Below are 112,951 nucleotides of genomic sequence, written 5' to 3'. Positions count from 1 at the left end.
AAAAGCTGCTGATGGATGAATTCCAGGTTGGTGGTTTTGCCCACCCCTTCTATGCCTTCAACAGTGATAAAACGGCCTGTGCTCATCTGCGCTTAGTTCCCGGGTGATGAACGGTAATCCGCTCGCCGCTGCAATTGATACTCTCGCACGGCACGATTGTGTTCCTGCAGAGTGTTCGAAAACTGATGGGTTCCGTCACCCTTGGCAACAAAATACAGTGCCGAGCCCTCTTCAGGATTAAGTGCCGCACGTATCGCTTCACGACCGGCCAAGGCAATGGGGGTGGGTGGCAGCCCATCGATCACATAGGTATTCCAAGGCGTAGGACGTCGCAGATCAGCTCGTGTAATGCGACCTTCATAGCGCTCCCCCATGCCATAGATCACGGTTGGGTCAGTTTGCAGCCGCATGCCTCGTTCAAGGCGGCGCACAAACACACCTGCAATTTTGCCACGCTCGTCCGGCACACCGGTTTCCTTTTCGATGATAGAGGCCATGATCAGAGCCTCATAGGGTGACGCATAAGGCAGACCTTTTGTGCGTCCCTCCCAAGCCTGCTGCAGAAAGGCATTCAGATCCGCATGGGCACGCTCAAGCAACTGAAGGTCAGTCATACCCCTTTCAAAGTGGTAGGTTTCGGCCAGAAACAAACCTTCAATCGCCTCTTCATCACTGCCCAGATGAGCCAGCAGCTCCGCTTCAGTCATCTCTGCTGCACGCTGCTCAAGCACTTCACTGCTCGCCAGCGCCATCATCAGCTGACGGAAATTCATTCCTTCAATAAAGGTAAAACTGTAGTCGACCGTATCACCGGCCAACACCCGCTCCAGAAGCTGCCGCAAGCTCATACCTGGCTCGAGTCGATATTCACCGGCCCTGATCTGAGTAATCGATGGATTGAGCTTTGCCTCTATGCGCAGCCACAGAGGGTCATCAATCAAGCCCTCCTCAGCCAATTGTCGGGCAAAAGCACCAAACCAGGTGCCTCTTTCAACCATCAGAGAGCGTTCAGATTCCACTGCAAGCGGCTGATTCAGCTTCTGCTGCTGCAGCTTGTATCCGTAACCAAGAGCCAAGGCCCCAACGGTCACAATCAACACCAGCAGCAGTACAATTTTCTTCAGCATGAGATCATCCGTTGTTGCAGGGCTGCCTGCAGTTTTGCCGTAAATGGGCCTGGCGTATATCTGCGCTCTCCCAACCGGGTTATTGGCCAGATACCGATCAGGCTGTTACATATGAACAGCTCTTCGGCAGACTCAACCTCTGCAGGGGTATAGTACCCCTGTTCAGTTTCAAGCCCCAGATCAGCCGCCAGCTGCAACAGTTGATTGCGCACAACACCCTCGATTCCGGCCTGGTCCAGCAACGGTGTACAGAAACGGTGCTGCTTGATAAAGCACAGGTTGCTCATGGTACCTTCGACGACCCAGCCCTCGGTATCACACATAAGCCCTTCCCGTACCGCCGGATCGCTCCATTCATTACGCGCCAACACCTGCTCAAGCCGGTTAAGGTGCTTGATACCTGACAGCAGTGGCTGACGGGCCAGGCGCGTGCTACACCAGCGTACCTGAACGCCCCGCTCAGGCTGGTCCGGATACGTGGGCATTGGCGTTAACATCAGGATACGAAGCGGAGAAGCGGGATCAGGCGTCAAATAACCTCTGCCGCCACTACCACAGGAGAGGATCAGTTTGAGTACGGAGGGAGTCTCGGGAAGCGCCAAGTATTCAAGATCAGCTTCAAGCTGCCGCTCAAGGCCAGCAGCAGGTATACCAAGCCGCATACAGCCATTCATCAGTCGCTGCAGGTGAGCCGGATAAAAAACCGGCTTGCCATTGAGTACCAGCAACGTTTCAAAAAGGCCGTGACCGTAAGCGAGAGCACGATCGGTGACATCAATCTGTGTGGCCGGAAGGCCATTGACCAGCGTCTGCGCCTGCATGGAATATTGGGAGGCCAAGACGCCTCCCGTCCTCTTAAAGCCGATTGAAGATCAAGGTACCGTTGGTGCCACCAAAGCCGAACGAGTTCGACATGGCTGCATCAATACGACAGCTCTGAGCTTCATGCGGAACGTAGTTCAGATCGCATCCTTCGGATGGATTATCCAGATTGATCGTGGGCGGTGCAACCTGATCACGCAGAGCCAGAACACAAAACGCCGCCTCGACAGCACCCGCCGCGCCCAACAGATGACCGATCATCGATTTGGTGGAGCTCATGCGTACCTGTTCTGCCGCACTGCCCAGTACACGTTTTGCGGCATTGGACTCAGCGATATCACCAGCCGGAGTGGAGGTGCCATGAGCGTTGATATAGTGAATCATATCCGGACTGATGGCTGCATCATTGATCGCATTCTGCATCGCCAGAGCCGCACCTGCCCCATCCTCCGGCGGAGCCGTCATATGGAACGCATCATCACTCATGCCAAAGCCTGACAGCTCACAGTAGATATTTGCGCCACGCGCCTTGGCATGTTCATACTCTTCCAATACCAGAACACCGGCACCATCACCAAGCACAAAGCCGTCACGATCACGATCCCACGGACGACTGGCTGCCTGAGGAGCATCATTACGGGTCGACAGAGCACGAGCAGCCGAGAAGCCGGCCAGCCCCAACGGGGTTGTGGCCATTTCGGCACCACCAGCCACCATCACATCAGCATCACCATACTGGATCATGCGCATGGCATGACCAATGTTATGGGTACCTGTGGTACAGGCAGTAGTGATCGCAATATTAGGCCCACGGAAGCCATGTTTGATCGCCACATTGCCTGAAATCATATTGATGATACTGCCCGGCACAAAAAACGGCGATACCCGGCGGGGACCGCTGCCGTTAAGAATATCATGGGTTTTCTCGATCATCGGTAAGCCACCGATGCCGGAGCCAATGGCACAACCAATACGGTGAGAATTGGCTTCACTGGCTTCAATACCGGAATCGTCGATGGCCTGGGCTGCAGCGACCATTCCGTACTGAATAAACAGATCCATCTTGCGCCCCTCTTTGGGGCTCATGTAAGGCTCAAGATCAAAATTCCTGACCGATGCAGAAAAGCGAGTTGCGAATTGGGAAGCGTCAAAAAAATCGATGGGTGCCACACCGCTTTTACCGGCCAGGATATTGCTCCAGGTGTCCTTAACGGCACTGCCTACGGGTGTCAGCAGACCGATACCGGTCACAACAACTTTTCTGCGAGACATCCTACTCCTCCAGCCAAAGAAGGCCTGTACAAAAGAAAAGCCGCACTATATTCGCATATAGATGCGGCTTTTCGGCTAATTCGGTCGGGATTGATTACTGATGAGCGTTGATGTAATCGATCGCCAGCTGAACAGTCGTGATCTTTTCAGCTTCTTCATCAGGAATTTCAGTCTCGAATTCCTCTTCCAGCGCCATTACCAGCTCAACAGTATCCAGGGAGTCGGCACCCAGATCTTCAACGAAGGAAGCAGAGTTAACAACTTCTTCTTCTTTAACGCCCAGCTGTTCAGCGATGATCTTCTTTACGCGCTCTTCAATGTTACTCATATCTCTTCCTATTTTCTTCTCAACACCATCACATCGCAGGATGCGACATGGAATTTTAGAAAACCCATTACGCTCTGGCAACAAGCGTGACGGTCTGAATTTTATTTACCGTCAGCTGACGGCCAATTATCAACAAATCGGCGGAAAAAACAAATTTTTGTGATGTCCGCCTTTGTCCCTGATCAGGACATGTACATTCCGCCATTCACGTGAATGGTATCACCGGTGACATAGGCTCCGCCATCACCCGCAAGGAAGCCCACAACAGCGGCCACTTCTTCAGGCTGCCCAAGGCGGCTCATCGGAATCTGTGACTGCAGGTTCTGTTTGTGCTCATCAGCCAGGCCTGCCGTCATATCAGTGTCGATGAACCCCGGAGCGACGCAATTGACCGCAATATTGCGAGAACCAACCTCACGGGCCAGCGCACGCGTAAAGCCCTCCATGCCCGACTTGGCGGCCGCATAGTTGGCCTGCCCGGCATTACCCATGGACGCAACCACTGAGCTGACGCTGATAATGCGTCCCCAGCGCGCCTTGGTCATGCCACGCAGGCAACCTTTAACCAGACGATAGACAGACGTCAAATTGGTATTCAGAACCGAATCCCACTCATCATCTTTCATTCGCATGAGAATATTGTCGCGCGTAATGCCAGCATTGTTCACCAGAATCTCGATGGTGCCAAAGTCGGCCTGAATCTGCTTCAGCACAGCATCAACTGATGCGGCGTCCGCCACATCCAGCACCATGCCACAACCCTTGTTACCCACCTCAGTCAGATAGGCACTGATTGCATCCGCCCCCTTCTCACTGGTTGCGGTACCAATCACCACCGCGCCCTGTGACGCCAGGTTGATTGCTATCGCCTTGCCAATACCCCGGGTTGCGCCCGTCACCAGCGCCACTTTTCCTTCAATACTCATTCTGCCTTCCCAATCATCTGAATACTCAGCCCAGCGCCTTTTCCAGGCCTGCCGGATCACTGATCGACACCCCCACAAGAGCACGATCAATCTTCTTGTTCAAGCCCGTCAAAACCTTGCCGGGGCCGCACTCTATGAGTGTTTCAACGCCATCGGCGGCCATTTTCTGCACCGAGGCTGTCCACAACACCGGGCTGTAGAGCTGCTGCAACAGGTTATTTTTGAGGCTATCAAGATCATCAGGCACGTCAGCACTGACATTCTGCACCACAGGAATATGTGGCATCTGCAACTCAATCGCACTCATCGCTTGTGCCATCTGATCTGCCGCAGGGCGCATGAGCGCACAGTGAGAAGGTACGCTGACAGGCAACGGAATGGCCCGTTTGGCTCCGGCAGCCTTGCATGCTTCAATAGCTCGCTCAACAGCCGCTTTTTCGCCGGCAATGACAACCTGCCCCGGGCAATTGTAGTTCACGGGAGATACCACGGCACCCTTTGCAGACGATTCACAGGCTGTCGCTATGGCGTCGTCATCAAGCCCCAGAATAGCAGCCATGGCACCGGTACCAGCCGGCACGGCCTGCTGCATATATTCCCCGCGCAGCTTGACCAGGCGAACACCATCAGCAAGACTCATGGCTCCGGCACATACCAGCGCTGTGTACTCACCCAGACTATGACCTGCCATGACAGTCGGATTAGCACCACCACGCTGCTGCCACAGACGCCATAGAGCAACACCTGCGGTTAACAGCGCAGGTTGCGTGTTCTCGGTACTGTTAAGCGCTTCCTCCGGGCCATTCTGGGTCATATCCCACAGATCAAAACCCAGCGCCTGCGAGGCCTCTGCGAAGGTTTCCTGAATAACCGGATGATCCGCAGCCAGCTCAGACAACATACCCAGCTGCTGAGACCCCTGACCGGGAAAAACGAAAGCAAGCGATTGAGACATGGCTTCCCCATTTCTGCACACGAGTGACTTCGCCCTTCAATGCTGCTGCAGAAGGACGCTCAAAGGGGGTAAGTGTACAACATTCGGGCGTAATTAGAACGTTTTGGCACTACCGTCACGGCTTTGCAGATCGAGCTCAAGCTGCTCACTGATACGCTCCGGCACATTCATTTGTGCTTCTGAGACCGCCTGATCAAGCGCGTAGCCAAAACAGCTGCGATTGGCACCACCGTGACTCTTGACCACAATCCCCTGCAGCCCAAGCAGGCTTGCACCATTACGGCGACCGGGATCCAGCTGAGCCTGCAACTCCTGCAACACAGGCCGAGCCAACAATGCCAACAGACGACGATAGAGATTAAGACCAAAACTGCGCCGCAGCTTGCGACTGATCAATCTTGCCAGCCCCTCGCTGCTCTTGAGCGCAATATTGCCAACAAAACCGTCACACACCACCAAATCCGCTTGACCTGAAAAAACCCCATCACCTTCAACAAAGCCAACGTAGTTGAGTTGCTTTTGCTCTGCCAGCAGGCGCGAGGCCAGCCTCACCTGCTCATTACCCTTGATCTCTTCAGCACCAATATTGAGCAACCCAACACGTGGACGGTCGATATTTTCCACCGCCCTGACCATAACAGATCCCATGATGGCAAACTGCAGCAGGTGGCTGGCGGTACAATCCACATTGGCACCAAGATCCAACATATAGCAGTGACCATTCACGGTCGGAACAGCCGAAGTGATGGCCGGTCGATCAATCCCTGGCAAGGTCTGCAAAATACCGCGCCCCAGCACCATCAGTGCCCCCGTATTTCCGGCACTGACACAGGCATGGGCACGACCATCAGCAACGGCCTGTAGAGCAAGGTACATGGAAGAGTCCTTGCGACGACGCAGCGCAAGTGCGGGCTTTTCATCCATGGCAACAACAGAATCGGCATGAACGATAGCAAGACGATCTAATTCAATGGAAGTGCAGTGTGACAAAAGAGGGTCTATCTGCTCCTGCCGGCCAACCAGAAGAATCCGGAGGGAGGGGTGACGCCGCAAGGCATCAATGGCAGCAGGAACGGTAACGCGGGGACCAAAGTCCCCGCCCATTGCATCAACCGCGATGCAATATCCAGCCGTCAAGCTTACTCGTCGCCCTGGGCGATGACCTGACGACCACGGTAAAAGCCGTCAGCGCTGACGTGGTGACGACGGTGTACTTCACCGGTAGTTGCGTCTACAGCCAGAGTCGGGCCGCTCAGTGCATCGTGTGAGCGACGCATATCGCGCTTTGAACGAGACTTTTTGTTCTGCTGTACTGCCATGGTATATAGCTCCTGGTTTAACTCTTATCGGCCTTTTCTTTAAGCTGGGCCAATACACTGAAAGGGTTTGGTTTTTCTTCCTGCGTCCGGGCCGTCTCTGCGTCACCGAACGAGGTCTGAATACTGCAATCATCGTGAAAAGGCACGAGCGGCAGGCTCAGCATCAACTCATCCTCGATGATTGGCAGCAGTTCAATCTCGTCCGTTTCCATGATCAAAGGATCATAGCAACGGGGCAGATTCTGTGCCTGCTCGTCTGTCAGTGTCACGGCAAGATTGAGCGATGCATCAATCTCGACACTGACGGGCTCAAGACAACGCTGACAAGTCATACGGACCTTGCCATGCGCTTCGCCACTGATAACCCGCAAGCGCTGTTCATCCTTGGCAAACCGGATCTGGACCTCAACGGTACCTTCACTATCCACAAGACAGGAAGCCAATCGGGGCATATCAGCTATATTGGCTGTGCCTTTGAATTCGGCTTCCCGCTCTGCCAGTTTGCGAGGGTCAACTTTCTTCGGTAATGGACCGTACGACATAAGCGCGCAATTCTATGGTCAGAACCCCGTCCTGTCAAAGAAAATAGGGGTTTCAGAGATTAATTTTAGGGTTAACATGGACACGACAGGTTTTAATTCGCAGCCGTGTAAGGATATCCCATGTTGCCCAACCTTGTTCTAGCGTCCAGCTCACCCTGGCGCCGCCAGGTACTCGACAAGCTTGGCCTGCCCTACCGCACCAAGCACCCCGATATTGATGAAACCCCAATACCAACAGAAGCGCCTGCAGATCTGGTCGCCCGCCTGGCACTGGAAAAAGCCAAGGCGGTGGCACCCACCTTCAAGAACGCACTGATCATCGGATCCGATCAGGTTGCAGTACTGGATGATCAGATCATCGGCAAGCCCGGCACTCACGAGCGTGCCCGACAGCAACTAAAAGATGCATCAGGTCGCACATTGACCTTTTTAACCGGCCTTTGCCTGCTGAATACCGCCACCGGGCAACATCAACTGGCGGTCATACCCTATCATGTGCATTTCCGCCCGCTCAGCAATCAACTGATCGAGGGATATCTGCAGTATGAGCAGCCTTATAACTGTGCCGGCAGCTTCAAGTCGGAAGCTGCCGGCATTGTACTCTTTGAGCGCCTCGAAGGGGATGACCCCAACGCCCTGATTGGACTGCCATTGATCGAGCTGGTCCGAATGCTTGAGCAGGAAGGGATCAACCTCTTCCAGATTTCAGCGTAGCACTTGCTCAGAACTCAGTCCGAGCTCCAGCGACAACTGCTTGGCGACCCCAATACCCAGCCGCTCGATAATACGATCCAGCGGCTGAGGCCGTGCGGTATAATCAACCAGCTTTTCGACCCCGACGACTTCACGTGCCACCATGGAAGTACTGCCAAGTCCGTCAATCAAGCCCAGATCAAGCGCTTGTTCTCCCGTCCAAATCAACCCCGAAAACAATTCATCGCCACCCTTCAACCGATCACCACGCCCATTCTTCACCTCGCGGATAAACTGCTGATGTGTGGTTTCCAGTACCGTTTGCCAAAACTCACGATCCTCATCCTTGAGAGGACTGAAAGGATCGAGGAACGCCTTGTTCTCACCGGCGGTCAATGTGCGACGCTCAACACCGATCTTCTCAATCAGGTCTACAAAGCCGAAGCTGGATGAGATCACACCAATTGAACCGACCAGGCTTGCCTTGTCGGCATATATCTCATCGGCCGCAGCGGCCATGTAATAGGCGCCTGATGCACCAATATCCGTGATTACCGCGTAAAGTTTTTTCTGTGGATACAGCTCACGCAGGCGCTTGATCTCGTCATAGACATATCCGGACTGCACCGGACTACCACCGGGGCTGTTGATCCGCATCACCACGGCATGACTGCGGTCCGCTTTGAAAGCATTACGCAGCGCGGTAATGATGGCATCAGCACTGGCTTCTTCTCCATCCATGATTGGCCCCGACACCTCAACCACGGCGGTATGTGCCTGAGGCACCACATCCTCCGCATTGAAGTTACTTCCTGACCAGAACAGCCACAACAGCGCAAACAGATATGAAAATGTAAGCAGCTTGAAGAAAATACCCCAGCGGCGCGCACGCCTATGTTCTACATTCAGACTGTTAACGACTTTTTCAATCAGGCGCCACTCACGCTGTGTACTCGGGCGATCCTTTTCCCTTGCATCCGTTGGTGTTTTTGATGATTCCGTATCCTGTGACCGGCCCACTTCTTCCGGTTCACCCCAATGATTATCGCTCACATTAATCCCTCAACTGATAAGTTTGTTGCGCTCACCATCAAGCCACTGCTCCAATTCAGGGAAGTGGTGCACTTCCCTGACTGGCTTGAGCACTTTGAGGCGGTCAATATGATGAGCACCATAGCTGACCGCAACCGTATCGATTCCGGCACGGCTGCCCATCTCAAGATCGTATTCCGTATCACCGATCATCAATGCTTCGTGCCGCTCCACACCCGTCTGCTCAAGAATCTCGTGCAGCATGTGCGGATCTGGCTTGGACGTGGTTTCATCCGCGCAGCGCGACAACTCAAACACCCAGCCCAAGCCCGTTTCGGCAAGCACGTGTTCAAGCCCGCGACGGCTTTTGCCGGTTGCAACCGCTAGCCGATATCCCTTGCGGTGAAGGCTTTCAAGCGTATGCTGCACTCCGGGAAACAGCGCAGTCGGTGTTTCATCCACACCCAGATAATAGTGGGCATATTGCCGGGTCATAGGCTCAATAACCTCATCACCCGAGGCCGGAAACAGTATTCTGAGCGCCTCAGGCAAACCCAGCCCGATGATATCGCGCGATGCCTCTTCCGTCGGCAGTGGCAGCTCAAGATCTCGTGCCGCAGCACGAATGCTGGAGACGATGCGTCCGGTCGAGTCGATTATGGTACCGTCCCAGTCAAAAATCAGCAGCTTATACAAGCCAAACTCCTTAAAAATCACACTACAGTGTGCCTTTCCATGCCTCAGTTTTCCTGCCGTGTTGGCCAGATCAGCAATTCACCCACATCCACATGTTCGGGCTGCGACAGGGCATACATAATACCGTTGGCGATATCCTCGGGCTTAAGCATGGCCGAGTCGTTACCGTACATGTTGCTTTTGACGATGCCACGAATCTTGTCATGACCAATGCTGTCTGGCAGTTCGGTGTCAACCGAGCCCGGCTGTATATCGGTTACACGCACACCAAAGCGGATCGACTCCTTTCGCAGGGTCTCGGAAATAGCTCTGACCGCATGCTTGGTGCCGGCATAAACACCTGCACTGGGGTAGGTCGTACGCGCAGCAATCGAACTGACATTGACAATATGACCCCGCTTGCGTTCCGCCATGCCTGAATACACGGCATTGATCGCATAAAGTACGCCCTTGATGTTCACATCGATCATGCGTTCCCACTCATCAACACGACCGTTAATGATTGGACTGATCGGCATGGTGCCGGCGTTGTTGATCAGGATATCGATACCGCCGCCCTCAGCCAGACGCAGGCCAAGCGACTCCATGGCAGCGCGGTCGGATACGTCGACCGGTTCTACACGTACCTGGGCGCCCTGTTGGCTCAGCTCCTGCGCCAGCGACTGCAGGCGATCAGCGCGGCGGGCCGAGAGCACCACCTCAGCACCCTCGACCGCCAAAGCACGCGCTACCGCTTGACCAATACCCGAGCTCGCACCGGTTACCCAGGCACGCTTTCCTTTGAAAGTCATTCGCTTACCCATTTAAATTAAACGTATTTCAATATCAGTAACAAAACCTATTTTGACCCATGCCTCAGGACACGTCCACAGCCTCTCTTCAACGAAAAAACCGCTGACGCAAGCGACAGCGGTTTTTTGATGGGTCAAATCAGCCGATCAACGATGCTTGAATTCAGGCTTGCGCTTTTCAGCAAAGGCATTCATGCCTTCTGAGCAGTCTTCAAAAGCAAAGGTGGACTGGAAGGCATGGCGCTCATGACGGAGTCCATCCGCCAAATGAGCATCCACAGCCATATTGACAGCCTGCTTGATCATAGCCACGGCCGGAGCCGAGTTGGAAGCAATCTTGCGCGCCGTCTTAAATGCAGTTTCGAGCAGCTCTTCCGCCGGAACGATACGCGACACCAGACCACTGCGTTCGGCTTCTTCAACATCCATCATGCGGCCGGTGAGACACATCTCCATCGCCTTGGCTTTGCCCACCGCCTTAGTCAGTCGCTGAGTACCACCGGCACCGGGCATGGTGCCGATGCCGATCTCGGGCTGGCCAAACTTGGCGGTTTCAGCGGCAATGATGAAGTCACAGGCCATGGCCATCTCGCAGCCACCACCGAGTGCAAAACCTGCCACGGCCGCGATCACCGGCTTGCGCGCTTCATCAATGGCACGCCAGCCGTCACGCTTCACGTAGGGAAAGTTCAGCGCATACAGGGAGGCGAAGCTGTGCTCTTTCATCTCCTTGATATCGGCACCAGCCGCAAACACCTGCTCACCACCGGTCAGCATGATGCAGCGAACATTGTCATCCGCTTCCAGAGCATCAATCGCTTGCCCCAGCTCAGAGGTCAATTGCAGGTTCAGCGCGTTCAACGCCTTTGGGCGGTTCAGCGTGACGATACCGACACCATCACGCACCTCCACCAGAACTGTTTCAAATTCCATGATCATACCTTTTACTTCGGATGACGACGGCTCTGCACGAAGCGGAAGCGGTTGGACACAAACGCGTAGTCTGTCAGGCTAGCATTGGCAGCCGGGTTGCCACCAGTCGCATGGAAGTCACTGAATGCCGCACTCTGGTTGACGAATACACCGCCGGTCAGGTTGACACTCAGTGCCACACAGGCATCCAGCGCCGCTTCTTCAATCTTCTCAAGCTGAGCATCATCACTACTGTAGCAACCCATGGTGATGGCGCCATGCTTCTTCACGATGTCACGTGCCAACTCAATGCTGTGGTCACGGCTGTCACTGCGCACGATAAAGCTGATCGGACCAAACAGCTCCTGCCCCCAGACATCTTCCTTGGCGGCATCGATAGTCATGATCAGCGGGCTGCGTACACGCGCATTCTCGAATTGCGGATGTGTCAGGCGCTCGGAGTCGCGCACCACTATACCCAATGACTTGCTGTCATCAATACGTTTGTCAGTGGCTTCGGACTGAATGGCGCCCAGCACCATGGCGGCACGGTCAGGATCAGACAGGAACTTGGTTACGCCGGTTGCAAGCGCTTCCGCCACTTCATCAAAGCTTTTGTGACCAAGATCGGTATCGATACCGTCTTTCGGCACAAAAATGTCCTGAGTGGTGGTACACATCTGACCGGAATACAGGCTCAGAGTGAACGCCAGGTTACGCACCATGCCTTTGAAGTCATCGGTAGAGTCGATGACGATAGTGTTGGCACCGGCCTTCTCGGTATATACCTGTGCCTGCGGGCAGTTCTGTTCCAACCAGTCACCAAACGCGGTGTTGCCGGTAAAGTCGATCAGCTTCACTTCCGGACGCTGAGCCAGGGTCATGGTTTCCGGCTTGGCAGCATCGGCATCAACAAACAGAGACACGATATGCGGTGGCAGTCCCTGCTCTTTCAGCACTTCCTGCGCAACCTTAACGCTGATCGCCGCCGGTAGTACAGCAGCCGGATGCGCCTTGACCACTACCGGGTTACCGGTCACGAGAGACGCAAACAGGCCCGGGTATGTATTCCAGGTCGGGAAAGTGGAGCAACCGATCACCAGCGCAACACCACGGCCACAGACAGTGAACTTCTTCTCCATTACCAGCGGGTCATGTTTGCCCTGCGGCTTGGTCCAGGTCGCCTGAGTCGGCACGCTGGCCATGGTTTCATAACCATAGGCAACGGCCTCAAGGCCGCGGTCCTGGGCGTGCGGGCCACCGGCCTGGAACGCCATCATGAACCCTTGACCGGATGTATGCATCACCGCATGGGCGATCTCGAAGCTGCGCTTGTTCAGACGATCCAGAATCTCAAGACAGATACCAGTACGCCCTTCAACACCGGCGTCACGCCAGGCTTTCCGCGCTTCTTCCATCGCCGGCAGCAGCTTGTCCATATCCACGGTCGGGTACTGAATGTTCATCTCGATGCCGTAAGGGGACACTTCGGCACCGGTGCGACCGCTGATACCCGGCATATCCAGCTCGAACGGCTGGTTCAGATGAGCCTTGAACGCCGCCTCTCCGTCTTCAGCAGCGGTTTCACCGTAGGCGCGAGGGCTCGGGTTTTCAGACCAGGGGCTGAAGTAATCGCGGCTATGAATCGCTTTCAGTGCGCCATCCAAAGTCGCTTTATGCTTGGCAAAAAGATTGTCGCTCATCAGGGTCTCCCATTGTGCTGAACGCCGGATCTGTTACGGCGCAGGCTTATTCTGGTTATGTATTCTGCATACGTTGACAGCATTGCTGCACGCAAAGATCAGAAGCATTACTGCAGGTGATAGCAGCATCTGCGCGCGATCGTGACTATAGTAGTCGTTATGATCCAACACGATACAACAAAGATTGTGATACGAAAAGAACAATATAGGTGCTAAATATTGTATCTCTTTTCAATTTTAGGTTAACCTTGCGCCAACTGTCGGGCCGCTTTGCCGGATTACTACAACTTATATATGTGCAAGCTGCAGGCCCCATGATTGTTGCCAATACGGCGGACGCATCCACAAGCTTAGCCGCTTTACCGGATGCGTAAAATAACAAAACACAGATGACGGTAATTCTATGCAACACGAGTATCAGGACATCCTTGTTTCTGAGGTCGTTGATGGTGTTCTGACCATCACCCTCAACCGTCCGGAAGCCTACAACGCGCTGCGTACCCAGCTGCTCAGCGAGCTGGCGGACGTACTCCAGCAGTGCAGTGACAATGACAGTGTCCGCGCTGTTGTCATCACTGGCAACGAAAAGGTCTTTGCCGCCGGGGCTGACATCAAGGAAATGGCGGCACTTGACGCTGTGGGCGTACTTAACGATCCGCGCGTTCTGCACTGGCGTCGTATTGCCCAATTCCCCAAGCCCCTGATCGCCGCCGTAAACGGTTTTGCATTGGGTGGCGGCTGCGAACTGGTGATGCATGCCGACATCGTGATTGCCGGTGACAATGCCCAGTTTGGCCAGCCGGAAATCAATCTTGGTATTATTCCCGGCGCCGGGGGTACACAGCGCCTGATTCGCACCGTCGGCAAATCGATGGCGATGCAGCTGGTGCTGTCCGGCGAATTCATTTCTGCCCAGCAGGCTCGGGACTTCGGATTGATCAGCGAAGTTACCATTCCGGAGCGTTCACTGGAGCGTGCAACTGAACTGGCGCGCAAGATCGCAACCAAGCCGCCCATTGCCGTACGCCAGGCCAAGGAAGTTTTGCTCAAGGCATACGATACCACTTTGGACAGCGGCCTGAGCCTTGAGCGCAAGGCGTTCACCCTGCTCGCCGCCACTGAAGACCGCAATGAAGGCATCGCTGCGTTCATGGAAAAACGTAAACCGAACTTCACAGGAAAATAACCGCCATGGCATACGAAACCATCGAATTTGAAATTACCGAAGGGGTTGCAGTACTGACCCTGAACCGTCCTGATCGGATGAACAGTTTCAACACTCAGATGCATGGCGAAGTTCGCGATGCGCTGAAGCAGGTGAAGAAAGATGGCAGTGTCCGCTGCCTGCTGATCACCGGTAATGGTCGCGGTTTCTGCGCCGGCCAGGACCTGAGCGATCGTAACGTGGATCCCAATGCCGAGATGCCGAATCTGGGCGAGTCCATCGAGAAAAACTACAACCCACTGATCCGGACCCTGCAGGGCCTCGAAATGCCGGTTATCTGTGCCGTAAACGGCGTTGCCGCCGGCGCGGGTGCCAACATCGCCTTTGCCTGCGACATCGTACTGGCAGCGCGCTCCGCCTCCTTCATTCAAGCATTTTGCAAGATTGGTCTCGTGCCGGACTCCGGCGGCACCTGGACGCTGCCGCGTCTGGTCGGCCACGCCCGCGCCATGGCCCTGTCCATGTTGGGTGACAAAATCAGTGCCGAACAGGCTCAGAGCTGGGGCATGATCTGGCAGGTGATCGATGACGAGCAGCTGAAGGATGAAGCACTCTCCATGGCCAAGCGTCTGGCGACTCAGCCAACCAAGGGTCTGGCTCTGATCAAGCGTGCCATTCAGTCCAGCTGGGACAACAGCTTCGATGAGCAGCTGGATCTTGAACGTGACCTGCAGACTTTGGCCGGTCGCACCGAAGACTACCGTGAAGGCGTCAAAGCGTTCATGGAAAAACGTCAGCCCGACTTCAAAGGCAAGTGATCCATGTTTGATACTAATTCCGTTATTGGTGTAATTGGTGCAGGTACCATGGGTGCCGGTATCGCTCAGGTAGCGGCTCAGGCCGGTCACCCGGTATTGCTGTTTGATGCCGCTGAAGGCGCAGCCGCTCGCGGTCGTGACGGCGTTGCCAAGGGGCTGCAGAAGCTGGTCGAGCGCGGCAAGATGACGGCAGAAGCGGTTGAAGCGCTGGTTGCACGCATCGCTCCCATCGCCTCGCTTGAAGAGATGGCTCCCGCCGCATTGGTGATTGAAGCCATTGTCGAGCGGCTTGACGTGAAGCAGAGCGTATTCGGACAGCTGGAAGAGATCTGTTCCGAAAGCACGGTACTGGCCACCAACACCTCCTCCATTTCCGTAACCGCCATAGGCAGCACGCTGAAGCGTCCGCAGAACCTGGTGGGCATGCATTTCTTCAACCCGGCTCCGATCATGAAGCTGGTGGAAGTAATCAGCGGTCTGGATACACGCCAGGACGTGGCCGATGCCATTTATAGCCTGTCCGCCAGCTGGGGCAAGAAGCCGGTTCATGCCAAGTCTACACCGGGCTTTATCGTTAACCGTGTAGCGCGCCCCTTCTATGCAGAAGGTTTCCGTATCTCGCAGGAAGGCGGTGCTGATAACGCCACCATCGACGCGGTCATTCGTGAAGCCGGCGGTTTCCGTATGGGGCCGTTCGAGCTGACCGACCTGATCGGCCATGACGTGAACTATGCGGTGACCTCCTCCGTGTTCGCGGCCTACTACAACGACCAGCGTTTCCTGCCCTCCCTGATTCAGCTTGAACTGGTCAATGCCGGTCACTTCGGCCGCAAGAGCGGCAAGGGCTTCTACGACTACAGGGAAGGCGCGGTCAAGCCTCAGCCTCAGACGGCCGAAGCTGCTGAAAAGCCGGCCAGCGTTACCATCGAGGGTGAGCTGGGTGTTGCCGAGCCGCTGGTCGCTCAGTTTGAAGCCGCCGGTATTGAAGTGATTCGCACCGAAGGCGATGGCCGCATCCGCGTCGGTGATGCCACACTGGTCCTGACCAATGGCCAGTTCAGCACCGTCCGTGCCGCCGAGACCGGCTACCGCAACCTGATTCAGTTTGATCTGGCACTAGATTACGCGGCCTCAACCCGCATTGCGCTGGCTCCGGCTGATCAGGCCGATGCCGACGCCGTACGCCAGGCCACCGGCCTGTTCCAGGCGGCCGGCAAGGCGGTCAGCGTGATCGATGATATCCCGGGTATGATCGTGATGCGCACCCTGGCCATGCTGGCCAACGAAGGCTTCGACGCCGTCAATCAGCAGGTATGCAACGAGGAAGCGGTCGATATCGCCATGCAGGGTGGTGTCAACTATCCGCGCGGGCCGATCAGCTGGGCAACGGAAGTAGGCCTGGGCCGCATTCTGAATGTGCTGCGCAACATTGGCGCCAGCTATGGTGAAGACCGCTATCGTCCGTCTCCCCTGCTGCTGCGAAAGGTTGCAGGAGGACGTAAGGCATGAGCGTTGACAACATGACTCCGGAGCAACTTGCCGTTGCCTGCAGCGAAGCAATGCATACCACTGACTATGCCGCACAGGGACTTGAGATCAGCATTGACGAGACTCGCCCCGGCTATGCCCGTCTGAGCATGACCGTACGCAAGGATATGCTGAACGGTCACGGCATGTGTCACGGCGGCTTTATTTTCGCCTTGTCAGACACGGCCTTTGCCCACTCCTGCAACAGCTACAATAAAGTAACGGTTGCCAGCGGTTGCAGCATTGAATACGTCGCTCCCGGCTTCCTCGGTGATCGTCTCACCGCGGTTGCACAGGAGCGTCAACGCAAGGGACGCACCGGCGTGTATGACATCACTGTCTATAACCAGAACAATGAAGAGCTGGCTTTCTTCCGCGGCAAGTCCTACCAGATCAAGGGTAGTGTCATCCCGGAAGACGAGACCACGGCCTGAGGAGAAACCCAATGAAAGACGCTTTTATCTGTGATGCGATCCGCACGCCGATCGGTCGTTATGCCGGTGCTCTTGCCGGCGTGCGCGCCGATGACCTGGGCGCCATTCCGATGCAGGCGCTGATGCAGCGTAACCCGGATGTTGACTGGAGCCAGGTGGATGACGTGATCTACGGTTGTGCCAACCAGGCCGGTGAAGACAACCGCAACGTAGCACGCATGTCCTCTCTGCTGGCTGGCCTGCCGGTGAGCGTTCCAGGCACGACCGTTAACCGTCTGTGCGGTTCCGGCATGGATGCAGTTGGCCTTGCGGCCCGCTCCATCAAGTCCGGTGACTGTGAACTGATGATCGCCGGCGGCGTCGAGTCCATGTCCCGCGCACCTTTTGTGATGGGTAAGGCCGAATCCGCTTTTACCCGCAATCCGAATGGTCTGTATGACACCACTATCGGCTGGCGTTTCATCAACCCGCTGATGAAATCTCAGTACGGCGTGGACTCCATGCCGGAAACCGCCGAGAACGTTGCGGCCGACTTCAATGTAAGCCGTGAGGATCAGGACGCCTTTGCCTTCCGCAGCCAGCAGCGCACCGCTACTGCTCAACAGAATGGCAAACTGTCCCAGGAGATCGTGCCGGTCACCATTCCCCAGCGTAAGGGTGACCCCAAGGTCGTTGACACTGACGAGCACCCCCGTGCCGATACCACCATGGAAATCCTGGCGGGGCTAAAAGCACCGTTCAGAGCTGGCGGTTCCGTAACGGCGGGTAACGCGTCCGGCGTCAATGATGGTGCCTGTGCCCTGCTGATCGCCTCCGCTGAAGCCGCCAAGGCCCACGGCCTGACACCGAAAGCGCGCATTGTCGCCATGGCGACAGCTGGTGTTGAACCACGCATCATGGGCTTCGGTCCGGCACCGGCCGCACGCAAGGTTCTGGCCAAGGCCGGGCTCAAAATTGAAGATATGGACGTCATTGAGCTGAACGAAGCGTTTGCTGCTCAGGCACTGGCCGTCACCCGCGATCTCGGCCTGCCGGATGATGCGGCCCATGTAAACCCGAATGGTGGTGCCATCTCTCTGGGACACCCGCTGGGCATGAGTGGTGCGCGCTTGATCACAACTGCCATGTACGAACTGCACCGTACCGGTGGCCGTTATGCACTGTGCATGATGTGCATCGGTGTCGGCCAGGGTATTGCAACAATTATTGAACGAGTCTGATGCTGCGGCTTCAGGAATCTAATAATTATTAACCTACAAGCAACGGGATAATAATAAGCATGAACTATCAACAGCCAATGATGCGCGGTTCCCTTGAAGAAATCGAAACAGCCAGCATCGACGAACTGCGTTCTCTGCAGCTGCGCCGTATGCGCTGGAGCCTGGCGCACGCCTATAACAACGTACCCCACTTCAAACAGAAGTGTGATGAAAAGGGTGTGCACCCGCACGAGCTTAAGTCTCTGGAAGACCTGAAGCACTTCCCGTTCACCACCAAGCAGGATCTGCGCGACAACTATCCATACGGCATGTTCGCCATTCCGATGGAAGACGTAGTGCGTATCCACGCCTCTTCCGGTACGACCGGCAAGCCGACCGTAGTGGGTTATTCCCAGAACGATATCGACACCTGGGCCAACGTGGTTGCGCGCTCCATCCGCGCTGCTGGCGGCCACCGCGGTGACAAGGTTCACGTTGCCTATGGTTACGGCCTGTTTACCGGTGGTCTGGGCGCACATTACGGTGCCGAGCGCCTGGGCTGCACCGTCATCCCGATGTCAGGCGGCCAGACCGAGAAGCAGGTTCAGCTGATTCAGGATTTCGAGCCGGATCTGATCATGGTGACTCCGTCCTACTTCCTGAACATTCTGGATGAGATGGAACGCCAGGGCGTAGACCCTCGCAAGATCCGTCTGCGTACCGGTATCTTCGGCGCCGAGCCCTGGACCGGCGAGATGCGCAAGAGCATCGAAGAGCGTGCCGGTATCGATGCGGTCGACATCTACGGCCTGTCCGAGGTAATGGGACCGGGTGTAGCGATGGAATGTATCGAAACCAAAGACGGTCCCACCATCTGGGAAGACCACTTCTATCCGGAAATCATCGATCCGAACACCGGCGAAGTGCTGCCGGATGGCGAATACGGCGAATTGGTGTTCACGTCTCTGACCAAGGAAGCGATGCCGGTTGTGCGTTACCGCACCCGTGACCTGACCCGCCTGCTGCCGGGCACCGCTCGCTCCATGCGTCGCATCGACAAGATTACCGGTCGTTCCGATGACATGCTGATCATCCGTGGGGTGAACGTGTTCCCGACCCAGATCGAAGAGCAGATTCTCAAGGTGGAAGCACTGGCGCCTCACTATGAGATCGTTGTCACCAAGAACGGCAATCTGGATATGGTTGAAGTGAAGGTGGAGCTGACTCCGGCAGCGACTGCAGCCAACAAGGATGCCGTCACCAAGGAGCTGTCACACCACATCAAGTCCTACATCGGCATCAGCACCCGCATCACCATTGGTGAGCCGGGTACCATTGCCCGCTCCGAAGGCAAGGCACAGCGCGTGTCTGACCTGCGCAACAAGGGCTGAATCGGGCTTGTCCCATTACGCAAAAGGCCGGTCATGATGACCGGCCTTTTTGTTGCGTCGTACGCCTGCCTGCTGCAGGAGGGCGCACATCAGCACTCATGCATGGCTGACTTCGATAATACGCACGTGGCTGTGTTTGCCATCCGGCAGGCGCCAGTCGATGGTCTGCCCCACTTCCAGCCCCAGCAGCGCTGACCCTATCGGCGCCACAATTGAGATCCCGTCTTCACGGCCAGCCATCTGATGCGGGTAGCACAGCGTACGCTGGAATGTTTTGTCACTTTCCTCCACCTTGAAGGTCACGGTGGAGTTCATCCGCACCACATCATCCGGCAGCTGTTCAAGCGGCACAATGTCGGCACGCTCCAGCTCCGTCCGCAAGCCATCCAGTGCGGGATTGTCCCGGTGCTCTTTCCGCTCCAGCATGGCTTCCAGTTGGTCAACGTCCTTCTCGGACACCTTGATTCCGGGCATTTCAGCCATTTTCAACTCCATCATTGTGACAACAGGTTGTACCTGGCTTGAGGTACAACGATAAATAAAAGGGATCAGTGGAAAAAGCGAAGTGCACCCGACGACCTGTACCGTGCTGATACAGGTCTATCAGCGTCAGCGGCAGGTTGGCGGGGCCTGAACAAGACAGGCCGCAGGTTTCTGAGTACTGATCGGGTGATGCATGACAACGTTCAAAACTGAGAAGGCGCCCCCGTGAGGCGCCTTCTGAATATTAGGTATGTTGACTGCTATTGTTAACGTTTTACCGACCTGAACGCAAGCCCCGTCAGGCGTTGATGATTCATATAACGAAAAGTTTCGGTCCCGAGCGTTATCTTGTATCATCATATCCTTATATTAAGTCGGGTATCACGATGCAACTGAGCCGTTTCAGCGATTATACGCTCCGAGTCCTGTTCTATGTCGCAACCCATACCGATCGTCTCTCGACCCTGAGTGAAATCGCGACATTCTATGACATCTCGATCGAGCACCTGCGCAAGGTTGTTCACGCTCTTGGCAAACGGGGCTATTTGAGTACCTTCCGCGGCAAGAAAGGGGGCATTTGCCTTGCCCGCCCCCCCGAGCAGATTAACATCGGTGAAGTGGTAGCCCATTCCGAAGGTACATCCCCGCTGGTGGACTGCAACAGCCAGCCCTGCCGTCTTGCCGGTCAATGCACTCTCCAAGGTGCCCTTGCCCGTGCTCAGCAGGCTTTTTTCGATACCCTCAAGGAGTACACGCTTGCTGACCTGCTGCGCAGTGACTCGATGCAGGCCAACCTGATTACCCACACCAACAGCTAGCCTCATCGCGGTACACACCCACGCCAACAGTTGCAGATTCCGGATAGACGATACCCGCTGCAGCTGAGAGAATGCCGTTTTGCATTTCAGGAGCTGTAATGTTGAAGGATCGTCACCCGGCATTTCTGGCTGCGCTCTGGATGACCGGCGCACTGTTCTCGTTCATGGCCATGGCTGTTTCCGGACGTGAGTTGACAGCTGAATATACCACCTACCAAATTCTGTTTTTCCGCAGCGTAATTGGCGTTGTCCTGATCGGTGCACTGGTGGCCAAAACCGGCATTGAACAGCTGCGCACCACCCGTCCCGGCGCGCACCTGGTGCGCAACATCGCTCATTTCGGTGGTCAGTATGGCTGGTTTTATGGCCTGGCCTGGATATCGCTGGCGGAGGTGATCGCCATCGAGTTCACCACTCCTGTCTGGACGGCCCTGCTGGCCTGGCTGCTGCTGGGTGAGCGACTTACACTGCCCAGAGTGCTGGCGGTGGCGCTGGGTATTGCCGGCCTGCTGCTGATACTGCGCCCCGGCATGGGCGTGCTGCACCCGGCCTCACTGGCCGTATTGGCAGGCGCGTTCGGCTATGCTCTCTCTTACATTCAGACCAAGTCACTGACTCGCACCGACACCCCACTGTGCATCCTGTTCTACATGACCCTGATGCAGCTTCCCTTCGGCATGCTCCCATCACTGCTTGACTGGAAAAGCCCTACCCTTGAAGCCTTGCCCTGGATACTGGTCGTCGGCGTCACCGCCATGAGTGCACATTACTGTATGGCACGCGCATTCAAACTGGCTGACGCGACTGTTGTTGTACCGATGGACTTCATGCGTCTGCCCCTGATCGCACTGGTAGGTTATCTGTTTTATCAGGAACTGATCGACTGGTATGTACTGGCGGGCGCTGCGCTGATGTTCAGCGGCAACCTGATCAATATCCGCGCAGAGCAGCGCAAGGCGCCGCTACGGCAGGAGATCAGAGCACATCAGTCACCAGAATGAGTTCGCAGGCGCCATCGCCGGTATCTTCCCGCGACATGGAGCTGCGCCAGCGCCAGCCGTCTTCGCCGCGGGCCTCAACCAGAAACCCGCGCAGGCTTACCGTGCTGCCGGAATTGACATGATCCAGTGCCTCTCTGACTTGATCGTTGGCCGGAATCAGGTGCATATTGGCACTGCTGATCTCAACTTCACGCTGGGGAATCGGCAACTGTTCGGTGCGCCAGTAATACCATCGACCCGACTGACGTATGGTAAACTGACGCGCAATTTCCGGCTCGGCCATACGCCCCCAGCCCAGCGCGAAGTCCCAGGGGGAAAGATCTGCCTCACGCCCCATTCGATAGCGCTCTCGAGCCAGCACCCGGGCTTCCAGCGCGAACTCGGCCAACAGACGCAGCGAATACTGCCCGAATTCAAGCTCGGCTGGCGGGGTTAAATTCTGTTGCAGCGGCTCGGCAGACACAGGTGCCAATGACACCTGCGGCAGCTCAGACGACTCTGGTACCGGTGAATGGGAACGTCCCATCCACAACAGAACAACGATCAGGGCAAGTAACACCAGATGCCATCGCCGAATCAGACTCATGCGGTATTCTCCTGAATGAAACTGCCGTCCATCATATCACTTTGAAATTCGACAGGATGCCATGCAACTGTTTCAACAATTGATCTGGTTCTTTCGCGAACATTGGCGCACCTATTCGATAGCTCTGTTACTGCTGTCACTGGTTGCCATGCTCAATCTCAGCATTCCCTGGCTGGTAGGGCAAAGCGTTGACCATCTCGCGGCCGGTGACAACCAGAGCCACAGCCGCATCCTCTGGCTGCTGCTTGGCTGCGCCCTGGCGATCTACGTACTGCGCTTCACCTGGCGTCAAATACTGTTCGGAACCGCCTATCGGCTGGGTAACCTGCTGCGCAGCCGTTTTTATCAACGGTTGACCCGACAGGGGGACGCCTTTTATGCCGAACACAATACCGGCGACCTGATGGCACGGGCCACCAACGATATAGATGCGATTGAGATGGCAGCAGGCGAAGGGATACTGTCAGGATTTGATGGCCTGCTGACCTTTGTGCTGGTGATGATCATGATGGCAGCCGTGATCGACTGGCGCCTGACCCTGATCGCATTATTGCCCTTCCCCGTTATGGCATTCGGTTTCCATCGCCTGTCCAACCGTATCCACCACCAGTTCAATGAAGCACTGGAACAGTTCTCCGCACTGAATGACCGAACCCAGGAAGCACTCTCTGGCATTCGCATGATTCGAGCACTTGGACGCGAGCAGCAGGAGTTCGATGATTACGCCGCCATCACCCATCGCGCCGCGAAGGCCAACTATGATGTAGCCCGCAGCGAGGCCCTGTTCGACCCACTGATCTTTCTGTGCATGAGCGCCTCTCTGCTTCTCACTCTCGCCGGTGGCAGCTGGTTGATCAGCACCGAGCAGCTCAGCATCGGTGAACTGACCGGTTTCACCCTCTACTTGGGTCAGCTGATTTGGCCCATGTGGGCGTTCGGCTGGCTGCTCAATATCATCGAACGTGGCAGTGCCGCCTGGAAACGGGTCGACGCGACCTTGCAAACGCCCGACTCCATCAAGGACCAGGGGCAGCAACTAGTCAGTGAAACATCACTGACAGCCGAGGCACTCAGCTTCACCTACCCCGGCAGTGAAACGCCTGCATTGCAGGACGTCAGTTTTGATCTGCCGCCGGGCAGCCGCCTTGGCATTGCCGGCCCTACCGGTGCCGGAAAAAGCACCTTGATCCAGCTGCTAATGCGCTACCGTGAAGCCGATAATCCAAAGCGACTGCAGCTGGGAGGCCATGCCGTTGCGGATTATCCTTTGCAGGCCCTGCGCAGCTGCTTCGCCTGGGTACCACAGGACCCTTTCCTATTCAGCCTGACGGTGGCGGAAAACATCGCCTTGAGCCAGCCGGATGCAAGCCCTGAAGCGATACGCCACGCAGCATGGCTGGCATCCGTCGATGAAGATATCGAACGTTTGCCAAAGGGCTATGACACACCGGTCGGCGAACGTGGCGTTACCCTGTCCGGAGGCCAGCGCCAGCGTGTTGCGCTGGCGCGCGCGCTGCTGGCCCCGGCCCCTGTGCTGGTGCTGGATGACTCCCTTTCGGCGGTTGACCTTGATACCGAGAAACGCATTCTGCAGCGCCTGCAACAGGCCCGTGTGCGGCGCAGCCTGATTGTGATCAGCCATCGCCTGAGTGCGCTGCGAGACTGTGACAGCATTCTGGTACTGCAACACGGCCACCCCGACGAGATCGGGACTCATGAGCAGCTTCTTGCCACTGACGGCTGGTACAGTCGCATGTGGACCTACCAGCAGATGGAGGAAGAAACCGATGTCAGCCACTGAGCGCAGCCAGGCTAGACGCGCCTTCAGCCTGCTGTTCGATTATATCCGCCGTGACCGTTCGCTGCTGGTCAAGGCTTTGATTTTACTGGTGCTGGCCACTGCTGCTGATGTGGCCGGCCCGCTGCTGGCCAAGGTTTACATAGATGATTACCTGATGCCCGGCAACCTGCAGTGGCAGCCGGTTGGACTGCTGCTGGGTGGATATCTGCTGGTACAGATACTGGCCGCCTGGCTGCGCTTCCATCAGACCATGAAATTTACCGACATGGCACTGGTGGCGGTGCAGGATATCCGCGAACGGGCTTTCAGACGTGCCTTGTGCCTGCCGCTTGGATGGTTTGACCATGCCATTACAGGTCAGGTGGTCAGCCGCATCACTAATGACACCGAATCGATAAAGGATCTGTACGTGCAGTTCCTGTCAGTAGTACTGACCAACACCGTGCTTCTGGTAGGCATCCTGATCGCAATGGCCGTATTGGATACGTTCCTGATGCTGATTGCACTGCTGATGATACCCGCTGTGGTCGGACTGATCTGGCTTTACCAGCGCGCCAGCGGTGCCGCTGTATCACGCCAGCGACAGCTGCGCTCGGAGATCAACGGGCTGGTCAGCGAGTCGATCAGTGGCATGGGCGTGATTCAGGCATCCGGGCAGCAGGACCGGTTTATCAACCGGTTTGAAACGCTTAACCAGCCTTACTATCAGTCACGCCTGCGCACCATTCGCATCAGCGCGGCCCTGTTACGGCCGGCCATCGACCTGATGAGCGTACTGGTGCTCGTCGCCGTGATCTGGGGGTTTGGTTTGCAACCTGCCGAGCAAACCCTGGAGATCGGTGTACTGTACGCATTCATCAACCTGCTGGGACGTTTCACCGAACCACTGGCAGAAATTACTCAGCGTTTCAACCTTTACCAGCAGGCGATGATTGCCGGACGCCGTGTGCAGGAGTTGCTGGACGAACCGGAAGACAACGCTCTCAGTCAACCCGGCACGGGTTCTGTCAGCAAGGGGCACATTCAAGTGCAGCAGCTGGGCTTTGGTTATCAACCGGAGAAGCCGGTTCTGCGTGGAATCAGTTTTGACCTTCCGCCTGGCCAGTTTCTGGGCATTGCAGGCCCCACCGGCAGCGGCAAGAGCACGCTGCTGAGCCTGCTGCTGCGCTACTACGCTCCCGGCAGAGGTACGATTCGAATCGACGACCAGCCCCTGCAGTCGCTGAGCAATGCTGTCCTGCGTGATGGCATCGGTTTGATTCCGCAGGAACCATTCATCGTTGCAGGCAGCATTCGTGACAATATCGACATGGGGCGCGGTCTTGGCGATGTTGCCATCGAACAGGCAGCCGCTCAGGCCCATCTGTTGCCGATGATCCAACAGCTGCCACAGGGAATGCATACATTGCTGGGGGAACGTGGGACTCGGCTCTCGACTGGTCAGCGCCAGCAGCTGGTCATCGCCCGTGCACTGGCAGGTTCTCCGCGCGTTCTGCTGTTGGATGAGGCCACGGCGAGCGTCGACAGCGAAACAGAACAGGTGGTGCAGCAAGCCTTGCACGAATTGCATGGTAAGGTAAGTCTTATTGTGATTGCCCATCGCCTTTCCACTATTCGTGAGGCAGACAACATCCTGCTGCTGGTCAATGGCGAGATTGTTGAGTCAGGTTCACACCGAGCACTGATGCGGGCCGAGCAAGGGCGTTATGCAAGACTGTACCGCCTGCAGCAGCAGGCAGCACGGGTGCAGGATGCTGAACAGTATTCAACTGAGACGGTCGAGCACAAAACGGTCGATCAGCGTGAGTGAGTCAGGGTCTGTCGACACAATGCGCAGACCCAAACCGATGCTGTCATGAGAATTGCGCCGCTTGTACACAATACGGCAGTGGCAATGCAACGGACCCTGCCCAAGCCCGAAATGCAGCCAGACCTCGGTGGCCCCCAATCCCTGTGGCGGTTGTAACCCGGCCAGCACATCACCACCCTCAACATGGAAACCACTGCGGCTGATGTTTACCAGATTCACATCGATCATCTCCCCTGCCGAGGTTTCAATTTCTGCCGGCAGGCTACAGTGCACGCGGGGAGATATGCGTCTTTCCTGAAACATCTTTCTTCTCTGTCAGTTGGATGCAGGTATGATAGTGCCGCCATGTGGCCGTAACAATGTTCAGGGTCAGATCAACCTTGTGATACAAACGGTTTTTTACTACTTAAGTACCGGTTTGGCGCCCCCAAGGTCGAATTCATAGTACCCGGCAGCAGGAGTCTAATAGTCGTAACGGAGTTACACCATGCATCTGCTTGCAAGACTATCAGTCATAACAGCCCTGCTTGCCGGGCTGACTGCGACCGCCGCGGCCGAGATAGACCCTGACGACCGGCTCTATTTTTCATGGGACGGCTATCGCATCGCCCACTATCGCAGCCCGCCTGCGATACCGGTAGAGGGTGGCACTCGAGTCGATACCGCGGGTGTTCGCAGTTTGCTGGAGCAACCGAAAAAGCCGGTACTGGTGGATGTACAGCCGGTAGGATGGCAGGACGGTATTTTTCTGATTACCAAACCCCGACTGCACCTGCCCGGCAGTATTTGGTTGCCCAACGTAGGACTGGGCGAACCCGATGAACGACTGGAGCGGTATTTCAGCACTCAACTGGAACAGGCAACCGGTGGCGATCCATTGAGACCGGTCATACTGTACTGCACGGCTGACTGCTGGATGTCATGGAATGCTGTCAAACGCGCCCACAGCTGGGGCTACCAAAATCTGTACTGGTATGCAGAAGGGACTGACGGCTGGCGCGAAGCCGAACTCGATCTGGTCACCGGAACCCCCGTGCCATTACCGGCCGACTATTGAAAAGTTTGACACGGAAGGTCTCTGAAGTTCTTAATAATAAAGATAAAAGGGGAACATACCCGTGTACAAGATTCTTATCGCTGATGACCACCCACTGTTCCGAGAAGCGATCACCAACGTGATCGAGTCGGGCTTTCCCGATACCGAAACACTGGAAACCGAAAACCTTGAAACCGCCCTTGCCCTGGCGCAGGAACACGATGATCTGGACCTGGTGTTGCTGGATCTCAACATGCCCGGAATGAATGGTCTCAACGGGCTCATTTCACTGCGCAACGAGGCACCCACCGTACCCGTGGTGATTGTTTCAGCCGAGGATGACAAACAGATCGTGCTGCAGGCGATCACCTGCGGTGCCGTTGGCTTCATCTCAAAATCATCACCGCGCAACCAGATGACCGAAGCCCTGCAGCAGATCCTGGACGGAAACGTCTACCTGCCATCTGACATTATTCGCCAGAGCGGACAGGAAGGACGCCGCAACCGACGCGGCAACGACAACCCCCAGATTGCACCCGAACTCCTCTCTTCTTTGACACGTCGTCAGCTGCTGGTGCTGGAGCGGATGGCCAAGGGGGAGTCCAACAAGCAGATCGCCTATAACCTCCATATTGCTGAAACCACCGTCAAGGCTCACGTTTCAGCCATTCTGCGCAAGCTCGGTGTGCACAACCGGGTTCAGGCGATTCTCTCGGCCAGCGATATCGATTTCGCCCAGTATCTGCGCCGCTGAATGGATCTAGTCTCTGCTTACGCCGGCTGTTGCCGGCGTTGCAGCAAGTGGGCCAGTGTAGCCTTCAGCTTCAGCGGCTTGACCGGCTTGTTCATCAGCAGATACCCCTGAGCCTTCACTTCCTGTTTCAGCTCGTTGCTGTAGTTGGCCGTGATCATCAATACCGGCGGCTGGTCCGCCCGCAGACTCAGCACCTCACGTACCAGCTCATCACCGGTCGCGCCGTCATCCAGATGGTAATCAGCAATCAGAATGTCCAGCCCGGCGCTGCCAATGGATACTTGCTGCTGCAGATCGTCCAGCCCCAGCGCCGTCACCACTTCACAGCCCCAGCCTGTCAGCAGCGTGGCCATGCCGGCACAGATGGCGGGATCGTTGTCGATCATCCAGATGCGCGCTCCCTCCAGCCGGGCATGAATGCTCGGGTCCGAAAACGGCGCCTGGAAGGATTGTGGCAACAACCGACCTACCGGCACTTCTACCGAAAACACCGAGCCCCTGCCCTCGACTGATCTCACCCTGATCGGGTGATCCAGCATGCGACCGATCTTGTCGACAATGGCAAGGCCCAGCCCCAGCCCTTTGTCCTGATGCTGATTGCCGTTACGGATACGACGAAATTCCTGGAATATTTCCGTCAGCTTGTCCTCGGGAATGCCAGAACCGGTATCCCAGACCTCAATCAACACCCGCTCTCCTCTGCGACGGCAACCCAACAGGATTTTCCCGCCCTTATCGGTATAGCGCAGTGCGTTGGTCAGAAAGTTGCGCAGAATACGGGCCAACAGTGTTGCGTCACTGAGTACGACCCGGTCACTGCCCGCAAAACGGAATGACAGCCCTTCGGCAGCGGCCATCTGGTGGTATTCCGCTGCCAATGTATCCAGCAACTCATTGAGTCTGAATGCGGATACATCAGGTTTGATGACACCCGCGTCCAAGCGGGAAATATCAACCAGCGTACCCAACAGGGTTTCTACATCCTGCAGAGAGTTGCTGACAGAGCTGATCAGGCTGCGAATGCGCTCCGGCATGGGTTGTTCCAGCAAGGCACCGGTAAACAGGCGTGCTGCATTGAGCGGCTGCAGCAGATCGTGACTGACCGCCGCAAGAAACTTGGTTTTGGACAGGTTAGCCTGTTCGGCGTCCTGCTTGGCCTCCAGCAACCGCGCCTCGATCGACATACGTTCCTCGATCTCCTGTCGCAGCTGCAGGTTAATCCCAGTCAGCTCCGAGGTGCGTTCGCGTACGCGCTGCTCAAGGTTCTGATAGGCTTGCTGCAGCGCAAGCGCGGTTCGTTTGCGTTCAGTGATATCACGGATCAGCACAAAGAAACCAACCGTGTTGCCCGCAGCATCCATATTGGCTACATAGGATTTGAGCATGTGCCGGTTTTCACCTGCCGCATTCTGCTCATCAATTTCGAAGGTGGCATTCTGCCCGCTCATGGTCTGGCGGATATACGGCTCCAGCCGAGCATACTGCTGCTCACCGTGTACCTGACGAATGCTCTGTCCGATCAGACTTCCCCGAGGCCAGCCATACCAGTCATCATAAACCTGGTTGGTGAACTGGAAATGTCCTTCACCGCCCACATAGGCGATCAGCGCCGGCACATGGTCGGTAATCAGACGCAGCCAGTTCTCGTTCTCGCGCAGGGTTTCAGCATAACGATGGCGTTCGGTTATATCCGTGTAGGTATTCACAAAGCCACCGGATGGCATTGGGTGGGTACGAATTTCCAGTACTCGACCATCCGCAAGGTGCTGCTCGGTTTCCAACAGTGGCCGACCGTGTACACTGAGCGTGTCGGGTGTCAGCAGCTGCACTTCACTGGCACCCATCAAAGACTCAAACGGGACGCTGCTGACCGGGCTGAGTCCGGTCAGTTCGGCAAATCGGTCATTCCAGACTTCCAGCTCGCCCTCCGGATTAATCAGCGCCACCCCCTGGGACAGATTATCAACGGTACGCTGCAGTAGCCGGCTTTTTTGTGCCAGCGCCTGCTCACGCCGAGCGGTCTCACTCGCCTTCAGGTCGGTAATATCGGTGTACAGGATCACAAGACCGCCATCATTGGTATGACGCTCGTTCATCTGCACCCAGCGACCATCAGAAAGATGATATACGGTCGCCTCATCCCCCTGACCCACATGCTCTTCGGCGATTACGCCACGCTCCAGCGCAAGACGGCGCACGTCATGGATGGTGATGCCCCGCTCAATACGAGTTTGCGTGCCCTGCCAATAGTCACGAAAGCGGCTGTTGAACAGCACGATACGCCGTTCGGCATCAAACAGTACAAAGGCGTCCGAGATGCTTTCGATGGCGTCAATCAGTCGCTGGTGCGCCGTGGCTGCCTCCTGATTGGCCTGCTTCAGCGCCATGTTACTGTGTTTGAGTTCTGCCAATGCCGCATTCAATGCTTCGGTGCGCTCACGCACCTGCTCGGCCAGCACTACCGAATGCTCAAACGCGGCATACGGCGCCGTACGTACTGTGCTGCTGGACTCGACCCGTTCGATCAACGCCTTTTTCATGCGACGCAGCTTGGCATTGTCTTGCTCAAGCTCTGCGATACGCGCTTCCAGCTGTGCCTTTTCGATATCAGTAGCCATGCTGCGCCCTGCCGATCACGACCCCGGTAAAGGTCTGATTGATATGCATGCCATCAAACTGCTCACCATAGGTGTTAAAGCCGATTATCTGATGCCGGGTCAGCAGTTCGGATGTTTTCTGTGCCTGCCCGGTATACTCCGCTTCCAGCCGGCGCAGAAAGCAGTCACAGCCGATAGTAATCAGCGGTTCACCCAAAGTGCTTTCAATCTGTTCAAGGCGGTGAGAAAGGTCCTGCAGCATTTCGCCAGGCTGCATGGCGGTCAAAACGATGCCGTTCTCGACGGCGCAATAGAAGGTCAGACTCAGGTCAGGATTGACCTTTTGAATGGAGCGCACGTAATACTCCTGCCCGATGCGCACAGCCAGAGGATTGAGTGCAAAAGTCTTGAAATCGAGTTGTTCGGGGTTCAGTCCCAGCAGGCGGGCATATTCCAGCGCAGCCGGCTCGGCATTCAGCTCGTATACGGTACGACTGGCGGCATCTGCACGGGTTACGATCAGCTTCTGTTCCAGACTATGCATGTGGTGCGTACTGAAGACCTCAAAGTCCAACGGTGTATTGATCATCACAACCACCGCTGCACGGGTCCGGAACTCGCCACCGGCAAATACATGGGTACCGGTCAGATGAATATCATCACCCGCCGAGCCACCAAAATTGGGGATGCTGCCCAGTGCTGAATCCAATGTCAGCAACACCAGTTCCTCCTGACTGGATAGCCCATCCAGCAGCGTCAGGGCAAAGGTATGTCCCTTGATCGGCGCAACCTGACGCTCACGACAGCGCCCGATCAGCCGTTCCACCTCAGACTGGGCATCGGTCAGACTGAACTTTTCCAGCTCTTCTATCAGCCCGACTTCAACGGCAAAAAGATGACGATCAAAGCCGATGGCGGTGATGGTTCCCTGATCGTAGCCACGCGGTGTCAGCTCACCTGCAGTGGTACAGCCTGCCAGCTGAACCTCGCCAAAGGCATCATTGAGACTGTGCGCAAGTGCATTCAGGTCATACTCTGCCGAGCAGAAAAAAAGAACGAAACCAAGTTCAGGATGATCAAGTGCCGTGGCCAACTCCCGAGATGCCGTTTCAGGATCGCGTGCCGATGACATGGCAGAACGGACGGGACTGTGCAGTACAGGCGCGTTCATAGGGGTACACTCGCGCAGATATGGGTATACCCACATTGTAGCCAGCACTACAGGGGCGGGTAATGCTACTTGAGTACTTCAAACATCAGTAAAAGCAGCATGAAAGTAGCGGTTTTGGGCTGAACAGGCCCATGCTGCGGGAGTCTGATACCAACTGATCATCTACTCCCAAAGTACTGCTTCAAATGGCAGACAAAAAAACGCGCAGACGGCGAAGGGGAGCCGGCTGCGCGCCAGGAGTGGTACTGCAGGTTTACCAGGTCAGGACGGCACCAAAGGCCATGGTATCGTTCTTTTCGGTACCCAGAGTGGAACCACTGATTTCGGTCTGGTCGTACTCGGCAATCAATTTCAGGTTGCTGTTCACAGTATAGAACCAGGCAACTGCTGTATTTTCGTAGGTGAAGTCGGCGCCATTGTCACCTTCGTTTTCACCATATGAAAGGGCTACACGGTTCGGGCCAAAGCTGTAGGAACCCTGCACCAGATACCCATCAAGCTCAACACTTTCATCCGCTACAAAGTTGTCGATTGCTGCAGGGTGGATACCTTCGCTCTGGAAGCCGGATGCCGTCAGTGACAGATCACCAAATTTGACGTTGGCGCCGTAGGAAACACCTGTCGAATCCACACTTGTATCGGCTACTGGGTCATCAGAGCTCTGATACAAGCCACCCAGCCACGCTTTGAAGTCCAAGGAATCGGTGTTTACTGTGTAGGTCAGTTCACCTTCAAAACGCGGTGCATCTTCTGACGAGTCAGCCGACGATTTGCTTGGATCAAAGATACCAACCGCCAGCTGGAGGCCATTGCGGGTGGGCGAACGGTACGTGATCTGTGCTTTCGGGAACGGATAGGTATAGCCACTGCCGATGTTGCCGAAGGAAACGTTGCCACCATCAATAAGACCCAATGCATCAGAAGTCTGGCCATAACCGAGCAGCAACTCGTCTGACATGATATTGGTACGGTTGAACAGACCAAAGTCCTTACCGATCAATACTTGGCCCCAGTCACCATCGACTGTGCCGTAGAACTGACGTACATCGATGCCAGTATCGGTACCCAGAGACTCACCCCGCCCCTGATTATTGGCACGCACCACATCGGAATCATTGATGCTGACCCAGAACGATGAACGCGCACCCAGCTTCAGGTCACCTGTTTCCTTGCCGAAATTGAAACCGATCCAGTTGGGCAGGAAGCCCATTTTGACACGAGACTGCTCGCGGCCATCATTGTCACTGTGTACGTAGAAAGCGTTGATCAGGCCATCGGTCGAGAACGTTGTACCTTCCTGATCATACAGCTTGATCTCGGCCTGGGCCTGGGCCGCCATACCCAGTGCAATCATTGCAGGCAGAAGTCTGGTGGTGAATTTTTTATTGTTCATGGTTTCCCCCAAATAGAAACATCGGTCATGACATCGTGATTACGATGGGGTGATGTTCGCCCAAGGGGAGACCTTGATATATGCAACAACAGAAGGTTTTGTGCACGCTTTCAGGCGCACTACCGAGGCAGACTGAACCGTATCAATGCCGGAGTATTACGACTCTGCCTGAAGGTAGCAGAAGCAGGTGCAACATAAGATATGCTTTATATCCAATTGATATCAATAGATTAATCGCTCAGCTGAAAGTTCAACAAAAAAGCCCTGCCGACAGAGCCGGCAGGGCTTTTTCAAACAGCGGGTATCAGTCGATCAGCTTTTTTTCGGCAGTTTGAAGGTCCAGACAGAGCCACCCTGATTCAGGTGTTTGACACGCTTGGCTACTTCACCACCCCAGAGCGGTACTGCACCACCCCAGCCGGACACAACGGAGACGTACTGCTCACCATCCATCTCCCAGGTAATCGGCGAACCGACAATGCCTGAACCGGTGTTGAACTTGTACAGCATCTCGCCGGTTTTGGCATCGAATGCCATCAGGTAGCCTTCAGGGTTACCAGTGAACACCAGGTTGCCCTTGGTGGTCAGCACCCCACCCCAAAGCGGCGCGTAGTTCTTGTAGCGCCATACTTCCTTGCCGTTAACCGGATCGATCGCACGCAGCACACCAATATACTCTTCATTCATCGGCCTGATGGTGAAACCGGCACCCAGATAGGCAGCACCTTTCTTGTAGGAGATCGGTTCGTTCCAGATATCCATCTCCCACTCATTGGATGGCACGTAGAACAGCCCGGTATCCTGGCTGTACGCCATCGGCATCCAGTTCTTGCCGCCCAGGAAAGAAGGTGCAGACACAACGGACTCACCCTGCTTGCCCTCTTTGGCATCGAGCGGATTACCCGGACGACCACCGTCCTTGTAGACCGGACGGCCTTTCTCATCCAGACCTTCGGCCCAGGTGATCTTGTCAACAAACGGGAAACCACGAATGAAGTCTCCGTTTTCACGGTTCAGGACATAGAAGAAGCCGTTACGGTCGGCAGTGGCCGCCGCCTTCACCGTTTTTCCACCCTGGGTGTAATCGAACGAGATAACCTCGTTCACGCCATCGAAGTCCCAACCGTCGTGAGGCGTGGTCTGGAAGTGCCATACAATTTTGCCGTCATCCGGATTAATTGCCAGACGCGATGAGGAGAACAGGTTATCACCCGGACGCAGATGCGAGTTCCATGGAGCGGGGTTACCGGTACCGAAGAACAGCAGGTTGGTATCCGGATCGTAGGTACCGCCCAGCCAGGTAGCAGCACCGCCCGTTTTCCAGAGATCACCTGGCCAAGTCTGGCCCGGCTTGCCACCGGAGATGCCATTCTCAACCTTCTTGCCATCCTTCCAAACATATCCCATGTGGCCTTCCACGGTCGGACGGGTCCAGAGGATATCACCGGTTTTGGCATCATAGGCTTCAACCTTGCCCACTACGCCGAATTCGCCACCGGATACACCGGTAATGATCTTACCGTTCACGATCAGCGGTGCAGCCGTAATCGAGTAGCCTTCCTTGTAGTCGGCCACTTTCTTGATCCAGACCACCTTGCCGGTATCCTTGTTCAGGGCTACCAGCTTGGCATCAAGGGTGCCGAAAATTACCAGGTCATCATACAGACCTACACCACGGTTGATCACGTCACAGCAAGGCATGATGCCATCAGGCAGTCGGGCATTGTATTCCCACAGCTCGTCACCGGTACGGGCATCAACAGCAAACACGCGTGAATAGGAGGCCGTGACGTACATCACGCCATCTTTGACCATCGGCTGGGATTCCTGCCCACGCTGCTTCTCACCACCGAAAGACAGCGACCAGACCGGACGCAGTTCCTGAACGTTTTCTGTGTTGAGTGCATCGAGCGGACTGTAGCGCTGACCCTGCAGCCCAAGGCCGTTGGTCACAATCGCGTCCGTTGTCATATGATCGGCGAGAATATCCTTGTCGGTCACACTTGCCTGCGCCAGTGTTGCAACCGACATGGCTGCAACCAGCGTGGATAGAGCGAAGCCATTACGGCAGCCAAATTTCTTCATCGCTGTCCCCTTTGAGGATTTTTGTTGTTCGGGAGAGAGCCGGGAAAATTTCCCGACCCGTACAGGCATTCTTGAATTTGACCCCGTTTGGAACAATTGAACGGGCGAAGCAGTTTTCTCCTCACTTGGTAGTAATACCCGGCTGGAGAGCCTGCATTGACTGGCCTTTGCCGCAGCCGTCAACGGCCAAAAGCCGCCTCTTCATAGGCAGGAAAGAGATGAACAACGCTGCGCTGGAACTCGACTTCACGCAGGGCGATGCTGTCAAACTCGGAAGGGATCGGCAGCTGCATCACTTCAGTCATGCTCAAGCCCTGCTCTGCGGCATCACGTAACGTTTTGTCCAGCCAGACCAGATAGGCGTCCATCTGATCAAGCGCACGTTGATCGCTCACCATTGGCCCATGCCCTGGCAGCATCAGCTTGAATGGATACTGCCGCAGTTGTGCAATTTCGTCTCGCCACTGCTGCAGTCCTGGGGTATGTGGAGTTGTCAGGGCGCGCTGATAGAACACCATGTCAAAGGGAAACAGCACTCCGGTGCTGTGGTCAAACAGCACCAGATCAGCGCCACTGTGCCCACTCATTCGGATCCACTCCAGTCGATGGCTGCCCATCTCCTGCACACCGGGTTCAAGTGTCTCGGTCGGCACCACCACTTCCGTGCCGCGCATCCAGTCCCCTACCAGCCGGTACATGTTTTCCGCAAAACTGTCGCCGTGGTTTCGAATCTGCTGCTGGGTCTCCGCCAGAGACACAATGGGAACATCTTGGAATGCCTGATTACCCAGAAAGTGATCGGGATGCTGATGGGTATTGATCACCATGCGAATGGGCTCATCCGTGACCGACTGAATCGCTTCAAGCAGCGCTTCGCCATAACGACGTGATACACCTGTATCCAGTACCAGTACCCCATCGCCAGTTGCTATGAAGGCGGTATTGACGATGTTACCACCATTTTCAACGCTAAAGTCTTCGGTACGCCCCTCAATGAACCAGGTGTTCTCGGCCACTTCCACCGGCTTAAGCCCATAATCGAACGACGCTGCGCTGGCCGACAGAGAGGCCAGCAGGCACAATAAAGCGGTTATCCGTTTCATCTGAACCTCCTAAAGTGGCCGTGTGAATTCATTACCACCGTTATCCCGCAGCCAGAGGGTATAACCGGTCGTATCTTCATCAAGATCAAAGCTGATCACCGGGTTCTCAGATACCGGCTGAGACAACTCCATAAGGATCTGAACCTCGCCGGCCCCATTACGCAATTCAAGCTGCTGCAGATAAAACTCCGGAATCGCATCCACCAACCCAGTGTCCATCGGGTGGATCACACGCAATTTAAGCCGAGATCCCTCGCCTTCTGCGTTGCTGAAGCGGCGCGCCTGAACTTCGCCGAGGTGACTCTGCCAGTAAGGGTCCGCATTACCCATACTGGGCGTGGTGCAACCACCACCGGCCGCTTCGAGCTGGGCATAGCCAATATGCCAGCTGCCGCTTTTGGTCAGCACGGCCGCTCGCACTGCGGTACTCTGCTGCACCTTAATGCGCAGTGAAACGCGACCGTTGGCGTTCTTAATCGGGTAGTAGTCGAAGATATGCTGGATCGGGTTCAGGTCAGCCCAGACCACAATGCGCTCGATCTCACCGGCAAAGGCACTGGCATCGATACTAATCGGCACCTGGGCAGGATCTTCGGCAAATGCCGGGACTTCAACTTTGATACGAGGCTCAAAGCGGTAGTCTGCATCCCCCAGAAAAATTTTCCGCGTGTAGTCCCACATCACTGAATTGAGGGGATCATCGGGTGTACCCGCCTGCAACACCCCCGTAACCAACAGAGCCAGCAGACCGACAAGGCCTGAGCGAAACATCTGCATGTGTCATTCCTCTTGTTTTTATTGTGTGAATCCTGACCGGGTTATTGCGCTTTGGTCTGGGCCGCCTGCTCCACCTGATAGAAAGACGGCGCACTGAAGCGCACCCCATAACGCTCGAAGATCTGCTTCATCTGACCGCCCCTTATCATGTCGTCGAGTACCGCTTCAACGGCATACCCCAGTTGACGGTCAGTCTCGCGCACGGCAATACCCACATCCCACATCTGCCTGCCCATGGTCGGGAAGCTGTTTTCCGCCAGCCTGAAACGCGGATTGCCCCCCTGCTCCAGCAACCAGTCGATCTCTGATCGCATCGCCATCACAGCTGCAACCTCACCCTGCTCCATGGCCTCAAATGCAGCACGCGGGTTGACGTAATGCCGGGTTTTGTCACGCAGCCGCCCATTCAGAGCGGATGTGAAATAGAAGGCCGGCACGGTATCAACCTCGACCCCCACCGGCTCATACTGAAACACCGCAACTGTTTTGACTGAGTCCAACCGCTGCGAGTCATAGGCGACCTGCCAGCGTTCTTCATGATAGGGCGCCATCATGACCACGAATTCGTTGATCAAATACCCCAGTGAATCCTGTTTGTAGGCATAGGCCTTGTCATAGGGCACTCGCAGCATCACATCTGCTACGTTTTTCCGCGCAAGAGGATTGTCTTCATCCTTGTCCAGGTAGTGACCCCGCCAGACATTGTTGCGCAGGTCATCTTCGAGACCTTCGTCGGGCGTGATCCAGTGCAGCTGCAGATCAAGCTCCAGCTCATCCGCAATATGGCGGGCGATATCCACATCCAGCCCGGCAGGCTTGCCCTGTTCTTCCCATGAATACGGTGGAAAGTCCTTGTATACACCGATACGAATATATCCCGAGTCGATCACGTCATCATACAAACGCGCAAAAGCCTGCTCGTTTCCGAGCAGGCCTGCCATCAGGGATATAAGCAGTGTTAGCAGCTTATTCCTCAACATACTTGGTCTCCAGCCAGGTTCTGATCGCCCAGAGCGCCTCCTGACTCAACGTATCCGCCATTTTGGGCATGTAGACGGCGCCATCACGTACCGCCCCGTTTATCACGCGGTACTTGAACCAGTCATCACCTTCAAAATCCGGGCTCAGGTAACGCAGATCCGGTGCGATACCGCCTGAAATACCGTCCAGTCCATGACAGCGAGCACAATTCTGGTTATAGGCTGAAGCACCAATCTTCACCGCCAGATCGTGGTCATCAGAAGGCGTACGATAGGGGTTGGTATCTGCCCAGTCTTCACCCAGACTGGACAGCCCTTCGGTATCCACTGCCTGAGGCGTGACATCGCCGTGTGCCAGAACCTGGCCGGAAAGCGCAGAAGCCATCAAAGTGGCAGCCAACAGGCCGGTGAGTTTGTTATGCTTGGACATGGTTGTTCACCCGTTTCTTGTTTTATCTGACAGAACGCAGCCGGGGCACAGGCCCCGACCTTGATGAGCTCATGATGAACCAGCCGTCACAGCGCCAGAATTCAACCTTGGCACCCAAAACATTGGCCTTTGGTAGTAAATTTCACAGATAACCAGTACCAGGGGTTGATTCAGTCACACCAAGGTAGTAAAACTAAAGCATAACCATTTGATTGTAAGGGATTTTTTCCCGGTAACCATGTGGAATCTCCCGCTCACATCCACCTCCATTCCCAGCATTTCAGGGTCGGCTTCCGTCGCCTGAACCCCCTCTTGCTGAACACAATGCTCTGGCAATGGCCACTCTCGAACGAGGCTGGCTGAACACCACTCAACAGGGTATTGAACTAATGAAAACAAATATAAAAGCGCCACGCCGCGCCCTGCTGGCGGGATCTGTCCAGACCGCTGTACTGGGCATCGCCATCAGCCTTGGCAGTGCCGGGGTACAGGCTGCCTCTTCCAATGTCAGCTGGGACGACATACTCAACGACCAGAGCACCCCGCAGGATGTACTTGGCTATGGCATCGGGCCCAAGGCTCAGCGTTACAGCCCGATGAGCGCTATCAATGTTGACAACATCGAGATGCTGACCCCGGCCTGGTCATTTTCCTTCGGTGATGAGAAGCAGCGTGGACAAGAGTCACAGGCGCTGGTGCATGACGGTGTTATCTATGTGACCGGGTCCTACTCACGCATCTTCGCCATCGACGCCCGCACCGGTAAACAGATCTGGTCCTACAGTGCACGTCTGCCGGACGATATTCGCCCCTGCTGCGATGTGGTAAACCGCGGTGCCGCCATCTTTGGTGACAAAGTATTCTTCGGCACGCTGGATGCTGCCATCGTGGCCCTGGACAAGAACACCGGTAAGGTTGTCTGGAAGCAGAAATTTGGTGATCACAGTGCCGGATATACCATGACCGGTGCTCCCACACTGGTAAAGGATCAGAAAACCGGCAAGGTACTGCTGATTCATGGCTCATCGGGTGATGAGTTTGGTGTGGTTGGCAAACTGTTCGCGCGTGACCCGGACACCGGTGAAGAGATCTGGATGCGTCCATTCGTTGAAGGTCATATGGGTCGCCTGAATGGCAAGGAAAGTACACCGACCGGTGACCCTCGTGCCCCCACCTGGCCAGATGATCCCAACACCGAGACCGGTAAGGTCGAAGCCTGGAGCCATGGCGGCGGCGCCCCCTGGCAGAGCGCCAGCTTTGATGTCGAAACTAACACCATCATCATCGGTGCCGGCAACCCCGCCCCCTGGAACACCTGGGAACGCACTTCACCTGGCGGCAATCCGCTGGACTATGACAACCTCTACACATCGGGACAGGTTGGCGTCGATCCCAGCACCGGCGAGGTGAAATGGTTCTATCAGCATACCCCCAATGATGCCTGGGACTTCTCCGGCAACAACGAGCTGGTGCTGTTTGAATATGATGACGATGGCAAGACCGTAAAGGCAACGGCTCATGCCGACCGTAACGGCTTCTTCTATGTAGTCAACCGTGAGAACGGCAAGTTCATGCACGCCTTCCCGTTCGTTGACAACATCACTTGGGCCACCCATATCGATCCTGACACCGGGCGTCCGGCAGAAGTTGAAGGACAGCGTCCGCCACCGCCCAAACCCGGTGAGAAAAAAGGCGAATCCATCGAGGTATCTCCTCCATTCCTCGGTGGCAAAAACTGGAACCCTATGGCCTACAGCCAGGATACCGGCCTGTTCTATATTCCGGCCAACCACTGGAAAGAGGATTACTGGACTGAAGAGGTGACCTACCAGAAAGGCGCGGCCTATCTTGGCCAGGGCTTCCGCATTCGCAAAATGTATGACGACCATGTCGGCATCCTGCGCGCCATGGACCCGGTCACCGGTGAAACCGCCTGGGAGCACAAGGAGAAGCTGCCATTGTGGGCAGGCGTTCTCACCACCAAGGGCGGACTGGTCTTTACCGGTACCGGCGATGGCTACTTGAAAGCTTTTGATGCCAAAAACGGCAAGGAGCTGTGGAAGTTCCAGACCGGTTCCGGAATCATCTCCAGCCCCATCACTTGGGAGATGGACGGTGAGCAGTACATTGGTGTCGCCTCCGGCTACGGTGGAGCCGTGCCACTCTGGGGCGGCGATATGGCCGACCTGACCAAGCCCGTACCACAGGGCGGGTCCTTCTGGGCCTTCAAGCTGCCGAAGTGGGCTAACAAGTAAACCCATGGGGCCCACGCGGCCCCATTTTTCATGGCAGGAGATCTTCCATGCTTAAATTGATTATTCCCACGTTGGCCCTGTCATTGCCACTGACAGCCCTCGCGTGTGAACCCGCGCAAAAAGCCGAATGCCCGGGCGCCAACCTGCAGGGACACAACCTTGCCGGCATGCAGCTTGATGGTATCAACCTGAGCAAAGCCAATCTGCGTTATGCCGATTTGCGCCATGCAGATCTGCGTGGTGCGAATCTTGAAGGCGCCGATCTTAGCCACGCGCTGCTCACACGGGCCAATCTGGAGAAGGCCAACCTGCGCGGTGCCAAACTGAATGAAGCCAATATGGTGGCCATTAGTGGCTGGGCCCTGTTTGCACAGGGGGCTCAATTCAAACAGGCACGGCTGGATGGGGCGGATCTGTCATTTGCCCGTCTTAGCAATGCCCGATTCGAACAGGCTACCCTCTATGCCGCCAATCTTGAAATGGCATGGATGACCAAAACCCGTTTTACAGGCAGCAATCTGCGTGATTCTGACCTGCAGGAAGCCAAGCTCAATAACGCCAACCTTGAAAACGCTGACCTGCGTGGAGCAAAACTCCGCTTTGCAACCTTTCAGAACACCTGGATGGAAGGCTGCACCGGCTGCCCCCACGACTGGATGACGCCTAAACACCCCATTGAGTAACCAGCCACATAACTGAAAGGCCGCTGCAACCTTCATCAGGTGCAGCGGCCATTATCACTTCAGAGAGCAGCCTGCCAGGGCAAGTGTAAAGCTCAAGGTAGCTCAGAGCAGCCCGGCTTGATCAAGCCACAGCGGATAGCCAGATGCACCAGCTCCGCAGTCGATCCGACCTCCAGTTTGCTCTTCAAAAGCGCACTGTGATTGGACACCGTTTTGGCACTGATACAGAGCTGGTCCGCAATGTGTTTCGGGGTAAGGCCTCGCGCCAGCATGACAAAAATCTCAAACTCTCGTTGTGTCATGTTGGCCAGCCGAGGATCGCCGCCGCCCTTGCCCTGCATCGCCAGTCGCGTTGCCAGCTCATGCTCCACATAGGGCTGCCCTTGCACCACACGCTTAACAGCGTCCAGCAGAATTTCGGGCGAACTGCTCTTGGTGATATACCCCAGCGCGCCAGCATCCAGGGCCTGCTTAACCATCGGTAGCTCATCATACATGCTGAAGAACAGTACTTTTGCCGATGCATCCCGCTCCAGAATACGTTTGGCCGTTTCGATCCCACTGATATCGGGCAGGTTGATATCCAATATCACCAGGTCGGGCCGCTGTTGCAGCCAAAGCGCAAAACCATCGTGGCCACAGCCAGCCTCGATGATCTCGCACCGTTCCAGCATGGCTTCCAGCAAACTGGCATAGCCCTGACGTACAACCGCATGATCATCAGTCAGCAGAATTTTCATCACTGTGCGCCCCCAGGCAACGGAAGATCAAGTTTGAGCAGCAGGCCCTGCCCCACCGCCGAGGTTAATTCCAGACTGGCATTCATGTAACGAGCTCGCTCTTGCATTGAACGCAGACCCACACCAGGGCGCAGCTCGGCAGGCAGCCCCTGACCATTGTCCTGCACACGTAAGCTCAGATGATCACCACAACGGATCAAACTGATACAGACTCGTGTTGCCTGAGCATGCCTTGCCACGTTATTCAACGCTTCCTGCAGTAACCGGTAAAGATGAGTCGCTGACTCCTCATCCGGCAACTCCGGCAGGGTTCTGAGCAGCAACTGGCACTCAACTCCACTGCTACGCTGCCACTGCTCCGCCAGGCTGCGCAGAGACTCCTCCAGCCCCAACGGCTCCAGTATCACCGGATGCAGGCTGCGAATCAGGCGCCGAAAACCCTGCTGAATCTGCTCGCAATCGCGCACGATCAAGGGTGCCGTTTTCGCTACGATATCAGCCCGGTCCGACGCTTTACTCAGCAGGTAGGCCTGGGCATGGATGCCAGTCAGGTATTGGCCCAGATCGTCATGCAGCTCACGAGCGAGGTAGCTGCGTTCCTTTTCCTGCAGCGCCATCAACTCACGGGTCAGACGTCGGTTATCCGATTGCTCACGCTCCAGCACCTCGGCCATACGGTTGAAATGATCGGCAAGACGTCGCACCTCCGGCACAGAGTAGTTGCCAAGGCGGGCATTGAATTGCCCATGCTGAATACGATCCAGAGCCTGCAGTATCTGAGCAACCGGGCGCATGCCACGGCTCACGCCCCAGCTGATCGCGGCAGACGACAGCAGCGCCGCACCGGAAAACAACCAGAAAATCTGCAACGCCGATTCCCAGACCTCTTCCAACTCATCGGCAGGGTCTGCGATCAGAACCAGCACCTCCTGCTCATTGAGTGGAATGCGTCGCTCAAACAGTGGTTGATGCGCAGGCCAGACCAGTGCTGCAAACCAGTCCGGTGTGTCACCTCCCCCCCAGCTTTCGGGGGTCGGTGACACACCGGCAGGCAGTACCTGCAAATTCAGGTGCCTCAGTTCCACCTGCAGCAAAGAGTCCAGCTGCTCCGGATAGCGAACTGCCTGCATCAACAGTTGCTCTGCCATCCGCATGCCGGACGAAAGCTCGCGGCGAATATCAGAGCGTGCCTGATGCATCAGGGCATAGAGACTCAGCAGCAGGGCCAGTAAAAAGGCCGCTGCCACCAGCAGGTTCAGTCTGACGACGGCTCGCATGGCATTCAACTTCAGCGAACGCTGAAAACTCCTTCCATGCCCTTGCCTTCAAGCCCTTTCATGAAGAAGCGGTAATCACCAGGCTTGATCGGTACGAAGTAGATCTCGGCTTCGCCTGCCTGTTCGAACTCAAGCTCAGTCAGTGTTGTGGCCTTAATCTCGATATCACCCGCTTCCACCTTACGCAAAAAGATCGAAGTGAAAAATTCAGGTGCCTGCATGGCGTATTCCTTGAGTCCGCTGGACACCACTTTCAGGCGATAGGCCTGGCCCGTTTCCAGCTCATAGCGTGTCTGGGACATGGCATAGTCGGTCACCTCACTCCCCAGTACCAGATCAGGCAAGGCTTCAGGGCGAGTTGTGAGATCACCGGCGGCATGGGTTGTCATAGCGGACAACGACAGCAGCGAGCCAACGAGGCAGGTTTTCAGTCTGGACATGGGTGTTTCCTGTGTTTGGCGTAATGGTTCACACCATGTTAGGCCCCACGCTCAGGCACAACATACTACTTCGGTACTGAATGTTTCGTACTTTCTGAATATTTCACCTGTCTCGCCTGCCCCCTAAGCTGGGTCCATAACAATGATAAAGACCTGAGCGCACATCATGAAATCACTGAACCGTCTGACGTTAACCGCCTGCATGGCCCTGCTGCCCTTCAGCCAGACAGCCGGTGCGAGCGCATTGAAGATTCAGATCGCCTACCTGGGCTTTGAGGCCGACCATGGCCCGGTGCTGTCGAATATTCTGCCAGAGCCTGCTGATGCCGGCCTGCGTGGAGCCGAACTGGGCATCAGCGACAGCAATTCAACTGGCCGCTTCCTGAAACATAAGTACAGTCTGCATACTCTCAGCAGTCCGGACTCAGCCAGCCTGATAACCCATGCCCAGACGCTGTACGATCAGGGCCTGAGGCTGTTTGTACTCAACCTTAATGCGGATCAGTTGCGCCAGATTGCAACACAGTTGCCCGATGATGCCGTCCTGATCAATGCCGGCAGCTCAGACAATGAGCTGCGCAGCAACGCCTGCATACCCGGCATGCTGCACACCCTTCCATCACGCGCCATGCTGACCGACGCACTGGGACAGTGGCTGGCATCAAGGCGCTGGAGCCGATGGCTGCTGCTGGAAGGCAACCAGCCTGAAGACAAGGCCTATGCCGACTCATTGCAGCGCAGCGCCGATCGCTTCGGTGCAAAAGTCATTGAGCGCAAGAGCTGGGACTACGACACTGATCTGCGCCGGACCGCCCAGAAGGAACTTCCGCCTTTCACTCAGACCCGTGAATATGACGTTGTTCTGGTGGCCGATGAACGCGGGGATTTCGGTGAATATGTCCCCTACAACACCTGGTACCCAAGGCCGGTGGCAGGCACTCAGGGCATGAGCCCGGTCGCTTGGCACAAAGTGGTTGAGGCCTGGGGTGCCGCCCAGTTGCACAGCCGCTTTGAAAAACAGGCCGGTCGCTGGATGAACAGCCATGACTATGCCAGCTGGGCCGGCGTACGCACCTTTGCCGAAGCGGTTACCCAGACCAGCAGTACCGATCCCGCCACACTAAAGGCCTTTATTCTGTCACCCGAATTTCAGCTCGGTGCATTCAAGGGGCGCAAGTTGTCCTACCGCCCCTGGAGCGGCCAGCTGCGGCAGCCCATTCCGCTGGTCCACCCACGCGCGCTGGTTTCACAATCACCGCAGGAAGGGTTTCTGCACCCGGTCACAGACCTGGACACACTTGGCTATGACGCCAGCGAAAGTAAGTGTCAGGTTCAATAATAACGAAGGAGTTTAACGGCCATGCGTATTCCGTTCATCAAGGCAGCACTGGTTTCAGCCATGCTGGCCACCCCGTTGGCACACGCGGCAACAGCGATTGTTTCCAATGAAAAGGATGACACATTGTCATTCATTGACCTGAAAACCCTGGAAGTGACCGACACGGTATCGGTGGGGCAACGTCCACGAGGTATTATTCTGTCAAAGGACAAGTCCCGTCTTTACATCTGCGCCAGCGACTCCGATACCGTGCAGGTGATGGATCTGGCCAGTCGCAAAATTATCGCCAACTTGCCATCGGGCGAAGACCCGGAGCAGTTCTCCTTGCACCCGGATGATCGTCGCCTGTATATCGCCAATGAAGACGATGCACTGGTAACCGTGGTTAACACCGAGTCGCATGAGGTGCTGGCACAGATTGAGGTTGGGGTCGAGCCCGAAGGCATGGCCGTCAGTCCTGATGGGCGTTGGGCTGTCAATACTAGTGAAACCACCAGCATGTTGCACTGGATTGATACCGAAACCCATGAACTGGTCGACAATACGCTGGTGGATCAGCGCCCTCGCCATGTTGAATTTACCCGCGATGGCAGCATGCTGTGGGCGTCCGCCGAGATCGGTGGAACCGTTTCGATCATTGATGTGGCAAGCCGTGAAATCATCAAGAAGCTGAACTTCCAGATTCGGGGTATCCATCCCGACAAGATTCAGCCTGTCGGCGTCAAGCTGTCAGCGGATGGCCGTTTTGCCTTTGTCGCTCTGGGCCCTGCCAACCATGTTGCGGTCGTGGATACGTCCAACTACGAGGTGCTGGACTATCTGCTGGTCGGGCGCCGGGTCTGGCACATGGAGTTCACACCGGATCAGAAATACCTGCTGACCACCAATGGTGTCAGTGGTGATGTCTCGGTGATTGATATCGATAAGATGAAAGTGATCAAGTCAATCAAAGTGGGACGCTACCCCTGGGGTGTGGTCACACTGGAGTGATGAGCCGATGAGTATCGAGGCACAGGATATCAGCTTTCGCTACGGCCACCGCCTGGCACTGGACAATATCAGCTTCAGGCTTGAACCGGGGCGCTTCAACGCCCTGCTTGGCCCCAACGGCGCAGGCAAGAGTACGCTCTATGCCCTGCTGACTCGATTGTTTTCCCTGCAGCAGGGTGAAATTCGCATCGATGGGCTGGCGCTGAGGCAACAGCCTCGGGCTCTCATGCAGCGAATCGGGGTTGTGTTTCAGCACAGTACGCTGGATCAGGACCTGAGTGTATTGCAGAACCTGGAGTACCATGGTGCCCTGCACGGACTGTCGACACGCCAGGTGCGTACCGCTGCAGCCCCACTGCTGGAGCGACTGCAGCTGAGTGATCGCCTGCATGACAGTATTCGCAGCCTCAATGGCGGTCATCGGCGCCGGGTTGAAATCGCCCGTGCCCTGTTGCATGAGCCCTCGGTACTGCTGCTGGATGAAGCGTCAGTCGGTCTCGACACCGCTTCTCGGCAGGCGATCAACCGCCACGTGCGCGAGCTGTGCGCAGGCAAGAACCTGACCGTACTCTGGGCCACTCATCTGATTGAAGAGATCGAGCAGGACGATCCGGTACTGATTCTGCATAAGGGACAGATACTCGCCGACAACATTGCCTCTGCGATCTGCTCCGAACATCATTGCCCCTCACTGGCAAAGGCGTTCGAGCGGATTACCGGGCTTGAGGAGCCAACGGCATGCCATTGAAAGCCTACCTGATCTGTTTTAAGGGCGTGCTGAAGCGGGAATTTTTGCGCTTTGTTCATCAACGTACCCGTTTTCTCAGTGCCTTGATCCGCCCTCTGCTGTGGCTGGTGGTCTTTGCTGCCGGTTTCAGGGCAGCGCTCGGGGTATCGATCATCCCCCCCTACCAGACCTATATCACCTACGAAACTTACATCCTGCCAGGGCTGTGTTGCATGATTCTGCTGTTCAACGGCATGCAGGGGTCACTGTCGATGGTCTATGACCGTGAGATGGGCAGCATGAAGGTGCTGCTGATGAGCCCATTGCCACGCGCCTGGCTCCTGTTTTGTAAACTGGTGTCCATTGCCCTGCTGTCGCTGGCACAGGTTTATGCCTTCATCGCACTTGGCTGGCTGGTGGGGGTGGAGCCACCGCTTTGGGGGCTGGTCGCCGTGCTGCCGGCGCTGCTGCTGACCGCCTTTCTGCTGGGGGCCATCGGCCTGTTTCTGTCCTCGCGAATTCGTCAGCTGGAAAACTTTGCCGGGGTGATGAATTTCGTGATTTTCCCAATGTTCTTCATGTCATCGGCACTGTATCCGCTGTGGAAGATGCGGGAGTCCAGTGAGTGGCTGTACTGGGTCTGCAGCTTCAATCCCTTTACCCACGCCGTCGAGCTGGTTCGGTTTGCACTCTATCTGGAACTGAATCAGACAGCCCTGCTGATAACACTGGCAACGACTGCCGTATTCACGCTTCTGGCACTGCTGGGCTTCAATCCTGAACGCATGGCCTCGAACACCAAGGGTAAGGGCTGATCCTTAACTGTCGGTGTCTAGCAGGTGACTCATCAGTGCCCGCAGTTTGCCCGGTTTGATCGGTTTGTTCAGCACCCGCACACCGGCATCACGAAACGCCTTGCGGGTCGGGTCACTGCGGTCGGCCGTCAACATGACAACCGGCACACAGGGCATCCCCTGCGCCTGCATCAGTGACAGCAGCTCGAGCCCGGTAGCCCCCTCTTCAAGGTGATAATCCGCCAGAATCAGCTCCACATGGCAGGTCTGCAACCGTTCCATTGCAGCTTCAAGGTCGGGCGCCAGTACAACATCACAGCCCCATCCACCCAACAGCGCCTCCATGCTGGCGAGAATGGAATGGTCATTATCCAGTACCAGAATCTGGCGACCATTGAGCACATCCGAGGGGATCGCTGCAGGCCCACTGGCAGTCACGCCCAGCATTCCGCTACTGCCACAAACCAGCGGCACCGACAGCTCGAAACACGAGCCTGCCCCCAGTCTTGAGTTGAGATTGACAGGGTGCGCCAGCATCCGCGCGATACGATCCACAATCGCCAGCCCCAGGCCGACGCCGGCCTTGCGGCTGCGATGCTGACTCAAACGGCAGAATTCATCGAAGATCGCCTGTTGCTGGTCCTGCGGTATCCCGCCACCGGTATCCCATACCTGAATCAGCAGTCGATCCCCCCGTCGCCTGAACCCCAGCAGCACGCCACCTTCATCAGTGTAACGAAAGGCATTGCTGAGCAGGTTGCGCAGTATACGGGTCAGCAGTCTCAGGTCGCTGCTGATCCAGTGGCGTGAAGGGCGTGCGCGGAAGCTTAACCCGGCTTGTTGCGCAACGGGCTCAAACTCGGCCTGCAGCCCCTGCAACAGTCGCTCGACGGGAAAGCTCTGCAACTCCGGCTGTACCGCATTCTGATCCAGTCGTGAGATGTCCAGCAGATCGGTCAGCAGATGTTCGGCACCATCAAGCGCCAGATGCACCCGGTCGACCAGCTCCGATTCGCTCGTCGGCAGGCTGCGCTCCTGCAAGGCCGCTACCAGTAAACGTGCGGCATTCAGCGGCTGCAGCAGGTCGTGGCTGGCAGCGGCCAGGTACTTATCCTTGCTGAGGTTGGCCGCCTCTGCAGCCTCTTTGGCCAGCTGCATTTCGTGCTCGGCCTGCTGGCGAATACTGACCTCATGCCAGAGCCGGTCATTGAGACTGACCAGCTCACGGGTGCGTTCACCGACGCGTTGTTCCAACTCCTCGTTGAGGCTTCTCATCCGCTGCTGCACGCGCTTGCGTTCGGTAATGTCGGCCACAAAAGCTTCAATAATGGCGCCATCCGACTCCTGTCGCAGCAGGATATTCATCGAAACCTCTACTGGGCTGCCATCAGTTCGACGCAGGCGGGTTTCATACAGAAACAACTGGCCGGTCTGCGTCAGCTGTTGGCAGATGCAGTCAAGCTCTTGCGGGTCGAACAGCAGATCATCTGCCAGATTGACCTTATGTTCCATCTGCACCGGGTCCGAGTAGCCACAGATACGCGCCAGCGCACGGTTGGAACGGGTCAGACTGCCATCAAGTTCGGCCTGAAAGATGCCATGCAGGGCATTCTCGAACAGCCACTTGTAGCGGTTGCGCTCCGCTTCCAGCTCTTCGACCTTATTCAGTAGTTCGGGGTAGTAACTCTTGCGCGCTGAATGGCCACCAAGACCAATCAGGTCTTCAAACGTAAGACCACTCTCGTCAGAGGGCTTCTTCATACACGGCCTCAACATCACGCCGGTTGGACTTGCGCGGGTTTGTCAGAATACAGGGGTCTTTTAGTGCGTTCTCGCTTAACCAGGGAATATCGGTCAGATGCACTCCCTGCTCGGCCAGCTTTTGATACAGGCCAACTTCACGCTTGAGTGAGATCACGTGCTGCATCAAGCGACGCTTGACCTGAGACTGGCTCAAACCACGCGTATCGATCCCCATGGTTTCTGCGACAATACGGAAGCGGTCCGTGGCGGCATCGTAGTTAAAGTCGATTACGTGCTCCAGCAACATGGCGTTGCAGAGGCCATGAGGCAGGTCCAGATAGCCGCCTAGGCTGTGTGACATCGCGTGCACGGCGCCCAGTATCGCATTGGAAAACGCCAGACCTGCCTTCATTGATCCCAGCATTACCTGTTCACGCAGGTGGCTGTCATCAGGCTGTTCTACCAATAGCGCCAGATGACCGTTGATCAGCCGGATGGCATCCAGTGCATGCATATCAGTCAGCGCACCGCTGCCGGTGGATACAAACGCTTCAATGGCATGTACCAGTGCATCCACGCCGGTGCAGGCGGTCAGGAAGGCATCCATGGTGCGGGTGGTATCAGGGTCAATCAGCGCCACATCCGGCACCACGGATTTGCTGACGATGGAGAACTTGAAGCGTTCCTGTTGATTGGAAATGATCGCGAACTGTGACACATCCGCTGAAGTACCGGCGGTGGTGGGGATGAAGATCAGCGGCGGAATCGGGCTCTGAATGCGGTCGATCCCCTCAAACTCAAGAATGCTGCGGCCATGGGCACTGACAATGCCGATCCCTTTGGCGCAGTCCATCGGGCTGCCGCCGCCAACGGCGACAATCACGTTACAGCCCTGCTCGGCATAGATTTCGGCACCGCGCATCACCTGCTCAACCCGTGGGTTGGGGGATACCTCGGTGAAACGAACACAGCCGATACCCTGTTCAAGCAACAGAGACTCGATTTCAGCCACCCAGCCCGCCTGTTCAACGCCGGGGTCAGACACCAGCAGTACCTTGCGTGCGCCAAAGGTAACCGCGTAGTTGGCAACGGTCTTGCGAGCACCACTGCCAAAAATAATCTCGGGTGAAACAAACTTGCGAAGGCGGGAAATTTCACTCATGGGCGTGACCTGTTGCCGCACCGGTCAAACCGGTGTCTGATAATTATTATGTAATCGCGCCATTATACCCACCTGAGCGGGTACAGGTAGTGTACAAACGGCTACAAAAAAACCACAAAATTGCACAAACTGTCATGTCCCTACAACTTTCGCATTAAGTACCATAGTGGCCAATAATTCTCGCCAAGGCAGCAGATCAATGCTGCCACAATTGCAGGATAATTGTTGCCATGGAACAGTCATCTCCCCTTTATCAACATGTCGTGATTGTCGGCGGCGGCGCCGGTGGGCTTGAGCTCGCCACCCGTCTGGCCCGCAAGTACAGCCGCAAGGGCCTCAAGGTCACGCTCGTGGACCGTGAGCCAACGCATATCTGGAAGCCACTGCTGCATGAAGTGGCAACTGGGTCGCTGGATGCCGGCCTTGATGAGCTGAGCTACAACGCTCAGGGCCGCAGCGCCGGTTTCAAATTTCAGATTGGCCAGATGCAGTCACTGGATCGAGAGCAGCGTTGCATTCACCTTGCCCCTGTGTGCGGGCAGGACGGCCAGATGATTCTGCCCGGCCGCGAGCTGTATTACGACTATCTGGTGATGGCCGTAGGCAGCGTAACCAACGATTTTGGCGTCGAGGGCGTGGCCGACCACTGTACCTTTCTCGACAGCCGTGAACAGGCCGAGCAGTTTCGCCATACACTGCTTGAGTCATGGCTCAAGACCAGCAACACGCCGGATGCACGCCTGCGCATCGCGATTGTCGGCGCCGGTGCCACCGGTGTTGAGCTGTCGGCCGAACTGTTCAATACCGCACGCGAACTCAGCGCCTATGGTCTGTCAAAACTGGACCGGCAGCGGCTGGAAGTGATTCTGGTTGAAGCAGGCCCGAGCATACTCCCGGCCTTGCCGCCCCGAATCTCTTCGGCAGCCCGTCATGAACTGGAAAAACTGGGAGTCAGTGTCCGCGAAAACACCAAGGTTGCTTCTGTAAACGAGAAGGGGCTGGTCACCGATACCGGTGAAGTGATCGAGGCGGAGCTGAAAGTCTGGGCCGCCGGTATCCGCGCACCGGACTTCATGCAGTCGCTGGATGGGCTGGAGTGCAATCGCCTCAATCAGCTGGTGGTGCAGCCGGATCTTCGTACCACTGAGGACAAGCGCATTTTTGCCCTCGGTGACTGCGCTGCCTGTGCACGTACGGACGGCAACGGCAATGTGCCGCCCCGTGCCCAGGCAGCGCACCAGATGGCCAGCTTTCTGTATCGCCACTTCCGCAAAATTCTGCGTGAAGAGGCCCTGCCGGCCTATGAGTACAAGGACTATGGCTCGCTGGTATCGCTCAGCCGATTCAGCACCGTCGGCAGCCTGATGGGCAACCTGTCCAAGGGCAGCCTTATGGTTGAAGGACGCCTTGCGCGGCTGGTCTATGTCTCGCTCTACCGGCTGCACCAGCTGGCAATACACGGTTACATCAAAACGTTTCTGATCACGCTGGTTGATCGCATCAACCGGGTGATCCGTCCCAGACTCAAGCTGCACTGAGCGAGAGGGAGCCATCAGCACTGAGCCTTGCCGACCATTGGTCGGCTTTTTTTATCTCGGGCAAACCGAAATTTCTGCTACGCTTAACAACGGTTGTTAACGGATTCGGATCACAACGCTCATGCTGACACCCTCCTTGACCCGCCCGTTGGTGATGGCTGTTTTCATTGCAGATGCCTACTCGTTGGCACTGCATTGGATATACGACCACGACCTGCTGGACCGTGAGCCGGTCGATCCGGATCAGCTACACGCACCCTTGAGCCACTGGCACGGCAACAAGCAGGCAGGAGATCTGACCCATTATGGTGATCAGGCCTGGCACCTTTATCAGTTTCTGCAGCAACACAACCAGTTCAACGCTGTGGCCTACCGCAATAGCTGGGCTCGCTTCATGCGGCATTACACCGGCTATATCGACAAGGCCAGTGCCATGACGCTGCAGAATATCAGTCAGGGAATTGAGCCCGCCGGCTCTGAATCCACAGAGCTGTCGGTCACTGGCCGGGTCGTGTGCCTACTGCCCTTTGTCAGTAACAAGCACGCCTTTCTGGAGCAGGCCCAGGCCCTGGCTGCCATAACACACAACTCACCCTCAACACTGGCGACAACCGAGTATCTGGCACGTGTTCTGCTGGACTGCCTGGGCGGCATTCCCGCTGAGGAAGCACTGGAGCGAGAGCTTCACAGCCTGCCCCCTGCGCTGCAACAGCTGGTGGCAATGGGACGTGATTCAGCGGCCGACGACACACGTCAGGCGCTGCGCCGGTTTGGCATCGCCTGTGATTTGCAGCACGGGTTGCCCGGTGTTGCTCACCTGCTGTGCCGTTACCGTTCTGTGCCTGAGATGTTGCAGCAAAATGCCCTGGCCGGAGGTGACTCCAGTGCCCGCGCGATGATTACAGCCGCCATCATGACAGCACAGGCAGAATCACCTGAACTGCCGCAACACTGGTTACCCCGCTGCTGGCCAGAGACGGCCATCTGATTATTCTGAAAATTCGAAAATTTCAGAATAATGTCAACAAATTACAACAGTATTACAGTTGATCAGTTGAAACCCTACCCCCAGGTGTTTATGATCCACGCCTTTGTTTTATCCGCACCAAACCATTCCCATGATTTTTGTCACAGGTTGACTACTTTTAAGTAAGCGACCTATTGATCTGAGGCAGACCAGCTATTCGCCAAAGTTGCAACGGGCAACTAGGGCAGGCAGGTACAGATACCATCCGGAGTGATTGGTCGACCCTGTAAAACACCGGGAGCTGCACCGCCATGAGAAACAATCTTCCTGTCACGCAAAAAGAACGGCGTTTCGGCAGCGATGAAAAATTGATTTCCACGACCGACCTCGATGGCAACATTACCCACTGCAACGATGTGTTCGTGAATATCAGCGGCTACTCACGTGAAGAGTTGATCGGCCAGCCACACAATATGGTGCGCCACCCCGATATGCCCGAAGCCGCCTTCAAGGTCCTCTGGGACACCATCAGAGCAGGCAAGCCCTGGATGGGATTGGTCAAGAACCGCTGCAAGAACGGCGATCATTACTGGGTGAACGCCTACGTCACGCCCATTACCGAGCATGGAAAGGTTATCGGCTTCGAGTCGGTACGCGTCTGCCCGGAGCGAGCGGATGTTGCTCGTGCTGAAAAGATCTACGGCCTGATCAATCGCGGCAAGTCGATCAGCAAATTCAGCATTCCCTGGGACTGGGTCATTTTTGTTGTGGCGCTGGTTTTAGCCGGCGTACTGGGCAATCAGGTTTCCCCTCTGCTGGGTGGAGCGCTTTTTGCTGTGGTCGCCGCAGCTCTATTGGCCAATCAACAGATACAGCGCCAGCGTCGCCTGAATCGATTGCTCAACATGATGCCATCTGCCTTCAAGCACCCGGTCGCGACAGCAACCTACACCGACAGCATTGGCAGCCTCGGTGATCTTGAAGTGGCTATCAAGAGCGAACAGTCGCACCTGGACACCGTACTCACCCGCATTGATGACGCAGCCCTCAGCGTAGCCGACAAGGCCCGCAGTGGGCTGGAGATGTCGCAGGAATCCTGTGCTGCCATGCGCCGCCAGCAGGAAGAGACCGAAAAGGTGGCCGCCGCCATGCACCAGATGGCCTCCACCATTGCCGAGGTCTCCGGCCATGTGCAGGAAACCGCATCACAGGCTGAGCGTTCCAATACCACAGCAGTGAAAGGGCGTGAGCTGGCCAGCACCACGAGTCAGTCGATCGCCCACCTGAGCCAGACGGTTAACCATATCGCTTCCTCGGTCCAGGATCTGGTTGAACAGACCGGCAAGATTGCCGATGCCGCCCGCATCATTGAAGAGATCGCAGACCAGACCAACCTGCTGGCACTCAATGCCGCCATCGAAGCGGCTCGCGCCGGCGAGCACGGTCGTGGCTTTGCCGTGGTCGCCGATGAGGTCCGCCAGTTGGCCATGCGAACGCAGGCGTCTACCCGCGATATTCATCAGATTGTTGATGGACTGGGCTCTCGTGCCGATCATGCCATCAAGGCTGCGCATGAAGGGCAGGACGAAGCCGATGCCGGCCTTGCGCAGGTGCAGGAAGCCGAGCAGATGCTGAACGAGATCTCCGGAATGATGAGCACCATCGCCAACATGTCGATGCAGATGGCCGCTGCCGTTGAAGAGCAGGCCCAGGTCTCTGAAGGGGTCAACGCTCAGGTTGCCAGCATTTCGGCACTTTCAAGCGAAAGTCTGTTCAAGGCCGAAGAGGCCGCGGGCACCACTCGTGAACTGCAGTCGGTATCCGCTGACATGCATGAGCTGGTCAGCGGTTTCAAACGCTAAACCAGAATCATCACCACACAGGCAGCGGTCAACAGCCCCATCACTGCGTTGAACCGCTGCCAATGGCGAGGCGTGCTCAACAGCCGCCCAAGTGCAACACCAAACCCGGCCCAGAGGGAAATGGCCGGGATATTCACCAGCGCCATAACCGCAATCAGTACCAGAGCTGACGCCACGAAGGCATCCCCTGCCAGCGTGAATGAAGCCACCCCCGAGATCGACATAATCCATGCTTTCGGATTGGCGAACTGAAAGGCTGCTGCCTGCCACAGTCGCAGCGGCCTGCGCTCCGCAGCGCAGTCCACCTCAGGTGCGGGAGCCGTCGCGATACGCCAGGCCAGCCAGAGCAGATAAACGCTGCCTACTACCTTTAGCGCCAGCTGCATCGACGGCCAACGCTCAAACATTGCTCCCAGCCCCATGGCCACTGCTGCCATCAGCCCCATACACCCCAGTGTGATACCCATTATGTGCGGCACCGTGCGGCGAAACCCAAAGTTCGCACCCGATGCCGTCAGCATCATGTTGTTGGGTCCTGGTGTCACTGACATGCTGAACGCAAACAGCATGGCAGGCCCCAGCAGCCCGGTCAGTTCCACGGCTTCCTGTGTCATCACTAACGCCTCGATTGTATGGGTACAATTACATGAGTTTGATTCAATTATTCTCATTGAATCCATACAATGCACGTTAGACCCTTGCATTTATGCGAGCAATGTTTACTTTGTCACCTATACAATCAATTGTACCCCTAACAAATGGAGCCCGCATGGACCTGCATGAGCGCGCCCGCGCCCGCTGCCACTGGCTGCCCGACCTGACAGGCCGGACCGGCGCACGTTACCAGGTACTGGTCGATCAGCTGGCGGCCGATATCGCCAGCGGCCAACTCAAGCCGGGTGATCGCCTTCCACCGCAACGCCTGCTGGCTGATGCACTTGAGGTCACCATCGGTACCATCACGCGTGCCTATCGTGAGGCCGAGCGCCGTGGCTTGGTTGAAGCACGCGTGGGCAGTGGCACGCGAGTGAAGGGAGCGACCGAACAACCGCCTGACTTTCACCATCTTTCGCGCGCCGGCCATGACAGCATTGATCTGTCACTGAGCATCCCGATTCCCAATCCGCTGCGGCAGCAACAGCTGGCCGCCATTTTGCAACAGATTGCCAGCCTGCCCACAGCTATCGAATCCGCCCTTACCTATCAGCCCGAACAGGGCAGTCCGTTGCAGCGTGAGCAACTCTGCCAATGGCTCAACGCTCAGGGGCTTATGCTGCTGCCTGAAGAGGTCATCCTCACCGAGGGCGGGCAACATGCTGACTTTCTGGCTTTACAGGCATTGATAAAACCGGGTGAAGCGGTGGCCTCTGCTGCCCTCACCTACCCAGGCATGATCGCGGCGGCACGTCAGCTTGGGCTGAAACACATCCCTGTACCCATGGATCGGGAGGGCATACGGCCCGACGCCCTGGAGCGGCTGTGCCAGCAGCAGCGCATCCGCCTGCTCTACCTGATGCCCGAGTACAACAATCCCACTGGCCTGAGCATGAGCCAGCAGCGACGTGAGGCCATCGTCGAGGTCGCACGACGCCATGACATGCTGCTACTGGAAGACGGTGTGCAATTTGTTACCCCTGACTTGAGAGGAACGCCGTTGTTTGAACTGGCACCTGAGCGAGCGCTTTACATCTTCAGTGCATCCAAGTTGCTGTCAGGAGGTCTGCGATTCGGTGCATTGCGTGCTCCTTCCAATTTGATGCCCCAGCTACGGGTAGCATTGCGTGCACAATGCTGGTCATCACCGGGGCTGATGGGAGCCGTCACCTGTCAGTGGCTGGCAAAGGGACATGCCGACCCGCTGCTGCACTGGCACTGGGATGAAGTACGGACACGCCAGAAACTGCTGCATGAGGTATTGGGGCAGTACAACCTGAGCTCCCACCCCTGTGGTTTTCATGGTTGGCTCCAGCTGCCGGAACCCTGGCGTGCGGCCGATTTTGTCAAACTTGCCGATAGCAGAGGTGTTACGCTGATTGCCGCAGAACCTTTTTGTGTCGGCACTCAGCCCGCTCCTCAGGCTGTGCGCATCTGCGTAACGCCCCCTGCCAGCCGTGAGCGGCTGCAGGAAGGACTGGAACGGCTTGCACAACTGCTTCATGACGAACCTCCGCTGATGCCCCCGCTGCTGTAAATGCAGAGTCGATATCAGCTGTTATACTGAACCTGTTCTGACAAGGAGGGATACAATGATGAGTGTTGAAGTGAGCGGCCTGTTCGGCCTTATCGTTCTGGTACTCAACGTCATGGCAATCGTGAAAACCATCCAGAGCCCTGCCACCACCATGGCAAAGGTGGTCTGGATTGTCGTGATTCTGCTGCTGCCTGTGCTTGGCCTGATTCTGTGGTTCTTGCTTGGACCCAGGGGCTGAAACGGTTCTGACTCCCATAAGATGTTGTGCATTGCAGGTACTGCACCGCCTTATGCGGTACAGCACCTGAAATAGCGCAGCCAAACTCTTGCGGATATCGATTACTGCTGCTTCTGAGCTTGGTACTCACGAGCGATTTTACGCAGTTCTGCCAGGGCCGCAGCGGCATTTATGTCGAGGTCCGCAACACTGTCGATCCACGCCTGATCCATGCCCTCGGACAGCTTCAGGAAGTCCTGAGTAAACGGGGCATTTTGGTCATGCTCGACAATGGTAACGCCCTGCTCCCGTGCGAATTCCAGACCTTCATAGTCGGTTTCTTCCCAGGCCTTGCCAGCCAGCGCAGACAGCTTTTCACCGGACACGCTCATGATCGCTTCACGGTCTTTCGGGTCCAGATCAGCCAGGAAGTCCGGGTTGATGAAGATTGAAAATGTACCCATGTACATCCCGCCGGGGATTGTGGTCAGATACTTTGTCACTTCCGCCAGACGCTGTGCTTTCTGCTGTCCCACAGGCAGCAGAGTGCCATCCACCACGCCCTGCTGCATCATTTCGTACAGCTTTGTGGCGGGCGCCGATACCGGCGCAGCCTGAAGCCGCTCGGCAATATCGGCCTGTACACCACCACCGATACGGATCTTCTTGCCCTTGATATCGTCAATACGCTCAATGGGAATGGTCGTCATCAGCTGGCCCGGCCCGTGGGTGAACATCCCCACCACCTCAAGCCCCGAGAACTCATCTGCAGACTGAAAGTATTTTTGCTGTACACGCCAAAGCGCAACGGAGGCCGCCTCGGCACCCACCCCCATACCCGGCTGCTCTGCCACCATGGGCAGCCTGAAGCGTCCTGGCACATAACCGTGATAGCTGAAACCGGCATCAATGACGCCGTCTTCAACCAGCTGGAAATAGGACTTCGGATGCCCCACATCGTATTCAACCTTGACCTTCACACGCCCCTCGGTCGCCTCTTCAACCCACTTCGCCCAGGTCGGCCAAACAACCGAATTCTGCACAGACGTCGGGGGCAACCAGGTACCGACGACCATGGTCGTTTCCGCACTCACCACGCCGGAACACCCAAGGCCCACAATCAAGGAAAGGCCCATACCATATTTTTTTATTGTCTTAAGCATCGTGTTTCCTTTTTATTTTGGTTTTTTATTAAAAGATCCACTTCCAAAAAGCTCAATGAGTTGAGCCAACTCTTCCCGCATACTCTTTTCTGAATTATGCGAGAAATTATTCTTTATCAGTTGCTTTGTTCTAATAACGGCTTCGGTTGGTAACAGAGCAAGCTCCTCTGCACTTTTCATTGCAGTATTGAAGGCTTCGCCATCCTCACACACCTCGTTTATGAAACCCTTTTCACAGAACCGATTCGCTTTCCAGGTTCGGCCAAGGACAAGCAACTCCGTTGCAATACAGTGAGTTGAAAAGTTTGGAATAATGAATGTTGCCGCAAACTCAGGACACAGGCCAAGGCTCGTAAACGGCATTTTGAAGAAGCTGCTTCGTCCTGCATAAACCAGATCGCAATGCAAAAGCAGCGTCACACCAATACCGACGGCAAAACCTTCAACAGCCGCGATTACAGGTTTTTTGCATTGACTCATCCTGAGCATGAACTTAAATACCGGATGTGTTTCATCCTGTATTGGATTATTAATAAAATCCTCAACATCATGACCGCTGCAAAAATACTCATCATGCCCCGTGATCACAATGGATTTTATTTCGGCATTTTGTTCTGCCTGGGTTAAAAACTCCGAGAGTAATGTATATGCATTAATATCAAGTGCATTCTTTCTGGCAGGATTGACGATTCTGATCACCATCACAGAGCCGTGAACATCCCTGCGGACACAAGGTTCGGGTCGCATAGCAATTTCCTTGGAATTCAGCATCTGGAACCTGACCGGTTCCAGATGCGATTACGTCAGGCTAGAAGTCCGAGAACTGTTGGCGCAGTGCTCGTTTCAGAAGCTTTCCGGACGTGTTTTTGGGCAACTGCTGCACGAAATGCACGTGCTTGGGTACCTTGAAAGGCGCCAGATTTTCTCTGGCGTGACGGATCAAGCTTTCCGCATTCTGATCGGCCTCGGGGCGCAGTACGACAACCGCTGCAATGGCTTCAATCCATTTTTCATCCGGCACGCCAATCACCGCCACTTCATCGACATCAGGGTGCGTGTACAGCGCCTCCTCGACGTCTCGACTGGCAACCAGCACCCCACCGGTATTCACGATGTCCTTGATGCGATCCACAATCCAGATGTAGCCCTCTTCATCGCGATAACCGAGATCACCCGAGTGAAACCAGCCACCGGCAAAGGCCTCTTCGGTTTGCTCGGGCTTGTCCCAATAGCCCACCATCAACTGTGGCGACCGATGCACCAGCTCACCCTGCTGCCCTGGCGCACACTCTTCGCCGGTCGCAGGGTCAACAATCCGTGTTTCAACATTGAAAATGGGACGACCGCAGGATGCGGGCCGCTCAGCATGCTCTTCCGGCGCCAGTACCGTGGCCAGGGGGGCTATTTCACTTTGCCCATAGCAGTTATAAAGCCCGGAGTCGGGCAGACGCTCACCCAACTCTTTCACGATGGGCTCCGGCATGATGGATGCGCCGTAATACAGCTTCTGCAAATGCTGCAGCTCTGATTCGACAAACTGCGGATGACGCAGCAACGCGATCCAAACGGTGGGCGGTGCAAAGAAGCTGTTCAACCGCTTCTGTTTCAGCTGCTGCAGTATCAGCTCGGGGGTCGGTGTATCCAGCAGGCACGTGTAGGCACCCGATAACAGGGCCGGCATGGTAAACACATGCATCTGCGCGGAATGATACAGCGGCAGTGCCGCCAGACAGCGGTCGGCCTGCTTGATATCCAGATGCAACAGGCAGCTTACATATTCAGCCATCAGGGAGCGGTGCGTGTGCATCGCGCCCTTGGGATCTGACGTTGTACCGGAGGTGTACAAAATCTGGACCACGTCATTCTCATCCAGTGCAAGCTCCGGCGAATGCTCACTTCCGGCACTCTGTGCAACCATCAGCACATCGGTTTTACCTTCCACCCTGGCGTTACTGTGCAAACTGCCTTGCATGCTCAGGTTCAGCTGATCGCATACAGCATCGATGTGCCCCTTGAGGCTGTCGTCTGCAAACAGGGCACGTGCACCCGATTGCGTCAGGACATACACCAGCTCACGTTCGGTCAGTGAAAAATTCACGGGCACATGGATCAGACCCGCACGGGTGCATGCAAGCCAGAGAATCAGGTAGGCATCAGAGTTTTTGCCATACGCCGCAACACGGTCCCCCTTGTTAAGTCCCTGAGCCAACATGTGGTTTGCGACTTTATTGACGGCCGCGTTCAGCTCACGATAGGACCAGCAACGGTCCGCATACTCCAGGGCTATCTGCTGAGGATGCTGCACGGCAGCCCTGTGCAGAGCATCCCCGATGGTATTGCGATTGGCACGATCAATCTGCTTTTGGGTTTGAGCTTCCGAATTCATATTCACCTCTCGTTATTATTTTTTTACCCAGGCATTTAAACCCGCTCAGTTACGCAACGGGCGGCCTGTTTCCAACAGGGCCTGCATGCGCTGAACGGACTCAGGGTACTGCAGCAACGCCAGATTGCAGCGCCGCTCATGGTCAGCAAAGCGATCAAACCAACCGGGCTCGCTTGCCAGGTTCAACAGGTCAAGCAGGTGCTGTTCAAGTACCGCTTGATAGCCCTCAACAGCAAGTGGTTTGGCTGGTACGCAGTGCTGCAGCGCCGACAGCGTTGGCTGCCTGTGTTCGGGCGCATCGCGCAGCTGCCTGCACAGCGCCAGTGCATCCGACAACAGGCGATCCCGGTTCATGCTGATGCCATCACTGTCGCGCAGAAAGCCCCATTGACGAGCCTGCAGCGCCGAAGCGGTGACAGATGCCTCACTGATCAATGTAAATGTGTGCTGGATTGCCGCTGAAGCACCGAAGCGCTCTGCACTGCGGGCCAACAATTCTCGACATCCGCCCCACCCCGGAACAATCCCGACGCTGTTTTCCACCAATCCCAGCTGTGACTCGGCATGCGCCTGCACGGCATGACAGTGAAACATCAATTCAAGCCCCCCGCCCAGCGCTTTGCCCGCCACGGCGGCAACAACCGGGACAGGCGCCTGACGAATGGCCATGAACAGCTGCTGCCCACGCCGAATATAGCGATCAATGGCGCCGTCCTGAATTGTCATGGCGACAAATTCCTTCAGGTCAGCACCCGCAGCAAAAATGCCACTGGCACTGTACAGCACCAGCCCTTTATCAGCGGCAATGGCCTCGGCCAGAGCTGTTTCGATCTCATCCAGCAGCACGCTGCTGAGAGCATTCACCTTATGGCTGAACTCAAGACACCAGATATCCTGGTCCAACTCCCGCAACACACTGCGTTCGAACGCATGAATGGCTGGGCGGGCCACAATGCTCTGCCAGTCAATGATCCCTGCATCTCGGGAGATCGGACGGTATTGACCCTGCCAGTCCAGCTGTTCGGCATTTTTGTAGCAAGGTTGTCCAGACGCATTACGGACAAACGTCGAAAGGGAGCGACCTTCATCCTGCACACGTGCAGCAAACGCACTGACACCGATTCGATCCAACAACTCAAACGGGCCGAATCGCCAGTTGTAGCCCAGTCGCATGGCGGCGTCGATCGCATCAATTGCATCGGCTACGTCCGGCACCAGCCGCGTGGCGTAGTCCAGCACCCGTGACAGCACTCGCCAGGCATAAAGGCCCCCCTGATCATCGCTGGCCAGTAATTCGCTGATTTGCCCAGACTTCAACCCAGCGGATTGAAGCGTTACAGGTTCCGGTGCCCGGTGTTCCAGTGCGACCAGATCAAGCACTTCACGCTGTTTGCGGCCATCAGAATCCGTGAACTGCCGATAGAACCCCTGCAGAACCCTGCCCTTGCGACCGTACCACCCCCTGGCCAGCATATGTTCAATCACAGGCACAGCACCGGCGTATGCCTGGAACGGATCATCCTCTTCCAGCAGGCGTGCCAGACTCGCTGTCACTTCAGGCATGAGATCGATTCCGACCAGGTCCCAAAGCCCGAAAATGCCGGTTTTCGGGAATCCGCACACCTGCATCACTGCATCGGCGTCCTCAACACTCAACCCCATCGCGATGGCTTCCTGCAACGCAACCTGCATCCAGTAGACACCCAATCGGTTGGCGATAAAGCCTGGACGGTCATTGCAGTGAATCACCGTTTTACCCATGCCATGATCGATGAATAATCGCACCCGTTCCGCCACCTCCGGGCGCGTATCCTCAGAGCTGACAAGCTCCAGCAAGCGCATGTAGCGTGGCGGGTTGAAAAAATGGGTTACCACAAAGTGCTCACGCAGGCTCTGAGGCATCCCCTCCATCAGGGTTGCCAAGGGGATCGTGGAGGTGTTGGACGAAACAATCGCATCGGGTGCACGCACCGCTTCGATCCGTCGATACAGGTCCTGTTTGACATCAAGGCGCTCAACCACCACCTCAACAATCCAGTCAGCGTCTTTCAGCCTGTAGAGATCATCCTCCGTATTGCCGACCTGCACGCGTTCTGCGACCGTAGTGTCCATAAAAGCGCCTGCAGCACCGGCCTTGAGCATTCTTTCAACGGCACCCGCCGCAATTGCATTGCGCTCGGCGGCAGGCGCGTCTGGAGCGACATCTCTTGGCGGAATATCAAGCAACAGTACGTCAGCACCTGCATTGGCAGCCTGAGCGGCAATGCCAGCGCCCATAACACCGGCACCGATCACGGCAACCCTGCGGACAGGTTTTGATGTGTGCTGGTTACCCATTTTCACCCCTCCAGTCGCTCGATAATCAACGCAATACCCTGACCACCGCCGATGCACATGGTAATCAGCGCTCGGCGTTTACCCTGACGCTCCAGTTCATACAGTGCCTTGAGCGTAATGATGGAGCCGGTAGCGCCCACCGGATGCCCATGCGCAATCGCGCCACCATTGACGTTCACACGTGACGGATCGAACTCAAGACTTTGCGCAACCGCCATCGCCTGCGCTGCAAATGCCTCGTTGGATTCGATCAGATCAATGTCAGACATGGAGAGCCCGGCCTGTTGCAGGGCCTTCTTGACTGCCGGAATCGGCCCCAGTCCCATCAAGTGAGGCTCCACTCCAGCAAAGGCATAACTGACAAAACGCGCCCTGGCCTTAAGCCCACGCTGCTCCGCTTCCCGGCTCGACGTGATAACCAGCGCCGCTGCACCATCATTAATGCCCGACGCGTTGCCCGCCGTGACAATACCATCCTTTTTAAAGGCCGGACGCAGCTGCTGCAGACCAGCAAAGTCCACATCAGGGCGAACATGCTCATCAATGAAAAACGGCAGGGTTTCGCGGCCCTTTCGAACCGGTACCGAAACGATTTGATCGGTGAGGTAACCGGCATCAATGGCCGCCGCAGCCTTATGGTGGCTGTCACAGGCATATTGATCCAGCTGCTCTCGGGTAAACCCATACTGCTGCGCGATATTTTCTGCCGTGATCCCCATATGGCCACTGTCGAAGGGATCACTCAGAATGCCGACTGTCATATCCAGCGCAGGAGCATCCCCCATACGCTGCCCAAAGCGCATTTTCGGCAACAGATAGGCACCCTGGCTCATGCTCTCCGCCCCACCGGCCAGGGCAATACGGCTGGCACCGGACTGGATCATTTGCGCCGCCGAAATCAGGGACTGAACGGAAGAGCCACACAGGCGGTTAACGTTCAATGCAGCCGAGCTGTCCGGCAAACCACAGTTGCGCGCAATATGACGTGACAGGTAGGCATCCTGCGGGCTCGTTGTGATGATATGTCCAAACACGGCGTGATCGATCTCGCCGGCATCAACTCCGGCACGTTCAATAGCTGCGCGGCCTGCAAAAGTACCCAGTTCGGCCGGTGTATAGGCTGCAAGGCTGCCACCAAAGCCACCAATTGCCGTGCGGGCCCCGGCGACGATCACTACATCCTGCAACATGAGAGTCTCGCTCATCGTAAAATCCTCTTATTGTTCTGTCAGGCCACACGGCCAAGCATGTCGCGCGCAATCACTTCCTTCATGATTTCGGAAGTACCGGCATAAATGGTCTGGATGCGCGCATCCACGTAGAAGCGCGAAATGGGGTATTCCAGTGTGTAGCCATAACCGCCGAACAGTTGCAGGCAGCGATCGATGCTGCTGCACTGCATCTCGCTGAGCATCAGCTTCAGCGTTGCGGCATCGACAGGGCTCATCTGCCCTGCTCTGTATCGCTGCAGGCACTGGTTGAAATAGGCACGCCCCATTTCCAGCTCGGCACGCACCTGTGCCAGCGTGAAGCGTGAGTTCTGGAAATCAGCGATGCGCTGACCAAACGCATGACGTTCCTGCACGTATTCCAGCGTCAGCTGCATGGCCCCTTCGATGGCACCCAGCGCCTGGGCTGCAACACCCAAACGCTCACGCGGCAGTTCCTGCATCAGATAGGCAAACCCCTTCCCGGCTTCTCCAAGCAGGGCCTCGTTGGGCACGATGAGATCATCAAAAAAGAGTTCCGCGGTATCGCTGGCGTGCTGCCCGATCTTGCGGATTGACTTGCCGCGTGAGAATCCCGGCAGGCGCGTGTCAACCAGAAACAGCGATACACCACGGGCACCGGCGGTCGGGTCAGTCTTGGCACAGACAATCACCATATCCGCCAGCTGACCGTTTGTGATGAACACCTTGGTGCCATTCAACTTCCAGCCTGACTCAACCTTTTCAGCGGTGGTGCGCATGGCGGCCAGATCACTGCCGGCACCCGGCTCGGTCATGGCAATGGCACCCAGTACCTCACCACTGGCCATGCGCGGCAACCAATACTGTTGTTGAGCGTCAGAGCCGAGGTGCAGCAGATAGGGGATCACAATATTGGCGTGGATGTTGTAGCCGCTGGCCAGACCACCAAACCCCTGCCGGGAGATCTCTTCACAGATCATCAGGCAGATTTCAACCCCGGCCCCCGAGCCACCCAGTGCCTCGGGCAGATCAACACCCAGCAGGCCGGCCTCACCCAGTTTGCACCAGACTTCTCGCGGCAGCTGGTGTGCCGCTTCCCATTCTTCATAGTCAGGTGCCACTTCCTGCTGCAGAATGCGTCTGACCATTTCCTGAAACAGCGCGCGATCCTCGTCCTCTGCCGCTTCATGATTCAGGTTGTGCATCTGTGTATTCATACTAAGCCCTTTATTGTTGTTTTTACCCGGGGCCACCGGCCGGTTGACCATTAGGGCCATTTAATGCCTTTAAAAAGGCGCTTTGAATGACAATACCGGTCGTTTTAATTGATCGAAATGGCCAAGTTCTGATGCAGCTTTGCAGAATGCTTGGCATGACCTGAGCCGTTCTGCACAATGGCGAGATGTCAGCACATGAGCTTCCACGCCCTTCCCACAAGGCGCACATCGCCAACCATTTCATCAATGCTTGCCTCAGCGGTGCACTGCGGCGTGGCGCGTGTCGTGATACCTTGCTTCACGAGGCCAGTATTCCAGTGGACTGGGTCAATCGCCCTGAAATGCTGCTCACCGAGCAACAATTGAGTGATCTCATCCGTGCCGTTTGGCGCTTTACCCATTGCGAGTTCATGGGGCTATCGCCAAGTATTTGCAGAAGAGGTGTATTTGCACTGATGGCAGAATTGGCCTGCGGGGCCAAAACACTGGGCGGCATGTTGCGCCAGAGTGCCCGCTTTTATCGGGCGGTTACGGATGATCTCGATATTGGGCTTGATCCTGAAGACGATGCCTCGCTGGTGTTCTACAGCCTGCACCTGAAGCATGACGGAGAAGACCCGGATCACCTGCTGCAGGAGTTCATGCTGTTGATGTGGCAGCGTTTCGCGAGTTGGCTGGTCGGTCAGCAGATTCCCGTGGCAAGTACCAGTTTCGCCTACCCTACCCCTGGTCATGCCGCGTCATACCGCGCCATGTTTCTGGGTGAGTTGCTATACGAACAGGAGCGCTGCGGGTTTTGCATGCACCCGCGTTTTCTACAACTGCCGATCGTCCGAAATGCAAGTGAGCTGGACTCTTTCCTGCAGGACTGCCCCGCGGTGATACTGCGTCGACCGGTGCGTGACAGCAGTTTGCAAACCCGCGTAAAGGTCCTGCTGCAGCGGCACGATCTGGACAGCATGCCCGATCTTGAGGATATCAGCCGACATCTGCTGATAACCCCCCGAACCTTGCGTCGCCGTCTTCAAGATGAAGGTACATCGATCAGGATGATCAAGGAATCCTTGCGACAGGACTTTGCCATGAAGCTGCTCAACAACGAGCATTTGAGTATTCAGGAAGTGGCCGAGCAAACCGGCTTTGCCGAGCCAGCCGCCTTTTGCCGCGCATTCAAGCGTTGGACCGGGCAATCACCCATGCGATGGCGCAGGACATCAGCAGTCCAGTAACAGCTACTGGGCTGCCAGAGGAAGACCGAATACGCGATCAAACCCCCAGTTGTAGATAAAGGTAAAAAACACGAAAAACAGCGTCAGGCCGGCATCAAGGAGGAACGCGTCAAACAGACTCAGCTGCAGCCACCAGGCAAACAGAGGCAGCGTTAACAGCAATAAACTGACTTCAAAACCAGCCGCATGACCGACACGGCGCACGAGGCTGCGACCCCGCGTGGTCTGACGGGCTTCCCAGCATTCGAACAGCAGGTTGTAGATGAAATTCCAGCTGACCGCGATCAACACGGTCAGTGCACCTAATACACCCGCGTGCGCCAGCCCCTCATCCGACAGCACATTGAAGGTAATACTCAGCAATACCAGCGCAAGTCCTTCATACAGTACAACGTACGTCAGCCTGCGTTTCAGCCCCTGCATGATCTGCCTCAAACCAAAAAGGCGCATTCTATCCCGCCCGTTTCGCAAGCTCCAGTGGATTGACTCCAGCGCCCGTGGCAGCTACGTTTGCTGCCTGTGCCACGGATCTTTCCTGGCCCGTTGTCATTGCCCTTGTTACTACAGGTTGCCCATGTCCACACCCATACGTCTTACCCAGTACAGTCACGGCGCCGGTTGTGGCTGCAAGATCTCCCCTGCCGTGCTCGACACAATTCTCTCAGGCAGTGGCAGCCAGACACTGGACCCTAACCTTTGGGTCGGTAACGCATCACGCGATGATGCTGCCGTGTACGCCATTGATGACCACACCGGCATCGTCTCCACTACCGATTTTTTCATGCCGATCGTGGATGACCCGTTCGATTTTGGCCGCATCGCCGCCACCAACGCGATCAGCGATATCTATGCCATGGGCGGATCACCGCTGATGGCGATTGCGATTCTGGGCTGGCCGATCAATCTGATCCCCGCCGAAATCGCGGGTGACGTGATACGCGGCGCCCGCGCAGTCTGTGATCTGGCGGGTATTCCGCTGGCAGGTGGGCACTCGATTGATGCACCGGAGCCGATCTTCGGTCTGGCCGTTACCGGTCGCGTCGACAAGGCACAGCTCAAGCGCAACGACACGGCCAGAGCCGGTGATCAGCTTTACCTCACCAAGCCATTGGGGATCGGTATTCTCACCACCGCCGAAAAACAGGGCAAGCTGCGCACCGAGGATCAGGGGGTCGCCACCGAGCTGATGTGTACCCTCAACCGTGCCGGACAGCGTTTTGCAACGCTTGCAGGCGTCTCCGCCATGACCGATGTCACCGGCTTTGGCCTGCTTGGTCACCTGGTGGAAATGGCCGACGGCAGCAAGTTGACCGCCGAGCTGGACTACAGCGCGGTGCCCCGTATCGCATCGGTTGAGCACTACCTGTCACAGGGTTGTGTGCCAGGCGGAACCGGGCGCAACTTTGACAGCTATGGCCACCGCGTCAGCGCCCTTTCAGATGATCAGAAGCAGTTGCTGTGTGACCCACAAACCAGTGGCGGCCTGCTGGTGGCTGTTTCACCCGAGTCCAGCCATGAGTTCCTGGCCGCAGCGGACGAACTGGGGCTGTCGCTTGAGCCGATCGGTCAGCTGACCGAGACTCGTGAATACGCGGTTGAGCTAAACTGATGCGCCCCGACAGTCTGGATTATCGCGCGATTCTGCTCAGCGGCGTGGCGCTGATGGATACCCGCGCTCCGGTGGAGTTTACCAAGGGCGCCTTCCCCACCAGCGTTAACCTGCCGCTGATGAGTGACGAAGAACGTCACAAGGTCGGTACCTGCTACAAGCGCCACGGTCAGGAGGCGGCCATTACGCTCGGGCACCGCCTGGTCAGCGGTGAGATCAAGGCTGAGCGGGTGCAGGCCTGGGTTGATTTTGCCACAGCGAACCCCGAGGGATACCTGTACTGCTTTCGCGGTGGTCTGCGTTCGCGTACCACTCAGCAATGGCTGAAAGAGGCCGGTATTGACTACCCGCTCATTAAGGGTGGCTACAAGGCATTGCGCGGCTTTCTGATCGATACGCTGGAACAGGCCACACAGCAGTGCCACTTTGTCCGTCTGGGCGGCTTGACCGGCTGCGGCAAGACCGAGCTGTTACATCAGCTCGATCACGCAGTGGATCTTGAAGGTCACGCCAACCATCGCGGCTCCAGCTTTGGCCGTCATGCCAGCCCGCAGCCCACCCAAATCAACTTTGAAAACGCACTGGCGCTGGAGATTCTGCGCAAGCGCGATGCCGGTTTTGATACGCTGGTGGTGGAAGATGAAAACCGTGCCATCGGCAGCTGCGCCACACCACTGCCGCTGCATTTGCGTTTCAAGGCCGCCCCGCTGGTCTGGCTGGAGGAGCCCATCGAGCAGCGTATCGAGCGCATTCTGAAGGACTATGTGATCGACCTGTCAGCCGAGTTTATCCAGCAACAGGGCGAAACTGCAGGGTTCGACGCCTTTGCCCAACGCCTGCGCAACAGCCTTGGCAACATCGTCAAGCGACTGGGCAGCGAGCGTCATCAGCGCTTGGCAGCGTTAATGGATCAGTCCCTTGAGGCACAGCGACACGGCGGCGAAACCGGCCTTCACCGTGACTGGATCAACGCTCTGTTGAACGAGTACTACGACCCGATGTACGCCTACCAAAGCGAGCGCAACGCGCAACCGGTTCTGCTCAAGGGCAACCGCTCAGAGGTGAAGGCTTTTCTGCAGTCGCTCACACCAGCTTCACGATAATGTCGTGCAGCACATTGGCGGCCGCGTGCAGGCGGCGCGAACCGTCCATCAGGTGGTGGTAGATCTCGCGCTTTTTCAGCATTTCGGTCGTCACCTCTCCCTGAAACAGCTCCGCCAGGCTGCGCCGGTATAGCCGCTCGATATGACGGTGTGCCCGGCGCGCATCATGGGCGCCCTGTACCGCTCCGGCCGGGTCAATACTGAGGGTGCGAAAGCCCTGTTCCAGGGCCTCACAACCCTGCATCAACTCCTCCACTATAGCCTGCATGTGGGAGTCCGGTGCGATACCGAAATCCAGCAACTCATTGATGGTGCTCTTGCAGTGAGTGATGATCCAGTCCAGTGATTCGATGGCCCGGTAGATATCCTCGCGGTCGATCGGGGTGGAGAACGCACGATTGAGATAGCGAATGTTGCGTACTTTCAGCGTATCGGCAGCATGTTCATCCTGACACAACAGCTCTTCCAACTCTGCCGAAGGCCCATGCATGTAACGATGCAGATTACTGATGGTTTCTGTCACCATCTCGCTCTGCTCGGCCAGCAGAGCGAAGAAGTCCGCTGGGCGAGGAATCATACGATCCAGCAGGCGTTGCAGTACGCCCTCTTTTTCCGTTTCAGCCATAGGTGGCTCCATTTCAATAGCGATTCAGGGCGCCAACCCAATCAGGCGCAGCAACAGATAGCACAACACCGCCAAAACGCCTGCGCCGGGAATGGTCACCAACCAGGTGACACCGATCTCTCGTGCCTTGGCCCAGCGTACGGCCCGAGGACGCTCCGCTGCGCCGATCCCCATAATGGATGACGACACAACATGGGTGGTCGATACCGGCGCCCCCACCAACGAGGCCATAAATACCACCCCCGCCGATGTCAGCTGTGAATTGAGGGCATGCAACGGGCGAATCTTGTAGATTGAGAACGCCAGCGTGCGCACGATTTTCCAGCCGCCCAGCACCGTGCCCAGCGTAATGGCGCTGGCACAAAGCAGGATCACCCAAAACGGCACCTGAAACTCATCCAGCTGGCCACTCAACAACAAACACAGGGTGAGAATCCCCATGCTTTTCTGTGCATCGTTGGCTCCATGTGAAAACGCCAGGCCGGCCGTGGTCAGCCACTGGGCACCGCGCAGCTCGCGATTGACCAGCGGACTGGCCGAACGCAGCAGTACCAACATAACCCGCTGCAGCACAAAGCCGAACCAGAACCCGATCAGGGGCGACAGCACCAGCGCCAGCAGCACCTTGGTCACACCCGTCATGCGACCTTGCGCCAGCTCCTGCACACCCCAGACCACCTGATCCGGCCCGGCCGACACCATCACCACTCCGCAGAGGCCACCGACCAGCGCATGGGATGAGGAAGACGGCAGGCCCCGCCACCAGGTGATCAAGTTCCAGGCCGTGGCCGCAAACAGACCGCACAGCACTACCGTCAGTGACAACGTGGTCGGCAGGTCGTCCAGCGTCACGAAATTGCCGATGGTATTGGCCACCGCCGTACCGCCCAGCACCGGCCCAAGAAAGGTAAAGGTGCCCACCATCAGCACCGATTGCACCGGCGACATGGCACGCGATGCGATGACCGACGCCACCATGTTGGAGGCGTCATGAAACCCGTTGGTGAAGTCGAACAGCACCACCATGGCGCTGGCGAGCAGGATAAACAGCCAGACTGTATCCATACGTAATCAAAATCCTTGCGGAATGTTCTGCAAGCATAGCAAAGCCACAAAGGATGCAGGCATTTAATAGGTACGCAGGCGCGTTAGTTGCTGCTGAGTGCCAGTTTCAGGCCATAGCCGATGAATCCGGCACCAACACCGGTCTTGGCAATTGCGCCAATGCCCCGGCGCGCCTGAAAACGCCCTTTCAGGAACACCATGCCCAGAATCAGGCTCGCCAGATAGGTCTGGCTGATGACCTGCACCATCACACCCAGCAGGGTGAAGGTCAGCAAGGGGGTGTGGTAGTTCGGGTCAACGAACTGGATGAAAAACGACATAAAGAACAGGATCGCCTTGGGGTTCAGCAGACTGATGGTCAACGCCACTTTAAAAGGGCTGCGGCCACTGCCGGATGGAATATCGGCCAGCACCTGCTGATCCCGGTCACGCTTGAACGCCGAGCGCAGTAAACCCAGCCCCAGCCAGACCAGATACAGGGCACCGGCATACTTGAGCAGATTGAACAGCCAGGGCGTTGTCTGCACCAGCGAGGCCACCCCAGCCACCGACAGCGTCATCAGCACCAGATCGCCGCAGAACACACCTGCGGCGCCCTTGAAACCGGCTCCTACCCCGTTGCGGGCAGCGGTGGTCATCACATACATGGAGTTGGGCCCCGGCAGCAGCACGATCACGATTGTACCGATGATAAATGTCGCAAGGTCTGTGATACCGAACATGTCAGGGGCTCCATGCAGAAAAGCGGGAATTCAGATAATAAGTGCGACACTCATGGTTGAACGGCGAGAGGTGGCCAACTGCCGAAGGTGGTACGCTTCAGCTCGCCAAAGTCAAAGTAAGTATCACCATGAGTTATCAGCAGTTGACCGAGGGGAAACGATACCAGATATCGGCTCTCCTTACGCAGGGATATTCGCCGGCAGCGATCGCTACTGTAGTTGAAGTTCATCGCTCCACAGTCTACCGGGAGATGAAGCGTAACAGTCATGACGGGGTGTATGAGCCCGAGGAAGCGCATGCCAGAAGCCATGCACGTCGAGTCATGGCACGCAAATACAGAGTGCCGGAGCAGACCGTCATGTATGTGGAACTGACATTGTCCTGGCACTGGAGTCCGGAACAGATCAGCGGTATCGGCAAGCTCATTGGTCTGCCGGTGAGCCATGAGTGGATATACCGTCATGTCGCTGCCGATAAGGCCCGTGGCGGCAAGCTCTACAAGACATTGCGCCAAGGACACAAACGGTACCGCAAGGGCAGCAACAGCAAGCGTGCGGTCATCCCGGAGCCGATTTCGATCGACGATCGTCCGGCCATCGTGGACACGCGAGAGCGTTTTGGTGACTGGGAGGTCGATACCGTTCTGGGCAAGCATGGTAGCGGTGCGTTGGTCACGCTGGCGGAGCGCAAGAGTCGCCTGTATCTGGTCCGCAGGGTCGACGCCAAGCGGGCTACGGACGTGCGGGATGCGATCATCGATATGCTCATGCCCTATGCGGACCATGTGCATACAATCACGGCGGACAACGGCAGCGAGTTCGTCGAACACAAGGCCGTAGCGGAAGCGCTGGGGGCGGAGTTCTACTTTGCACACCCGTACTCCTCATGGGAGCGTGGACTGAACGAGAACTTCAACGGGCTGCTGCGGCAGTTCATCCCGAAGGGTACGGATCTGAGGCTGATTACGGATGAAGATGTGCGGTGGGCAGAGAAGAGGTTAAACCTGAGGCCGCGTAAATGCCTCGGATTCAGGCAGCCAGAAATGGTGTTCCAAGAATACCTTCAGGCTGCATAGGCGAGTGTCGCACTTCGGAGTTGAATTCGCGAGTGCATATTACGCCTAACCCTCCAGCCTGCCTACTGCCGAGTGGCTCTGCGTTGATACCGAGATACGAATTGAATCCTTCGGCGAAAGTAATTAACATATTAAGTTAATCAAGGAGATCCCGATGAGCATCAAACTGTCTGTTGTCGACCAGTCACCGGTACACGGTTCACACCCGAAAATTGACGCCCCGCGCCTCACCATTGAGCTGGCCCAGCTGTGTGACACGCTGGGATACCACCGCTACTGGGTGGCTGAACACCACGACAGCATTCACTTTGCCAACCCCTGCCCCGAGATTCTGGTGGCTACCATCGCCAGCCTGACCCAGAACATCCGTGTGGGCAGCGGTGGCGTCATGCTGTCGCACTACAGTCCGCTGAAAGTGGCTGAAACCTTCGGCATGATGGCGACCCTCAACAACGGTCGCATCGACCTGGGCATTGGCCGCGCTCCCGGCGGCACCGGCCTCACCTCGCAGGCGTTGGCCTACCCCCATCAGCCGCATCACGGCGACCTGTATGCCCAGCAGGCCCAGATGCTGGCAGGCTTCGTGAACGCCAACCTGCCAGCTGAACACCCCTACAGCCGTATCAACGTGCTGCCTGACAGCATCAAGCCCGAGCTTTGGATGCTGGGCTCAAGCGGCGGCAGCGCAGGCCTGGCTGGCCACCTGGGCTACAACATTGCCCTGGCCCGCTTCATCGACCCGGACAATTGCCACCCCTCCATTTTTGATACCTACGGCGAAGAGTGGAAGCAGGCCGGTCATGAAGGCACACCCAACAAGATGCTCGCTATTGCCTGCATCTGCGCCGACACCGAAGAAGAAGCCAAGCTGCGCGCCGGTACCGCCGTGTACCGCAAACTGGCGGCACAGATGGGCCAGCGCGAAGACTTCCTGACTCCGTCACAGGTACAGGACCGCTACCGCGAACTGCCCGCTTCATATCAGGCCGAATACGACCACATCCTGAACGGCTACACCGTCGGTACGCCTGACCAGTGCTGGCAGGAGATGGAACAGCTTGCAAGTCAGTTCGGCTGTGATGAAATCGCCACCGTGTGCGTGACGTACAGCCATCATGACCGCATGGACAGCTATCGCCTGTTGGCCAAACACCTGTAACACCGACAGGGCTGAGACCGGGCACACAATCGGCCGGATCTCAGCCCCGTATTGGGGACATAATCTCTGAAGTAGCTGTAAACTTATCGCGCATATAGCGTGTTTGCCTTGAGCTTTTCCGGGGAAACGGGCCAGAACCCTAATCCCGAAAGTGGGGAGTAGGTCATGCACACCTAAACCAGAAAAGTGTGCGCGTCGTGCTGGGCTAACTCCCCCTCTTAGACCTGATCACGAACTCACTCGGAACAGACTTCCTTTACAGGTAAACCATCCTTCAATGAATAGTATTCTCGACAACCTTTTGCACTCTTTCTTAAACCGATATCCACTGCATCCATAACCTCAAAAACGCTGACCATTCCACTGTTATCCCAGTCCATATCAGACCATTTATAATCTTTAGAAAGGCCTAATCCAATAAATATAATAAAATATAAAACCGTTAATAAAAAAAGAGAAAAAACCATCTTTTTCATATTTACTCAACCATTTTCCTAGCCCAAGGAGGATTCTCAAACCTTTGTGGGGAGGTGATCGTGGAATGACATATTCATCACCTATAAGCCCTTCCTCTTTCAAACCATCGTATAGTCCCTGAGGAGTAACACTTACCCCCATATCGAAACCTAACTGTTCCACACCATTTTCAAGCGGATCGCCGCAGTTATGTCCCAGCGCTCTATAGCTACCTTTTCCCTGTTGCCATGCCAGCCTCTTTTCTAGCTATTCTTCTTGAGCGAACGTTAGGTTCAATTTCAAGGCTTTCTTTTTCACTTCAGAGCCAGGAGAGATATTAGGCATACCATGCAGATTAAAGAGGCATAATGGAAAACATTCTTTGCAAGAATAGTAATTTCGCCCGATTTTCTGATTTGCGGAAATTCACTTTCCTTATGACATCCAGTTTTTAAGAAATCATCATAAAGTGATGTATTTCTCATCAATATAGTTAAAACTCCCCATGGGTTACCTAATTTATCCATAGTTTTATTCACATGAAGTCTCATTTTTTTAGCAAGAAAAACACCAAAAGCCAAATATAAAAATAAAGAAACACCTGAAATTATTACCGCCACAATAAAAACCGTATTAATAAAACCATAAACATTCATATCTAATCCCATAATTTATAGTCAGGCAGGATTTTCACCTTATATTTTTCCTGGGATGTCACTTCTCCTGTAAATCCTCCGACACCTAGCTGGTCGAGCAGCACTTTGTACTATTTCCTCAATTATTTCTTTTACAGGCCCTTTGGCGACTTTTGCAGGCGGAATAATAATACTTGCAGAATCAAAGAACGCATCAAAACCTGTATGTTCTTCTACTGGGTCGCAATCATTAGGAGCATTTGCTGGCGTAGAATTCAGCAATAAAGCTAAACCAGCCCCGATGCAAGGGGCACAATATAGCTCTTTAGGTTCAATATTGCTCATTGGCTGCGTGGCGACCAAAGGGGTCGTTATCCCAACGCCAGACAATTTGGTTGTCACTGGCTCGGCTAATGCGTCGTGGGGTGTTGAGGTGATCCGTATGGATGTAATACTTCTCAACGCCGATATACGTGGCGTCAGTACCCCACCGCTTGGAGAGCCTGTCACTTTCACCGGCCCCCACAATTGTAGGCGCTGGCCCAAAATGCACACCCTGCTGGCCGGGCGTGCACACCGAAACCGGAAAGGTGTGCACGTGCTGCTGGCCAGCATGCATAATAATTAAAGTATTCCGCCCCTTATTTTTTGTAAAGGCACATTATAAGTTGCCATCAACAACATATGATATATTTACATTTCTCCATTTCTCAACCTTAGTTGGAATATCCTCATTCGGAGGATAATAAACAATAAGACTATTATTTGAATTCCATTCAATTTTTATATTTTTTGGCCCATGCAACGTAAATATCCAATCATCATATTTATCAGGATAAAAGCCTTCCTTCTCTACTCGAAGGCTTAATACTCTAACGTAAGGAGTAGTCGCGCCACAGTTCCTTTCAAAGGACGTTAGAATATAAGACTTATCAGGTGATGCATTCTCAAATAGCAATTCATTGCTACACAAATCAGGTCCGCATCCTGATAATAAAAAAACAAAGCCGATGATAATAACTATCCATGGCCTTTTAATACCCCATGCATTCACAGTACTCAATACCCTTTTTAACCTGTTCTTGATCAGCAGGATCATCACCATAAGGATATCCTCCATACGGACTACCCAAGTCTGTCCTTGTAGGGCCGGCTTCCTGATTTGCCCATCCAGCAAATCTATACAAAACTTGATCGGGGAATCCAAATGCAGAACCTATTGCCCCATAATTGAAGTTCCCGAAGTCTTCGTACTTTCTCCCTTTCTGTTTATAATCCCATGGCGCTTTTCCTCGTACCTGAGCTTTGAACCAGAAAGGATTATAACTACGATCAGCTATCCACATATTTATGTCGACAAAGGCCCCTGGTGGAGATGGTGGGACATTTCCACAGCGAGTTGGAGTCATCTCAGATGTGTAATAACCGCTAGGATATATTCCCAAAAACTTAGAAAATCACATCAGCCTATGAGAGCTAATTGGCTGATACAGAGTTTTGAAAACCCTCATATTTCCTGGCATTTTTTCTCAACCCATTCCTTTTTCCAATCAATTTCATAAGATTTTAATTGGCCTAATAAAGTGTCGTCCCTTTTAGCAATGTAAGAGTTAATTGCTTCAACTTTATGATGCTGAACATATTCAGCCAGTAACATCATTTGTTCATCAACAGAGAAACTTAGTTTTTCTAAGGCCTCCTCAAGACACCCACTTTCCAGATCTTCTTTTATCACCCGATACCTTTTAAGATGGTTGAAAGCCAACTCCCCTTGGGTAACATCAAGCACATAACTAATTCCCTGCTTCCCAACGGACACACCTATAAAGTAGGCAATAAGCATAGAAAACAAAATAGCTAAACTAAATAAGATACGATTTTTCATGCCACCATCCTCCGTTAATATTACTGTGTATTCAGGCCTCTACAATTAGGCTGTCCTGGGACGCAACGCATGACACATTCACACTTATCATCATTATTCGGGTCATAACTCGGACTGGCAACGTAAGGAGATCCTCGACCAATGGAGTAATATTCTTTTTCACCACAGTCACCATCCCGTTCACATCTCCAGCGTACACACATAGACCAACAATCAGGATGACCAGGCCACCACCCACACAAACCTTGGTCAATAGCATCCCCTATAGCTTCCATAGCAGAGGCACCTCGACTTCCCATACCAGGAGCTAAACCTAAAGGGTCAATATAAACAAGAGGGTTTGCATTGGCGTAAAGGTAGGTGTTTATGCCGCCTTGAAGACCAATCGGATCACTCTGAATATACCGTCCGGTACTGGGATCATAATCCCTGAAATAGTTGTAGTGTAACCCGCTTTCCTCATCGTAGTACTGCCCTGGGTAGCGCAGAGAGAAGGTGAATAGCTGACTGTCACCGTCCGGGTCTTCATTGGCTGTGTGGCGACCAAAGGGGTCGTTATCCCAACGCCAGACAATTTGGTTGTCGCTGGCTCGGCTAATGCGACGTGGGGTGTTGAGGTGATCAGTATGGATGTAATACACCGCAACACCACTGCCGGCGGGGCGCAGAGTCGCGACCGGGATATTGCCAAGCCAGACGGTTTCCTGAATGAGCTGGCCGTTGGCATCATATTCGCCTGCCAACTGACCGGCATCATCATAGACAAAGTAGCGTACACCGTTGTTGTTGCTTTTTCTTACTCTCTGTCCCAGTGCGTTGTAATCATACTGGGTAGTCTGGCCATAGCGGGTGGCGCTGCTCAGTCGCCCAGCATCATTGTAGGTATAAAGCGTATGGCCATCACCCAGGATGTTGCCGGCTGCGTCGTAGGTGTAAGTACGAGTAAGGCTGCCGTTTATGTGTGTCAAACGGTTGCTATCCAGCGCTTGGGTATATGTCGCTGGTGTACTGCCTGTTTCTGTCAGGCGGTTGCCGTTGGCATCGTAACTCCAGCTCTGGTTTAGCCCCGTCCCGGTGGCGGTGGTTAAACGGTCGAGCAGATCGTAACTGTAGGTGTGGCTTATGCCGGGAGGGTTGACCTCGTTCTGTTGAGTAATGCGGCGTGCGTCATCATAAAGGTACTGGGTTTGTCCACCACTGGTGATACCGGTCAGGTCGCCGTCGGTGTTGTAGTCGCGGTTGTGTGTAGTGCCATTTCCCCAGCTCCAGTGCTGAACTGGGCCAAAAGGTCGATATTGGATTGCGCTCAATAGAGGCGTAATGCCATTGAGGCTAATGCTGCTGATCTGTCCCGATGGGGTGTAGGTGTAATGCAGACTATTGCCTGAAGGCAGCGTCAGGCTCAGGCGCTGACCCGCTGCATTATAGGTGTAATCCTGGGCGAAGCTGTGTCCATCCAGGGTATGGGTACGATTGGCCACCTGCCCTTGCGCCGTATAAATCCAATCGAGGGTGCCGATGTGATCTGTGATATGAGTCAGCCGCCCCGTGCCATTAATCCCCTGGTCGTATACATAGGTATAGGTTTGGTCTGGGTAACTGAGTTGGGTTAACCGGTTAAGACTGTCATAACTGTAGGTCGCGGTAACGCCACGTGCATCGGTACTGCTGGCCAGATTACCAGCACTGTCGTGGGTGTATGTGGTATCTCCGGTGTCGGGGCTTTGTAGCAGGCTCAGGTCGCCCAACGCGTTATGGTGATAGTAGGTGGCATGGTTTAATGGATCGATAACGGCGATCAACTGATCCAATGCGTTATAGCTGTACTGAGTCACCTCGGTATTGGGGTCTGTCACCTGAGTCAGCCGGTTATGGGCGTCATAGGCGTACTGAGTGTCGCGGTTGAGCGGGGCTTGTGTCTCGGTCAGGTTGCCGTTGTTGTCATAGCTGTAGTGGGTTGTAACGGCAGGCGTACCGGCAGCGTCCAACGTCTGTACCAGGCGGTTCAGGGTGTTGAATGTTTGTGATTGGCGCATGGCCAGCGTGCTGGACGGATCGTAGCTTCGCGTCTGCGTCTGGTTGCCCAGTGCATCCAGAGTATATTCAATGTGATTGCCTTGGCTATCTTCCAATCGCGTCAGACGCTGGGCGGCATCATAGGTATAGGTCAGTGTGCTGCCGTCGGGTTGTGTCAGGGTGTGCAGCAGCCCGGTTGGCCAATAGATCAGAGTTGTGGTTTCTGTCCCTTGGGTATAGGCAATCAAACGCAGGCGCAGATCATAGGTGAACGTGGTGACCAGGCCGTTGGCATCGGTGATGCTCAGGGGTTGGCCATGGGCGTTGTAGCTGTTGATCTGTGTTGTGTGATTCAGGGCATTGGTTATGGTTTTCACCCGACCGCACTCGGCCCCGGTGGTGCACGCGTAATAGCTGTAGGTGGTGATATCGCTGATATCGGTGCGTGGTCCATCCGCGGTCAAGACACGCCCTTGATTGTCATATGTCCAGCTCCAGGTACGTGATAGTGGTGGCGTTTGACCCATATCGGTCAGAGTACGGCTTATTAAATGACCGTTGCTGTCATAGCTGTACTCTGTACGTCGATTTCCCTCATCCACTTGTACAGGCAGGCGATACGTTGGGTGCCAAGTAGTGCTGATAGTACGCTCAACCGCTGTGCCGCTGGCTTCGGTACGGATTGTGGGCAGGTTGCGGTTCAGGTCGTAGGTATACTGGGTCGGAACGTTATTGAAATCGACCCGCTGGCTGACATTGCCCTGAGCGTCATACTGACGAGCTTGCGCGGCACCGCCGCAGGTATTACATGCCTGGGAAATACCCGTATTCTTCAGAGTATCGAGAATGCTGCTATAGGTGAATGTGCGTGAAGCACCCAAAGCATCGGTCAGAGTTCGCTCGCCATTAGCGGCGTAGCTGATGCTGACTTCTCCTGCACCACCGCTGTGTGATGAGCGAACGGCTCGACCTTGTGTGTCGTATTCAAAGTCGGCAAAGCGAGTGTTATTTTCATCAATGATGCCCGTTAAGGCTCGTGGAAGGTTGGCTCCGGCTGTCAGGCTGCTCTCGTTATAACGATACTGGCGGCTGCTGTTGTCGGCGTAGGTAGTACTGATCAGGCGGTTGTTGGCATCGTAGGAAAACGTGATGGGCTCGCCAGCCGGATCTGTTACGGATGCAATACGCCCATGGGTATCGTAGGCCAGCGTAAGCGTGCGGCCATCGGTATCGGTGACAGTCTGCAAGCGATTTTGGGTGTCATAGGACAGGTGATGCGTCTGCCCGGCACGAGATGTGATGGATATCAGTCGCCCTTGCGCCGCATAGCGCTCGATGGTGTCATCAGAGGTTGTGAGCGTCCACCCACTGGTATTGCCGTTGCCGTCAGTTTGGCGTTGCAACCGGTAATTTTGGTCTGCATCAGGTTGCCAGATTCCACCCGTCAAGTTGAAGTTATAGCGTTTCCCGTCTGCTCGATACAGTTTGACACGAGAAGGAGAACCGCTGCCAAGGCCGGTTACCACCAATGAACGTTGGTAATGATGACGCCAGTTGTCCCCCAGCGGTCCACTTTCTTGGCTGAGTGCATTGTAATGTCGGATAAATTGCAGCGGCTGCGCACCCGTACCAACATAATCCTGCTCTTGCTGATATTTATTACCGGTCGCACTATTAATGGGGTTGCTGCCATTGGAAGGACACTCAGGGACGCCGGCATTTTTGGGTTGACAGTACCCCGAGTCATCAACGCTGCCTTCGGGGCAGGCGTCGGGAGAGCCGGTAGCCATATGGGTGACGGGGCCCATGGCGGTTGTTACCCAATAAAAGGCCAGTTTTCGCTCGATAACAAACTGACACCGTGCCTCTTGGCCCGAAAGGTACTCATTGACTGAAAGCGATTTGTAACGGTATTGAATTGATGGGTTTGCAGTACGCAGTGCCTGAATGCGGGCTTCTACCTCGCCATTGACACAGGCAGCTGTTGCCGTTGGCCAAGCGCCTGGGGCATACGTATTGGTCCACTCAATTTCAGCGAAGGTCGTTGATGAGAGGCATATGGACAGGGTTAGAGCACTGATTTGGCCTATTCGATAAGGCAACGTGACCCGCTTCGTCGCGGGAGCGTTGTTCCAATAGCCAGAACGATAAATATTGGCAGATGTGCGACGCAACATCATGGCGCTTCCTCCTTGAATGTATAGAGTGTGCATCCTGCACACTTTGCCTGTCGGCGAGATTCAATCTTTCATAGATTGAGTATAAATGCAAACGATCCCGAATCACACCTCATCAGCGGCGGCGTAAATCCAGCACTGCGCACCTGACTTCAGCTGGGCCGCAACCCGCACGTAATCGTCAACCTCGTAATCATCCGCCTGCGCCAGCTCCGCATCCGTCAGCTCGAATACCGTGCCCTGCACCTCATCCGCCGCATTGCCCGTGTAACGCAGAATGGGATGAAACGCCTTGCCACTCTCACGCAGCACCCGCTCATCCGTGATCTCGACCTCACCGATGATATAGCCCTGCAGGGTATCGGGCTGACCGCTCAGCTCGCGGCCAAAGTTGGCGACCTGAACCGATGGCTGCTGCAGGGTGCCGTAGGAGAACAGTGATGGCATGTTGGGACTCCGATAGTGCTATTGAGTTGTTTAATCTGGTTTCCAATCCGACCTGGTCAGACGATACAGGCGGACATCCCACCCAGCATAACGCGTTTCAATGAAATTGCTGAACCCAAGTTTTTCCAGTATGTGTATTGAGGCTGCGTGCTCATTCTTTGGCAAGCCGGTAGCCAATTTCAACCTCATCACATCCATCAACCGTCGTGCGACTCAACCCGCAGTAGCCAATCAGCCTGCCGGACGGCTTCTCGATAACAGCCCACTGGCCATAACCAAGCTCGTCGTATGAGTGGGTACACCAATCAATAAACTCAGCTGTTTGCGCTTCGCTCAATGGGCCTTTACTGGAGTACTCCATGACATCCGGGTCAGACAGTATCGGCATGAGGGTCTTAACATCGGAAAATTCAAACGTTCTGATTTCAAGCCTGTTGGTTGCCGTTAGATACATGTGTGAAACCGACCACGTATTCTGAAACCATCTCTCATGTTCAATCCCATTAATGTCAAATTCACAGCGCCAGCAATCAACTCAATGGCTTGTACCACATAAAAGCGGGTATCCAAAACACCTGCAGATGCCCACAGGTTGAGTAATACGGCACACGGGATCAGTATCAGGATTCCGTTCATACCTATAAAGGGCATTCTCTTTTTCTTCCGAAAAACAAGCACGCCGTTTCTACCCTTGGCCAAGGCGAAACCACTCGCCCCCGTGAATGCAATTGACGGCACAAGAATCAACAGACCTGGCCATACAATTAAGCGTTTCACTGTTGATATGGACTCAACAGAACCAAAGAGCTCAACCAACACTGTTGCCGAGAAAAACGTCGCCATGCAGGCCATGGCAATAGCCGCTGCGAAACGATGGACGATGAGCATCAGGGTTTCCTCCAAGAAACACGATTGGTAACATGTTGTCATTGTGCAAAGAGCACCTCTTAATGTCAACATGTTGTCAATTCCACAGGGATTACCAATGAACGAGTCTCATAAAGGCCCAATCTTCACCGATATTGTGCTGGAAGTGTTTAAACTGGGAGGACTGCTAGTCAGCGAAGGCGATCAAATGGGCGCAGAGTTCGGCATTACAAGCGCCCGTTGGAAGATACTGGGGGCCCTTGCACTATCGGACGAACCGCAAACCGTACCTCAAATTGCGAGGAGCATGGGGCTGACGCGACAAGCGGTACAGCGACTTGTGGATGCCATGCACGACGATGCACTGTTACTGTTCAGCGAAAACCCGGGCCATAAGCGCGCCAAATGGATTAGCCTCTCGGAACGTGGGAAAACGGTTTTCTCGAAACTGAGTGAAAAACAGTCGGGGTGGGCCGCCCAATGCTCAGAAGGTATCAGCGCAACCGAGCTGGAAACTGCACTGTCTGTACTGAAGCGTATCGCTCGCGCCATTGACCACTAGACATGCCCCGGTATTCGGCCCATTTGTCCCCCTCTTTACAGCCCTTCTTTTGCCCGCTGAATCGCAGCCTCAATGGCTCGCTTCGCTTGTGGGCTGTTTTTCCAGCAGGTTGTCCTCAGCATTGAAGCAACCATTTCCGCTATATCATCTGCCTTATAGGTCGCCAACTCGGAAAGCGACTCTATACCGATCTCCTCAAAACGTTGCACAACGGTGTTGCCAACGCCTTTTACCGACAACAGTGCTTCTTTCTCCAGGCTGGAAAACCCCATATAAACTCCATTCCATTCAATATTTATACGCCATTATGGCGTGTATCCATTGCTGCAAAAAATCGTTTATTCTGGCAATCCCTCGAACGTTGGCACCTCTTCTGACGTCTTCTCCCAGTTGGCCTTGCTGGACGAAAAGATGTGCGCCGTTGGCAATATGGACACTTCAGTGTCCAAAGATCCTGCCGGCACGATAAGCACACCGGCCGCCTGAGTATTGGGCAATGCCGAGCCACAGAATTTGCAAAAACTCTTGCTGTGACGAGTCCCTGGCAACGTAAACGAGGTCACGGCATCAGCACCCGACAGCCAGCTCAGTTTAGCCGACTGTGAAAACAGACTGGCCGCATGAGCCGACCCCGTATCTTTTTTACAGTGCTGACAATGACACAGGTAAAAGCTGTCAAACTCCCCTTCTACCTTGAAGTGCACTGTGCCACACAAACAGGAACCGAGATGTTCTGCCATGACCTTTCCCCTATAACCTGTGAGTGAAATATACAAACAACCCTGCAGGAGCCGACAGGCCCTCCATCCTCTCAACCTTAACGCGCCCGTTTTTCTTCAAAACTTCCACCCGTTCGTTCAAGAGCTGTGGCTGTGCTCTGGGTATCGTCCACTCATGCCGGCTTTATCCCGTCCAACGTGGATGACGCCATCGCCACTTCTGCAGTGGCCATCCAGTGACTCGTTATAAACATAAAAGAGAGAGTACACCATGACTATGCAAGTAACCCACAGCAAAACCCCCTTGGTCACCCAACTCGACGCTATGGTGATCGGTGCCGGTGTCGCAGGCCTGTACCAGCTACATAAGCTACGTGAAATGGGACTGAATGTACGCGGTTATGAAGCGGGTACCGGTGTCGGCGGCACCTGGTACTGGAACCGCTACCCTGGCGCCCGTTTCGACTCCCAGGCAGAGATCTATCAATACTGGTTTTCCGAGGAGCTTTATAAATCCTGGCAGCCCAGCGAGCGCTTCCCTGCTCAGCCCGAAACCGAGCAGTGGCTCAATTTCGTGGCGGATCGCCTCGACCTGAAAAAGGATATTCAGTTCTCCACCCGTATCGTATCCGCCCACTACAGCGAAGACACCGGGCGTTGGACCGTCATCACAGATGCCGGCGAAACCATCGACACTCAGTTTCTCATCGCTTGTTGCGGTATGCTCTCTGCACCGCTGAAAGACCGTTTCCCGGGCCAGGCCAGCTTCAACGGCGAGATACACCACACCGGTCTGTGGCCCAAGCAAGGTGTAGATTTCACCGGCAAGCGGGTGGCAGTCATCGGTACCGGTGCCACCGGTATCCAAGTGATTCAATCCATCGCACCCCAAGTGGAGTCATTGAAAGTCTTCGTGCGCACACCGCAGTACATTGTGCCGATGAAAAACTACAAGTACTCCAAAGAGGAATGGGCCAAATGGGGTGAACGCTTCCATGAACTGAAATCCCGCGTACGCCAGACTTTCGCCGGTTTCGACTACGACTTTGAAGCACCACCCTGGGCCGACCTTACGCCAGAAGAACGCACCGATATCCTGGAACAGCATTGGCAGGAGGGCTCACTGTCACTGTGGCTGGCGACTTTCCCAGAGATTTTTTACGACGAAGCAGTCAGCGAAGAAGTGTCCAAATTCGTTCGTGCCAAAATGCGGGAGCGGCTGCATAACGACCCCAAACTGTGCGACTTGCTGATCCCCACCGATTACGGTTTCGGTACCCACCGCGTACCATTGGAGAACAAGTACCTCGAAGTCTATCTGCAAGACAATGTAGAGGCTGTGGACTGTCGCACGGCACCGATCGAAGAGATAGTCCCCGAGGGGATCCGTACTGCCGACGGCAAAATCCATGAGGTGGATGTCATCGTTCTGGCAGTTGGCTTCGATGCCGGCTCAGGAGCGCTGAGCCGCATCGATATCCGCGGTCGCGATGGCCGCGCGCTGAAACAGCAGTGGCAGCAGGAAATCCGTACAGCCATGGGGCTACAGGTCCACGGTTACCCGAACCTGTTCACCACCGGTGCTCCGCTGGCACCGTCCGCCGCACTGTGCAACATGACCACTTGCTTACAGCAACAGGTGGACTGGATCACCGGCTGCATCGACCACGCCCTGAAAAACGACAAGCAAACGGTTGAAGCGACCAAAGAGTTCGAGGATGCCTGGGTCGAACACCACGACGAGGTTGCATCGAAGACTCTGGTAGTCAAAACCGACTCCTGGTACATGGGCTCCAATGTGGATGGCAAACCGCGCCGCCTGCTCTCCTACATCGGCGGGGTGGGCAATTATCACAAGCGTTGCGACGCAATTGCGGCCGAGGGCTACCCCGGTTTTTCGATGTCCTGAGGTGTTTTCACCGTTACGCGGAAATCGCCGGCGGTACCCCGTCGGCGCATCCCCCGAGCCACACGTGCCGTATGTAAGGAGATGTATCGTGAACAACTACTATTCGCAACAGAATCATGGTCCCTTTGAGCTGATTGGTATCGGCGACCTGCAACTTGAGGAGGGCGGTACATTGCCCGACTGCAGACTCGCCGTCTCGCTACATGGCCAACTCAACGCCGCTAAAGACAACGCGATTCTGGTACCAACCTGGTATTCAGGCACCAGCAAAATCATGGAACAGGTCTACATCGGTACTGGGCGGGCACTGGACCCGGATAAATATTTTATCATCTGCGTGAATCAAATCGGCGGCGGACTCTCCACCTCGCCAAGCAATAGCAACGGTCCCGACTTTCCCCAGATACGCATCGGTGACGATGTCCGCGCCCAATACCGCCTGCTGACTGAACATTTCGGCCTGACCAGCCTTGCCCTGGTCGTCGGCGGCTCGATGGGTGCTCAACAAACCTACGAGTGGGCAGTACGCTACCCGGAATTCGTCAAACGCGCCGCCCCCATGGCCGGTACGGCGAGGAACACCGAGCATGATTTTCTGTTTACTGAAACTTTGATTGATGCCATCACCACCGATCCAGGTTTTCACAAGGGCCTATACCACTCACCAGAACAGGTCGCTGCCGGCCTGAGGCGCCATGCCCAATTATGGACTGTTATGGGCTGGAGCACCGAGTTCTTCCGCACCAGACGCCATCAGGCACTGGGCTTTGCTTCGATGGCAGAGTTTGTGGACACCTTCATGACCGGCTACTTCGCCTCGATGGATCCGAACAACCTGCTGTGCATGGCGTGGAAGTGGCAACGCGGCGATGTCAGCCGCCACACCGCTGGCGACCTGCCCGCTGCGCTGGGACGCATAAAAGCCAAGACCTACGTGATGCCGATTAGCCATGACATGTTCTTCCCCGTCAGCGACTGCCAGACTGAACAGCTGTTGATCTCCGGCAGTGAATTCCGCCCGCTTCAAAGTGTCGATGGTCATCTGGGTCTATTCGGCACAGATGCGCAGATGGTGGCACAATTTGGCGCTAACATCCGAGAGCTGTTGGCTACGCCGGTCGTCTGAGGCTGGCATACGGTTCGCCTGTTTGGATCAATCATCCAATCATGTTGACCCAACACCCGTGACGACACTGTTCCGGGTACCCGGAACAAATAGCCCCAAAGTGTCATGGCATACTGCAGCGTTCAATGGCACTGTGGGGCTTGGATGGGTGGCAACACCCATCTCCCACTAACGGTATCGATTAAAATAAAAAACCATCCGGGCCGCTGGTCAATGAGGGTAACAATGCCGCAGCCAACCCTCTCCTGACCTGCAGGCAGCTGTGGCAGCAGGCCCTTGTACCGGGGCAAAACTTCAGAGTGAGGCAGCCGCTTCCCGCCTGAATAGCTGCGCAGAGTACGCGCCAGCCCGGCGAGGATAGTTCTATGCCGAAAGTCATCACTCCGGACGAGCTTCTCAAGTGGGTTCCGGGAAAACTACTGACCAGCAGTGCCTCTCTGGGCTGGAAAGACGTTGCCCAGCGCTCCTACCTGTACAAGGGACAGGAGGTGTCGATTCCCCCTCTCGATCACTTCATGATCGTACGCTACCGGAACGGTCATACCCCCATGTACCGCCAACTGGAAGACAGCAAAGGCACCCGCACCACCTGCGTACCGGGCGACATATCCCTGTTGACCAACGCCCAGAACTCGCACTGGCACTGGACCCAGGATATTGAGGTCGCCCACGTTTACCTGTCCAACGCCCTGATGTCTCGAGTTGCCTGCGACGTTCTCGACCGTTCAGTAGAGGATGTACGTCTACACGACGTATTGCAGTTACAGGACCCAGTCCTCAATGCAATCACAGATGCTATCAATACTGAGGTGCGCACCAACGGCTTGGGCGGTGCACTGTATGTCGAAGCACTGGGCATGCAGATGGCGGTACACCTGTTACGCCGCTACGCCAGCGTAACCTTTAGCGACCCCGCTGATGTCGGCGGATTGACACCGTGCCAGAAACGTCGCCTGGGCGATTACATTGAGTCCCACCTGCACAGCAGCATACGGTTAGAAGATTTGGCCCAAGAAGTTGGACTTGGGGTATGGACCTTCTCGCGCAAATTCAAGGAGAGCTTTGCCTCCTCACCTCATGCGTTCGTCACCGAACAACGCGTGCAGAAAGCACGTACCCTTCTGGCAGAGGGACGCCTTGCAATAAAGGAGGTCGCCTACATGTGCGGCTTTTCTGACCAGGCCCATCTGACCCGGGTGATGCGGCTTAGGCTAGGCACCACACCAGGACAATTGAGGGGGAACTGTAGAGAACGCTGACCGCTGCGAGGTTTACCCTGGCTGCTCGGTCGACCAGACCGGACATCGGGTTCTCCCCCGTTGAAGCAACAGTTACAAAGCTGCCTCATAGTTGATCAAATCCACGTCAGCCGCCTCTGTGCGCAGCGGAATAAGCGCCTGATAGGCTTCCGAGCTGTACCAGTCATCTAACGCTTGAGCATCTGGAAAGCGAATCACAACCACATCAGTATGGACGTGAGACCCACTCAGTACAGTCTTCGTTTTCCCCCTGAACATCAAGTCCGCGCTCCAGGGCGCCAAGGTCGCCGGCACTTGATGTCGGTATTCGGCCCATTTGTCATCATCTTTCACTGTAATGTGACCAATCACGTATGCAGGCATGCTCATATCCTTATTCGGGTGATGCGTTTTCCGCATTGTTAAGACCGCGGTTGAAGGGACTGTTTTTCCTTGAAGTATAGATACAATGGAAGCCCGAACGACACGCCAACAGACAGCGTTCCAAGCACTGCAAAATATCGGTATCTCACTTTATTTTTATGACCGTCTACAACGATAAAGCCCAGCAAAGCAACACCTGCTACTAAAACATCAAGCCAAGCAAACATACTGATAGGGTTAGCCACAGCTTCATTAAAAAAAAGACCAATATCTAAGCCATTATCAACCAACCAAGGAATAAAAGCCCCATACGGCAGAAAAAAACCCAATAACACAAGAACCAAATAAAACCTTACCATTTCGCTATCCTTGCAAATCTTCAGCAATAATATTTAGTTTCTTGACCACTGAAAAAACAGCCACATTTATTGCTACCAGAGTGTATAAAATTCCATAATGATCGGCGGCAACGAAATTTCTTCAATGCCAATTTTTTTATTCTAACGGGTGCCGTTTCCATAGGCTAAAAGACTATGCTCCACTGCGAACCAGACGCACTGCCAGTGGAAACCCTTTGGTGTGACCATCAACGGTTCCGTCGAAGAAATCAATGAAGTAAATGAGTAATGGCATTTCCTCAATGCGGGTATCACTCCAATACGGCGAACCCTCTTCAGAATTTACCACTCTTGGGAACACCTCGGAATTAATCGCCGGGTTGAAACATCTCTGTTCGACAATACTATCAAGCTCTTGAATCGTTGGAACACGCCAACCGCCACCGAGCGTCTGTGCAAACTGTTTTGCTGCATCTAATCCCAGCAGCTGTACTTCACCGATGCAACCGGCATCATTCACCCAAGTGGTACCCACACTGCAACGGCTCCACGTCAATTTCGTTTGCCGGTCATAGGCTTCGCTGCCGTTGATAACGAAACGTGAAGACGGGGTGCTTTCGGCAATGCTTTCATCACAATCAGCCAAAACGACACTTGAAATCGCCCATGACGCGAATGCCAAAAACGTAATAACTTTTTTCATAATCTGCTACCTTGCACCCCATTCAACCGACACTTTAATGATCGGCTCCATTGTCGATGGTCAGCGGTTAGATACCTTTCCATTGTGAAGTTCACTGACGGTACTCCATTTCTTTGTATTTCATTTTTTCTAGCCACAGGGAAACCTAAGCGCTCGAAAAACAGCGTTGCAGCACGCGAAGCCTCGGCGTACAAAAGCTGGTAGCCTATGGCGGTTTGTCAGGGACTATTTACCCGCTGCAGCATGAACGACACACGCTCATCGGGCGTACCGCGTGGGACTTCCAGCGTCTCGTAACCCCATTCCGAATACCACGTTCTCATACCTTCGAAAACGTCTACGGACTCTTCAAAAGTCTGGTCGCGCTCTGAGTCTGTAGTGTAGATTTCTTCCCATGGAGGAAGCAAAAATACAATGCCGTTATATGGAAATTGGCTTACGTACTGCGAGATTTCATTGCGCGTTAAGGCTTGCGCCTCATCAAGCATATACAGCGCATCGAGCACGCCACGATCAAAGAACACAGGATGGTCGTAAGCTCTTAGCTCTCGATACTTCTTGATATCCGAACGCAGTATCTCGTGGGCGAAAGCCTCCGGATCTGGCCGAGGTGTTAACCCTGCTGCCAACCGCTCCTTGATTATTCTGCGGGCCGATTCCGGCACTCCGTGATAGCCCCGTTTCGCCAGGGCACTAAGAATTGTACTTTTGCCACCACCGGGGCCGCCGGTGATTACGAATCGATGGTTCATTTCAGCCCATTTCAGAGTAGTGTTTGTCCGGCCACCTACATTTGCTGCCTAAACATGGTTTCAAGCGAAGCCTGCAACGCCTTTACCAAGTCCAGATCGTTGTTTGCTCGGGCAGCTTCAATACCTGAACGTGCCTTCTCAACGAAATTGATACGCGTGGTGTCTGTAGCCATATCGACCGGCTGACCGGTCACCGCCGATATTTTCATGGTCATTCCCATGAAGGGTGAGCTCTCATCAAGCGACATTTCACCGCTACGGATTTGGTCGTTCATCCAATCAAACATTTCCTTTCGCGTCATGCTTGTGAAATCAACCTGTTTAGCGGTGTCCGTTTTGGTTATGGCTGCGGTTAGTGCAGAAGAGAATGATCCGGCGTTGGCACTCGCATCCGTGGATGTCTGGGCTCGTTGCATGGTGTAAGCGTGATTTGACTCTGTGTTGACCTTCATAAGAACACCCTTTGCTAACTCCTGTATCAAAGCGTACTTTACTCGTGCAGGCTCGCAAAGTACGCAGCTGCTTTTTTTCAGGAAGTGCATCTATTCTGTTAAAAACCAACAGGTCGACTCCCGCCGGAGCTATATTTTTCATGACTTAAAGCAAGACCGTATTTGTCGACGCTGCACGAGCGCTGCCAGCAGCCAGGGATTGGCCGGGCTGGGCCAGAGCTCGCCGCCATCATCAGACGGCGGCCGACCTCCTGGCCCTGACAGCTGTCATCGCCCCCATCTTAGAGATCTCGAACCGCTGTTCTCCCCGCTTGGCCAGCGCGCAGCAACCGATGATGTTGCCACCGGAACGCGCAAACCAGATGTATCGCCCCTTGGCCAGGTAGTAGCCTTCCGGGTTGTCCAAGGCCTGCTGCATTTCCTTAAAACCCAGACCGATAGCATCTCCCAACAAATCGATGAGCATCTGAAGCCCAGGGCAAATTGCCCAATGTGGCCATCATTGCCTGCATGCGCAAGCTGATCGTGGTGCTGAGTACCATGCCTAAGAATGAGACACGATGGGGCTAAAATATATGGCTTATATATTCAACTAGACCCCACAGTCGCCTGTTAGCTTTCAGCCTATATATCATTTTTGTAGTAAAGCCATGCGCCTAGTGCGAGGAGCAGATCAATTAAAATAAAAAACCCAACCATGACAATAAATGAAGCAATAGAATCTGAAAGAAATATTGAAAAAATTGAGCTAATAAAAAGCATCAAAGGAAAATGATTTCTAAAATAGGTTTCTCCCTTAAAGCGACGATGCCTATACAAAAGCAAATCCAAAAATGAATTCATATAACCTCCGAACCCCAGAATTGCTAACGCCTTGCATAGCGGCGCGAGGTACGAACGTCCAGCGGCGCAGGCACGAACTGCTGCAATTTGCTAGATGCTTTCTTCATGTTAGATTTAACCCACCATCTGAAAGCACAATTTCACCAGTTAAATAGGAGCTGTTGATTAGCATGCCAGCAACGTAGGCAATCTCCTCTGGCTCTGCACCACGCTTCATAGGTGCTTTAGTTGCCCAAAGTTCGCGAGCCGCTGACCAGTTTTCGCTCATGGGGGTATGAACTAAGCCTGGGGCTATAGCGTTGACCCTGATTTCAGGCCCTAGATTCAAAGCCAAGAGTTTTGTCATATGGTTGAGCGCAGCCTTAGTTACTGAATATGGAATTGATGCTCCTTTGGGGCGTACACCTGCATGAGAGCTGATGTTAAGAATACAGCTAGTTGCATCTTCGGAAGATGAATTTTTCAACAAGTGCTCAGCTTCAGAGATCAGTGTCCATGGAGAAATAACATTAACTTCATGAAGCATTCGCCATATTTCAGGAGTAGCAGCCTTTAGATTTGAATGATCTATAACTTCAGTCAATGCTGCATTATTTACTAACACATCCAGACGCCCATACCTGAAGGCAATATCTTCAATTAGGCCTTTCGATTCAGCTTGATTTGATAGGTCCGCTTGGAAATAAGAAGCGCCTTCGTTCAGTGATGCTAGGCGCTGGCCAACTTCTACGGATGAACGCGAATGGAAAACAACGGAAAAACCTTCCGAAGCAAGTTGGTTGGCAATAGCCTTGCCAATTCCTGATGTTGAACCTGTAACTAATGCGACTCTCTTTTTCATTTAACTCAGTCTTATATATGTGTTTGGTGATGGGCTTAGTCTAAAGATTAATCTAAGAGGCGGGCTTCAGCGCGTCCCAGCGAATAAAGTGAGCGGCTTGAGCGAATAAAGTGAGCGGCTTGAGCGAATTGTATGGATAATTTCAAGTATCACTCACGAGTTTAATAACCTTTAGATGGCGGACCTTCCAGATACTGAGGTAGATCATCGGCTATTTCTAGCCACGGCTGCTTGGATGATACCCAAAAATGCATATCAGGATTGAAAAGTGATGAGTCATCAAGACTACCTGCCGTTAACCCAATGACTCCAGCAGGTGTACGCCGAGAAAAAATGCTCGAACCACAACGCGAGCAAGAGCCTCTCTCAAGCGTTTCAGACGAATAAAATGTACTTACTGGACCCGTGATAGACACATCATCAAGTCTCATTAGCACACGTGCGTTAAAAGCAGCACCAATAGCTTTTTGGCACTCTTGGCAGTGACACACTCTCTGATTCAACGGATCAGCCGTTGTTTCATAACGGACTGCTCCGCATAGGCACCCGCCTCGAAATATAGTCATTGGGCAAACCTCCTTGACTAGTTGTGGGTATTGAGGAGGTTGTTCACGCCGGTTAAGTTCGAGATGCTGGTTATCGCCAAACAAACAGCACAGTACAACCGACATGAACACCCCCCCATAAGAATGCACGAACCACGCCCCATATTCGAGCCCTGATCATTGATCGCGCCATACGTTAGCAGTGTGGTGAGCTGATACAGAAGTTGCGCCTGACACTCAAGTGGGCCGCCAGGCAGATCGCAAACTGCCTGATGACCGATAACGGCCAAGCCTATCGTTCCCGTCGCTTCAATGCGGTGTTGCAACGAGAAGGGATTAAGCATGTGTACATGCGCCCCTACACGCCCAAGACGAATGGCACGGTAGATCAGCCCCAGCCATAGACTGCATGATCGGTTCGATCCGGGCGTCATGCCTGACATTCAGAACCCGGAGTTTGGCTGTTCAAGAAACACTTTTTCGTCTTCAGTTGACGTACGACCCAGAATTTTATTTCGATGGGGATAGCGGCCAAACCGGTCGATAATGGCTTTATGCCTGCATTCAAAATCAAGGCTATTTTGAATGCCCAACGCTTCATACAATTTGACAGCTTCTGCGTGGATCAGCTTTGACTCACTGTGCATGAACGGCATGTACAGAAAAGAACACTGAATAGCAGACAGCTGTCTGTCCAGATTTTTTGATATTGCACATTGTGCCAGCACAAGCGCCATAGGATCACAGGCAAATGCGTCGGGTGTGTCACGGTAGATATTGCGCGAGAACTGATCAAGAACGATAACCTCGGCGAGACTGCCAAGAGCCGTTTCGCGCCATGTAAACAGCTCTCCGACCCTGGCCTGCTCATGAAGCGCGCCAAAACGGCGCTGGATCATGGAATCCAGGTCGCCATCCTTTTGCCACCACTGTTTTGGCTCAAGCTCGTTGAACCAAAAATCTATAACATCCTTAAACATGTGGCTCCCCTGCTCTGCCGAAACGCCATAGCACGTAACAGTCTAGTACAGATGGGCGCTCAATCCGGCAGCCCGTCGAACGTTGGCACCTCTTCTGACACCTCTTCCCAGTTGGCCTTGCTGGACGAAAAGATGTGTGCCGTTAGCAATATGGACACGTCAGTGTCCAACAATCCCGCCGGTACGATACGAGATGTTCGGTCATGACTGCCTCCTTAGATGGATCAGTACCACCGGGTTGCCATTGTAGTCGATGCGCTGCTCAACGTCGTATGGCCGGAAACCGAGCGTTGGATAAAACAGCAACCCGGCAGTGTTTTGATTAAAGCACGACACTGAAACCGCCTTTGCGTGATGCTTCTCAAAGCCCAGCTTGACCATATGGTTGATCAGACAGCGGCCCACACCAGCACCTCTGACATCAGATGCCACAACAACATTGCCGATTGAGCACAGCCCGTCTTTCCAACGGTAAAAATTCGCAAACGCCACCACTCTTCCCTCGATTTCAACCACAGTCGAATCAGAACGCGTTTCTATGCTCTGACGTAACGTGTCTTCCGACAGTGGGTAAACTGCACTTGGGAAGCAGTAAAAAAGCTCCTCTCGTGTTTTCGGGAGCTTACAAATCTCGGGGATATCGTTGTTTCTTACTTCTCGCAGGTACATAAGCCGATCCTTGGAATTTGACTCCTGTTGCATTTGTTAGCTATTCACCCAATCGAGGCCAAGAACTTTTCTTTTTCTTTTTTAAAATCATTAGACTCTACAAGCCTGAGTTTAGCATCATTAAACTCTTGATCTGATAACGCACCTATAGCGAAAAGTTTTTCTAGTTTTTCGAGCAAATCTAATAATGGAGTTTGTAAAGATATATGCAACCCTGCGTTGCTTTCGTTCTTTTTATCACTAAGCTCTTTGATCCATTTGTTAGCAAGACTTGCCATAACTTTGACTGTTGATTTATGGCAGTTGTCAATAACCAACATCCTGCTTCCTAGATCGACTGATATTTTCCCCAGCATAAATCCCTGAGAAGCCGATACAGCCTGCACACGGTCGTGCCGAATACTTTGGGAGTCAACTGAACTGGAGAGCATTGCAGCGTCAAGAAAAAGAAACCTGTCGCTTGTAAGTATCACCAGCCATGTATTGGTTCCGAAGTCGAATGAATTGGAAGTTTCGCTTTGATCCATGATACCAGATGTCAAGGCAAAAACGACCTCATCTTCTTCCAAATATTCCGGCAACACTTTCAGCTCTTTTTTTGTGCCAAAAGAGTCAAAGTTAACTTCATTGAGTTCACATATAGATTTCCAATCCTGGGCTTTAGTGTACTCGGCATATTTCTCGTAATTATCCATAATATCCTCGTTTTTTATTCGAGCTAACGCTCCATTAACGCGCGCCGACCGGAGCGTAGTGAAGCGAATAAAATGCGCGACAGCCATGAGCGTAACGAAGTGCAGGTTGGCGTCGCTGTTGAACGGTTTGTTATATTCTACTTAGGTAAAGAGTTCAACACACCAACGATGAAACTGAATACAGTATTTCCAGACACTCCATAAACGGTGTTTTCTACAAGTTTTCTCAAAGTGATTAGTGTATCTTTATCGCTTTTATATCGCATAACCTCGGTCTCTATAAGCTCTTTAGTCTTGTCATCTAGACCGTTGTCGATTCCATCTTGAATTAAACCTAAAAGATCTCCAGGAAGATTTTTATATTTTTTAAGCTCTCTAGACAATTCTCTTTGCGCAAAACTCAAGCTGGAGCAAATTGTTTTTTGCAAATCACTTAATTGAGTTTCGAGGTTTTCGACTCTAGATCTAAAATTATCATTTTCCGCTTGATACATTAACAATATTTTTTCACTATTTCTGAGCTCTAATGCAGCCATTTCTAGCTTCATCTCAAGTCGTTCTGCATCCAACCTATTATCTAAAACTTCGTTGGCTTTCTTTTGGCCCACAACAACTTGTCCAAACTCATTTAAGGACTTTTCAATACTCTCAACTTCTCCTGAAGGACTTTCAATTATAAGCTTGACCACATTACCACTCTGTTCTATTTTAACCTTCGCTTGTGTGCCCTTGTACTTTTGATGAAGGAAATCATTAAAATATGACAGAATAGAAAGTCCAGCACTTGCTTGATGAGGTTCAAATACAATGGATTTTGAAAGGTTAACAATATCATAGTCACTCTCATCCATAAGGTTTTCAAATTCAAGATCAGGAAATCCTGTAAGTACGACTATTACTTCGAATTCTCCATTCAAACCTCGATCTATTACAGTACCTACTACTACCGTTGCTTCATCACCAACAACTTCCTCTAATTTATCGCCTACCGTTGTAAACTCCCCAAGTGACATATCCGCATCTGAAGTTATACAAAGAAGGCAGCCTTTGGCTTTATCAAGTTGACTGCTTTTAAGTAAAGGAGATTTTAATAATTCCACCATTGATTCTTCGGCTCTTAGATCGCCTTTAACTTTTGAAAAACCAACGACACTCAGCCCCATATTAGCAATCACCAGCCTAAGATCGGCAAAGTCTACATTTATCATTCCCGGCTTAATCAGTAGATTTACCATTCCCTTAACAACTGCTTCGAAATGCTTATTTGAGCTTGCAAATAGATCTTCGGGTTTAGCTATTACATGCTTATCCGCCTCTGACATCAAAAATTTGTCATTTTCAATACACATCAGAGAGTCAGTATATGCAGACAAGATCTTATAAGATTTTTGGGCGATATTCACCTTTCTGCGCCCTTCAAATTCGAATGGAAAAGAAAAGAGACCCACACAAAGAATATTATTTTCTTTGACTGTCTTTGCCACATAAGGAGCTACTTTACTTCCAGTATCACCACCTAATCCAGACACAATAAAGACTATGTCTTTTCCTCTAATTTCGTTAACCAGTTTTCCCTTAGTAAAGTGCACATGGTCAGAGATGTGAAAGTGATTGTCAGTATTCTCTGTTAGGTTATTTAGAAATGAATTTGAACTATGAACATATAGAACATCAAAACAATCAAGAGAATTCAGGACTAGAGAGATCTTATGCGCAATCTTACACCCAACTGTCCCAACCCCTATTAGTGCTATAGATATTTTTTGTTCAATATGGTCTACAAGTTCAAACATGATCCTGACTCATAAAATATAACGCTTCTATGTGCGGCAACCGAAACGCAGTGTAGGTTGTCCCACACCATTGACTTGTTAGCCATTTTGCTTGCCAAAATAATATCCTACGATAAGGCCAATTATTCCAGAGAAAACCCCAGAAAAATCTTTTAGGATTGATAGTCCATCTCTTGGGTCTAGAAATCCAAGAACCATGACCAAGGCTATGCAAATACAACAGAATAGAAAGCCTCCGATTACGCCAAAGGCAATAATTTGTCTTACTCGTTCGTCGGTCACTGTAATGTACCTCCGTTTTCAACAACTATCTCATCTAGAGCGGAAAGAATCTTTTGATACTCGGCGTCACTAGCTCTTTCAATTTCTTTGTCTCGCCATTCAAATGATAGCGGAGCCTTTTCTTTTACATCCACTTTGAGAATTAAAAAATGTCTTTTAGGATTTGATCTGTCGATATCAAACCAAGCAACATATTTTCTTTTTTCCAGCCATGTGGCCAACCCTTTCTTTTCTCCATCATACTCTCGTAGTGTTGACGAGATATAGCCACGAGAATAATTGCGCTTGTCCACACCATACCCTAAATCTGTAAGTACTTTTTCGAAATTTCGATAAAGATTTTCATATTCAATGTTTCCGTATGTTCGATCAGGTTGAGATGCTCGATCCATCAAAGAAGCGCACCCTGAAATGACTAAAAAAACAGCTACTAAAAAAGGAGTTGCAATTGTTCTCATGGTCTATCCTTGATGGCTAACGCCGTGCTTTGCGGCTGTTTTGGAGCGAAGCGGAAAAACAGTCCGACAAAAGCACCTTGTTATGTGACGCACGCAGCGGAGTTAAGAACATTCTTTCATCCATTCCTTTAGCTTGATAAAGTCTATTAGACTTATCTGATGCCTGAAATTCTTGGAAAACTCAACGGCATCTGGAGAGTAATAAGAAGAAGTTATCATTATTCCTGCGGTGACTCTATCGGCTGAAATAGTCCCAGCTAACTCCCGAACGAGATTAACTCCAACAGGATTTGTTGGTGCATATTTTTTGCACTCAACATAATACATAAAATTACCTATATCTGTATGATTGGCAATTATTAAATCTTTGCCTCCATCTCTAGTTGCCTTCGTAAGGTCAACCTCATATCCACGCTTAACCATAAGCTCTGCCACCATCTCTTCAAATTGACGCGGTGTTAGGCCATGCATTGCATCTGGGTTATATTTAATTCTCTCAAGAATGCTCTTATTTACGATACGAATATCGTTCGAAACTTGAACAAACTCAGGTGTTAATTCTGTTACTATTTTTCCTTTCAGATTAGACAGACTTTTGTATTCAATATTTTCGGAAATTAACCTAAATATTCCGTCAAGACTATAGAGACTTTCGTTCAAATACTGAGCAACTAGCTTTAGCAAGAATGGATTGCCTTTGGTCAGGCTTGTTATTCTAACTAAATCTTTTTCTGGGATTTTATTAGAAAGAGTATTTAGAAGAAGCTGAATGGAGTCGCTGTTTGGTAATACACCCAATCGTATGTGCTGCTGAGGCCTAAATTTATTTAGAAAATCTGGGAATGCCCCCACAAGGATGAATTGCTTTTTTGGGTAGTTGTTTATGAATTTTGAAACTTTGTCTTCCTGCCCTAGTGTAAAATCGAAACTTAGATCTTCGATAACGACTAGCTCTATTTCATTTCCAATATTTGAAAACTCTTCGTGGTAACGTGGAAGACTAACTACTTCAGTTTTATTTTTAAACTCGGCTTTATGCTTTCCTATAAATGCACGCCATAGACAGGTTTTACCCGTAGCGTTGTTGCCTGATATAGCCACAACCCTATCTTTTCTTATTAAGATCGATTTTTTCAGAAGTTCTAGTTCTTCTTCTCTACCGAAAAAAGTCTGATATTCGAAGTCAGAATCTAGCCCTCCTAAAACCCCATGCTTTTTCATAGACTTCTTACTCAGGTCTCCTTACCACATAACGCTCACATAAAAGGCGGAGCGTCAGCGACGTCCAGCGAAACGCAGTGGAGCGATTTTTGATGTGATTGTTATATTTTTTAGCACCCATCTAGGCGCCTCTCCACGTTTAAATATTTTGAATGCTCTGTGGCTTGTAACGTAATTATAGCGTTTTCAATGACACAGAAAGTACCAGCTACGGGCAACCTGCAAACATGCTCAGTGCAGACCCCACCATAATTTTTTACAAACTCTACAACACCTTCAAAACCCGAACTCGACATATATTTTTCGTTAAGCAGGATTTCTAAATTGTTGTAATTGAGACTCCCGTCTGGCTTAGTTAAAAGGTCTATTGCCATTTGTTTTCGATTATCAATTGCTATCGAAAAGTATACAGCTACAGCCAAGCTAATTATTACAGTTACTCCGATAGAGCCTAGAACGACAATCCTTCTCCTTTGCACATTACCTCCGTGAAATATAACGCTCGCAATAAACGGCGCGAGGAACGAGCGTCCGGCGACCGCAGGGAGCGAATTTAATTGCTTTGTTAGTTCATTCACGACGAGCCAATAGAAGTCCAACCCCAGCACTGCCAAGTAGTCCGGCACAAATTCTGTTGAACAGGCGACGCATAGAAGGGCGGGAGAACCAATGGCGCAATGCTTTGCCAAAAAACGCATACCCAGCTATAGCTACCCACTCAAGCATTAAAAATAGCACGCCTAGAATCAAAAACTGATACCCAACAGAACCCGCTGGATCAACAAACTGAGGCAGGAAAGCCGTAAAAATCAAAATGGCTTTGGGGTTTCCAGCCGCCAGCAAAAACTCCTGTCTCGCCAGTTGAAAGAAGCTCTTTTCTTCCAGTGCCTCGCTATCGCCCTGTGTTGGATCTGCGGTCCATAGCTGATAGGCAAGCCAAAGTAGATAGACTCCTCCGGCGACTTTTATGGCGAGAAACAGTTTTTCCGACGTATACAGCACTGTTGCCAGCCCTGTAGCAGCCAGCGTGATCATACCTACAAATGCAACCAGCCGACCAATACCAGCATAGCAAGCGGTCCTGATGCCATAACGCTTTGCATTCGCCATCGAAAGAAGGTTATTGGGACCAGGCGCCATGTTCAAAGCAAAGCATGCTGGTATGAATAGCAAAATAGTCATTAGTGACACGGTTTACTCCCCTTATAGAACTAACGTTTAGTTAACGTGCCGCTGAAAGCGCAAAAAAATATACGTTGGCACAGAGTTCATGATGAGTCACCGATACTCCCCCTTTCAAGGTCACGTTCAACGCCTTGTTGGACATAATCGCTTACTGCCAATGCCCCGTCTTCTTTTATAAAGGAAATTCCTTTTGCTTGCCTTCGCCAACGTTCTCCCAGCAACTCTGCGGACGCACCACAGGCCTTACAACACAACAACACCTGCTCCACAGGAGCAGTACATCGAATCTTTAACCCCGCCAAGTTGCCCTGTTGCGCCAGCACCTGCTCGTGCCGCTTCCTGGCCGCCGGGGCGTATAGTCCGTAGTACCGCACCGTGTGTACGCCTTTAGCCGGGACATGCTGCAACAACCGCTGGATCATCTGCCACGGCGTTAATTTCTGTTGCTTGATGCGCTTGTCCCGGTGATCAAGGTAGCTCATCTCCAGCCGTTGCCCGTCCCAACGCTTGATCTGTTCAGGCTTCAACGGCCCACCTTTACAGTATCTGGCCAGGTACAGCATGACTCCGCGTCCATGCGTGTAGCGCTCCTCAATTCGAACACTCCACTCTTTCCTGTACAGGCTGCGGTGCTGTCGCCAGAAAGCTTCTGCACTCAGATCTGGTGGTAGGACCAGACGTTTGTCATCAGCTGCGTCCTTGAGCAGGGCTTGCACCTTGCCACGGTAATAGCGCCTCAATACCGCACTTGGGAGCAGGTAGTCACCAACATCTTTCCACTCACCAGACTTCATCAGGCCACCGGCCGTCACCAAACAGTGCGTATGCGGGTGCAGCGTCAGTTGCCGTCCCCAGGTGTGCAGGGCCATCAAAATACCGGGGCGAATGCCGCCATACTTCTTATCCGCCAGCAACTCCTGCAAGGCTTCCTGACCAGCTCGGAACAGTAGCCGTGCAAACAATCCTTCGTTATACCGCCACAGCGGCAAATACTCATGCGGCAACGTAAAGATCACGTGAAAGTGCGGCACGTCTAACAGGCGTTGCTTCTGTGCCTCAATCCAGTCTTTACGGTGCTTCTGCGCACACACATAACAGCTGCGGTGACGGCAGGAGTGACACTGTTCCCATCGCTTCTGACAGTCCGGGCAGGCGTAATAACTCACCCCCATATCCCGCGTTCTACAATACGTAATGGATGTGATCGCCCGCCGGTTTTTCCGTGGCTGAGGCGATTCATCCAACGCCGCTTTATACGACTGAAATAGCCGTTGCATCGCTCTATTCGGCATGTCCCTATGCCTCTTTAAAATCTCGCACTCCACCGCGAAGCGGTTATGTTCAACAGCCTATTTATGAGGTAAACCTCATAATAATTATTAGCGGGTATACCTTTTAATTTTTCCGCTCCATCCATAACCCACTGATTTTATTAAATTAACGACAACGCCCTGAGCTGAAAAAGGTAAACCAGCGCTCCGCTTGTGGCTCAAACGGGTACAGACCACAGCGCCAAGGAACAGGGACTCGCCAGAAAAGAGATGATCAATTGATGAAACATGAAAACTGCACACCATCCCGGTCATCGACCCATCCTCTTTTCCCTGTCGTTGTGGCTGCCGACTTCCCGCTGGCAGAGTTTAAATATGCATCATTTGTTGCTTGCTGCCAACAGTTCTGGCAACTGATTCAGCGCGGCCAATCGTTTGCCATCCCAGGGGTGGGCGTAGCTGATGCGCAGGCAGTGTTTGAACTGGCCGGATACCGAGAACAGCGGGCCCGGGGTGATGACGGTGCCCTGCTCCAGCGCGCGGGGGTAGCAGGCCAGCGTATCGTAGGTATCGGGCAGTTCTACCCAGACGGCCAGGCCACCGGTGGGTCTGCTGACGCGCAGGTCGATGGGCCAGGCGTTGAGGGCGGCGATCAGTTGGTCGCGGCGCTGGTGCAGTGCGTTGCGCTGGCGGCGCAGGTGGGTGGCAAGGCTGCCATCGGCCATGTAGTCGGCTACGCCCTGTTGCAGGGTGCGGCTGCTGGCCAGTTGGGTGACCAGTTTCAGGTGCAGGATGCGGGCGTGCCAGCGGCCACCGGCGATCCACCCCAGACGCAGGTCACGCGACAGGGACTTTGAGAACGAGCTGCACAGAATCACGCGGTCATCACCGTCCAGCGCCTTGAGCGGGTCGGGCGGGCTGCCCAGCGCGGTGTCGGCATAGATGTCATCTTCGATGATGGCCAGATCATGGCGCTCGGCCAGCGCCAGCAGGTGTTGTCTGGCTGCAGTGGGCATCAGTGCGCCACTCGGGGTGGCAAACGCGGGGGAGACGATACAGGCCTTGACCGGCCAGCGCTCTAGTACCGCGTCCAGTGCGTCCATATCCATGCCGGTGTCGGCACCTGCAGGGACTTCCACTACCTGCAGTTGCAGCTGTTCCAGCAGTTGCAGCACACCGTAAAACCCGGGGGACTCGACGGCCACCACATCACCAGGCTTGCAGCAGGCCATCAACGCCAGAAACAGGGCATGCTGACAGCCCGAGGTAATGCAAAGCTGATCCGGTGCGGCTGCCCAGCCGCGACGGGCGTAGTGCAGCGCCAACTGCTCGCGCAGGCTGATCGCCCCGGCGGGCTCATCATAATACTGGTAATCGTCACCGCGCTGACGCCGCAGTGCCCGTCCGATGCTACGGTTCAGCGCCACGATACCAGCCGGCAGTTCGCCCGCATTCAGGTCAGGCAGCAGGTCAAAGGCGGCACTGCGCTGCATGATATCCAGCAGCAGGTCATTCACGCTCACGGGCCGTGGCGGCTGAATGACTCGGGTATGACCGGGCGTGCCCTGTTGATCGCCGGGAGGCGCTGGCCTCAGGGTGACGAAGTAGCCGGCCTTGGGACGCGCTTCCAGCCAGCCCTGGGCCTCCAGTCGCTGCAGCGCATGCTGCACTGTGGCCTTCGACAGGCGGTGCTCACGGCACAGGGTACGGATCGACGGCAGGCGTTCACCCAGCCGCCAGCGCTGTTCCTGAATGCCCTGCAACAGCCAGTGTTCCAGCTGCCGATAGCGATAATCCGATGTCATGCCGTTTGTACCCATCTGTACCGATTCATTTTTATTTTTTTATACCTGAACCTATTTCGAGTACAAGCGTAATCTTGCCCGGTCAACAATTCAGGGGACCGCCCAGCATGGAAAAGATACCTGTCGTTCAAGAACACACCCCGCCCTATGCCCGCGATGGCAAGTTTCATGTGCGGCTGACTGAGGGCCGCTTTCAGACCCTGCGCCGCCTGAGCAGCTGGCCGATGATCGCCCTGTTTTTCGGACTGGTGTGGGTGCAGGTGGATGGGCAGCCCTGGTTGCTGTTCTCGTTTGCACAGCGACAGATCATACTGTTCGGCCATGCCCTGTCCTGGCATGACCTGCCGCTTTTGGCCGGGTTGATGATTGCCGGCGCCTGTCTGCTGTTTTTCATGGCGGTGGCCTGGGGACGGGTGTGGTGCGGGTTTGCCTGTCCGCAAAGCATCTGGACCTGGCTGTTCATTCGTATCGAGGATTTCACCGAGGGCCGGGCCAGTGAGCGTGCCCGCGCCGAAGGCAAACCGCTCGGCGGCATTCGCCTGTTGCGCCGTATCGCCAAACACCTGCTCTGGATCGGGCTCTCGTTGCTGACGGCGCTCACCTTTACCGGTTATTTCATCCCGATGCGTGAACTGGTCAGCGATGCGGTGCAGCTGCAACTGACGGCGGGTGTCAGCGGCTGGCTGATCATCATGGCCGGCCTGACCTACGCCAATGCGGGGCTGGTGCGTGAAAAAATCTGCCTGCATGCCTGCCCCTACTCTCGTTTTCAGGGGGTGATGTTCGACCGCGCCACGCGTACCGTCAGCTATGACACGCGCCGTGGAGAACCCCGCGCCAGCATGCGCAATGCCGATCTGAACAGCGGCGATTGTGTGGATTGCGGTCTGTGCGTACAGGTGTGCCCAACCGGAATTGATATTCGTGATGGCCTGCAGGCCGCGTGTATCGACTGCGCCGCCTGCATTGATGCCTGTGATACCGTGATGACCAAACTGAACCGGCCCACGGGGCTGATCCGTTTCGCCTCCGAAGCACAGCTGGAGGGCGAACGCTCGCCTCTGATACGCCCGCGTCTGGCAGGCTATGGCGCGGTCATGCTGGTCGCTTTTGGTGCCGTGCTGTACGGCTTCACCGGCACCACCAGTCTGCTGGTGGAGATCCGTCGTGACCGTGGCGCACTGTTCACGCAACAGGACGAGAACACCGTCTGCAACCACTACCGGGTCAAGGTGGAAGGCTTTACCCGTCAGCCGGAACAGGTCAGGGTTGCGGTGCAAGGGCCGGGCGCATTTGAGTTGTTCGGGCCCGAATTGATCGATCTGACCGACAACAACGCCAGCTGGCTCTCGTATCGCGTGTGCGCCGAAGACTTCGACCTGCCCCGCGCCAGTCTGGACTTCCACTTCACCGGCCAGACCGGATCAGCCAGCAAGCAGACCACGTTCCTAACGCGGAGGATTTGAGGCGGCGTCGATAATACTCCGGTAGAACGCCAGCTCCCGTTCCAGCACCTGTGCCTGGTTCTCGGGCTGGCGAAAGCCGTGGGCTTCGTCAGGGAAGTAATGGGTTTCAACGCGAATGCCGTTTTCGCTCAGGCTCTGTGCCATCCGGCGCGTCTGCTCCGGCAGCACGACTTTGTCCTGTTCGCCCTGAAAAAAGATCACCGGGGCGCTGACGCGATGGGCCTGCATCAACGGCGAGCGTGACGTATAGCGATCGGGCTCGGTTGTGGGGTCCCCGATCAGCCAGTGCAGATAATGGGATTCAAACTTGTGCGTGAGCTGGTTCAGTCGTGCCGGGTCGCTCACGCCATAGAGGCTGGCCCCGCCACTGAAGCGGCTGGAGCGACACAGTGTGCTCAGGGTGGTATAGCCACCGGCACTGTTGCCGCGAATGAATATGGCATCCGGCTGTGCCCGTCCCTGTTCTATCAGGCTGCGGGCAATGGCTTCCACGTCTTCCACATCGGTGATACCCCACTGCCCAGCCAGTTGCAGGCGGTAGTCTCGTCCATACCCGGTGCTGCCGCGGTAGTTCACATCCGCGATCATGAAGCCGCGCTGTGTCCAGTACTGGATGGCAGGCTTGAGCACCGGGGCCGTGCTGGCCGTAGGGCCTCCGTGGGTCCAGATCACCAGCGGCAGCGGCTGGTCGTACGGCACATTGGCCGGTCGATACAGAAAGTACGGGACGGAATCGACCCATTCACACAGCGGCAGGCTGGGTGCGTAGGTTGGGGAATGCCCTCCGGCCAGGACCGTACACTGGTCAGGGTCGTCGGCATCCAGCTCGGTATCGATCTTCACAATTGCCGGCTCGCGATCGGCAAACTCGGCAACACACCCGATCCATGTACTCGCAACACAGAGTGCGTGCAGGCGTGTGGGCATCAGGCTCAGTTCCAGAGGCTGCCAGCCCTGAGCGACCTCCGAGCCCTGCATAAAACGCCACAGCCGGGTGTAACCGTCACACTGCCCTAGCGCAACAAGATCACCCGATGCGGTCCAGCCGTAGGTACTCAGACCAAACTGCCAAGGCGCCGTGGTAAACTCGGTGCGCTCCGGCACTGGGCTGCCGGCTGTGTGCAGTGGCTGAAACCCGGACGGGGTCAGCGCTTCAATGCGCCACCAGTTGTCACGGTCAACCACGGCATGCAGTTGCCCTTCGGGTGAAAAGCGTGGCTGCAGCCAGGCGGCGTCTTGCGTGTCGGATACCTGACAGGCCTGAGCAATCTGCCCTACCCCGTTCAGATCCGCCAGCATCAGGCGGGTACAACGCCAGGGCTGTTGCGGGTGATCCCACTCAACCCACGCCAGCCGATCACCTGTCGGGCTCAAGGCCGGCGAGCTGTAAAAATCGGCGCCTGCTGCCAATGTCTCGATGCCGCCGGTGTCCAACTCGACTGTGACCAGCCGGTTGATCGGCTCCAGGGCCGTTTCGGTGTGCTGTTCGCTGATCGCCAGCAGACGCTGATGGCGGGCGTCGTATTGCAGATCGGCAAAGCGTGTATCGGGCATCGTCGTCAGAGGATAGGCCGGGGAAGCCGCGTCCAGCGGCTGGCACCAGATCTGCTGGTCACTGTCGTTGACGAAGCAGGCCCGATCACCCGCCAGACACCAGGCGCCGCCGCCGTACTCATGTACCCGGCTGCGAACACTGAAATGATCGGGCAGCAGGCTGATCGCCTCCCCCGCATCAAACCGGCACAGCCGATTGCGCCCTGTGGTGGCATCGAAGCTCACCCCATACAGATGCCCCTGATGAAATCGCAAAGCGGCGTAGTCATGGATCGACTGCACCGCCTCCCGTGCACTGAGCACGCCTTCACCCACGCGCAAACACCCGTGAGTTGCGTTCGTTGCGGAAGGTGATCGGCGTGTCCTCTCCGCTCTGCTCGGCAGCGGCACGGGCATCGAGGATCGTCTGGTGATGCGGTGATTTGCTGCACACCGGGTCCGCTGCGTTCATGTCACCGGCCAGCATATAGGCCTGACAGCGGCAGCCGCCCAGATCGTGTTCCTTTTCGTCACAGGAGCGACAGGGCTCCTGCATCCAGTCGTCGCCCCGGAAGTGGTTGAAGCCGAACGACTCATGCCAGATATGCTGCAGGGTATTGTCCTTCACATTGGGGAACTCGATCGGCAGCATGCGGGCACTGTGACACGGAAGTGCAGTGCCGTCCGGCGTGACGGTGAGGAAGATCTCGCCCCAGCCGTTCATGCATTTCTTCGGCCGCTCTTCGTAATAGTCGGGGGTGACGAAGATCAGCTTGATCGGGTTGCCCTCGGCTGCGAGTTTTTCACGGTATTCGTTGGTGATGCGCTCGGCCCGCTCCAGCTGCGCTTTTGTAGGCAGCAGGGCTTCCTTGTTCTCGTAGGCCCAGCCGTAGTACTGACAGGTGGCCAGTTCGACAAAGTCCGCTTCCAGCTCCACACACAACTCAATGATGCGGTCGATCCGGTCGATGTTGTGCTTATGGGTGACGAAGTTGAGCACCATGGGATAACCCTGGGCCTTCACTTCGCGGGCCATCTTCAGCTTCTGCTGGAACGCCTTGTCAGATCCTGCCAGCATATTGTTGACCGTTTCGTCCGAGGCCTGAAAGCTGATCTGGATATGATCCAGCCCCGCTTCTCGAAAAGCCGCAATGCGCGTAGCGTTGAGGCCGATGCCGGAGGTGATCAGGTTAGTGTAGTAGCCCAGCGAACGTGCCTCGGCGATCAGCTGTTCCAGATCGCGTCGTACCAGCGGCTCGCCACCGGAAAAGCCCAGCTGCGCCGCGCCCATCTTGCGGGCCTGACGGAACACGTCGATCCACTGATTGGTGCTCAGTTCTTCGCCGTGCTCGGCGAAGTCCAGCGGGTTGCTGCAGTAGGGACACTGCAGCGGGCATTTGTAAGTCAGTTCCGCCAGCAGCCAGAGCGGCTGGCTTTGGTGCTGGGGCGTTTTTTGCTGCTCAGACATAGCCGATCCAGTTCTGTTCATGGGCGACGGCCAGAAACTCCAGCACATCCGGACCCAGTTCACCGGCGTCGGGGAAGCGGGTTTCCAGGGCCTGAATGATGGCCGCACAGTCCTGCGCGCCATTCACCTCACTGAGGATGGCGCCGGCGCTGTCATTCAGTTTGATCATCCCTTCGGGATACAGCAGTACATGGCAGTTCTGCGCCTCTTCCCACTGGAAGCGGAACATGGCGTTCAGCTTCGGGATTTGGTCCAGCGCCGGTTTAGTCATTGAACAGTCCTCGGTGGTATACCTTTTCCGGCGTCACGGTATGGAACGGCGGACGCTCCAGTTCGTACGCCATGGTCATGGCATCGAGCATACTCCAAAGCACATCCAGCTTGAACTGCAGGACCTCCAGCATCCGCTCCTGCTGCGCGCGGGTGGTGTAGTGATCCAGGGTGATCTGCAGGCCGTGTTCCACATCGCGGCGTGCTTCGGTGAGGCGGTTGCGGAAGTACTGGTAGCCCTCGGCCTTGATCCACGGATAGTGCGTGGGCCAGGTATCCAGACGGGACTGGTGAATATGCGGGGCAAACAGCTCGGTCAGCGAGGAGCTGGCCGCTTCCTGCCAGGTGGCGCGGCGGGCGAAGTTGACGTAGGCATCCACCGCAAAGCGCACACCGGGCAGTACATGCTCGTGGGACAGGATCTCTTCGCGGGTCAGGCCTACCGCCTCGCCCAACTGCAGCCAGGCTTCGATGCCACCGACGGCACCGTCGTACCCGTCATGGTCCATGATCCGCTGCAGCCACTGGCGGCGCACGTCACGGTGCGGGCAGTTGGCCAGAATGGCGGCATCCTTGAGCGGGATGTTGACCTGATAGTAGAAGCGGTTGGCGACCCAGCCACGGATCTGTTCCGGGGTGGAGTGACCGGCATACATGGCCACATGGTAGGGGTGGTGAATGTGGTACAGATCGCCCTTGGCGCGCAGGGCCTGTTCGAATTCGCTGCGGCTCATCGGTTCACGGTTGCTCATGTCGGATCTCCTCAGAGTTCAATGCTCATGCCGTCAAAGGCGACCTCGATGCCGTGTTCGTTCAGCACGCCACGCTCGGGTGAGTCTTCGATCAGGATCGGGTTGGTGTTGTTAATGTGGATCAGCACCTTGCGCGGTTTATCCAGCGTATCCAGGTAGGCGATCATGCCGTTCTCGCCAGACTGCGGAAGGTGCCCCATGTGCACGCCCAGCTTGTCTCCGACGCCAGCGTGAATCATCTCGTCCTCGCGCCAGAGGGTGCCGTCCACCAGCAGGCAGTCGGCCTGCTCCATGATCGGGCGCAGGTGGTCCTCGATCCGGCCCAGCCCCGGGGCGTAGAACAGGGAGCGGCCGGTGGCGTCATCCTTGAGCAGGATGCCGATGTTGTCACCGGGGTGCGGGTCGTTGCGGTGCGGCGAGTACGGCGGCGCGCTGGAGCGCAGCGGCACGGCCGTCAGAGTGATGCCCGGCACTTCGGCAATGGTAAATTCGTTGTAGGTGTCGGTGCTCGGGATCTGGTTCCACTTAAGGCCACCATTCCAATGCTCCAGCATGTTGAATACCGGGAAGCCGGTGCTCAGGTCCTGCTTGACCATATCGGTGCAGTAGACCTGATGCGGGCAGCCTTCACGCAGCATCAACAGGCCGGTGGTGTGGTCGATCTGGCTGTCCATCAGTACGACCGCCGCAATGCCGGTATCACGTTTGCCCTGCTTGGGCTGCAGGGGCTCGAAGCTTTCCAGCTGAGCGCGGATATCCGGTGAGGCGTTGAACAGAATCCAGTCGGTGCCGTTGAGGCTGGCGGCGATGGAAGATTGAGTACGGGCCCTGGCGTTGAGGGTGCCGTCGCGCAGGCCTTTGCAGTTGTCGCAGTTGCAGTTCCATTGCGGAAAGCCGCCCCCGGCGGCGGAGCCCAGTATCTGTATTTTCATTATTGTGTGTGTCCGCTGGGGTAAAAAAGGATCGGTAAGCAAAAGCGGCCCCGAAGGGCCGCCGTGTGCTCAGCGGTTGGCGAAGTACATGGTGACTTCGAAGCCGATGCGCAGATCAGTGTAGGCAGGTTTGGTCCACATAATGCGTTCCTCGTTTTTGTTATCGATATGTCTTTGTGACACCCTGATAGTAGGCAACCGTGCCACCACTCCAATATGGTACTTTGGAACGAATTCAGGGCTGACTTGGTATAGCAACCAGCGGTATGGCACGCCGCGGCGTACCTACACCTTATACGAAAAAAACGGCCCGGAGGCCGTTAAACGGATTGCTGCAGAGCAATAGACTGCCAGGGTGAAGCAGCCATGATTTGCACATCCCTGTGCAGTGCTTCGGAGATAACGCCCCCGCATTAGCCGCAAAATTGCAAGTGTAGGTCAGCAGTTTTGCTGGACTGCATGCGATTGTTAATCTTCGGCTGTTACGGGATCAATCGTTTTTCGCACTTCGGTTACCTTTGTGGCAGGAAAACCGCTACGTTCAGCATGTTCCTGAATAAGTGCCTCATTCTCGGATATGTAGATACAGAACGTCTTATCACCGGCCACATAGGAATGTTCCCATTGAATATTTTTCTGTTCTGCTTTCATATCGGCAAGTACGCTATTAGATTTTTCCGCCGCTCCGCGCAGAGCTTCGCGCTCAGCAGAACCGATTTCCGGAATGTCGCGTTCGATCACATATCTTGGCATGATATTTCTCCCGTCTTTTAGAATTCAGATTATTATATGGCTTGTAAAGGCCCGTGCCTTAGAAGAATCCCAGCGGGTTGATGTCGTAGCTGACCAGCATGTTCTTGGTCTGCTGGTAGTGATCGAGCATCATCTTGTGCGTTTCACGGCCCACGCCGGACTTCTTGTAACCGCCAAAGGCAGCATGTGCCGGGTACTGGTGGTAGCAGTTGGTCCAGACACGACCGGCCTGAATGCCACGGCCCATGCGGTAGGCGCGGTTCATGTCGCGGCTCCATACACCGGCACCCAGACCAAACTCGGTGTCGTTGGCGATGGCGAGGGCTTCAGCCTCGTCCTTGAAGGTGGTAACGGATACGACCGGTCCAAAGATCTCTTCCTGGAACACGCGCATGCTGTTGTTGCCCTTGAGCAGAGTCGGCTGGATGTAGTAGCCGCGGCCCAGGTCATCGCCCAGCTGCTCCTTATCACCACCGATCAGCACTTCAGCACCTTCGGCACGGCCGATGTCGAAGTAGCTCATGATCTTGTCGAACTGCTCCTGAGAAGCCTGAGCACCGACCATGGTTTCAGTATCGAGCGGGTTGCCACGCTTGATCTTCTTGATGCGATCAATCACGCGTGCGATGAAATCATCGTAAATGCTTTCCTGCACCAACAGACGCGACGGACAGGTGCAGACTTCGCCCTGGTTGAAGAACGCCAGTACGGTACCTTCCACACACTTATCGATGAATTCGTCTTCATGGTTCATGACGTCTTCAAAGTAGATGTTGGGTGACTTGCCGCCCAGCTCTACAGTCGACGGAATGATGTTTTCGGCAGCACATTTCAGAATGTGGGAACCCACCGGGGTTGAGCCGGTGAAGGCGATTTTGGCAATGCGCTTGCTGGTCGCCAGAGCCTGACCCGCTTCGGCACCAAAACCGTTAACGATATTCAGCACACCCGGCGGCAACAGGTCCTGAATGGTTTCCATCAGCTTCAGAATGGACCAGGGAGTCTGCTCGGCAGGCTTCAGTATGATGCAGTTGCCTGCCGCCAGTGCCGGAGCAATTTTCCACGCCGCCATCAGCAGCGGGAAGTTCCAGGGAATGATCTGGCCGACAACACCCAGCGGCTCATGGAAGTGGTAGGCCACGGTGTTTTCGTCGATCTCGCCGATGGAGCCTTCCTGCGCACGGATACAGCCGGCAAAGTAACGGAAGTGGTCGATGGCCAGCGGTACGTCAGCGGCCAGGGTTTCACGCACAGCCTTACCATTGTCCCAGGTTTCGGCCACGGCGATCTGTTCCAGATTTGCTTCCAGACGGTCAGCAATCTTGAGCAGGGTGTTGGAACGTTCCTGCACGGAGGTACGAGCCCAGGCATCCTTGGCTGCGTGGGCAGCGTCCAGTGCCAGTTCGATATCTTCAGCGGTTGAACGGGGGATTTCACAGAAGGCTTCGCCGGTTACCGGTGAAACGTTTTTGAAGTATTCACCTTTCACCGGGGCTTTCCATTCACCGCCGATGAAGTTGCCGTAGCGCGGCTGCAGAGTGACGATGGAATCTGCCTGTCCTGGCTGTGCGTAGATCATATTCTTAGCCTCTTGTTGTTATTCGCATCACGCTCGAAGAGCAGTAACGATTGACGCTTTCAATATTAGCGAACGCTACTGATCTTCGAGTATAGTGCCTTGGCAGCGAGAATATGAGCCTTTGGTACTAGACAGGCCGATTAATTGTCAGATTAGTTCAGCTCCAGCTGGATATGGAACGTGGTGCCCACTTCTGGATCAGAGGTGACAGCCATGTGCCCCCGGTGCTGCTGGGTGATGACATAGAAAGCAAAGGACAAGCGCTTTTCGGGCCCGGATGCAGATGCCATTTCATTCTCGGCATGGTGCGGATAGGGCTCGAACAGGCACATCTGCTCTTCACTGCTGAGGCCCACACCATTGTGCTGAATGCGCAGTGACAGCGAATCATAGCTGCGTGAAGCATAGAGCTTCAGCTTCGGCACAAATCCTTCCCTGTTCTGTGCAACTTTATCACTCAGGGCCGCCAACGAGTAACGCAGAATGCTCAGCAAGGCCTGCTGAAGCTCTGTTATGTAACAGGGGACTTTCGGCAGATCGGTTTCGAAGTGACGCTCGATTTTGACATCACTGAACGGAATCGCATTGGGGAGCGCCAGTACTTCACCCGCCAGATCAACCGAGTGTTCAATGATGTCGATGACATTGGCACTGGCTGGTG

The 112,951-nt window shown here is 54.7% G+C and carries 118 protein-coding genes (2 of these 118 cut by a window edge); 35 read left to right on the top strand and 83 right to left on the bottom strand.

The genetic code is table 11. The features are described 5' to 3' along the window. The 10 genes from tmk to ACAM29_RS05000 all read right to left on the bottom strand — a co-directional run. Positions 1-86, bottom strand: the start of a protein-coding gene (tmk, locus tag ACAM29_RS05045; RefSeq protein WP_206834231.1) for a dTMP kinase. It extends 550 nt beyond the left edge of the window; only the first 86 of its 636 coding nucleotides appear in the window; it begins with the start codon at positions 84-86; the stop codon falls past the left edge of the window. A gap of 6 nt (positions 87-92) precedes the next feature. After that, positions 93-1,127, bottom strand: a complete 1,035-nt coding sequence (gene mltG, locus ACAM29_RS05040) for an endolytic transglycosylase MltG (RefSeq protein ID WP_206834233.1) — start codon at positions 1,125-1,127, stop codon at positions 93-95. Further along, positions 1,121-1,966 carry an aminodeoxychorismate lyase gene (gene pabC, locus ACAM29_RS05035; RefSeq protein WP_369623417.1) on the bottom strand — a complete coding sequence of 282 codons (846 nt, stop codon included), beginning with the start codon at positions 1,964-1,966 and terminating at the stop codon, positions 1,121-1,123. Before pabC ends, mltG begins: the two co-directional genes overlap by 7 nt. A 16-nt stretch (positions 1,967-1,982) precedes the next feature. After that, positions 1,983-3,221: a beta-ketoacyl-ACP synthase II gene (gene fabF / locus ACAM29_RS05030; protein ID WP_369623416.1), complete on the bottom strand. Its 1,239-nt coding sequence runs from the start codon at positions 3,219-3,221 to the stop codon at positions 1,983-1,985. 94 nt (positions 3,222-3,315) lie between these two features. Next, positions 3,316-3,549, bottom strand: a complete 234-nt coding sequence (acpP, locus tag ACAM29_RS05025) for an acyl carrier protein (protein ID WP_010323864.1) — start codon at positions 3,547-3,549, stop codon at positions 3,316-3,318. A gap of 182 nt (positions 3,550-3,731) precedes the next feature. Next, positions 3,732-4,475 carry a 3-oxoacyl-ACP reductase FabG gene (fabG, locus tag ACAM29_RS05020; protein WP_091823995.1) on the bottom strand — a complete coding sequence of 248 codons (744 nt, stop codon included), beginning with the start codon at positions 4,473-4,475 and terminating at the stop codon, positions 3,732-3,734. A gap of 25 nt (positions 4,476-4,500) precedes the next feature. After that, positions 4,501-5,430, bottom strand: a complete 930-nt coding sequence (gene fabD / locus ACAM29_RS05015) for an ACP S-malonyltransferase (RefSeq protein ID WP_369623415.1) — start codon at positions 5,428-5,430, stop codon at positions 4,501-4,503. Between the two features lie 93 nt (positions 5,431-5,523). Beyond that, positions 5,524-6,567, bottom strand: coding sequence for a phosphate acyltransferase PlsX (gene plsX, locus ACAM29_RS05010; protein WP_369623414.1), 1,044 nt, complete (start codon positions 6,565-6,567; stop codon positions 5,524-5,526). 2 nt (positions 6,568-6,569) lie between these two features. Then, entirely contained in the window at positions 6,570-6,749 is a 180-nt protein-coding gene (rpmF, locus tag ACAM29_RS05005; RefSeq protein ID WP_091823987.1) for a 50S ribosomal protein L32, read from the bottom strand. Between the two features lie 17 nt (positions 6,750-6,766). Continuing rightward, the gene (locus ACAM29_RS05000) at positions 6,767-7,291 is read right to left on the bottom strand and encodes a YceD family protein (protein WP_091823984.1); all 525 of its coding nucleotides are present in this window, start codon (positions 7,289-7,291) and stop codon (positions 6,767-6,769) included. A gap of 120 nt (positions 7,292-7,411) precedes the next feature. Here ACAM29_RS05000 and ACAM29_RS04995 point away from each other — a divergent pair, with 120 nt between their 5' ends. Next, positions 7,412-8,005 (top strand): nucleoside triphosphate pyrophosphatase, encoded by a 594-nt coding sequence (locus ACAM29_RS04995; protein WP_369623413.1) that lies wholly within the window; start codon positions 7,412-7,414, stop codon positions 8,003-8,005. Here the strand turns inward: ACAM29_RS04995 and ACAM29_RS04990 are convergent. The 5 genes from ACAM29_RS04990 to paaN form a co-directional block, all read right to left on the bottom strand. Then, a complete protein-coding gene (locus ACAM29_RS04990) occupies positions 7,997-8,917 on the bottom strand; it encodes a S49 family peptidase (RefSeq protein WP_369625119.1) in 921 nt (306 codons plus the stop codon). The genes ACAM29_RS04995 and ACAM29_RS04990 overlap by 9 nt on opposite strands. A gap of 129 nt (positions 8,918-9,046) precedes the next feature. Next, positions 9,047-9,712 carry an HAD-IA family hydrolase gene (locus ACAM29_RS04985; protein ID WP_369623412.1) on the bottom strand — a complete coding sequence of 222 codons (666 nt, stop codon included), beginning with the start codon at positions 9,710-9,712 and terminating at the stop codon, positions 9,047-9,049. 44 nt (positions 9,713-9,756) lie between these two features. After that, positions 9,757-10,503 (bottom strand): SDR family oxidoreductase, encoded by a 747-nt coding sequence (locus ACAM29_RS04980; protein ID WP_206834240.1) that lies wholly within the window; start codon positions 10,501-10,503, stop codon positions 9,757-9,759. Between the two features lie 147 nt (positions 10,504-10,650). Continuing rightward, complete coding sequence (locus ACAM29_RS04975; protein ID WP_369623411.1) at positions 10,651-11,436, bottom strand: enoyl-CoA hydratase-related protein; 786 nt, start codon at positions 11,434-11,436, stop codon at positions 10,651-10,653. An 11-nt stretch (positions 11,437-11,447) separates the two neighbouring features. Beyond that, positions 11,448-13,118 (bottom strand): phenylacetic acid degradation protein PaaN, encoded by a 1,671-nt coding sequence (gene paaN, locus ACAM29_RS04970; protein ID WP_369623410.1) that lies wholly within the window; start codon positions 13,116-13,118, stop codon positions 11,448-11,450. A gap of 403 nt (positions 13,119-13,521) precedes the next feature. Between paaN and paaF the strand changes: the two genes are divergently transcribed. Genes paaF through paaK form a run of 6 tightly spaced genes read left to right on the top strand, consistent with a single transcriptional unit; the run spans position 13,522 to position 19,652 of the window. Continuing rightward, positions 13,522-14,304: a 2,3-dehydroadipyl-CoA hydratase PaaF gene (gene paaF, locus ACAM29_RS04965; protein ID WP_091823960.1), complete on the top strand. Its 783-nt coding sequence runs from the start codon at positions 13,522-13,524 to the stop codon at positions 14,302-14,304. A 5-nt stretch (positions 14,305-14,309) separates the two neighbouring features. After that, the gene (gene paaG / locus ACAM29_RS04960) at positions 14,310-15,101 is read left to right on the top strand and encodes a 2-(1,2-epoxy-1,2-dihydrophenyl)acetyl-CoA isomerase PaaG (protein WP_206834246.1); all 792 of its coding nucleotides are present in this window, start codon (positions 14,310-14,312) and stop codon (positions 15,099-15,101) included. Between the two features lie 3 nt (positions 15,102-15,104). Beyond that, positions 15,105-16,610 (top strand): 3-hydroxyacyl-CoA dehydrogenase PaaH, encoded by a 1,506-nt coding sequence (paaH, locus tag ACAM29_RS04955; RefSeq protein WP_091823955.1) that lies wholly within the window; start codon positions 15,105-15,107, stop codon positions 16,608-16,610. Further along, positions 16,607-17,062, top strand: a complete 456-nt coding sequence (gene paaI / locus ACAM29_RS04950) for a hydroxyphenylacetyl-CoA thioesterase PaaI (protein WP_091823952.1) — start codon at positions 16,607-16,609, stop codon at positions 17,060-17,062. The genes paaH and paaI overlap by 4 nt, the downstream gene beginning before the upstream one ends. Before the next feature lie 11 nt (positions 17,063-17,073). Then, a complete protein-coding gene (pcaF, locus tag ACAM29_RS04945) occupies positions 17,074-18,282 on the top strand; it encodes a 3-oxoadipyl-CoA thiolase (protein WP_206834248.1) in 1,209 nt (402 codons plus the stop codon). Positions 18,283-18,341: 59 nt separating this feature from the next. After that, positions 18,342-19,652 (top strand): phenylacetate--CoA ligase PaaK, encoded by a 1,311-nt coding sequence (gene paaK / locus ACAM29_RS04940; protein ID WP_091823946.1) that lies wholly within the window; start codon positions 18,342-18,344, stop codon positions 19,650-19,652. A 96-nt stretch (positions 19,653-19,748) separates the two neighbouring features. Here paaK and rnk read toward each other — a convergent pair whose 3' ends face one another. Further along, the gene (rnk, locus tag ACAM29_RS04935; RefSeq protein WP_206834249.1) at positions 19,749-20,135 is read right to left on the bottom strand and encodes a nucleoside diphosphate kinase regulator; all 387 of its coding nucleotides are present in this window, start codon (positions 20,133-20,135) and stop codon (positions 19,749-19,751) included. Positions 20,136-20,521: 386 nt separating this feature from the next. Here rnk and ACAM29_RS04930 point away from each other — a divergent pair, with 386 nt between their 5' ends. Both ACAM29_RS04930 and ACAM29_RS04925 read left to right on the top strand, forming a co-directional pair. Beyond that, positions 20,522-20,953 (top strand): Rrf2 family transcriptional regulator, encoded by a 432-nt coding sequence (locus ACAM29_RS04930; protein WP_206834251.1) that lies wholly within the window; start codon positions 20,522-20,524, stop codon positions 20,951-20,953. A gap of 98 nt (positions 20,954-21,051) precedes the next feature. Continuing rightward, the gene (locus ACAM29_RS04925) at positions 21,052-21,954 is read left to right on the top strand and encodes a DMT family transporter (RefSeq protein WP_369623409.1); all 903 of its coding nucleotides are present in this window, start codon (positions 21,052-21,054) and stop codon (positions 21,952-21,954) included. On the opposite strand, the gene ACAM29_RS04920 is transcribed toward ACAM29_RS04925, so the two are convergent. Then, positions 21,929-22,540: a hypothetical protein gene (locus tag ACAM29_RS04920; protein WP_206834254.1), complete on the bottom strand. Its 612-nt coding sequence runs from the start codon at positions 22,538-22,540 to the stop codon at positions 21,929-21,931. The two genes, ACAM29_RS04925 and ACAM29_RS04920, sit on opposite strands and share 26 nt — an antisense overlap. Before the next feature lie 61 nt (positions 22,541-22,601). Between ACAM29_RS04920 and ACAM29_RS04915 the strand changes: the two genes are divergently transcribed. Beyond that, a complete protein-coding gene (locus ACAM29_RS04915; protein ID WP_369623408.1) occupies positions 22,602-24,341 on the top strand; it encodes an ABC transporter transmembrane domain-containing protein in 1,740 nt (579 codons plus the stop codon). Next, positions 24,328-26,151 carry an ABC transporter ATP-binding protein gene (locus ACAM29_RS04910; RefSeq protein ID WP_369623407.1) on the top strand — a complete coding sequence of 608 codons (1,824 nt, stop codon included), beginning with the start codon at positions 24,328-24,330 and terminating at the stop codon, positions 26,149-26,151. The genes ACAM29_RS04915 and ACAM29_RS04910 overlap by 14 nt, the downstream gene beginning before the upstream one ends. On the opposite strand, the gene ACAM29_RS04905 is transcribed toward ACAM29_RS04910, so the two are convergent. After that, positions 26,107-26,454 (bottom strand): PilZ domain-containing protein, encoded by a 348-nt coding sequence (locus ACAM29_RS04905; RefSeq protein WP_369623406.1) that lies wholly within the window; start codon positions 26,452-26,454, stop codon positions 26,107-26,109. The genes ACAM29_RS04910 and ACAM29_RS04905 overlap by 45 nt on opposite strands. 184 nt (positions 26,455-26,638) lie before the next feature. On the opposite strand from ACAM29_RS04905, the gene ACAM29_RS04900 reads away from it, so the two are divergent. Continuing rightward, positions 26,639-27,208, top strand: a complete 570-nt coding sequence (locus ACAM29_RS04900; RefSeq protein ID WP_369623405.1) for a rhodanese-like domain-containing protein — start codon at positions 26,639-26,641, stop codon at positions 27,206-27,208. A gap of 61 nt (positions 27,209-27,269) precedes the next feature. Beyond that, positions 27,270-27,941: a response regulator transcription factor gene (locus tag ACAM29_RS04895; protein ID WP_091823919.1), complete on the top strand. Its 672-nt coding sequence runs from the start codon at positions 27,270-27,272 to the stop codon at positions 27,939-27,941. Positions 27,942-27,958: 17 nt separating this feature from the next. On the opposite strand, the gene ACAM29_RS04890 is transcribed toward ACAM29_RS04895, so the two are convergent. The 8 genes from ACAM29_RS04890 to pedF all read right to left on the bottom strand — a co-directional run bounded on the left by ACAM29_RS04890 (position 27,959) and on the right by pedF (position 38,477). Beyond that, entirely contained in the window at positions 27,959-30,559 is a 2,601-nt protein-coding gene (locus ACAM29_RS04890; protein ID WP_369623404.1) for a NahK/ErcS family hybrid sensor histidine kinase/response regulator, read from the bottom strand. Beyond that, positions 30,549-31,709: a nitric oxide-sensing protein NosP gene (nosP, locus tag ACAM29_RS04885; RefSeq protein WP_369623403.1), complete on the bottom strand. Its 1,161-nt coding sequence runs from the start codon at positions 31,707-31,709 to the stop codon at positions 30,549-30,551. The genes ACAM29_RS04890 and nosP overlap by 11 nt, the downstream gene beginning before the upstream one ends. A gap of 253 nt (positions 31,710-31,962) precedes the next feature. Continuing rightward, entirely contained in the window at positions 31,963-33,102 is a 1,140-nt protein-coding gene (locus ACAM29_RS04880) for a porin (RefSeq protein WP_091823910.1), read from the bottom strand. A gap of 312 nt (positions 33,103-33,414) precedes the next feature. Next, the gene (locus tag ACAM29_RS04875) at positions 33,415-35,187 is read right to left on the bottom strand and encodes a PQQ-dependent methanol/ethanol family dehydrogenase (protein ID WP_206834268.1); all 1,773 of its coding nucleotides are present in this window, start codon (positions 35,185-35,187) and stop codon (positions 33,415-33,417) included. 179 nt (positions 35,188-35,366) lie between these two features. Further along, complete coding sequence (locus ACAM29_RS04870) at positions 35,367-36,290, bottom strand: quinoprotein relay system zinc metallohydrolase 1 (RefSeq protein ID WP_369623402.1); 924 nt, start codon at positions 36,288-36,290, stop codon at positions 35,367-35,369. Positions 36,291-36,299: 9 nt separating this feature from the next. Next, positions 36,300-37,067, bottom strand: a complete 768-nt coding sequence (locus ACAM29_RS04865; RefSeq protein WP_369623401.1) for a quinoprotein dehydrogenase-associated SoxYZ-like carrier — start codon at positions 37,065-37,067, stop codon at positions 36,300-36,302. Positions 37,068-37,108: 41 nt separating this feature from the next. Beyond that, positions 37,109-38,047, bottom strand: coding sequence for a substrate-binding periplasmic protein (locus ACAM29_RS04860; RefSeq protein ID WP_369623400.1), 939 nt, complete (start codon positions 38,045-38,047; stop codon positions 37,109-37,111). Beyond that, a complete protein-coding gene (gene pedF, locus ACAM29_RS04855) occupies positions 38,034-38,477 on the bottom strand; it encodes a cytochrome c-550 PedF (RefSeq protein ID WP_369623399.1) in 444 nt (147 codons plus the stop codon). The genes ACAM29_RS04860 and pedF overlap by 14 nt, the downstream gene beginning before the upstream one ends. A gap of 389 nt (positions 38,478-38,866) precedes the next feature. Between pedF and ACAM29_RS04850 the strand changes: the two genes are divergently transcribed. Then, complete coding sequence (locus ACAM29_RS04850; RefSeq protein ID WP_369623398.1) at positions 38,867-40,732, top strand: methanol/ethanol family PQQ-dependent dehydrogenase; 1,866 nt, start codon at positions 38,867-38,869, stop codon at positions 40,730-40,732. Between the two features lie 47 nt (positions 40,733-40,779). Further along, on the top strand, positions 40,780-41,415 hold the full coding sequence (locus ACAM29_RS04845) for a pentapeptide repeat-containing protein (protein ID WP_369623397.1): 636 nt from the start codon (positions 40,780-40,782) through the stop codon (positions 41,413-41,415). Between the two features lie 92 nt (positions 41,416-41,507). Here the strand turns inward: ACAM29_RS04845 and ACAM29_RS04840 are convergent, their stop codons facing one another. Genes ACAM29_RS04840 through ACAM29_RS04830 form a run of 3 tightly spaced genes read right to left on the bottom strand, consistent with a single transcriptional unit; the run spans position 41,508 to position 43,872 of the window. Beyond that, positions 41,508-42,155: a response regulator transcription factor gene (locus ACAM29_RS04840; RefSeq protein WP_091823890.1), complete on the bottom strand. Its 648-nt coding sequence runs from the start codon at positions 42,153-42,155 to the stop codon at positions 41,508-41,510. Then, positions 42,155-43,432: an ATP-binding protein gene (locus ACAM29_RS04835; protein WP_369623396.1), complete on the bottom strand. Its 1,278-nt coding sequence runs from the start codon at positions 43,430-43,432 to the stop codon at positions 42,155-42,157. Before ACAM29_RS04835 ends, ACAM29_RS04840 begins: the two co-directional genes overlap by 1 nt. Before the next feature lie 11 nt (positions 43,433-43,443). Next, entirely contained in the window at positions 43,444-43,872 is a 429-nt protein-coding gene (locus ACAM29_RS04830) for a copper-binding protein (RefSeq protein ID WP_091823884.1), read from the bottom strand. 166 nt (positions 43,873-44,038) lie between these two features. Here ACAM29_RS04830 and ACAM29_RS04825 point away from each other — a divergent pair, with 166 nt between their 5' ends. Genes ACAM29_RS04825 through ACAM29_RS04810 form a run of 4 tightly spaced genes read left to right on the top strand, consistent with a single transcriptional unit; the run spans position 44,039 to position 47,743 of the window. Then, entirely contained in the window at positions 44,039-45,211 is a 1,173-nt protein-coding gene (locus ACAM29_RS04825; protein WP_369623395.1) for an ABC transporter substrate-binding protein, read from the top strand. A 21-nt stretch (positions 45,212-45,232) separates the two neighbouring features. Next, positions 45,233-46,201, top strand: coding sequence for a YVTN family beta-propeller repeat protein (locus tag ACAM29_RS04820; protein ID WP_369623394.1), 969 nt, complete (start codon positions 45,233-45,235; stop codon positions 46,199-46,201). 7 nt (positions 46,202-46,208) lie between these two features. Next, the gene (locus ACAM29_RS04815; RefSeq protein WP_369623393.1) at positions 46,209-46,949 is read left to right on the top strand and encodes an ABC transporter ATP-binding protein; all 741 of its coding nucleotides are present in this window, start codon (positions 46,209-46,211) and stop codon (positions 46,947-46,949) included. Next, positions 46,940-47,743: an ABC transporter permease gene (locus tag ACAM29_RS04810; RefSeq protein WP_242529948.1), complete on the top strand. Its 804-nt coding sequence runs from the start codon at positions 46,940-46,942 to the stop codon at positions 47,741-47,743. Before ACAM29_RS04815 ends, ACAM29_RS04810 begins: the two co-directional genes overlap by 10 nt. A gap of 3 nt (positions 47,744-47,746) precedes the next feature. Here ACAM29_RS04810 and ACAM29_RS04805 read toward each other — a convergent pair whose 3' ends face one another. Both ACAM29_RS04805 and ercA read right to left on the bottom strand, forming a co-directional pair. Next, a complete protein-coding gene (locus ACAM29_RS04805) occupies positions 47,747-49,483 on the bottom strand; it encodes a NahK/ErcS family hybrid sensor histidine kinase/response regulator (protein WP_369623392.1) in 1,737 nt (578 codons plus the stop codon). Continuing rightward, on the bottom strand, positions 49,467-50,627 hold the full coding sequence (gene ercA / locus ACAM29_RS04800) for an alcohol dehydrogenase-like regulatory protein ErcA (RefSeq protein WP_206834285.1): 1,161 nt from the start codon (positions 50,625-50,627) through the stop codon (positions 49,467-49,469). The genes ACAM29_RS04805 and ercA overlap by 17 nt, the downstream gene beginning before the upstream one ends. Positions 50,628-50,857: 230 nt before the next feature. Between ercA and ACAM29_RS04795 the strand changes: the two genes are divergently transcribed. The 3 genes from ACAM29_RS04795 (at position 50,858) to ACAM29_RS04785 (ending at position 54,994) form a co-directional block, all read left to right on the top strand. Next, the gene (locus tag ACAM29_RS04795; RefSeq protein ID WP_354407229.1) at positions 50,858-52,165 is read left to right on the top strand and encodes an NAD(P)/FAD-dependent oxidoreductase; all 1,308 of its coding nucleotides are present in this window, start codon (positions 50,858-50,860) and stop codon (positions 52,163-52,165) included. 121 nt (positions 52,166-52,286) lie between these two features. Then, positions 52,287-53,153: an ADP-ribosylglycohydrolase family protein gene (locus ACAM29_RS04790; protein ID WP_354407226.1), complete on the top strand. Its 867-nt coding sequence runs from the start codon at positions 52,287-52,289 to the stop codon at positions 53,151-53,153. Positions 53,154-53,443: 290 nt separating this feature from the next. After that, the gene (locus ACAM29_RS04785; RefSeq protein WP_354407223.1) at positions 53,444-54,994 is read left to right on the top strand and encodes a PAS domain-containing methyl-accepting chemotaxis protein; all 1,551 of its coding nucleotides are present in this window, start codon (positions 53,444-53,446) and stop codon (positions 54,992-54,994) included. Here the strand turns inward: ACAM29_RS04785 and ACAM29_RS04780 are convergent. After that, positions 54,991-55,608: a LysE family translocator gene (locus ACAM29_RS04780; protein WP_206834293.1), complete on the bottom strand. Its 618-nt coding sequence runs from the start codon at positions 55,606-55,608 to the stop codon at positions 54,991-54,993. The genes ACAM29_RS04785 and ACAM29_RS04780 overlap by 4 nt on opposite strands. Positions 55,609-55,763: 155 nt before the next feature. On the opposite strand from ACAM29_RS04780, the gene ACAM29_RS04775 reads away from it, so the two are divergent. Together ACAM29_RS04775 and ACAM29_RS04770 are read left to right on the top strand one after the other, a co-directional pair. Further along, positions 55,764-57,185, top strand: a complete 1,422-nt coding sequence (locus tag ACAM29_RS04775; RefSeq protein ID WP_369623391.1) for a PLP-dependent aminotransferase family protein — start codon at positions 55,764-55,766, stop codon at positions 57,183-57,185. 58 nt (positions 57,186-57,243) lie between these two features. Then, complete coding sequence (locus ACAM29_RS04770) at positions 57,244-57,423, top strand: PLDc N-terminal domain-containing protein (RefSeq protein ID WP_091824526.1); 180 nt, start codon at positions 57,244-57,246, stop codon at positions 57,421-57,423. Positions 57,424-57,524: 101 nt separating this feature from the next. On the opposite strand, the gene ACAM29_RS04765 is transcribed toward ACAM29_RS04770, so the two are convergent. From ACAM29_RS04765 to ACAM29_RS04740, 6 genes are read right to left on the bottom strand one after another with little or no spacing between them, the layout of a single operon-like run. Continuing rightward, on the bottom strand, positions 57,525-58,565 hold the full coding sequence (locus ACAM29_RS04765) for a TRAP transporter substrate-binding protein (protein ID WP_369623390.1): 1,041 nt from the start codon (positions 58,563-58,565) through the stop codon (positions 57,525-57,527). Between the two features lie 12 nt (positions 58,566-58,577). Beyond that, on the bottom strand, positions 58,578-59,336 hold the full coding sequence (locus tag ACAM29_RS04760; protein WP_369623389.1) for an enoyl-CoA hydratase-related protein: 759 nt from the start codon (positions 59,334-59,336) through the stop codon (positions 58,578-58,580). Positions 59,337-59,373: 37 nt separating this feature from the next. Beyond that, on the bottom strand, positions 59,374-60,951 hold the full coding sequence (locus ACAM29_RS04755) for a fatty acyl-CoA synthetase (protein ID WP_369623388.1): 1,578 nt from the start codon (positions 60,949-60,951) through the stop codon (positions 59,374-59,376). A 45-nt stretch (positions 60,952-60,996) separates the two neighbouring features. Continuing rightward, positions 60,997-63,288 carry a 3-hydroxyacyl-CoA dehydrogenase/enoyl-CoA hydratase family protein gene (locus tag ACAM29_RS04750; protein WP_369623387.1) on the bottom strand — a complete coding sequence of 764 codons (2,292 nt, stop codon included), beginning with the start codon at positions 63,286-63,288 and terminating at the stop codon, positions 60,997-60,999. 2 nt (positions 63,289-63,290) lie between these two features. Next, complete coding sequence (gene bktB, locus ACAM29_RS04745; protein WP_369623386.1) at positions 63,291-64,493, bottom strand: beta-ketothiolase BktB; 1,203 nt, start codon at positions 64,491-64,493, stop codon at positions 63,291-63,293. 23 nt (positions 64,494-64,516) lie between these two features. Continuing rightward, positions 64,517-65,695, bottom strand: coding sequence for an acyl-CoA dehydrogenase family protein (locus tag ACAM29_RS04740; protein ID WP_369623385.1), 1,179 nt, complete (start codon positions 65,693-65,695; stop codon positions 64,517-64,519). 185 nt (positions 65,696-65,880) lie between these two features. On the opposite strand from ACAM29_RS04740, the gene ACAM29_RS04735 reads away from it, so the two are divergent. Further along, positions 65,881-66,924 (top strand): AraC family transcriptional regulator ligand-binding domain-containing protein, encoded by a 1,044-nt coding sequence (locus ACAM29_RS04735; protein ID WP_369623384.1) that lies wholly within the window; start codon positions 65,881-65,883, stop codon positions 66,922-66,924. 3 nt (positions 66,925-66,927) lie between these two features. On the opposite strand, the gene ACAM29_RS04730 is transcribed toward ACAM29_RS04735, so the two are convergent. Next, positions 66,928-67,374: a PACE efflux transporter gene (locus ACAM29_RS04730; protein WP_242529954.1), complete on the bottom strand. Its 447-nt coding sequence runs from the start codon at positions 67,372-67,374 to the stop codon at positions 66,928-66,930. 124 nt (positions 67,375-67,498) lie between these two features. Between ACAM29_RS04730 and selD the strand changes: the two genes are divergently transcribed. Next, complete coding sequence (gene selD, locus ACAM29_RS04725; protein ID WP_369623383.1) at positions 67,499-68,533, top strand: selenide, water dikinase SelD; 1,035 nt, start codon at positions 67,499-67,501, stop codon at positions 68,531-68,533. Further along, positions 68,533-69,636: a tRNA 2-selenouridine(34) synthase MnmH gene (mnmH, locus tag ACAM29_RS04720; RefSeq protein ID WP_369623382.1), complete on the top strand. Its 1,104-nt coding sequence runs from the start codon at positions 68,533-68,535 to the stop codon at positions 69,634-69,636. The genes selD and mnmH overlap by 1 nt, the downstream gene beginning before the upstream one ends. Here the strand turns inward: mnmH and ACAM29_RS04715 are convergent. From ACAM29_RS04715 to leuE, 3 genes are all read right to left on the bottom strand, one after another. Continuing rightward, a complete protein-coding gene (locus ACAM29_RS04715; RefSeq protein ID WP_206834320.1) occupies positions 69,617-70,261 on the bottom strand; it encodes a DUF47 domain-containing protein in 645 nt (214 codons plus the stop codon). The genes mnmH and ACAM29_RS04715 overlap by 20 nt on opposite strands. 24 nt (positions 70,262-70,285) lie before the next feature. Then, positions 70,286-71,326 carry an anion permease gene (locus ACAM29_RS04710; protein ID WP_369623381.1) on the bottom strand — a complete coding sequence of 347 codons (1,041 nt, stop codon included), beginning with the start codon at positions 71,324-71,326 and terminating at the stop codon, positions 70,286-70,288. Positions 71,327-71,409: 83 nt separating this feature from the next. Then, positions 71,410-72,048, bottom strand: coding sequence for a leucine efflux protein LeuE (leuE, locus tag ACAM29_RS04705; protein ID WP_369623380.1), 639 nt, complete (start codon positions 72,046-72,048; stop codon positions 71,410-71,412). A 128-nt stretch (positions 72,049-72,176) separates the two neighbouring features. Between leuE and ACAM29_RS04700 the strand changes: the two genes are divergently transcribed. Both ACAM29_RS04700 and ACAM29_RS04695 read left to right on the top strand, forming a co-directional pair. After that, a complete protein-coding gene (locus ACAM29_RS04700) occupies positions 72,177-73,124 on the top strand; it encodes an IS30 family transposase (RefSeq protein ID WP_369622921.1) in 948 nt (315 codons plus the stop codon). A gap of 154 nt (positions 73,125-73,278) precedes the next feature. Next, entirely contained in the window at positions 73,279-74,283 is a 1,005-nt protein-coding gene (locus ACAM29_RS04695; RefSeq protein ID WP_369623379.1) for an MsnO8 family LLM class oxidoreductase, read from the top strand. Between the two features lie 236 nt (positions 74,284-74,519). Here the strand turns inward: ACAM29_RS04695 and ACAM29_RS04690 are convergent, their stop codons facing one another. The 11 genes from ACAM29_RS04690 to ACAM29_RS04640 all read right to left on the bottom strand — a co-directional run bounded on the left by ACAM29_RS04690 (position 74,520) and on the right by ACAM29_RS04640 (position 82,787). Further along, positions 74,520-74,759, bottom strand: coding sequence for a hypothetical protein (locus ACAM29_RS04690; protein WP_369623378.1), 240 nt, complete (start codon positions 74,757-74,759; stop codon positions 74,520-74,522). Positions 74,760-75,053: 294 nt separating this feature from the next. Beyond that, entirely contained in the window at positions 75,054-75,407 is a 354-nt protein-coding gene (locus tag ACAM29_RS04685) for a hypothetical protein (protein ID WP_369623377.1), read from the bottom strand. 27 nt (positions 75,408-75,434) lie between these two features. After that, on the bottom strand, positions 75,435-75,719 hold the full coding sequence (locus tag ACAM29_RS04680; RefSeq protein ID WP_369623376.1) for a hypothetical protein: 285 nt from the start codon (positions 75,717-75,719) through the stop codon (positions 75,435-75,437). Continuing rightward, positions 75,706-75,993: a hypothetical protein gene (locus ACAM29_RS04675; RefSeq protein ID WP_369623375.1), complete on the bottom strand. Its 288-nt coding sequence runs from the start codon at positions 75,991-75,993 to the stop codon at positions 75,706-75,708. Before ACAM29_RS04675 ends, ACAM29_RS04680 begins: the two co-directional genes overlap by 14 nt. Positions 75,994-76,035: 42 nt before the next feature. Next, the gene (locus tag ACAM29_RS04670) at positions 76,036-76,479 is read right to left on the bottom strand and encodes a hypothetical protein (RefSeq protein WP_369625163.1); all 444 of its coding nucleotides are present in this window, start codon (positions 76,477-76,479) and stop codon (positions 76,036-76,038) included. Beyond that, on the bottom strand, positions 76,409-76,720 hold the full coding sequence (locus tag ACAM29_RS04665) for a polymorphic toxin type 44 domain-containing protein (protein WP_369625118.1): 312 nt from the start codon (positions 76,718-76,720) through the stop codon (positions 76,409-76,411). Before ACAM29_RS04665 ends, ACAM29_RS04670 begins: the two co-directional genes overlap by 71 nt. A 161-nt stretch (positions 76,721-76,881) precedes the next feature. Beyond that, a complete protein-coding gene (locus tag ACAM29_RS04660; RefSeq protein WP_369623374.1) occupies positions 76,882-77,259 on the bottom strand; it encodes a hypothetical protein in 378 nt (125 codons plus the stop codon). A 20-nt stretch (positions 77,260-77,279) separates the two neighbouring features. Then, positions 77,280-81,455 carry an RHS repeat-associated core domain-containing protein gene (locus tag ACAM29_RS04655; protein ID WP_369623373.1) on the bottom strand — a complete coding sequence of 1,392 codons (4,176 nt, stop codon included), beginning with the start codon at positions 81,453-81,455 and terminating at the stop codon, positions 77,280-77,282. A gap of 102 nt (positions 81,456-81,557) precedes the next feature. Next, positions 81,558-81,899, bottom strand: a complete 342-nt coding sequence (locus ACAM29_RS04650) for a gamma-glutamylcyclotransferase family protein (protein ID WP_091828058.1) — start codon at positions 81,897-81,899, stop codon at positions 81,558-81,560. Between the two features lie 151 nt (positions 81,900-82,050). After that, positions 82,051-82,353, bottom strand: a complete 303-nt coding sequence (locus ACAM29_RS04645; protein ID WP_369623372.1) for a GNAT family N-acetyltransferase — start codon at positions 82,351-82,353, stop codon at positions 82,051-82,053. Continuing rightward, positions 82,344-82,787, bottom strand: a complete 444-nt coding sequence (locus tag ACAM29_RS04640) for a hypothetical protein (protein WP_369623371.1) — start codon at positions 82,785-82,787, stop codon at positions 82,344-82,346. Before ACAM29_RS04640 ends, ACAM29_RS04645 begins: the two co-directional genes overlap by 10 nt. A 97-nt stretch (positions 82,788-82,884) precedes the next feature. Here ACAM29_RS04640 and ACAM29_RS04635 point away from each other — a divergent pair, with 97 nt between their 5' ends. Next, a complete protein-coding gene (locus tag ACAM29_RS04635) occupies positions 82,885-83,328 on the top strand; it encodes a MarR family transcriptional regulator (RefSeq protein WP_354411833.1) in 444 nt (147 codons plus the stop codon). A gap of 35 nt (positions 83,329-83,363) precedes the next feature. On the opposite strand, the gene ACAM29_RS04630 is transcribed toward ACAM29_RS04635, so the two are convergent. Together ACAM29_RS04630 and ACAM29_RS04625 are read right to left on the bottom strand one after the other, a co-directional pair. Beyond that, positions 83,364-83,600 (bottom strand): helix-hairpin-helix domain-containing protein, encoded by a 237-nt coding sequence (locus ACAM29_RS04630; RefSeq protein WP_354411836.1) that lies wholly within the window; start codon positions 83,598-83,600, stop codon positions 83,364-83,366. Positions 83,601-83,666: 66 nt separating this feature from the next. After that, on the bottom strand, positions 83,667-84,068 hold the full coding sequence (locus tag ACAM29_RS04625) for a GFA family protein (protein ID WP_369623370.1): 402 nt from the start codon (positions 84,066-84,068) through the stop codon (positions 83,667-83,669). 250 nt (positions 84,069-84,318) lie between these two features. Here ACAM29_RS04625 and ACAM29_RS04620 point away from each other — a divergent pair, with 250 nt between their 5' ends. From ACAM29_RS04620 to ACAM29_RS04610, 3 genes are all read left to right on the top strand, one after another. Beyond that, the gene (locus ACAM29_RS04620; protein ID WP_369623369.1) at positions 84,319-85,956 is read left to right on the top strand and encodes a flavin-containing monooxygenase; all 1,638 of its coding nucleotides are present in this window, start codon (positions 84,319-84,321) and stop codon (positions 85,954-85,956) included. Positions 85,957-86,044: 88 nt separating this feature from the next. Beyond that, the gene (locus tag ACAM29_RS04615; protein WP_369623368.1) at positions 86,045-87,082 is read left to right on the top strand and encodes an alpha/beta fold hydrolase; all 1,038 of its coding nucleotides are present in this window, start codon (positions 86,045-86,047) and stop codon (positions 87,080-87,082) included. A 365-nt stretch (positions 87,083-87,447) separates the two neighbouring features. Continuing rightward, the gene (locus ACAM29_RS04610) at positions 87,448-88,341 is read left to right on the top strand and encodes a helix-turn-helix domain-containing protein (RefSeq protein ID WP_369623367.1); all 894 of its coding nucleotides are present in this window, start codon (positions 87,448-87,450) and stop codon (positions 88,339-88,341) included. A 72-nt stretch (positions 88,342-88,413) separates the two neighbouring features. Here the strand turns inward: ACAM29_RS04610 and ACAM29_RS04605 are convergent, their stop codons facing one another. The 8 genes from ACAM29_RS04605 to ACAM29_RS04570 form a co-directional block, all read right to left on the bottom strand. Then, a complete protein-coding gene (locus ACAM29_RS04605; protein ID WP_369623366.1) occupies positions 88,414-88,704 on the bottom strand; it encodes a DUF1330 domain-containing protein in 291 nt (96 codons plus the stop codon). A gap of 38 nt (positions 88,705-88,742) precedes the next feature. Beyond that, a complete protein-coding gene (locus ACAM29_RS04600) occupies positions 88,743-89,063 on the bottom strand; it encodes a DUF2834 domain-containing protein (protein WP_091828067.1) in 321 nt (106 codons plus the stop codon). Between the two features lie 172 nt (positions 89,064-89,235). Beyond that, on the bottom strand, positions 89,236-89,745 hold the full coding sequence (locus tag ACAM29_RS04595; RefSeq protein ID WP_369623365.1) for a DUF1566 domain-containing protein: 510 nt from the start codon (positions 89,743-89,745) through the stop codon (positions 89,236-89,238). A 218-nt stretch (positions 89,746-89,963) separates the two neighbouring features. After that, positions 89,964-90,497, bottom strand: coding sequence for an AAA family ATPase (locus ACAM29_RS04590; RefSeq protein WP_369623364.1), 534 nt, complete (start codon positions 90,495-90,497; stop codon positions 89,964-89,966). A 35-nt stretch (positions 90,498-90,532) separates the two neighbouring features. Further along, on the bottom strand, positions 90,533-90,949 hold the full coding sequence (locus ACAM29_RS04585) for a hypothetical protein (protein ID WP_369623363.1): 417 nt from the start codon (positions 90,947-90,949) through the stop codon (positions 90,533-90,535). 232 nt (positions 90,950-91,181) lie between these two features. Beyond that, the gene (locus tag ACAM29_RS04580; RefSeq protein ID WP_369623362.1) at positions 91,182-91,415 is read right to left on the bottom strand and encodes a hypothetical protein; all 234 of its coding nucleotides are present in this window, start codon (positions 91,413-91,415) and stop codon (positions 91,182-91,184) included. Positions 91,416-91,895: 480 nt separating this feature from the next. Beyond that, the gene (locus ACAM29_RS04575; protein ID WP_369623361.1) at positions 91,896-92,633 is read right to left on the bottom strand and encodes an SDR family NAD(P)-dependent oxidoreductase; all 738 of its coding nucleotides are present in this window, start codon (positions 92,631-92,633) and stop codon (positions 91,896-91,898) included. 161 nt (positions 92,634-92,794) lie between these two features. Continuing rightward, a complete protein-coding gene (locus ACAM29_RS04570) occupies positions 92,795-93,199 on the bottom strand; it encodes a GFA family protein (RefSeq protein ID WP_369623360.1) in 405 nt (134 codons plus the stop codon). Between the two features lie 203 nt (positions 93,200-93,402). Between ACAM29_RS04570 and ACAM29_RS04565 the strand changes: the two genes are divergently transcribed. Then, complete coding sequence (locus ACAM29_RS04565; protein WP_175527720.1) at positions 93,403-93,582, top strand: DDE-type integrase/transposase/recombinase; 180 nt, start codon at positions 93,403-93,405, stop codon at positions 93,580-93,582. 39 nt (positions 93,583-93,621) lie between these two features. Here the strand turns inward: ACAM29_RS04565 and ACAM29_RS04560 are convergent, their stop codons facing one another. From ACAM29_RS04560 to ACAM29_RS04510, 11 genes are all read right to left on the bottom strand, one after another. Then, positions 93,622-94,158 carry a DUF924 family protein gene (locus ACAM29_RS04560; RefSeq protein ID WP_369623359.1) on the bottom strand — a complete coding sequence of 179 codons (537 nt, stop codon included), beginning with the start codon at positions 94,156-94,158 and terminating at the stop codon, positions 93,622-93,624. Between the two features lie 201 nt (positions 94,159-94,359). Next, positions 94,360-94,827: an N-acetyltransferase family protein gene (locus tag ACAM29_RS04555; protein WP_369623358.1), complete on the bottom strand. Its 468-nt coding sequence runs from the start codon at positions 94,825-94,827 to the stop codon at positions 94,360-94,362. Between the two features lie 44 nt (positions 94,828-94,871). Next, positions 94,872-95,522 (bottom strand): PH domain-containing protein, encoded by a 651-nt coding sequence (locus tag ACAM29_RS04550; RefSeq protein ID WP_369623357.1) that lies wholly within the window; start codon positions 95,520-95,522, stop codon positions 94,872-94,874. Between the two features lie 137 nt (positions 95,523-95,659). Continuing rightward, a complete protein-coding gene (locus ACAM29_RS04545) occupies positions 95,660-97,315 on the bottom strand; it encodes a cell division protein FtsZ (RefSeq protein ID WP_369623356.1) in 1,656 nt (551 codons plus the stop codon). A 78-nt stretch (positions 97,316-97,393) separates the two neighbouring features. After that, positions 97,394-97,597, bottom strand: coding sequence for a hypothetical protein (locus ACAM29_RS04540; RefSeq protein ID WP_369623355.1), 204 nt, complete (start codon positions 97,595-97,597; stop codon positions 97,394-97,396). After that, on the bottom strand, positions 97,594-98,055 hold the full coding sequence (locus tag ACAM29_RS04535) for a hypothetical protein (RefSeq protein WP_369623354.1): 462 nt from the start codon (positions 98,053-98,055) through the stop codon (positions 97,594-97,596). The genes ACAM29_RS04540 and ACAM29_RS04535 overlap by 4 nt, the downstream gene beginning before the upstream one ends. 102 nt (positions 98,056-98,157) lie before the next feature. Then, entirely contained in the window at positions 98,158-99,276 is a 1,119-nt protein-coding gene (locus ACAM29_RS04530; protein ID WP_369623353.1) for a restriction endonuclease, read from the bottom strand. 110 nt (positions 99,277-99,386) lie between these two features. Next, positions 99,387-99,755 (bottom strand): hypothetical protein, encoded by a 369-nt coding sequence (locus ACAM29_RS04525; RefSeq protein WP_369623352.1) that lies wholly within the window; start codon positions 99,753-99,755, stop codon positions 99,387-99,389. A 91-nt stretch (positions 99,756-99,846) separates the two neighbouring features. Next, complete coding sequence (locus ACAM29_RS04520; protein WP_369623351.1) at positions 99,847-100,467, bottom strand: LysE family translocator; 621 nt, start codon at positions 100,465-100,467, stop codon at positions 99,847-99,849. Between the two features lie 77 nt (positions 100,468-100,544). Continuing rightward, positions 100,545-101,738, bottom strand: a complete 1,194-nt coding sequence (locus ACAM29_RS04515; protein ID WP_369625117.1) for a transposase — start codon at positions 101,736-101,738, stop codon at positions 100,545-100,547. Between the two features lie 374 nt (positions 101,739-102,112). After that, positions 102,113-103,537 (bottom strand): PLP-dependent aminotransferase family protein, encoded by a 1,425-nt coding sequence (locus ACAM29_RS04510; protein ID WP_369623350.1) that lies wholly within the window; start codon positions 103,535-103,537, stop codon positions 102,113-102,115. Positions 103,538-103,644: 107 nt separating this feature from the next. On the opposite strand from ACAM29_RS04510, the gene ccoG reads away from it, so the two are divergent. Further along, complete coding sequence (ccoG, locus tag ACAM29_RS04505) at positions 103,645-105,003, top strand: cytochrome c oxidase accessory protein CcoG (protein ID WP_369623349.1); 1,359 nt, start codon at positions 103,645-103,647, stop codon at positions 105,001-105,003. Here the strand turns inward: ccoG and ACAM29_RS04500 are convergent. The 9 genes from ACAM29_RS04500 to ACAM29_RS04460 form a co-directional block, all read right to left on the bottom strand. After that, positions 104,986-106,872, bottom strand: a complete 1,887-nt coding sequence (locus ACAM29_RS04500; RefSeq protein WP_369623348.1) for a prolyl oligopeptidase family serine peptidase — start codon at positions 106,870-106,872, stop codon at positions 104,986-104,988. The genes ccoG and ACAM29_RS04500 overlap by 18 nt on opposite strands. Continuing rightward, the gene (pqqE, locus tag ACAM29_RS04495; RefSeq protein WP_369623347.1) at positions 106,865-108,004 is read right to left on the bottom strand and encodes a pyrroloquinoline quinone biosynthesis protein PqqE; all 1,140 of its coding nucleotides are present in this window, start codon (positions 108,002-108,004) and stop codon (positions 106,865-106,867) included. The genes ACAM29_RS04500 and pqqE overlap by 8 nt, the downstream gene beginning before the upstream one ends. Next, positions 107,997-108,275, bottom strand: a complete 279-nt coding sequence (gene pqqD, locus ACAM29_RS04490) for a pyrroloquinoline quinone biosynthesis peptide chaperone PqqD (RefSeq protein WP_369623346.1) — start codon at positions 108,273-108,275, stop codon at positions 107,997-107,999. Before pqqD ends, pqqE begins: the two co-directional genes overlap by 8 nt. Next, a complete protein-coding gene (gene pqqC, locus ACAM29_RS04485) occupies positions 108,268-109,026 on the bottom strand; it encodes a pyrroloquinoline-quinone synthase PqqC (protein ID WP_369623345.1) in 759 nt (252 codons plus the stop codon). The genes pqqD and pqqC overlap by 8 nt, the downstream gene beginning before the upstream one ends. Before the next feature lie 11 nt (positions 109,027-109,037). After that, positions 109,038-109,958, bottom strand: coding sequence for a pyrroloquinoline quinone biosynthesis protein PqqB (gene pqqB, locus ACAM29_RS04480; protein WP_369623344.1), 921 nt, complete (start codon positions 109,956-109,958; stop codon positions 109,038-109,040). A gap of 69 nt (positions 109,959-110,027) precedes the next feature. Further along, positions 110,028-110,099, bottom strand: coding sequence for a pyrroloquinoline quinone precursor peptide PqqA (gene pqqA / locus ACAM29_RS04475; protein WP_003243383.1), 72 nt, complete (start codon positions 110,097-110,099; stop codon positions 110,028-110,030). A gap of 327 nt (positions 110,100-110,426) precedes the next feature. Then, positions 110,427-110,711, bottom strand: coding sequence for a DUF4242 domain-containing protein (locus ACAM29_RS04470; protein WP_369623343.1), 285 nt, complete (start codon positions 110,709-110,711; stop codon positions 110,427-110,429). Positions 110,712-110,769: 58 nt separating this feature from the next. After that, positions 110,770-112,290, bottom strand: coding sequence for an aldehyde dehydrogenase family protein (locus tag ACAM29_RS04465; protein ID WP_091822944.1), 1,521 nt, complete (start codon positions 112,288-112,290; stop codon positions 110,770-110,772). A 152-nt stretch (positions 112,291-112,442) separates the two neighbouring features. Beyond that, positions 112,443-112,951, bottom strand: the end of a protein-coding gene (locus ACAM29_RS04460) for a nitrogen regulation protein NR(II) (protein ID WP_206834338.1). Its footprint extends 922 nt past the window's final position; only the last 509 of its 1,431 coding nucleotides appear in the window; the start codon falls outside the window, past its right edge — the gene reads right to left on this strand; its stop codon occupies positions 112,443-112,445.

This window comes from Marinobacterium sp. BA1 (assembly GCF_041155135.1).
GTDB lineage: Bacteria > Pseudomonadota > Gammaproteobacteria > Pseudomonadales > Balneatricaceae > Marinobacterium > Marinobacterium iners.
Note: the sequence above shows the minus strand (reverse complement) of the source record. Positions and strands in the feature narration are given on the sequence as shown.

Bases quoted from the DNA above. Each gene is read 5' to 3' on its own strand.
- ACAM29_RS04815 (WP_369623393.1), top strand. From the start codon at position 46,209: ATGAGTATCGAGGCACAGGATATCAGCTTTCGCTACGGCCACCGCCTG.
- ACAM29_RS04900 (WP_369623405.1), top strand. From the start codon at position 26,639: ATGCATCTGCTTGCAAGACTATCAGTCATAACAGCCCTGCTTGCCGGG.
- paaH (WP_091823955.1), top strand. From the start codon at position 15,105: ATGTTTGATACTAATTCCGTTATTGGTGTAATTGGTGCAGGTACCATG.
- ACAM29_RS04515 (WP_369625117.1), bottom strand. From the start codon at position 101,738: ATGCAACGGCTATTTCAGTCGTATAAAGCGGCGTTGGATGAATCGCCT.
- ACAM29_RS04740 (WP_369623385.1), bottom strand. From the start codon at position 65,695: ATGAATACACAGATGCACAACCTGAATCATGAAGCGGCAGAGGACGAG.
- leuE (WP_369623380.1), bottom strand. From the start codon at position 72,048: ATGTTCGGTATCACAGACCTTGCGACATTTATCATCGGTACAATCGTG.
- ACAM29_RS04610 (WP_369623367.1), top strand. From the start codon at position 87,448: ATGCCGAAAGTCATCACTCCGGACGAGCTTCTCAAGTGGGTTCCGGGA.
- ACAM29_RS04880 (WP_091823910.1), bottom strand. From the start codon at position 33,102: ATGAACAATAAAAAATTCACCACCAGACTTCTGCCTGCAATGATTGCA.
- ACAM29_RS04905 (WP_369623406.1), bottom strand. From the start codon at position 26,454: ATGTTTCAGGAAAGACGCATATCTCCCCGCGTGCACTGTAGCCTGCCG.
- selD (WP_369623383.1), top strand. From the start codon at position 67,499: ATGTCCACACCCATACGTCTTACCCAGTACAGTCACGGCGCCGGTTGT.
- pqqC (WP_369623345.1), bottom strand. From the start codon at position 109,026: ATGAGCAACCGTGAACCGATGAGCCGCAGCGAATTCGAACAGGCCCTG.
- ACAM29_RS04570 (WP_369623360.1), bottom strand. From the start codon at position 93,199: ATGACTATATTTCGAGGCGGGTGCCTATGCGGAGCAGTCCGTTATGAA.
- pqqE (WP_369623347.1), bottom strand. From the start codon at position 108,004: ATGTCTGAGCAGCAAAAAACGCCCCAGCACCAAAGCCAGCCGCTCTGG.
- ACAM29_RS04640 (WP_369623371.1), bottom strand. From the start codon at position 82,787: ATGCTCATCGTCCATCGTTTCGCAGCGGCTATTGCCATGGCCTGCATG.
- ACAM29_RS04870 (WP_369623402.1), bottom strand. From the start codon at position 36,290: ATGAAACGGATAACCGCTTTATTGTGCCTGCTGGCCTCTCTGTCGGCC.
- ACAM29_RS04980 (WP_206834240.1), bottom strand. From the start codon at position 10,503: ATGACTTTCAAAGGAAAGCGTGCCTGGGTAACCGGTGCGAGCTCGGGT.
- paaG (WP_206834246.1), top strand. From the start codon at position 14,310: ATGGCATACGAAACCATCGAATTTGAAATTACCGAAGGGGTTGCAGTA.
- ACAM29_RS04835 (WP_369623396.1), bottom strand. From the start codon at position 43,432: ATGCGAGCCGTCGTCAGACTGAACCTGCTGGTGGCAGCGGCCTTTTTA.
- ACAM29_RS04700 (WP_369622921.1), top strand. From the start codon at position 72,177: ATGAGTTATCAGCAGTTGACCGAGGGGAAACGATACCAGATATCGGCT.
- ACAM29_RS04625 (WP_369623370.1), bottom strand. From the start codon at position 84,068: ATGGCAGAACATCTCGGTTCCTGTTTGTGTGGCACAGTGCACTTCAAG.
- acpP (WP_010323864.1), bottom strand. From the start codon at position 3,549: ATGAGTAACATTGAAGAGCGCGTAAAGAAGATCATCGCTGAACAGCTG.
- ACAM29_RS04910 (WP_369623407.1), top strand. From the start codon at position 24,328: ATGTCAGCCACTGAGCGCAGCCAGGCTAGACGCGCCTTCAGCCTGCTG.
- ACAM29_RS04595 (WP_369623365.1), bottom strand. From the start codon at position 89,745: ATGAAAAAAGTTATTACGTTTTTGGCATTCGCGTCATGGGCGATTTCA.
- ACAM29_RS04470 (WP_369623343.1), bottom strand. From the start codon at position 110,711: ATGCCAAGATATGTGATCGAACGCGACATTCCGGAAATCGGTTCTGCT.
- ACAM29_RS04635 (WP_354411833.1), top strand. From the start codon at position 82,885: ATGAACGAGTCTCATAAAGGCCCAATCTTCACCGATATTGTGCTGGAA.
- ACAM29_RS04630 (WP_354411836.1), bottom strand. From the start codon at position 83,600: ATGGGGTTTTCCAGCCTGGAGAAAGAAGCACTGTTGTCGGTAAAAGGC.
- paaK (WP_091823946.1), top strand. From the start codon at position 18,342: ATGAACTATCAACAGCCAATGATGCGCGGTTCCCTTGAAGAAATCGAA.
- ACAM29_RS04820 (WP_369623394.1), top strand. From the start codon at position 45,233: ATGCGTATTCCGTTCATCAAGGCAGCACTGGTTTCAGCCATGCTGGCC.
- ACAM29_RS04775 (WP_369623391.1), top strand. From the start codon at position 55,764: ATGGACCTGCATGAGCGCGCCCGCGCCCGCTGCCACTGGCTGCCCGAC.
- mnmH (WP_369623382.1), top strand. From the start codon at position 68,533: ATGCGCCCCGACAGTCTGGATTATCGCGCGATTCTGCTCAGCGGCGTG.
- ACAM29_RS04655 (WP_369623373.1), bottom strand. From the start codon at position 81,455: ATGATGTTGCGTCGCACATCTGCCAATATTTATCGTTCTGGCTATTGG.
- ACAM29_RS04600 (WP_091828067.1), bottom strand. From the start codon at position 89,063: ATGGTAAGGTTTTATTTGGTTCTTGTGTTATTGGGTTTTTTTCTGCCG.
- fabG (WP_091823995.1), bottom strand. From the start codon at position 4,475: ATGAGTATTGAAGGAAAAGTGGCGCTGGTGACGGGCGCAACCCGGGGT.
- ACAM29_RS04925 (WP_369623409.1), top strand. From the start codon at position 21,052: ATGTTGAAGGATCGTCACCCGGCATTTCTGGCTGCGCTCTGGATGACC.
- ACAM29_RS04730 (WP_242529954.1), bottom strand. From the start codon at position 67,374: ATGCGCCTTTTTGGTTTGAGGCAGATCATGCAGGGGCTGAAACGCAGG.
- ACAM29_RS04865 (WP_369623401.1), bottom strand. From the start codon at position 37,067: ATGCAGATGTTTCGCTCAGGCCTTGTCGGTCTGCTGGCTCTGTTGGTT.
- ACAM29_RS04915 (WP_369623408.1), top strand. From the start codon at position 22,602: ATGCAACTGTTTCAACAATTGATCTGGTTCTTTCGCGAACATTGGCGC.
- ACAM29_RS04975 (WP_369623411.1), bottom strand. From the start codon at position 11,436: ATGGAATTTGAAACAGTTCTGGTGGAGGTGCGTGATGGTGTCGGTATC.
- ACAM29_RS04995 (WP_369623413.1), top strand. From the start codon at position 7,412: ATGTTGCCCAACCTTGTTCTAGCGTCCAGCTCACCCTGGCGCCGCCAG.
- ACAM29_RS04850 (WP_369623398.1), top strand. From the start codon at position 38,867: ATGAAAACAAATATAAAAGCGCCACGCCGCGCCCTGCTGGCGGGATCT.
- ACAM29_RS04825 (WP_369623395.1), top strand. From the start codon at position 44,039: ATGAAATCACTGAACCGTCTGACGTTAACCGCCTGCATGGCCCTGCTG.
- ACAM29_RS04555 (WP_369623358.1), bottom strand. From the start codon at position 94,827: ATGTACCTGCGAGAAGTAAGAAACAACGATATCCCCGAGATTTGTAAG.
- ACAM29_RS04665 (WP_369625118.1), bottom strand. From the start codon at position 76,720: ATGTGGATAGCTGATCGTAGTTATAATCCTTTCTGGTTCAAAGCTCAG.
- ACAM29_RS04780 (WP_206834293.1), bottom strand. From the start codon at position 55,608: ATGACACAGGAAGCCGTGGAACTGACCGGGCTGCTGGGGCCTGCCATG.
- ACAM29_RS04680 (WP_369623376.1), bottom strand. From the start codon at position 75,719: ATGAGCAATATTGAACCTAAAGAGCTATATTGTGCCCCTTGCATCGGG.
- ACAM29_RS04805 (WP_369623392.1), bottom strand. From the start codon at position 49,483: ATGAAGAAGCCCTCTGACGAGAGTGGTCTTACGTTTGAAGACCTGATT.
- ACAM29_RS04685 (WP_369623377.1), bottom strand. From the start codon at position 75,407: ATGGGATTAGATATGAATGTTTATGGTTTTATTAATACGGTTTTTATT.
- pedF (WP_369623399.1), bottom strand. From the start codon at position 38,477: ATGTCCAAGCATAACAAACTCACCGGCCTGTTGGCTGCCACTTTGATG.
- paaI (WP_091823952.1), top strand. From the start codon at position 16,607: ATGAGCGTTGACAACATGACTCCGGAGCAACTTGCCGTTGCCTGCAGC.
- pcaF (WP_206834248.1), top strand. From the start codon at position 17,074: ATGAAAGACGCTTTTATCTGTGATGCGATCCGCACGCCGATCGGTCGT.
- ACAM29_RS04930 (WP_206834251.1), top strand. From the start codon at position 20,522: ATGCAACTGAGCCGTTTCAGCGATTATACGCTCCGAGTCCTGTTCTAT.
- ACAM29_RS04660 (WP_369623374.1), bottom strand. From the start codon at position 77,259: ATGAAAAATCGTATCTTATTTAGTTTAGCTATTTTGTTTTCTATGCTT.
- ACAM29_RS04620 (WP_369623369.1), top strand. From the start codon at position 84,319: ATGACTATGCAAGTAACCCACAGCAAAACCCCCTTGGTCACCCAACTC.
- ACAM29_RS04675 (WP_369623375.1), bottom strand. From the start codon at position 75,993: ATGCATGCTGGCCAGCAGCACGTGCACACCTTTCCGGTTTCGGTGTGC.
- ACAM29_RS04650 (WP_091828058.1), bottom strand. From the start codon at position 81,899: ATGCCATCACTGTTCTCCTACGGCACCCTGCAGCAGCCATCGGTTCAG.
- mltG (WP_206834233.1), bottom strand. From the start codon at position 1,127: ATGCTGAAGAAAATTGTACTGCTGCTGGTGTTGATTGTGACCGTTGGG.
- ccoG (WP_369623349.1), top strand. From the start codon at position 103,645: ATGGAAAAGATACCTGTCGTTCAAGAACACACCCCGCCCTATGCCCGC.
- ACAM29_RS04840 (WP_091823890.1), bottom strand. From the start codon at position 42,155: ATGAAAATTCTGCTGACTGATGATCATGCGGTTGTACGTCAGGGCTAT.
- ACAM29_RS04770 (WP_091824526.1), top strand. From the start codon at position 57,244: ATGAGTGTTGAAGTGAGCGGCCTGTTCGGCCTTATCGTTCTGGTACTC.
- rpmF (WP_091823987.1), bottom strand. From the start codon at position 6,749: ATGGCAGTACAGCAGAACAAAAAGTCTCGTTCAAAGCGCGATATGCGT.
- ACAM29_RS04785 (WP_354407223.1), top strand. From the start codon at position 53,444: ATGAGAAACAATCTTCCTGTCACGCAAAAAGAACGGCGTTTCGGCAGC.
- ACAM29_RS04535 (WP_369623354.1), bottom strand. From the start codon at position 98,055: ATGAGAACAATTGCAACTCCTTTTTTAGTAGCTGTTTTTTTAGTCATT.
- ACAM29_RS04690 (WP_369623378.1), bottom strand. From the start codon at position 74,759: ATGAAAAAGATGGTTTTTTCTCTTTTTTTATTAACGGTTTTATATTTT.
- ACAM29_RS04715 (WP_206834320.1), bottom strand. From the start codon at position 70,261: ATGGCTGAAACGGAAAAAGAGGGCGTACTGCAACGCCTGCTGGATCGT.
- fabD (WP_369623415.1), bottom strand. From the start codon at position 5,430: ATGTCTCAATCGCTTGCTTTCGTTTTTCCCGGTCAGGGGTCTCAGCAG.
- ACAM29_RS04765 (WP_369623390.1), bottom strand. From the start codon at position 58,565: ATGCTTAAGACAATAAAAAAATATGGTATGGGCCTTTCCTTGATTGTG.
- ACAM29_RS04875 (WP_206834268.1), bottom strand. From the start codon at position 35,187: ATGAAGAAATTTGGCTGCCGTAATGGCTTCGCTCTATCCACGCTGGTT.
- ACAM29_RS04575 (WP_369623361.1), bottom strand. From the start codon at position 92,633: ATGAAAAAGAGAGTCGCATTAGTTACAGGTTCAACATCAGGAATTGGC.
- rnk (WP_206834249.1), bottom strand. From the start codon at position 20,135: ATGGCTGAAATGCCCGGAATCAAGGTGTCCGAGAAGGACGTTGACCAA.
- ACAM29_RS04710 (WP_369623381.1), bottom strand. From the start codon at position 71,326: ATGGATACAGTCTGGCTGTTTATCCTGCTCGCCAGCGCCATGGTGGTG.
- ACAM29_RS04510 (WP_369623350.1), bottom strand. From the start codon at position 103,537: ATGACATCGGATTATCGCTATCGGCAGCTGGAACACTGGCTGTTGCAG.
- ACAM29_RS04465 (WP_091822944.1), bottom strand. From the start codon at position 112,290: ATGATCTACGCACAGCCAGGACAGGCAGATTCCATCGTCACTCTGCAG.
- ACAM29_RS04760 (WP_369623389.1), bottom strand. From the start codon at position 59,336: ATGCTGAATTCCAAGGAAATTGCTATGCGACCCGAACCTTGTGTCCGC.
- ACAM29_RS04920 (WP_206834254.1), bottom strand. From the start codon at position 22,540: ATGAGTCTGATTCGGCGATGGCATCTGGTGTTACTTGCCCTGATCGTT.
- ACAM29_RS04670 (WP_369625163.1), bottom strand. From the start codon at position 76,479: ATGGTGATGATCCTGCTGATCAAGAACAGGTTAAAAAGGGTATTGAGT.
- fabF (WP_369623416.1), bottom strand. From the start codon at position 3,221: ATGTCTCGCAGAAAAGTTGTTGTGACCGGTATCGGTCTGCTGACACCC.
- ACAM29_RS04645 (WP_369623372.1), bottom strand. From the start codon at position 82,353: ATGTATCTAACGGCAACCAACAGGCTTGAAATCAGAACGTTTGAATTT.
- ACAM29_RS04845 (WP_369623397.1), top strand. From the start codon at position 40,780: ATGCTTAAATTGATTATTCCCACGTTGGCCCTGTCATTGCCACTGACA.
- ACAM29_RS04860 (WP_369623400.1), bottom strand. From the start codon at position 38,047: ATGTTGAGGAATAAGCTGCTAACACTGCTTATATCCCTGATGGCAGGC.
- ACAM29_RS04550 (WP_369623357.1), bottom strand. From the start codon at position 95,522: ATGGATAATTACGAGAAATATGCCGAGTACACTAAAGCCCAGGATTGG.
- ACAM29_RS04795 (WP_354407229.1), top strand. From the start codon at position 50,858: ATGGAACAGTCATCTCCCCTTTATCAACATGTCGTGATTGTCGGCGGC.
- bktB (WP_369623386.1), bottom strand. From the start codon at position 64,493: ATGAGCGAGACTCTCATGTTGCAGGATGTAGTGATCGTCGCCGGGGCC.
- ACAM29_RS04590 (WP_369623364.1), bottom strand. From the start codon at position 90,497: ATGAACCATCGATTCGTAATCACCGGCGGCCCCGGTGGTGGCAAAAGT.
- ACAM29_RS05000 (WP_091823984.1), bottom strand. From the start codon at position 7,291: ATGTCGTACGGTCCATTACCGAAGAAAGTTGACCCTCGCAAACTGGCA.
- paaN (WP_369623410.1), bottom strand. From the start codon at position 13,118: ATGAGCGACAATCTTTTTGCCAAGCATAAAGCGACTTTGGATGGCGCA.
- ACAM29_RS04580 (WP_369623362.1), bottom strand. From the start codon at position 91,415: ATGCTCATCGATTTGTTGGGAGATGCTATCGGTCTGGGTTTTAAGGAA.
- pqqB (WP_369623344.1), bottom strand. From the start codon at position 109,958: ATGAAAATACAGATACTGGGCTCCGCCGCCGGGGGCGGCTTTCCGCAA.
- paaF (WP_091823960.1), top strand. From the start codon at position 13,522: ATGCAACACGAGTATCAGGACATCCTTGTTTCTGAGGTCGTTGATGGT.
- ACAM29_RS04560 (WP_369623359.1), bottom strand. From the start codon at position 94,158: ATGTTTAAGGATGTTATAGATTTTTGGTTCAACGAGCTTGAGCCAAAA.
- ercA (WP_206834285.1), bottom strand. From the start codon at position 50,627: ATGAGTGAAATTTCCCGCCTTCGCAAGTTTGTTTCACCCGAGATTATT.
- ACAM29_RS04810 (WP_242529948.1), top strand. From the start codon at position 46,940: ATGCCATTGAAAGCCTACCTGATCTGTTTTAAGGGCGTGCTGAAGCGG.
- nosP (WP_369623403.1), bottom strand. From the start codon at position 31,709: ATGAACGCGCCTGTACTGCACAGTCCCGTCCGTTCTGCCATGTCATCG.
- ACAM29_RS04695 (WP_369623379.1), top strand. From the start codon at position 73,279: ATGAGCATCAAACTGTCTGTTGTCGACCAGTCACCGGTACACGGTTCA.
- ACAM29_RS04890 (WP_369623404.1), bottom strand. From the start codon at position 30,559: ATGGCTACTGATATCGAAAAGGCACAGCTGGAAGCGCGTATCGCAGAG.
- ACAM29_RS04830 (WP_091823884.1), bottom strand. From the start codon at position 43,872: ATGTCCAGACTGAAAACCTGCCTCGTTGGCTCGCTGCTGTCGTTGTCC.
- ACAM29_RS04735 (WP_369623384.1), top strand. From the start codon at position 65,881: ATGTCAGCACATGAGCTTCCACGCCCTTCCCACAAGGCGCACATCGCC.
- ACAM29_RS04750 (WP_369623387.1), bottom strand. From the start codon at position 63,288: ATGGGTAACCAGCACACATCAAAACCTGTCCGCAGGGTTGCCGTGATC.
- ACAM29_RS04605 (WP_369623366.1), bottom strand. From the start codon at position 88,704: ATGCCTGCATACGTGATTGGTCACATTACAGTGAAAGATGATGACAAA.
- ACAM29_RS04530 (WP_369623353.1), bottom strand. From the start codon at position 99,276: ATGAAAAAGCATGGGGTTTTAGGAGGGCTAGATTCTGACTTCGAATAT.
- pqqD (WP_369623346.1), bottom strand. From the start codon at position 108,275: ATGACTAAACCGGCGCTGGACCAAATCCCGAAGCTGAACGCCATGTTC.
- ACAM29_RS04585 (WP_369623363.1), bottom strand. From the start codon at position 90,949: ATGAAGGTCAACACAGAGTCAAATCACGCTTACACCATGCAACGAGCC.
- ACAM29_RS04755 (WP_369623388.1), bottom strand. From the start codon at position 60,951: ATGAATTCGGAAGCTCAAACCCAAAAGCAGATTGATCGTGCCAATCGC.
- ACAM29_RS04790 (WP_354407226.1), top strand. From the start codon at position 52,287: ATGCTGACACCCTCCTTGACCCGCCCGTTGGTGATGGCTGTTTTCATT.
- ACAM29_RS04545 (WP_369623356.1), bottom strand. From the start codon at position 97,315: ATGTTTGAACTTGTAGACCATATTGAACAAAAAATATCTATAGCACTA.